Below are 92728 nucleotides of genomic sequence, written 5' to 3' on the forward strand. Positions count from 1 at the left end.
GGCTGGGGCCGCGGCATTCACGGAAGTAGAAGGCAAAGGTGCCGATGACGCGGCCGTCCTTGCCCTTGATGGGCGACGACCAGCAGGCGCGCAGGCCGGCGGCGAGCGGGCCGGCCTTGTAGGGCTGCCAGCGCGGATCATTGTCGATGTCGCGCGACAGCACCGGCTCGCAGAGATAGGCGGCGGTGCCGCAGGAGCCGACGTCCGGCCCGATCGGGATCCCGTCGAGGCTGGCGGAAAAATCGGCCGGCAGGCTCGGGCCGCCGAGCGGATGCACGTGCCCATCTGAATCGACGTGCAGGATTGAGCAGACGACGTCAGGGGCGAGCTCTTCGACCCGGCGGCACAGTTGATCGGCGATGGTCGTGATCGAAACGTCGGACGCCAGCGACGCCATGATCAGCTGCTGCAGCGAGCGCAGCTGCTTGGTCTCCCGGATGTCCGTGAGCAGCCCGAACAGATATCTGACCTTGCCCCGCCTGGTCCGGTGCGCCTTGACATAGGCGGTCGTCCAGATCTCGCAGCCGTCCTTGTCGTAGACCAGCACGTCCTCCTCGATGCCGCGGTCGTCCTCGAGGCATTGCCTCAGCCGGTTGACGATGGCGGGATCGGTGCAGGGGCCGGTCAGCAGTTCCTCGGCGCGGCGCCCGATCGCCTGTTCAGGCGTGTAGCCGAACAGGCTGGCAAAGGCGGCGTTGGTGTACAGGACGTTGAGATGGCGATCGGTGACGATGACGGCCCGGTTGGTCCGATCGGCGACCGATGTCAGCAGCGCATTGCGCTCGCGCATGTCGACTTCGGTGGTCACGTCACGAATGAACAGCAACGAACGGACCGGCTCATCCTCCCGGCCCGGCGGGAGCGCGCACAACGACAGGCGGAGGCGGGTCCGCCCGCCGTCGGCATGGCGCATCGTCATTTCGCGGGCGTCGGACTGGTCCGGCTCCTGCTGCGCGTCGGTCGCCTCGGCGCACGGGGTCGCCGCGATCAGATCCGCGGGCAGACCCAGGCTTTCGAGGTCGGCGCCGACCAGAGCGGCCGGCTCACGCCGCAGCAGCACCGACGCCGCCTGATTGGCGTGCTGGACGTGGCCCTGCGCGTCGAGAAAGAGAATCGCCTCGGAGGCACCGTCGAGCGCGGCAGAGAGCAATTGTGTGGATGCGGCCGGTTGAAACTCGCTTGCAAACATCGTTCGATTCGAGGCGCGCTGCACGTTTCGAGAGAAACGATCGGCGCTTTGGTTGCAGCGAACGGCCCGGCAGCTCGCTGGGACGTCACCTTGGGTTGATTGCGGTAAATCTGGCGAGCGCAGCGTTACAGCCACGTTAAGGCGCCGCCGATTTGGGCAATATCCTGCGACTGCAGGCGAGAAGGCTTAAGAATTCGATAGTCCGCAGGCGGGTTCTGAGTTCATCGATGCAGATTGGAACCCGACGAAGAAATGGCCCGGACCAGAAGGCCGGGCCATTGGGACTCACATCGTCGAGAGGTCTGTCGTCGAGACCTCAGTCGTCGATGCCATAGCGATGCAGATCGTTGCCGCAGGTGTCGAGCCACTTCTTGGCGCGCTCGACCGAGGCGCAGATTCTACCGCACACCTTCCAGAACCGCGGCGAGTGGTTCATCTCGATCAGATGCGCGACCTCGTGCGCGGCGAGATAGTCGAGCACGAAGGGCGGCGCCAGGATGAGACGCCACGAGAACGACAGCGAGCCGGCCGAGGTGCACGAGCCCCAGCGGCTCGACTGGTCGCGGATCGACAGCCGCTTGACCTTGACGCCGAGCTGCTCGGCATAGCCGTCGGCGGCCTTCTGCAGGTCACGGCGCGCCTCGCGCTTGAGGAAGTCGAGCACGCGGCGTTCGGTGTGCTCGATCCCGCCGGCCACGCACAGGATCTTCTCGCCGCTGTCGCGCGTCTCGGTCCACACCGTGCCGCGCTCGCCGGCGCGATGCACGATCTTGTGCGGCACGCCGCGCAGCGGCACCAACGTGCCCGGCAGGAATGGCGCCGCCTTCGGCAGCCGGCCGAGACGCGCCGCGATCCACGCGCCGTGACGCTGCGCGAAGTCTTTCGCTTCGATGATGGTGCCGCGCGGAGGCATCGTCAGGATCGCTTCGCGATCCGACGGATGAATTCTCAGGGTATAACGTCGCGCACGACGGTGACGCCGCAATCTAATCGAGTAGATTTGCGAGCCGTGCTTGACGAGAAGACGCGAGGGTTCGGCGGGCCGCCGATAAAGTAGCGCGCGAGTGGCCATTTCTGTCAGTCCGGGGGGTAAGAACTCGCCCGGATTTTGCCATATCCACCGCCAGGGAAAGCGCTCGGCGCAAAAACAAATCATTTGCCCAACATACAGGGGTTCCGAAGGTTCCGCACCCCAGCAGTTGGGCCTCTCAGGCTCCCGAAGATATGAATTCAGATTCAAAAGCATCGCTCAAGGAGCGACGCCACATTCACTGCTTGAGTCACTCCTGAATTCCGGTTTCTACCGTCCCTTCAAAGAGTTACCGCGCAGCCGGATTCGGATGCGCGGTGAATGTGATTGTCGCTCATTCAGCCGCAATGGCGAGCAGCGACTTGGGATCGGCCGCCGACAACATGAAATCGTTGATGCGCGGCACGATCTCCGACTTGAATCGCGAGCCGTTGAACACGCCGTAATGACCGACACCTGGTTGCACGTAGTGAACCCGGCGATGATCCGGGATCGACGAGCAGAGTCCATGCGTCGCTTCGGTCTGACCGAGACCGGAAATGTCGTCCTTCTCGCCTTCGACGGTCATCAACGCCACACGCGTGACCTTCGACGGGTCGACCAGCGTGCCGCGGTGGGTCATCTCGCCCTTCGGCAGCGCGTGTCGGATGAACACCGTCTCAACCGTCTGCAAATAATATTCCGCAGCCAGGTCCATGACGGCGAGATACTCGTCGTAGAAGTCGCGGTGCTTGTCGACCTGGTCGCCGTCACCCTTCACGAGGTTGGCGAACAGCGCCTTGTGGGCGTCGACATGGCGGTCGAGGTTCATGCTGATGAAGCCGTTCAGCTGCAGGAAGCCCGGATAGACGTCGCGCATCACGCCGGGATGCGGGAACGGCACCTTGGTGATGACGTGGTTGCGGAACCAGTCGATGCCGCGCTCCTGGGCGAGATTGTTCACGCCGGTCGGATTGCGCCTGGTGTCGATCGGGCCGCCCATCAGGGTCATCGAGATCGGTGCGAACGGATCGCGCTCGGCCTCCATGACCGACACCGCGGCCAGCACCGGCACCGCCGGCTGGCACACCGCCATGACGTGCATGTTGGTGCCGAGGAAGCGCAGCATCTCGATGACGTAGTCGATGTAGTCGTCGAGGTCGAAACGGCCCTCGGCCAGCGGAACCATCCGCGCGTCGGACCAGTCGGTGATGTAGACCTCGTGGGTCGGCAGGAACGCCTCGACGGTACCGCGCAACAGCGTCGCGTAATGGCCGGACATCGGCGCCACGATCAAGAGCCGGGGCTGGGGCGCGCGCAGAGGGCGGGTCAGCTTGCGGTCGAAATAAAGCAGCCGGCAGAACGGCTTTTCCCAGATCGCGCGGACCTCGACCGGGGTCCGGATGCCGTTGACCTCGGTCTCGTCGAGACCCCATTCGGGCTTGCCGTAGCGGCGCGTGGTGCGCTCGAACAGCTCGCAGGCCGCTGCGACCGACTTGCCCATCTCGGTATGCGCCCAGGGATTGAGCGGGTTCTGAAACAGGATCTTGGTGGCATCGGTGACAGCGCGCGCCGGATTGAGCGATGCATGCGCCATTTCGTACATCCAGTACATCGGTGTCGTCAGGACCGGACTGCCTTCCGACGCCAGGGGCGGTGCACCGCCAAACTCACCTATCGGCATTCTCGTTCAACCTCTCTGCAACGCAGCATACTGCCGAATGCGTAATTAAGCGTCAATGCGGTGTTGTACGTGTCAACGCCGCAAAGCGACGAAATGAGCCCGGAAATCCACGGGAAAAGCGCAATTATTCCCCTGCCGCCAGCAGCGAGCCGGCGCGGCGCGCGCTGCGCAAAAGAGCAATGAATGCCGCAAACGACGCCAGCAGCAGGGCGGCATTGAGCCCGAGCGCGGTCAGCATCAGGTCGGACCGGAAGACGTGATCGGCCAGCAGCGCGCGCATGCCTTCGAACACGTAGGTCGGCGGCAGCGACCAGGCGACGAGCTGCAGCCAATGCGGCAGCACCTGGACGGGATAGTACACGCAGGCCAGCGGCATCAGCGCGAACATCAGCGTCCAGACGATGCTCTCGGCGCCGAGCCCGTTGCGCAGCACCAGCCCCGACACGAAGATTCCGACCGCCCAGGAGGTGAAGATCAGGTTGCAGAAGAACGCGATCAGCGGCAGCCCGAGGCTGTAGAAGTTGAAGTCGAAGAACCAGACCGCGATCAGGGTCATCGGAATGATGCCGATGGCCAGCCGGATCAGGCTCATCGTCATCAGCGCCAGCAGGAATTCGATCGGCGTCAGCGGGCTCATCATCAGGTTGCCGATGTTGCGCGCCCACATCTCCTCCAGGAAGGAGATCGAGAAGCCGAGCTGGCCGCGGAACAGGATGTCCCACAGGATGACCGCGCCGATCAGCGTGCCGCCGGCTTTGGCGAAGAAGCCGGCATTGGCGGTGATGTAGGTCTGCAGGAACCCCCAGGTGATGATCTGCAGGGTCGGCCAGTACATCAGCTCCAGCAGCCGCGGCCAGGACGACAGCAGCAGGTACCAGTAGCGCAGGATCATCGCGCCGATCCGGTGGGGCGAGATGTGGAGGGAAAGATCGTTCATTGCGCCGCCTCCCGGTCGCGGCCGCGGGCGACGTCGAGAAACACCTCCTCGAGCGTCGAGCGGTTGTAGCGCGCCATGATCTGCGCCGGGCTGTCGTCGTCCTCGATGCGGCCGCGCTTCATGATGATGATGCGGTCGCACAGACGCTCGACCTCCAGCATGTTGTGGGAGGCGAGCAGGATGGTGGCGCCGCGGCGCGCGCGATAGCGCTCGAGATGGCCGCGCACCCAGTCGGCGGTGTCGGGATCGAGCGAGGCGGTCGGCTCGTCCAGGAGCAGCAGCTCGGGATCGTTGATCAGCGCCTTCGCCAGCGCGACGCGCGTCTTCTGCCCGGCCGAGAGCTTGCCATTGGCGCGATCGATGAAGTCGGTCAGGTCGAGCTGCGACGCGAGTTCGGCGATCCGCTCCTTGAGGTGGTCCACCGCATAGAGCCGGCCGAAGATGGTGAGGTTCTGCCGCACCGTGAGACGCATCGGCATGTCGACATAGGGGCTCTCGAAGTTCATCCGCCCCAGCACGGCCGCCGCCTCGTCCGGCATGCTGTGGCCGAGCACGGCGACCTCGCCCGAGGTCGGCTGCACCAGCCCCATGATCATCGCAATCGTCGTGGTCTTGCCGGCACCGTTGCCGCCGAGCAGCCCGGTGATGCTGCCCCGGCGGATCGCAAAGGAGATGCCGTCGACGGCCGTCGTCGTCTTGTAGACCTTGGTCAGCCGCGACACGGCAATCGCGGGCGAAACCGAGCCGGAATCGGATGAGAGGGTCGGCACTGCGTCATCTTGCGTCATGGGAGGGGTTCATTGAGGCATTGTGCCGCAAACCGCAACAGGCCACCAACGGCCGCCCAGATTTGTCGCCGCGCCTGCGCGGCATTAGGTTCCCGTCATGACCGACGACGCCCTGATCATCGACACGCCCGACACCGACTATCGCCATCCGCGCCAGCGCGTCCGGCTCGACACCATCCTGCGACTGCGCTGGCTGGCGGCGCTCGGTCAGTTGAGCGCAATCTTCATCGTGGTGCAGGGGCTGGAGTTCGACCTGCCGGTGGTGCCCTGTCTGGCGGTGATCAGCATCTCGGCGCTGCTCAATCTCGGCCTGCAGATCGCCTTCAACCCGATGCAGTTGCTGGAGCCGGCCCACGCCGGTGGCCTGCTCGCGCTCAACATCATCGAGCTGACGGTGCTGCTCTATCTCACGGGAGGGCTGGAGAATCCGTTTTCCTACATGTTCCTCGCGCCGGTGCTGATCTCGGCGACCGCGCTGCCGGTCCGCCTGACGATCATGCTCGGCCTGCTCGCCGTCGCCTGCGCCACCGCCTTGTTCTTCATGCACCTGCCGCTGCCGTGGGAAGGCGAGGAGCCGCTGATCTTCCCGCCGATCTACCTGTTCGGCGTCTGGCTCTCGATCGCGCTCGCGATCGGCGTCACCAGCCTCTATGCGTTCCAGGTGACCGAGGAGGCGCGGAAGCTGTCGGACGCGCTGGCGGCCACCGAGCTGGTGCTGGCGCGCGAGCAGCACCTCACCCAGCTCGACGGTCTCGCGGCAGCCGCCGCGCACGAGCTCGGCACGCCGCTCGCGACCATCGTGCTGATCTCGCGCGAGTTGGAGCGCGCCCTGCAGGACAACAGCCAGGTCACGTCCGACATCAAGACATTGCGCGAGCAGGCCCAGCGCTGCCGCGACATTCTCGGCAAGATCACCCAGCTGTCCTCGATCGGATCGATGTACGACCGGATGAAGCTGTCGACCTTGATCGAGGAGACGGTCGCACCGCATCGCGACTTTGGCGTCGACATCAAGGTCCGCGTCGCGGTGGCCGCGGCCAAGGAGCCGGTCGGCTCGCGCAACCCGGCGATCCTCTATGGCGTCGGCAACATCCTGGAAAATGCCGTCGATTTCGCGCACAACGCCGTCGAGGTGAACGCCTGGTGGAACAACGAGACGGTCGAGATCGTGGTGTCCGACGACGGCCCCGGCTTCGCGCCTGACATCCTGAAGCGGATCGGCGAGCCCTATCTGTCGCGGCGGCCCAGCGCCGAGGACGGCCCGGGAGGTAACCAGGGCGGCGGACTCGGGCTCGGCGTGTTCATCGCCCGCACCCTGCTGGAGCGGACCGGGGCCAAGGTCTCGTTCAGCAATCGCACCTTCCCCGACCATGGCGCCGTGGTCCAGATCGTCTGGCCGCGGCGGCGCTTCGAGGCCAGCGAGGATGACGATGGCGAGGCGGAGCCGGAATGAAACCTGCGGGGCAGCCGCCGCTGGCGCGGTCCTGGCATACGGCACACCGGCCCCGCGCGGCGTCACGCCGCAGACTGCGGCAACCCGCGATCTTGGCAGCGGCGACTCGGCAGACCATATGAGGATGGACCAGATCGTCTCGCAACCATCGAGCCATCTTCTCAAGGATATATGACCGTGGGCGCCATCGCCGAACTGACGAACCACCCGGACCGCTCTCTCCTCATCGTGGAGGACGACAAGCCGTTCCTGGAGCGCCTGTCGCGCGCCATGGAGACTCGCGGCTTCACCGTCACCTCCTGCGAAAGCGTCGCCGAAGGTATTTCACAGATCGGCAAGGCGGCGCCGGCCTTTGCCGTGGTCGACCTCCGGCTCGGCGACGGCAACGGCCTCGACGTGGTGTCGGCGCTGAAGCGCAAGCGCCCCGAGGCGCGCGCCATCGTGCTGACCGGCTACGGTAACATCGCGACCGCGGTGACGGCCGTGAAGATGGGCGCCGTCGACTATCTCGCCAAGCCGGCGGATGCCGATGACGTGGTCGCCGCGCTGCTGTCGACCACCAGCGAAAAGTCCGAGCTGCCGCAGAATCCGATGTCGGCCGACCGCGTGCGCTGGGAGCACATCCAGCGCATTTACGAGATGTGCAATCGCAACGTCTCGGAAACGGCGCGCAGGCTCAACATGCACCGCCGCACCCTGCAGCGCATCCTCGCCAAGCGCGCACCGAAGTAAGCGAGCGCTTGCTCGCTCCGGCGTCAGTGCGTCTTCACGAACGCCTGTAGCGCGTGGAAGACCGTGCGCCGCGGGTTGCGGCTGCACCAGTTGCGCATCCAGCTGTCGACCTCGGTCAGATCGAGCTTGATCTGCCGGCCCTCGTCGCCGCGGTCCGCATTGATGGCGGAGACGTAGCCCATCATCCATTGCTGATATTTTGATATGGCGTTGACGTAGGGCTCGTCGCCATTGCTGATCGCCTTGTAGGTGCCGGGCGGCTGCTCCTCGGCGGCGGCGATGAAGCGCTCGCAGGAATCGGCCCCCACGCCGAGGACGTAGAACGCCTTTTCCTCCGCGCGGACTCCAGTCGCGAAGAGCAGTGCCAACGCCAAGACCACCCGTCGCATCTGTCGTCCCTGTCCGCACCCCTGGGCTGGATACTGCTCGAACCTTAAAATTGTTCCGGCATGTTGCGCCCTATGCGGGGCAATTGTCGGGCGAAGTCGGGGAAATTGCCGGGAGGCCAGACGGGTCGATGCTGTCGCCCTTGGCAACAGTCCTGAATCGGGCGCGGGTGCACGATAGGCTGATAGGCGCCACGATTCGCCGGCTCGCGTCAGCTCTCCCCGGCCAGCCGGGAGAAATCGGCCAGCACGGCGGCGATCAGCTCTCGGTGCCTGGTATCCTGTTCCGCAAGACTCGCGGCGTAGAGGTTTAGCAGATAGCGCGCCTTCGCGGCAGCTTCCGGCCACGACGCAGCCGCGTGGGCGAGCAGGTGCTGCTCGAGAACCGCCTGGCGCTCGCGCAGGTCCCGTGCGTGAGTTTCGGCCTCCGCCAACGCGCGACGCAGGTCCACGGCCTTCTGCGCGCTCATCCCGCGGTGGCTGTCGAGATCGAGCGGTTCGTCAGTCATCCGATGCACTCGCGTCGATACGCTGCGCGTCTGCAAGATCGGCCGAGCTGATGGATACCATCTCGACGGCACCAGAGTGCGGACGGTCGGCGGGCAGCATCATCATCGTCGCAAACCGGCGGTAGGCAGCAAAGGACAGCCCCTCGATCATCTCTTCGTCCGTGACCACCTCATAGGTGCCTTCCGGCAGGAGACGCTCGATGCTTCTGATCCGGAACGGATGTCTGAAGGTGACGAATTCGCGCCGCGAGCGAATGCTCATCTGCGCCTACCTTTCGCAACAGGCCCGCTGTCGCTGTCGCAACCTCAAGGCTTCTACGAAGCATGCGCCTTGCGGCCGGCAATAGCCACCGCTTTCTCGTCAGCACGGCGGATGAGCGGCTGGGCCGTCATCGCACCGTGTCGCTGCGCTTTGGTGCTCGCTATTACAGGAGCCAGGGTGTATCAATGGTGATCACCGCCATTCCGACGGCATTCACCGGTGACTGAGGGTCACGAGCGCTCCCGCCGCAAACCACGCGAGGGATAGCCAATGCCGCAGTTTCGTCTGAGCGAGTGGATCGTTCCACCCATCATCGTGCCGCTGCTGCTGATCCTTCTCGCGCTCGCAACTGCCGCGCTGCATTCGTAGATCACACCGCCGTGCGCCCCGTCGGCGCCGGTGGACGAAGGCCACCCGACGACAAGGCAGTGACGCCGCGCACGCAGGATCGACACGGCGCCTTCGTTCGATGCGCTGAACCAGCTCCAACCCGAGTCGAGGAGACCGACATGGCCAAAGGTCAGCAAAAAAGCAATCGGGAAGCCAAGAAGCCCAAGAAGGAGAAGCCCAAGAGCATTGCCGCAGCGCCGAGCCAGAAGGCCGGAGCATGGCAGCCGGATTTTTCCAACGACAAGAAGAAGCGTTAGGGGCTTTCCGGTCTCATCAGTCTGGATGGTTCTCCCGCATGCAAGGCCGCGCGCAATGCGGAGGTGATGCGGCCGACCGTACTGGCAGCGCAAAGGACAGAACATGGCGCGCGAAACGATCTATTTCGTCCAGGCGTTCAGCGCCGGCCGGGGCGGACGCCCGAAACCCGAGACGCCGATCGCCTGCAAGACGGAATCGAGCGCGCTCCGAACTGCGGAACGACTGGTGTCGAGCAAGGCAGGCGTCGTCGCCTTCTCGTCATCTGGCGATCCCGACATGGGCGACTATGACGATGAGCCGACGGTTTTCTTCCGCCACGGCGAGTTGCCGTCGGCTTTCGATTGAGATGCGCAACCCGCTTTGTCGCCGGCAACCACCGCCGAGCGCCCCTTGGATGACGTCCGCCCATCTGCGGCGCCCTCCGAACCTGATCGGACACACACATGATTGAGTTTCCAAATCACAGCCGCTCCTATGATCGCACGCGACGTGCCGTACGGTTCTGGGGCTACGACAGCGCGATCGAAGCGTCGTTCTTCGTCGACGAGGGCGCGTTGAGACGCCTTCAACCCGACACCTGTCCGGACGAGTCGGGCTTTCTGACTGCGTTCGATTCCAACCGTGAGCGCATCTGCGCCGCCGCCGCCAAGGTCTATGTCCGAGGAAGCCGGGGATCCTACGATCTCGTCGCTGCAAATTTTTGACGGCGCTGCCTGCGGATCGGCTCTCAGCGATGCGATGTCTCTCATCTCGAGAGTCGTGACCTGACGGAGCCTGCGTCACCTACCTAGGCAGGGAACCCCGTCCAGTGGAGCGCACTTGAGGATTCTCTAGAGGTCCGCGTGGCCCTGCGGGTCGATCAGCCGGTTGATCCGCTGCGCCGCCGCGAGCCCGAAGCGCACCGTCATCAGCTTGCGCGTCGCCGCCGGCAATCTGTGCTCAGGCGCCTCGCAATGCAGGTGGGCGCCATAGGCATCGGCGACGATCAGGCCGGTGTCCCGCGGAAAGATCTCGCAAGGCAGATCCTGCGTGAAGGCGAAGAACAGCCGGTCGCAATGGGCACGGTAATCCTCCCATTTGTGATCGGCGCGCAGATCCTCGACCGACGACTTGATCTCGACGATCCAGATCTCGCCGCGCTCGTTCAGCGCCACCAGGTCGGCGCGACGGCCCGACGGCAGCGGCAGCTCGCTGATGGTGGCAAAGCCGAGCGAGCGCAGCAGCCGCGAGGTGCCGCGCGCAATCGCCAGCGCCGTCTCCGACTGGCGGCGGTCGACGGGGACGAGGCTGATCCTGGCGGCTGACGAGTCCATCGCTGCAGCATAGCCGATTCCAGGCGTCTCCCAAGCCCTGTTGACGCCCCGATGCAGCGCGGAGCCGCGGCGGAGCTCCGCACCGACAGCCGCCTTTTCGCTTGGCGCATTGCGAAAAATCGGCATGCTGGCGCCCATGACCGAGCAGAACCAGACCAGGGCGAAGGCCGGCGCGATGATCGTGCCCGTCACGCCGTTCGAGCAGAACTGCACCATCCTGTGGTGCGAGGCGACGAAGAAGGCGATCGTGATCGATCCCGGCGGCGACGTGCCGAACATCCAGGCGGCGATCGCGCAGGCCAATGTCACCGTGGAGAAGATCTGGCTGACGCATGGCCATATCGATCACGTCGGCGGCGCGGCCGATCTGCGCGATCAGCTGAAGGTGCCGATCGAGGGACCGCATGTCGCCGACAAATTCCTGCTCGACAACGTCGTCGCCAGCGGCGCGCGCTTCGGCATCACGGGCGTGCGCGACGTGACGCCCGACCGCTGGCTCGAGGAAGGCGATACGGTCGAGATCGGCGAGCTCGTCTTCGACGTCCTGCACTGCCCCGGCCATTCGCCGGGCAGCATCGTGTTCTTCAACAAGGACATGCGCTTCGCCCATGTCGGCGACGTCTTGTTCAACGGCTCGGTCGGCCGCACCGACCTGCCCGGCGGCAGCCACGACACGCTGATCCGCTCGATCAAGGAGAAGCTGCTGCCGCTCGGCGATGACGTCGGCTTCATCTGCGGCCACGGCGCCGGGTCGAGCTTCGGCCAGGAGCGGATGACGAACCCGTTCCTGACGGGGATGGCCTGAGACGAACTACTTCAGGCCGGCCGCCTGCAGCGCGCGCTCGATCACCGCGGCCACGTCGATCACACGGCGCCGCTTCTGCGGCGGCGCCTGCGTCGGGACGGCGGTCGCGGGCTTGAGAACCGGCGGCGGGTCGGCGGGCGTCATGTCGACGGCCTTCGCGACTGGCGGCCTCGCGGCTGAAGGCTTGATCTCGACCGGAGTAACGACCGGCTTCGCGGCCACCGCGTGCGCGACCACCGGCGCCGATGGCCCGAATCCTGCCAACTCGGTTTTCGGCTTCGCGGCCTTGCCGGGAGCAGACCGCGTCCCCTTCGCCCGCGCCGGCGGCCGCGCCGGTGTCGGCTTGACCGGCGCCGCCTTGACCGGTGTCTCCGGCACGGGCTTGGCCTCGGTCGGCTCAACCGCGGCCGGCGCATCCGGCCGCCGCAGCATCTTCGTCAGGGCCGGCAGCGCCGAGATCGGCGACACCTCGGGAATGAGCTTCGTGCTCGGGGAGGTCGCGGCGGGCTTCGGCTGGCGGATCCAGTCCGTCACGCCAAAGAACTTCGCGATCAGATAGGACGAGGAGATGCCGGCTTCGAGCAGGAACGGCCCGGCCTTGCCATAGCGCTTGTCGTTGGCCGCGACGCCGATCGGCGTGCCATGCGCCATGTTGGAGATGGTGAAGGATTCGACCACGGTCTCGCCATCGGCATTCCACCACTGCTCATGCGGATAGCCGTTGACCTCACCTGCGGCCATCGGCGCCAGCGGCAGGTGATGCAGGTCGAGCCATTGCTTGACGATCTCGCCGGCATTGTCTGGATGCACCGTGTAGTCGGCGGTGCCGTGCCACACCGACAGCTTCGGCCATTTGCCGCGATGGCTGGAGGCGCGGCGCACGAGATCGCCGAGCTCGCCGGCCGGCCGCGCCGGCGGCATCCGCATCTGCAGGATGGCGTCGCGCATGTTGCGCGCGGTGCCGAACGGCAACCCGGCGATCACGGCGCCGGCCGCGAACACCTCCGGATGCGCCGCCAGCATCGCCATGGTCATGGCGCCGCCCGCCGACAGGCCGGTGACGAAGATGCGGTTCGCATCGATGGCGTAGTCGGCCACCATGCGGGCGATCATCTCGCGGATCGAGGCGACCTCGCCCTGGCCGCGCGTGATGTCCTCGGACTGAAACCAGTTGAAGCAGCGCTGCGGATTGTTGATGCGCTGCTGCTCCGGCATCAGCAGCGCGAAGCCAAAATGCTTTGCGAGCGTCGACCAGCCAGCGCCGAGATCGTAGTCGGCCGCGCCCTGCCCGCAGCCATGCAGCACGACGACGAGCGGCAGCAGCGGCTGGCGCTGCGCCGGCACATGGGCGAACATCTTCAGACGGCCGGGATTGCTGCCGAAGCTTTCGACCTCGACCAGCGGACATTCGGGAGCGGGACGGGACTGGCGGTGGAAATCTGCGAATCCGGTGATGCCATTCAACTCGCGCAGCCGTCGCAAATACTCAACATTTTCAGCGAGGGACAACGGCAGCTCCTTGGCAGTCACGGATCAAACCCACCATCACCCAGATGGTTGCTGCAGCGCAAAAGAAAAAGCCCGCGAGATTGCGGAGCTCGGCAATTTGATTGCGAATTTCGCTCTTGCTGCGATCTAAATGCCACGCCGACGCGGCTCTTCACGCAGCAATCACCGAAATGCGAACCGACGAGACGTTCGATCGCCGCAAGCGTGAAAACGACACGCGACGCAACCCGGAAAGGCAGTGACCGCGTTCGGCATGTCGCCATCGCAGCCACAGGTCAACGAATCGACAACCCCGCGCTGAGTGTGAGCACCGATCGGTGATCAGTAAACAAACAAATGGCAGCCATGCACCGGTCGTCCCGCGCGGCAAGATGATTGCCTCGCACCGAGGCGCCAATTAGCCTGATCGGTAAGCAACAACGAATTCCGCTTGGGAGAAAACACATGGCGCGGCTCAAATTCGGCGCGTTCCTCGCTCCGCATCATCCGATCGGCGAGCATCCGATGCTGCAATTCCGCCGCGACCTCGATCTGGTCTCGCAGCTCGACGAGCTCGGCTATGACGAGTTCTGGTGCGGCGAGCATCATTCCAGCGGATGGGAGACAATCGCCTCGCCCGAGATGTTTCTCGCTGCTGCCGGCGAGCGCACCAAGCGCATCAGGCTCGGCACCGGCGTCATCTCGCTCCCCTACCATCATCCCTACAACGTCGCGCAGCGCATGGTGCAGCTCGATCACATGACCGGCGGCCGCGCCATCTTCGGCTCGGGGCCGGGCGCGCTCGCCTCCGATGCCCACACGCTCGGCATCGATCCGATGACGCAGCGTGACCGTCAGGACGAGGCGATCGCGGTCATCCGCCGCCTGTTCAACGGCGAGCGCGTCACCGCCAAGAGCGACTGGTTCACGATGAACGACGCGGCCTTGCAGATCCTGCCCTTGCAGGAGGAAATGCCGTTCGTCGTGGCGTCGCAGATCTCGCCGTCCGGCATGACGCTCGCAGGCAAATACGGCATCGGCATCATCTCGCTCGGCTCGATGTCGACCCAGGGCCTGATGGCGCTGCCGCAGCAATGGGAGTTCGCCGAGGACGCGGCGAAGAAGCACGGCACCACCGTGAGCCGCGCCAATTGGCGCGTGCTGCTGTCGTGGCACATCGCCGAGACGCGCGAGCAGGCGCGCCGCGAGGCCGGTCCCGGGCTGATGCGCTGGCACAACGAATATACGGTCGGCACCCTGATGCGTCCCGGCCTGAAGCCGTTCGCATCGCCCGATGAGGCCGTGGACAAGACCGCCTTCGTCGAGGGCGCGGCATCGACGATCGGCACGCCGGACGATCTCGTGAAGACGATCAAGAACCTGATGCAGGTGTCGGGCGGTGTCGGCGCCATCATCGGCTTCGTGCACGACTGGGCCAATCCGGAAAATACGCGGCGCAGCTGGGACATGGTCGCGCGCTACGTCGTGCCGGAGATCAACGGCTACATCGACGGGCTGCGCCGCTCGCAGAAATTCGTCATCGAGAACCGCGCCATCTTCGAGCGCGCCGGCCAGGCCGTGATGGCCAAGATCATGGACAACGACAAGGCCGCCGCAGCGCTGTCGCAGACCGGGCCGGGCCGCGTCGCGATTCCCGCGGTGAATGCGCCGGATCTGCAGGAAGCGGCGAAGCGGAGGGGATGAGAGTGTAGGGCGGATTAGCGCAGCGTAATCCGCCACATCCGGCGTAGTCGGATCCATGAAGCCGCTGAGACGCACAAATCGAGAAGGCCCGTAATTGTCGGCGGATTACGCTGCGCTAATCCGCCCTACGCACGGCTACCTCACCGCCGCGACCAGCCTCTCGCACTCAGCGAGCGTCGCGATCTGCTTCAGCGTCTCGCGCAGCGCCGGCAGGTCGACGGGCTTCTGGAATTGCGGATAGACCACGAGCCCGAGCACGGTCCCAAGGCGAACGTGCTCGTCGCGCGTGGCGTCCTCGGCGCCGCTGATGAAGATCACCGGCGTGCGCGATTTCAGCTCGTTGAGCAGCAGCAGGATGTCGGCGCCGCAGCGATCGCCGAGCGACAGATCCAGCGTGATGCAGTCGAAGGTCCGCCGGCGCAGCAGATCGGCCGCCGCCTCGACCGACGTCACGCAGGTCGCCTCGTAGCCGCACTGCGCGGCGATCTTGCGCAGAATCGAAAGATGCACCTCGGCATCCTCGATCACCAGCAACTGATTGCTCATGCCCTTGCCCTCGTCGCACGTTGACCCGACGTCAAGTCAGGCCGTTGCTAGATGCCGCCGATGGCCGCGAGGTAAACATTCGGCTCCGTGGATTTACGGGTGAAGGGGACGCGGGGGCCGCCTGGGGCGAGGCGGACCTGATGACGTGCGGGCCAGCCGGAGCAGGCTCGCAGCGATCGTGTGGTCATGGATGCCGACTCGGCGCCATCTCGTCGAGCGCCGCCTCAACCCGGTCGACGTATCCCGCCAGCAACACCGCGAACTTTTTGATCCAGCCAATCGCGATGCAATTGCCGCGTTCGATGCAACCGGCGATGGTGCCGCAACCATGTCGAATCGACGTCGCGCGCTGGGGCAAAGCATGACGAAATCTGGAGTGGCCGGGATTGCGGCCGCGTTGGCGAGCATCGTCCTCGCGGGATCAGCGCTGGCGGCCGACCTGCCGGTGAAGGCATCGCCGGTTGTGGCCGCGCCGTCGTGGACCGGCGTCTATGCCGGCGTGTCGGTCGGCGCCCGCTGGGCCGACAATGATTGGCGGACCAGCGACATCTCGCCGAACTTCGGGGCCGGCGTGTTCGTGCCGACGGCCGGCACCGCCGGCGCCATGGACAGCGTGGCGGCCAGGATCGGGGGCTACCTCGGCGTCAACTGGCAGTTCGCCCCGTCATGGGTCGCAGGACTCGAGGGCGACCTTGGATGGGCCGACAACAAGACGACCGCGAATCCCCTGCCGGGAACCACCGGGCTGTTCTTCGGCGCGCCGCTGGTCGGCCTTCCCACCGGCTCCGTGAAGGAGACGTGGGACGGCAGCGTGCGCGCCCGGCTCGGCTATCTGGTTACGCCGGACACGCTGGTCTATGGCAGCGGCGGCGTGGCGTGGCAGCGCCTCGAGCTGAACGCCAACTGTACCGTTGTTCCAGGCAATGCTTTCTGCTTCGGCAATCCGCACAACGAGACCCAGGCATCGACCAGGGTCGGCTGGACCGTCGGCGGCGGCGTCGAGCACATGATCGGCGGCCACTGGATCGTGCGCGCCGACTATCGCTACGCGGATTTCGGCACCTGGACCCAGACCTTCTTCGTTCCCGGCGGCGTCGGCCCCGGATTCGACGACCGCTTCACCGCGCACGTCACGACGCGCACCCACACCGCGACAGTGGGACTCGCCTACAAGTTCTGAGGCGCGGTCGGGGGTGAAGAATGCAAGGTGGGCAAAGCAGCCGCCGCAGGCGGCAGCGTGTCCATTATTGATCTCAGAGCTCCTCAGAAGATGGTGGGCACGGCGCCACCGCAAGCGAGCCCGTCGAGCGATCAACGGATCGCCTTTGCCCGCCCTACGGCCGCGTGATCCGCGGCGACATCAACCTATGACTTGCCAGCTTTTGGTCACACAGTCTGATCTCCGGAGATGGAGGCGCCAGCAACCGCATGGCGGACACCGGCGCAGCGAGCGTCACGAAAATTTTCTTAACCCGGACCTGCTACCTCTCGCGCGTAGGATGCTTCAGGCAGCCCGCCGCCTCGACCCGGCGGGCTTTTCCGTGGGAAAGCTCGCCAATGTCACTCTCGTCAGCCAGGAACTACGCGCTGCGCGCCGAACGGTCGCAGGATCCCAAGGAGGCCGCCGACCTCCTGGCAAAGGCGATCCTGGAGCTGGCCGCCTCGATCGAGGCAACCGACGCCAAGGTGAAGAAGATCAACAAATCGGGCGGCTGACGGTCTCGACGTCCAGATCGGAACGCGTGGCGGCTTCTGCTTGCTCGCCTCGAAAGATGATCCGCTGATCCTGCGTCGATAGACCGCCGATATCGCGGCATCACTCGCGAGCGACAGCAGTGAATAATGGCGCCCGTCCGGGCCGACGGGCAAATCGCTTCCAGCAAAGCGCCTTTGAGAACGCGAAGCCGCACCGCGACGGCCTGCCGGTCGCAGGCTCATCACCATAAGGCGATGCGCGCCGAAAAACTCATTTCACGAACCAGCTCAATCACATCACCCCTGTCCAGTCCCGCGCGCAAAAATATTCTGCTTTCGTTTTTCCGAATCTCGCATATCGTCACGTCGTCCCGTCTCGATCAGAGGGGCGCTTCGCGGTCGTCACGAACGTTGAGGCGGGATGCGGTGGGCGCGTCGATGTTGCAGCGTGGGGTGATCCCGCGCCGACGAACAGCAGAGATGCGCACGGTCAAGTCGCGTGGTCCTGGCACCCCGATGCTGGTGTCCCGCGTAACGCGCGCAAGCGCGTTGCGCGCACGGTGGCCAACAAGCCCGGCGCACCGGGGAGAACGCGAAGCAGCCGTCAAAACCATCGCGCGGGGAATGCCGGGATGCCTCGGCTGAACCTGTGGTACCTGCCGCCTGCATTTTTTTCTGCAGGCGGGCCATGGGTGCGGCCAGCGCCCGGCATTCCCCGTGCCCTCTTCCCAGGGAGGGCAGCAAGTCCAGCAGGACTCGGACGCATGAAGCGCGTCGCGAGATCGCGAACGCGTGCGATGCAGCACAACTACACCGAGACGAAATAACGCAGCGTATTGCATGATGGCTGCAACCGCCCTTCAATGATGTGCCGGCGCATCGCCGCGCCCCGCCGATCCGAAAACGGAGCCTCCTTGATGTCGATGCAAAGTGTGGCCACGCCATCGTTCCGCCTGACCTCGCCGCGGCGCAACTCGCTGACCCATATTCCGGGCGACGAAGGCTGGCCGATCATCGGCAAGACGTTCGAGACCCTCGCCGACCCCAAGGGTCACGTCGAGCGTAACGCCAGGAAGTATGGCCCCGTCTACCGCACCCACATGTTCGGCGACGTCAACGTCGTGCTGCTCGGCCCCGAAGCCAACGAGCTGGTGCTGTTCGACCAGGCCAAGCTGTTCTCCTCGGCGCATGGCTGGGGCCACATCCTCAACCTGCTGTTTCCGCGCGGCCTGATGCTGCTCGATTTCGACGAGCACCGCATGCACCGCAAGGCGCTGTCGGTCGCCTTCAAGGCCGGGCCGATGAAGTCCTATCTCGCCGGCCTCGATCGCGGCATCGCCGCGCGCATCGCGCAGTGGAAAGCGAATCCGGGCGAGATGCTGTTCTATCCGGCGATCAAGCAGCTCACGCTCGACCTCGCCGCGACGTCCTTCCTCGGCACCGAGATCGGCCCGGAGGTCGACGCCATCAACCGCGCCTTCGTCGACATGGTCGCAGCCTCAGTGGCGCCGATCCGCAGGCCGCTGCCAGGCACGCAGATGGCGCGCGGGGTCAAGGGCCGCCAGCGCATCGTCGCCTATTTCTCGGAGCAGATTCCGCTGCGCCGCGCCAAGGGCGAGGGCGACGATCTGTTCTCGCATCTGTGCCGCGCCACCGACGACCACGGCGCGCTGCTGTCGACGCAGGACATCGTCGACCATATGAGCTTCCTGATGATGGCGGCGCACGACACCCTGACCTCGTCGCTGACCTCCTTCATCGCCCAGCTCGCCGCGCATCCACAGTGGCAGCAGAAGCTGCGCGAGGAGGTCGCGAGCCTCGGCCTCGCCAAGGACGAACCGATGAGCTCGGAGCATCTGGAGAAGATGAAGCTCACCGAGATGGCGTTTCAGGAGACGTTGCGGCTGATGCCGCCGGTGCCGTCGCTGCCGCGCCGTCCGATCCGGGACTTCACCTTCAAGGGTTTTGCGATTCCCGCCGGCACCGGCGTCGGAATCAATCCGATGTACACCCACCACATGCCGGAGATCTGGCCGGAGCCGGAGCGGTTCGACCCGATGCGCTTCACCGACGAGGCCCAGCGCGGCCGCCACCGCTTCGCCTGGGTGCCGTTCGGCGGCGGTGCGCACATGTGCCTCGGCCTGCACTTCGCCTACATGCAGGTGAAGTGCTTCGCGCGGCACTTCCTCGCCAACCTCGAAGTCTCCTTCGCCCCCGACTATCGGCCGGACTGGCAGGTCTGGCCGATCCCGAAGCCCCGCGACGGACTGAAGGTGCAGCTGAAGGCGGTTTGATCGCAATGTGCCGACAACTGGAAGACCAGCGTACGCCGACAAAACTGGATCGCTTCGCTTGCGCTCGCGATGGCGGAGGTTAGACCACGGCTCTCTCAGCGCGTCATTGCGAGCGAAGCGAAGCAATCCAGGGTGATGAGCGCCCTCCGCTACTCCACCGCATCCCCGAGCAGCTTGCGCATCGCGGCGTAGCCCTGCTGCTGCTGGCTCCAGTTGCGGCCGCCGGTGATGGCGCCGTCGATGACGAGATCATGGCCGTTGATGAAGCTGGATTCGTCGCTGGCGAGAAACACCGCGGCATAGGCGATGTCGTCGGGCAGGCCGGCGCGCGGAATCGGCTGCGCCGTGGCGTAGGCGTTGCGGATCGTCTCCGGCGTCTTCTCGGCCGCCTCGGTCGACAGTCCGAGCGCCTTGCCGAAGATGCCGGTCGCGATCAGTCCGGGCGAGATCGAGTTGACGCGCACGCCGGATTCGCCAAGCTCCATCGCCACGCATTTCGTCAGATGGATCACCGCCGCCTTCGCCGTGCTGTAGACCACCGAGGTGGAGAAGCCGGCGAGCCGGCCGGCGATCGAGCCGTTGTTGATGATGCTGCCGGCACCCTGCCGCTTCATGTGGGGCGCGGCGTATTTCATGCCGAGCATGACGCTGCGCACCAGTACCGCCATGGCCTGGTCGAAGCGATCGGCGTCGAGGCCTTCGATGCCGCCGGTCTGCGCCGGACCGCCGGCATTGTTGAACACGCAATCGAGCCGGCCGAAGCGCTCGACCGCGCCATCGATCAATGCCCGCATCTGCGCGTCGACCGTGACGTCGGTCTGCCGGAACACACAGCTCGCTCCGAGCCGGCTCGCCAGCGCCTCGCCCTCCGCGCTGCGCCGGCCAGCGACGACGACCTTCGCACCCTCGGCCACGAAGATTTCCGCCGTGCGCAGGCCGATGCCGCTGGTCGCGCCCGTGATCACGGCGACCTTGCCCTCCAACCGTCCCATTCCCTACTCCTTGCGTTGCTGCTACGTGCTCGTTCTTGGCGGCGGAATAATAAGCGCCCGAGTTCCGCCGCGGAACCGTCATCGTGCGCGCCAAACGGCAACACACGCAAGACGGCTTCCATCAACCGGACAAATTACCGCCACGTCGGCCTTAATTTGGTTGCGCAGTTGAGGCTCATGGATGTCCATGACGCGACTCATCGACGACATCAAGCGGATCTGGCGCGGCGAGCAGCAGCCTTCCCTGACATGGAGCTGCATGTTTGCCGCGATGTGCCTGCTCGCAGCCACGGCGATCCGCTACGGCATGGCGCATCTGCGGCCCGACGTGTTCTTCACGCCCTACATGCCGGCCGTCTTCTTCGCCACCGCGATGGGCGGATCGGGCGTCGGCCTGGCAACGGCGATCGCAGGCGCAGCGCTCGGCCTGACGCTCGATTTTGGCGGCGGTCCGGCGGATGGCGCCCGGCTCGCGCTGATGGCGATGTATATGGTCGTGGCGCTGCTGGTGATCTGGGGCGTCGATCACTACCGGCGGCTGGCCGGCAAGCAGCGCGAGATCGCCCGGCGGCTCACCGAGGAGGAGCAGTATCGCAAGCTCCTGGTCGACGAGCTGCATCACCGCCTCAAGAACAAGACCTCGACCATTCACGCCGTGCTGCATCAGGTGCTGTACGACCAGCCGCAGGTGTGGAGCCGCATCGACCAGCGCATCCGCGCGCTCGCGACCGCCGACGATTTGGTCGCGCGCGCCGAAGGACAGGGCTGCGACCTCAAGGACCTGCTGGTGTCGGAGCTCGGGCCTTATGGCCAGGTCCGCTTCGAGCTCCACGGCCCGCCGCTGTTCCTGCCCGCCAAGCTGGCCGTCAGCCTCGCTTTGATCTTCCACGAGCTGGCGACCAATGCCGGCAAATACGGCGCCTTCGCCTCGCCGCGCGGCTTCCTTCAGGTGTCATGGACGATGCAGGAGGACCGGCTCCATCTGACCTGGGACGAGGCCGCGGGTCCGCCGATCGGTCCGGTCGGCATGCCCGGTTTCGGGAGCAAATTGCTCAAGGCCGCGTTGTCGTCGTTCGACGGCAGGACCGAGACCAGCTTTCTCGAATCCGGCCTTCACTGCACCTTGCAGTGTCGCGTGCCACCGAATTGAATTGGCCGCCGGGCGGCCATTCCTGCCTGCGACTTTCGCCGCATGGGTCCGGTCGCGTCGTTCTTCCGATTCAGGAACGGTTAATGACGCCGCGGCACAAAGCTCCGTTCTTTCCAAGACTTGGCGCGCACGTTCCGGGTTTCTACGTAGCGCTTAACTAAAATGAAGCGGGAACTTTGCACAATCGGCGCATGTACAGCAGCGACCGATTCAACTTTTCTCCCGGACCGAACGAGGGGCTGGGCTCGACCGAGGCCGAGTTGCGCTTCCTGCGCACCGTCCTCAGCCAGCTTCCCTCGGGCGTCACGGTCCAGGACGAGCACGGTCGCTTTCTGCTGGTCAACGATACGGCCGCCGTCCAGCTCGGCGCCGCCGCCAACAGCATCGACGGCCTCTCGGCGCCGCATCTCCACAACAGGCGCACGGCCTGCCGCGAGATCCTTGGCCGGGGACGAACGGTGATCGGCGAGGAAAAGGTGGCAGGCGAGCGCGGCGGGCAGACCCTGCTGACAGCGCATCGGCCGGTTCGCATCGGCGACCAGAGCGTCCTCATCTCCAGCTCGGCCGACATCAGCGAGCAGAAGGAGTTCGAGGACCAGCTGTTTCGCGCCGCCTATTATGACGAGTTGACCGGCCTGCCGATGCGCCGCGTGGTCGAGCATCGCGCCGACCTCCTGGTCCGGCGCGGCCGCGTTGACGGACGCTTCGCGCTCGCCTTTCTCGACCTCGATAATTTCAAGTACATCAACGACTATTACGGCCACGCCACCGGCGATGCGCTGCTGGTCGAGCTCGCCAAGCGCATCAGCCGCGACCTGCGCGAGTCGGACCTGCTGTCGCGCATCAGCGGTGACGAGTTCCTGCTGCTGCTGCATCCGATCGAGCGTGCCGAGGAGGTCGCCGAATTCCTGCACGACATGCTGGACCGCCTGAACGCGCCCTTCTTCATCGACGGCGCGGAGGTGTTCGCCTCCGCGTCCGTCGGAGTCAGCCTGTTTCCCGAGCATGGCGCAAGCTACGACGTGCTGCGCCAGAACGCGGATCTGGCGATGTACCGCGTCAAGAACAGCGGCAAGGGCACGCTTGCCTTCTTCTCCAGCGCGATGGAGCACGAGGCGCTGGCGCGCATGAAGGTCGAGCAGTCGCTGCGGCTCGCGATCCTGGAAAAGCGCTTCTGCTGCGCGTTCCAGGCCAAGGTCGACATCCGCACCGAGGAGATCAAGGGCATCGAGGCGCTGGTACGGCTGCGCGACAATGAAGGCGTGATCCAGGCGCCAGGCTCTTTCATCAATCTCGCTGTCGAGCTCGGCCTGATCGACGAGCTCGCCCATCTCGTGCTGGACGAGATCGTCAAATCGATCGATCTGATCAACGACGCGTTTGGACCGGACGCGACGATCAGCATCAACGTCGCGGCGAAACAGGCGTCGAATCCGGAATTCATGCAGCCCTTCGCGCTGGCGATCGCGGCGACCGGCTTTCCCAAGCGGTTCATGATCGAGGTCACCGAGGACGCGTTCGTGACCCGCAGCCATTTCCAGGATGAGATCGTGCCGCTGCTGCGCGGGATCGGCGTCGGCATCTCGATCGACGATTTCGGCATCGGCTATTCGTCGCTGTCGGCGCTCGCCGACATCACGGCGGACGAGATCAAGATCGACCGCTCCTTCATCACCGACATTCATAAGCGGCCGCGCAGCCAGGGCATCCTGCGCGCGATCGAATCCCTGAGCGAGGCGCTGGGCATGACGGTGATCGCGGAAGGCATCGAGTCGTTCGAGGAGCTCGCCTATCTGCAGGCCGCGACCAAGATCCGCTATGCGCAGGGCTACTACTTCTCGCGTCCGATCTTCCTGGAAGAGCTGAAGCCGGCGGCCCCGCTTGCAAGCGAAGCGCGCATCAGTCTCGCCAGTCGCCCTGTGCAGGAAAATCGCCAGGCCTATGCGCGCAGCAGCCGCTATCGGCGTTGACCTCTCGGAGGACGGAGCCCTTCAGCACAAAATATGAGCGTCACCGGCTGCCGCTGAAAGCGCCTTGACCCAGGCTGAGCCTGCACACTATCAGTTGCAGGCAACAGCCGCCGGTAGCTGGGAGGAAGGCTCGTGAAGACGTCACATATTCTCAAAGGTATTGTTTCATCATTGACTGCCGCCCTGCTGGCCACCGCCGCCCAGGCCGACGATCTGAAAATCGCTCTCATCTACGGCAAGACCGGCCCGCTCGAGGCCTACGCCAAGCAGACCGAAGCGGGTCTCCGCCTCGGCTTCGAATATGCCACCAAGGGCACCAACATGATCGACGGTCGCAAGATCGTCATCATCACCAAGGACGACCAGGGCAAGCCCGATTTGTCGAAGGCCGCACTGTCCGAAGCCTATCAGGATGACGGCGCCGACATCGCGATCGGCACGACCTCCTCCGCCGCGGCGCTCGCGGACTTGCCGGTCGCCGAGGAGAACAAGAAGATCCTGATCGTCGAGCCGGCGGTCGCCGACCAGATCACGGGCGAGAAGTGGAACCGCTACATCTTCCGCACCGGCCGCAACTCGTCGCAGGATGCGATCTCCAACGCGGTCGCGATCGGCAAGCCGGGCGTCACGGTCGCCACGCTGGCGCAGGACTATGCCTTCGGCCGCGACGGCGTCGCCGCCTTCAAGGAGGCGCTGGCCAAGACCGGCGCGACGCTGGGGGCCGAGGAATATGTGCCGACCAGCACGACCGACTTCACCGCCGTCGGCCAGCGCCTGTTCGACGCGCTGAAGGACAAGCCCGGCAAGAAGATCATCTGGGTGATCTGGGCCGGCGCTGGCGATCCACTGACAAAGCTGCAGGACATGGATCCGAAGCGCTACGGCATCGAGCTGTCGACCGGCGGCAACATCCTGCCGGCGCTTGCCGCCTACAAGCGGCTGCCGGGCATGGAAGGCGCCACCTATTACTATTATGACATTCCCAAGAACCCCGTGAACGACTGGCTGGTGGCCGAGCACCAGAAGCGCTTCAGCGCGCCGCCGGACTTCTTCACCGCTGGCGGCTTCTCGGCCGCGATGGCCGTCGTCACCGCCGTCACCAAGGCCAAGTCGACCGACACCGAGAAGCTGATCGCGGCGATGGAGGGCATGGAGTTCGATACGCCGAAGGGCAAGATGATCTTCCGGAAAGAAGATCACCAGGCGCTGCAAAGCATGTATCACTTCCGCGTCAAGGTCGATCCGAACCTCGCCTGGGCCGTCAACGAGCCGGTGCGAGAGATCAAGATCGACGAGATGGCGGTGCCAATCCGCAACAAGCGGTGAGATGATGAATTGCGTGCCCGGCCCTCGCGCCGGGCACGTTCTTACTGGCACTGACAAGCTGGCGACATGGCCCTTACCCTCGAAACCCGCGACCTCACCATCCGTTTCGGCGGTCATGTCGCGGTCAACAGCGTCAGCTGCAGCTTCAGGCCGGGCGAGCTGACCGCCATCGTCGGCCCCAACGGGGCCGGCAAGACCACCTATTTCAACCTGATCTCCGGCCAGCTGACGGCCTCCTCGGGCTCCATCCTGTTCGACGGCCGCGACATCACCAGTCTCTCGGCACCCCTGCGCACCCGCGCCGGCTTGGGACGCGCGTTCCAGCTCACCAACCTCTTTCCCAATCTCAGCGTCGAGGAGAACGTGCGGCTCGCTGTGCAGGCACAGAGCGGCGTGCACTATGACCTGCTCCGCCCCTGGATGGCGCGACGCGACCTGATTGCGCGAGCGGACGCGATCCTCGACCAGGTCGCGCTCGGCGGCCGCCGCAGCGTCACCGCAACGACGCTGTCGCATGGCGACCAGCGCAAGCTCGAAGTCGCGCTGATGATGGCGCTGGAGCCGAAGGTTTTCATGTTCGACGAGCCGACGGCGGGCATGAGCATCGACGAGGTGCCGGTCGTGCTCGACCTGATCGGCAGGCTCAAGCAGGACAAGAGCAAGATCATCCTGCTCGTCGAGCACAAGATGGACGTCGTGCGCTCGCTCGCCGACCGCATCATCGTGCTGCATAACGGCCAGCTGGTGGCCGACGGAAAGCCCGCGGAGGTGATCGCCTCGCCGATCGTGCAGGAAGCCTATCTGGGCGTCGCCCCGCGGAGCGCGGCATGAGCGCGCTACTGACGCTGTCTGCCGTCGAGACCTATATCGGGCGTTATCACATCCTGCAGGGCGTGGATTTCGAAGTGCCTGAGGGGCAGACCACGATGCTGCTCGGCCGCAATGGCGCGGGCAAGACCACGACGCTACGCACCATCATGGGGCTGTGGCAGGCCAGGAATGGAACGATCGCGCTGGCCGGCGAACCGATCGAAAAACTGGCGACGCCCGACATCGCCCAGCGCGGCGTCGGCTACGTACCCGAGAGCATGGCGGTGTTCTCGGACCTCACCGTCAAGGAGAACCTGGTGCTCGCGGCGCGCAACGGCCCGCTCGACGATGCCCAGCTCGCCTGGATCTTCGGCTTCTTCCCTGCCCTGAAGAAGTTCTGGCTGTCTCGTGCAGGCAGCCTGTCCGGCGGCCAGAAGCAAATGCTGTCGATTGCGCGCGCGATCGTCGAGCCGCGCAAGCTGCTGCTGATCGACGAGCCGACCAAGGGCCTGGCGCCGGCGATCGTGGTGTCGCTGATCGAATGCCTCAAGGAGATCAAGCGCCGTGGCGCCACGATCCTGCTGGTCGAGCAGAATTTCCACGCCGCGCGCGAGCTCGGCGACCAAGTACTGGTGATGGACAACGGCACCATCGTCCATCGCGGCGAGATGGCCGCGCTCGCGGCCGACGTGCCGCTGCAGGAGCGCCTGCTCGGCCTCAGCCTGGAGGCGCATCAATGAGCGAGATCGCTGCGACCGAGGCACTGCCGAAACCGAAGCGCGACATTGCGCCCCTGCTGCTGCCGGTGGTGCTGGCGCTGCTGATGATCCCGCTGGTGGGATCGACGAGCTCCTGGGTGACCCTGACGGTCGCCAGCCTGGCGATGGGCATGATGATCTTCATCATGGCGTCCGGCCTGACGCTCGTCTTCGGGCTGATGGACGTGCTCAATTTCGGCCATGGCGCCTTCATCGCCGTCGGCGCCTATGTCGCGACGCTGGTGCTGCTGCCGCTGGCGAGCTGGGCCCAGTCCGACTCACTGCTGACCAACCTCGCCGTCCTCGTCCCCGCGGCGCTGCTGTCGATGGGCGTCACCGGCGCGCTCGGCCTCGTCGTCGAGCGCGTGCTGGTGCTGCCGGTCTACGGCCAGCACCTCAAGCAGATCCTGATGACCACTGGCGGGCTCATCGTCGCCGAGCAGACGCTGTATGCGCTGTTCGGTCCGCAGATCATTCCGCTGCCGCTACCCAACGCATTCCGTGGCTCCTTCATCATCGGCGACGTCGCGATCTCGAAATACCGGCTGCTGGCCATGCTGGTCGGCCTGGCGATCTTCGTCGCCATCGAGCTGGTGCTGAACCGCACCAAGCTCGGTCTCCTGATCCGCGCCGGCGTCGAGAACCGCGAGATGGTCGAGGCGCTCGGCTATCGCATCCGTCGCCTGTTCCTCGGCGTCTTCATGACGGGATCGGCGCTGGCCGGACTCGGCGGCGTGATGTGGGGGCTGTATCGCGAGCAGGTGCACGCCTCGCTCGGCGACGAGCTCACCGTGCTGGTGTTCATCGTCGTGATCATCGGCGGGCTCGGCTCGATCACCGGCTGCTTCATCGGCGCGATCCTGGTTGCGATGGTCGCCAACTATGGCGGCTTCCTGGTGCCCAAGCTCGCCCTCGTCTCCAACATCCTGCTGATGGTCGCTGTGCTGATGTGGCGGCCGCGCGGTCTCTATGCGGTGACCAGCCGATGATGATCCTGTCCGGCGATCCGCCCCGCAGCCGTGCGCTGTCGATCCTGCTCGTCGTCATCATTCTGGCGCTGCTGGCGACGCCCTTCATCTTCCCCGGCGCCAAGGCGCTCAACGTCGCCGCCAAGATCTGCATCTTCGCGGCGCTGGTCGCGTCCTACGATCTCCTGCTCGGCTATACAGGCTCGGTCTCGTTCGCGCATACGATGTTCTACGGCATCGGCTCCTACGCGATCGCCATCGCGCTCTACGGCCTCGGCCCAAACTGGACCTCGGTGGCGGTTGCCGTCGCCGCCGGGCTGCCGCTCACTTTGCTGCTGGCGCTCGCGATCGGGCTGTTCTCGCTGCGCGTCGAGGCGATCTTCTTTGCGATGATCACGCTCGCCATCGCTTCCGCGTTCCTGGTGCTGGCGTCGCAATTGTCGTGGCTGACGGGCGGAGAGGACGGCCGCAGCTTCCAGCTGCCCGAGCTGTTGCGCCCGAGCACCGTGTTCATCGGCAAGGACTGGTTCGGCATTCCGATCAACGGCCGCATCCTGACCTATTACCTGGTGCTGTCGGCCTGCGCGCTGATGATCCTGGCGCTGCTGCGCGTCGTCAACTCGCCATTCGGCCGCGTGCTGCAGGCGATCCGCGAGAACCGTTTCCGCGCCGAGGCGCTCGGCTATCGTACCGTCTTCCATCTCACCTACGCCAACTGCATCGCCGCGGTGATCGCCGCCTGCGCCGGCATGTTGAACGCGCTGTGGCTGCGCTATGCCGGGCCCGACACGTCGCTGGCGTTCTCGATCATGCTCGACATCCTGCTGATGGTCGTGATCGGCGGCATGGGCACCATCTACGGCGCCATCATTGGGGCTGCGATCTTCATCCTGGCGCAGAATTACCTGCAGGCCCTGATGGGGATCGCTTCGACCGCGGCTGCGGACGCCGGAGTGCCGCTGCTGCCCGGCCTGCTGCACCCCGACCGCTGGCTGCTGTGGCTCGGCCTCTTGTTCATCGCCAGCGTCTATTTCTTTCCGACCGGCGTCGTCGGCCGCCTTCGCAACAAACCGGGTGCGGCGCGCTGAGCTGCAAGTACCCTTAAAATTCTGCGCAACGGCGCCGCCGCAGCCTCTGCCGCACGGTATTCGCATGCAGAAATTATCGTTTGCCGCGAAGTTTCGGCGCGCGCCTTAAGCGACGGCTAACCGCATTTCCTAACCGGTCCGGCACCAGTGCCTTGTTATCAAGCTGGCTTGCAACAAGTCATTTCCTCCCGGGTCGATCAAGGCATGCAAGGCGCAGCAGATACGTCAGGGACCGGTAGCGAGCCGGAACGGATTGGCACGTCCCTCTGGCGCGGTCCGGTGCCATGGCTGATTGCGTGCGGAGCGCTTCTCATCGCAGCCATCGTCATCGGGACGATCGTCATGGCCAGCGGCTTTCGGGCGCGTGCGATCGCCAACAACGAGCGCGAACTCGAGAACACCGTGCTGCTGTTGAGCCGGCATTTCGCGCAGCAGTTCGAAGATGCGGAGACCGCGGTATCGCACGCGATCGGCCGCATGCAGCTCGCGTCGATCGCTTCGCCGGAGGCATTCCGGGCCGAGATGGCAAAGCCCGAGATCAGCGAGATGCTGCGCTCTCAGGTCAATGGCCTGTCCTATATGGGAGACCTCACGATCGTCGACGTCGACGGCAATTTCGTGAACTGGTCGTCCAACGACCCGCTGCCGGCCATCAACGTCGCGGACCGCTCCTACTTCAAGGACCTGCAATCGACATCGCGGCCGGACAGCTTCGTGATCCTGCCGGTCATGAGCCGCGTCACCGGCGGCTGGGCGACCATCGTCGCGCATCGCCTGAACGGCGCGAACGGGGAATTCCTCGGCTTGCTGACCCGCCGGGTGGATCCGCACACTTACGAGACGTTCCTGGAATCGATGGCCCTCGGGAAGGGCTCGTCGATCATGCTGGTCCATTCCGACGGCGCCGTGCTGGCGCACTACCCGCACGCCGAATCCCTGATGGGCGCCAGGATCGGGAACGACGAGTTGCTGAAGGGCGTCGCCGAGAGTGGCCTGCGCACGACCCTTCTCACGAGCTCCGTCGACAACCTGGAGACGATCGCGTCGGCTTCCAGGATCGGGCGCTTCCCGCTCGTCATCTCGGCCAACAGGCCGGTCGACGCCGCGCTCGCGGACTGGCGATCGCAGATGGTGCTGCTCGTGGGTGCGGCGGTGCTTGCGATCGCGGTCATCGCCGTGACGTTCAGCCTGATGATCCGGCAGATCGTGCGGCAGGGGCGTGCGGCAACGCGTCAGCTGGAGACGGAGAAGCAAAGGGTCGAGACTGCGCTGGACAACATGACGCAGGGGCTGATCTCGTTCGACGCGAACGCATGCGTCGTGATGTTCAATCAGCGCTTCATCGACCTGCTCGGCCTTTCCACCGACGTGATCAGGCCCGGCGCCCATCTCAGCGAGGTCATCGCGCACTGCAAGGCGCGCGGATCCTTCAACGGCGACGTGACCGACCTCTGCGCCGACATCATCGACCGAGCCGCGGCAGGCGGCACGTCGCAGATGATCGCGGAGGGCGGAGCCGGCCGCTTCTTCAACATCATCGACAAGCCGCTGGCGTCGGGCGGATGGGTCACGACGATCGAGGACATCAGCGAACATCGCCGGCTCGAGCAGGAGCGCGACCGCAACTACGCATTCCTTCGCGAGATCATCGACCACATCCCATCGCATATCATGGTCAAGGATGTCCGCGACCGGCGCTATGTCCTGGTCAACCAGTCGACCGAGCAGCGCTTCGGCGTGCCGCGCGAGGAGATCGTCGGCAAGACGGCGTTCGACCTGCTGCCGCGATCGGTCGCGGAAAAGGTGACCGCGGACGACGACCGGGCTCTGGAGCAGTCGGACGGGCTGTTTCTCGCCGAACATCCCTGGCAGAGTCCGGGGCTGGGATTGCGTTACATCACGTCGCGGCGCATCGCCGTCGCCGACGATGCGCGCGAGCCGCGCTATCTGATCAATGTGATCGAGGACACCACGGAGCGGCGGCTGGCCGACGAGAAGATCGCCCATCTCGCACATTTCGACGCATTGACCGAGCTGCCGAACCGCGTGCTGTTCCGGGAGCGCATCGACGAAGAGCTGGAGCGCGCGCGTCACGGCACCTTCTTCGCGCTGCTCTACATCGATGTCGACGAATTCAAGGGCATCAACGATTCGCTCGGCCATCATGTCGGGGACGAGCTGTTGAAGACGATCGCGCGCCGCATCGAGGGCTGCCTCGCGCCGGAGGATATGGTCGCCCGGCTCGGCGGCGACGAATTCGCGGTGCTGCTGACCACCGTTGCGGACCGGGACGCGGTCATCGTGGCCGTGAAGGAGATCCTCGAGGCCATCCGCAAGCCCTATCGCTGCCTGGGCCACCAATTGTCGACCGATGCCAGCATCGGCATCGCGCTGGCGCCGCAGGACGGCGTCGAGCGCGACCAGCTGACCAAGAATGCCGATCTCGCCATGTATGCCGCCAAGGCCGGCGGCCGCCGCACCTTCCGGTTCTTCGAGCCGTCTATGGACGAAAACGCGCGCGCGCGGCTGCAGTTGCAGCAGGACCTGCGCCGGGCGATTACGGAAGGCCAGTTCGAGCTGCACTACCAGCCGCTGCTCGGCTTCAGCGAGAACGTCATGACCGGCTGCGAGGCGCTGCTGCGCTGGCGTCATCCGGAGCGAGGGATGGTGCCACCGCTCGACTTCATTCCGCTCGCCGAGGACACCGGGCTCATCAACGAGATCGGCGACTGGGTGTTGCGCACCGCCTGCGCCGAGGCCGCGCATTGGCCCGCCGGCATCCGCATCGCCGTGAACGTCTCGCCCGTGCAGCTCAAATCGCCAACCCTGGCGCTGCGGATCGCAGGCGCGCTGTCGGCGGCCGGCCTTGCGCCCGAACGACTCGAGGTCGAGATCACCGAGGCGGTGCTGATCAGCGACGACGACGTCGCGCTCGGCATCCTGCACCAGCTGCACGACATGGGCGTGCGCATCGCGCTCGACGATTTCGGCACCGGCTATTCGTCGCTAAGTTACCTGAAGCGGTTTCCGTTCGACAAGATCAAGATCGACCGCTGCTTCGTCAGCGACATCGGCGCCGGCAGCTCGTCGGCGATCGTCCAGGCGGTGGTGAGCATCGCCGCCGCCAGCAACATGACGACCACGGCCGAAGGCGTCGAGACCGGCGCGCAGCAGACGGCGCTGCGGCAGCTTGGCTGCACCGAGATGCAGGGCTATCTGTTCAGCGCGCCGAAGCCGGCCGCCGAGCTGCGCAAGCTGTTCGCTCCAACGGCGGCAGGGAGCCTGCAGGCCGCCGGCTGAGCCGGCTTTCCGGCGTCCTCAACGCCTGGCCGCCCCGGCCGCGGCTGCGGCGGGAGGCCACGCAGATTTCGACGACCGCCCGCTACCGGCCTTGGCGTCGCGTTCCTATATCCGGGAGCGGCAACAACGGAGTTGGCAGGTCGTCATGCAGCCGGTTTCCATGCTTCTGAACATCCTCTGGATCCTGTGCGGCGGCGCCTACATGGCGTTCGGCTGGCTGGTCGCCGCGGTCGTGATGGCGATCACGATCGTCGGCCTGCCCTGGTCCCGCGCCGCCTTCAACATCGCCGCCTATACGCTGCTGCCGTTCGGCTCGCGTGCGGTTCGCCGCGACGAGCTCACCGGCATGGAGGACGTCGGAACCGGCGTTCTCGGCCTGCTCGGCAACATCATCTGGTTCGTGCTGGCCGGCTGGTGGCTGGCGCTCGGCCACCTCCTGACCGCAATCGTGCTCGCGGTGAGCATCATCGGCCTGCCCTTCGCCTGGGCCCATCTGAAGCTCGCCGGGCTGGCATTGTGGCCGATCGGCAAGACCATCGTGCCGGCGTAATGCGGGGCGGCAGGAGCGGCCGGGCCGCGCAACCCGGCCGAACTGCCCGCCCGCCTCGCGGCGCGTGCGGCCGTCCGCCCGGTCCGGGAGCCTCCAAGGCCGTTGCCGTCGCTCAGGCAATCGGCTAAACGATTGGCCGTACGCACCCGTAGCTCAGCTGGATAGAGCGTTGCCCTCCGAAGGCAAAGGTCACACGTTCGAATCGTGTCGGGTGCGCCATTAAAATCAACTGCTTAAGCTTTTCTTCCTTGCTCAGTACCGCCATCGAAGTACGGCGCTAGCAGTGGGAATTATGACGGATCGATTTCGAGGTCGGAGCGCGAGAGACGATCGATGATTCGGCGCGGGACCGCTATCGGCTTCTCCCGCCAGGCCGCGCCCGGCCGTACCGAGCCGCTCCGCGTGACAGTCCTGATGGATGACGGCGCCGAGTACGAGGCCGTCATGAAGATCTCAACAGGGATGGAGTTGGGAACCGAAGCCCTAATGAACGAGATGCTCGGATCTCTGATTGCAGCCGATCTTGGATTGGCAGTGCAAGAGCCGTTCTTCGTTGAACTATCGGCAGAATTCTGTGCATCAATCCCGCTCCCATCAATCCGAGCTCGCCTGGCGACATCGTGCCCCTTAGCCTTCGCCTGCCTTGATGCCGGCAAGCAATGGAGAGGCTGGAACGCAACCGACCGCATATCGTCAGCGCAGGAAGCTACTGCGGTCTCCATAATGGCTTTTGACGCCTTTACTGGGAACAGCGATCGAAGGCCGGGCAATCCAAATCTCCTGGTTAAAGATCAGGAGTGGCGTCTAATCGATCACGAGAATAGCTTCTCCTATCGGCTGCGGTTGTTTCCTCGGTGTCAGCCGTGGGTAGTAGGAAACCTAGCCGGCATGATCGCCTCGGGAGCGCCTAGCGAGCACATATTTGCGAGCCATTTGATCGGCAGGGAGACGTTAAGCCTCGCTCCAATCAAAGCTAGCTGGCTCGCGCTCTCAGACGCCCGTTTGGCCCAATACGACGCTATACTGCCAGTCGAATGGGACGCTACTCGACCGTACCTTCTCGAAGCGCTACAGCACATCAGGAGAGTACGCGAGACAATTGATCCGTGCTTGACTGAACTTGAGCGGATACTGCTATGAAACGACATCGATATACGTACAGCATCCTCCGATATCGTCACGATCCGGTGGCCGGCGAGCAATTAAACGTGGGCGTGATCCTGTATTCGCCTGAAAGTGCTTTCCTTGGTGCGCGCTTCCGAAAGAACTACGGCCGACTCTCGAAGGTGTTTCCAGATGTGGACGGATCCACCCTCCGACAGGACCTGACCCGCATCGAAAAGGCCTTTGAGCGGCTAGCGAAGACGGAAAGCCGCGACCTATTTTCTCTCGAAAGCAACGCAGCTTCGTTCGCCACCAAAATTGTCGGACCAGATGACGGCTCGTTGATTTGGAGCGACTTGGGGTCCGGGACCACAGAAAGCCCTGAGGCTACGTTGGATAAGCTGTTCATCCGTCTAGTCACTCAGTACGAAGACGCGACCGCTCCTCGAAGGACTGACGCCGATATCTGGCGCCCCATTCGCGATAAACTGATGGAACTAAAAGTGGCTTCCGTTCTGGAGAAGAAGACCATCGCTTCATCGAAAGATGAGGTAGAATTTGAGCACGCTTGGAAGAATGGCCAATGGCATTGCTATCAGCCGTTGTCGTTCGACCTCGCAACTGTGGACAGCATTCAGGAGAAGGCCGCGCGCTGGGTAGGCCACATGGTGGGCCTCTCCTCTGCAACCGAGAGATTTCGTCCCTATTTCATCGTTGGAAGCCCCTCTGAGCCAACTCTCCAATCTGCTTATCGGCGCGCGGTCGCCTTTATTGCTGATGCACCTCTTCATCCAACCATTGTCCCGGAAGAAGAAGTTGAAACATTCGCCAAAGAATTAGCTGACCGCGTACATTCGCACGAGCAAAAATAGAACGTTAGCGCTACTACTCAAGCTCTGCACATCAGCAAGAGACAAAGTATCTAACAACGTCTCGGTTCGTCTACGGTGATCAGAGGCGGCCGGGCCCTGCCCGCGCCTTCAGGAATTCGCGCGCGACGATCAGCTTCTGCACTTCGGTCGCGCCTTCGTAGATGCGCAGCGCGCGGATCTCGCGGTAGAGGCTCTCCACGATCTCGCCTTTGCGCACGCCGCGGCCGCCGAACATCTGCAGGGCGCGGTCGATGACGCGTTGCGCGGTCTCGGTGGCGGTGAGCTTGGCCATCGCGGCCTCGCGGGTGGTCGGCAGGTTCTGGACGTCGCGGCGCCAGGCCGCGCGATAGGTCAGCAGCGCCGCGGCGTCGGTATCGGTCGCCATCTCGCCGAACGCGGCCTGCGTCATCTGCAGGTCGGCCAGCGCGCCGCCGAACATCTGCCGGCTCGAGGCGTGCGCCTGCGCCTCGTCGAGCGCGCGGCGGCCGAAGCCGAGGGCGGCAGCCGCCACCGAGGCGCGGAAGATGTCGAGCGTCTGCATCGCCAGCTTGAAGCCGCCGCCAGGCGCGCCGAGCCGGCGGCTGGCCTGGATGCGGCAATTCTGCAGGCGGAGCGTCGCCAGCGGGTGCGGTGCGATCACCTCGATGCGCTCGGCGACGGAGAAACCGGGGTCGTCCGGGAAAACGACGAAAGCGGAGATGCCGCGCGCGCCCGGCGCCTCGCCGGTGCGGGCGAACAGTGTGTAGACGTCGGCGATGCCGCCGTTGGAGATCCAGGTCTTCTCGCCATCGAGCACGTAGGTATCGCCGTCCAGCCGCGCCGCGCAGGCCATCGCGGCGACGTCGGAGCCCGCCTCCTTCTCGGACAACGCGAAAGCGGCGAGCCATTCGCCGGCGCGCACCTTCGGCAAGACACTGGCGCGCAGCTCCGGCGAGCCGCCGAGCGCGATGGCGCCGGAGCCGAGGCCCTGCATGGCGAAGGCGAAATCGGCCAGACCGTCGGCATAAGCGAGCGTCTCGCGCGACAGGCAGATCGCGCGCGAGTCGATCGCGCCGGCATCCGCATCGGGCGCCACGACGGCGCTGTCGAGCAAGCCTGCGGCACCAAGCGCACGCACGATCTTGCGGCAGGCGGTGTCGACGTCGCCGTGATCGACCTCGTCGAGAACGCCCGAGCCGACGAAGCGGTCGAGCTGGTCGCACAGGGCGCGGTGACGCGGCTCGAAGAACGGCCAGTCGAGCCAGTCGCGGGGGATCACCTTCGCCGATGCACTCATGACAAAACCTGTCCGCCAATTATTTTAAGTATAAAATAATTCGCGGACGATCGATCTGTCAAGCTTGCGGCGGCCGCACGCGCCGCCGCATTCGCTCACTCCGCCGCCTTGCCGAGCCTGCCGAAAGCGCGCGTCGGCGCCGGGAAGCCGCAGGAGGTGCCGTCGGTGATCTTGACCTGATCCTCCCAGGGCAAGCGATAGGTGCCGGCGACCATGTCATGCATGAAGGTGTAGGGACAATCCATCGCGCCGCCCTTCACCGCGACATAGCCGCGGTGCCAGAGCTGATAGATGTTGTTCTCGACGCCCCAGTTGATGCGCGCCTCGCGCACGAGATCGGGGCGCACCTCGGCGGTGATGATCTCGTCGGCGCGCCCCGTCGTGCCGTGCGCGATGATGCTGCCGTCGAAATTGACGATCATGCCCTCGCCCATCGAATCGAACGAACCGTCGGAGCCGCACATGCAGACATTGGCCGTCACCATCAGGTTCTGGAACGCGTTGGCCTGGTTGGTGAAGCGCCAGCTGTCGCGGATCGGCGCGGTGTAGCCGGCGGTGCGGATCATGATCTCGGCGCCCTTGTAGGCGCATTCCCGCGCCATCTCCGGGAACATGCCGTCATGGCAGATGATGAGTGCGATCTTGGCGCCGCGCGGTCCCTCGATCACGGGGATGCCGAGATCGCCGGGCTCCCACGGCTCGACCGGAATCCATGGATGCAGCTTGCGGTAATACAGCTTGATGTCGCCGTGGTCGTCGATGATCAGACCCGAATTGTAGGGATTGCCGTCGGGGTTGTGTTCCATGATCGAGAAGCAGCCCCAGATCTTGTTGTCGATACAGGCCTGCTTGAACGCGGCGACCTCCGGCCCGTCGAGCCGGCACATGATCTCGGGATTGGTGTCCATCGACAGCCCGTGCAGCGAATATTCCGGGAACACCACGAGATCCATGGTGCCGAGATTCCGCCGGGCCTTGCCGACCATCCAGACGATCTTCTCGGTCTGCCGCGCGAGGTCGTCCTTGGTCACGACGACCGGGAGCTGCAGCTGCACCAGGCCGATGACCACGCCGTTATCGGATTTATTGAGACCGCCTAACCCGTTCATGCCGGACCTCCCTGGTGTCGCCGCTGCTCGAGACGTTGCCCAAGACAACCACGATTTCACGAGAGCCGCGCGCCGATATTTCAGCCCGCCATTTGCCGCTTGCGGAGGCAGCGGCCGCCGGCGTTTCGAGAGTCAGACGACGGATGATCGTTGCAGACGCGCTTGGAACCGCGTCAGCGCGCGGCCGAAAACGGCCGCCTCACCGGTTGCCCGCGCCAGCACCAGTGCACCCTGGATGCCGAGCACCACCTCCTCGGCGCCGTCGGCGGCCTGTGCCGCCGGCCAGCCGTCGCGGACCAGCGCATCGCGCAAGGCCTCGATCCAGCGCGTGAAGTAGCTGGCGATGGCGGCGGCGAAGCGATCCCGCGTCTCGTCGAGCGCGAACGCCCCGACCAGGCAGACGCGGCGGCCGGAACGGAAGTAGTCGTCGACGCCGCGCCACATCCGCGCGATCGACTGCTCCGGCGGATCATCGCGCAGCGGCGCATAGATCTCGCGCTCGAACCAGGCGTCGACATGCGCCAGCACCGCGCGCGCCATCTCGTCCTTTCCGCCTGGAAAGAAGTGATAGAGGCTGCCTTTGCCCAGTCCCGTCGTCTCGGTGATCCGGCTGAGCGAGGTGCCCTCGAAGCCGAATTCGCGGAACACCTCGGCAATCAGCGGGACGACGTCGGCGCGCTCGTTGAGCGTCCGCATGGCTCTCCCTGCTTCAAAGTCCCAATTCGGTCAGGCCGGGATGATCGTCCGGCCGGCGCCCGAGAGGCCAGTGGAATTTGCGATCGGCCGCCTTGATCGGCAGGTCATTGATGCAGGCGTAGCGACGCTGCATCAGCCCCTGCGCATCGAACTCCCAGTTCTCGTTGCCGTAGGAGCGAAACCAGTTGCCGCTGTCGTCGTGCCACTCATAGGCGAAGCGCACCGCGATCCGGTCGTCGCTGTGGGCCCAGATCTCCTTGATCAGGCGGTAGTCGAGCTCCTTGGCCCATTTGCGGGTGAGGAAGGCGACGATCTCGGCGCGGCCGGTGATGAACTCTGCGCGATTCCGCCACCGGCTGTCGGGCGTGTAGACCAGCGACACCCGCTCGGGGTCGCGGCTGTTCCAGCCATCCTCGGCCATGCGCACCTTCTGGGTGGCGGTCTGCAGCGTAAACGGCGGGGCGAGAGTGCTCACGGGACATCTCCTTGTATACCATTCGGAATAGTATGTACCGATCGGTACAAGCCGTCAAGCCGCGCATGTTAAAGAGAGCTCCCGGCACAAGCTCAGCCGTAAGCAATCGGATCGACGCGGAGCCCACCATGCTTGCGGTGCCCGTTTACCGAATGTGTGTGTCGCGACAGTGAGAACCCTTGTGTGCTCAACGGAAATTCGATGATCTGCTAAGGGAACCGGCCGAGCCGCGGGGGCGACACGGTCCGTCGGCTACATGTTTTGGGGAAATCGGACATGTCGATGCTCACGCCGCATGGCGAGTGCCTGCTGTGGACACCTGAGCTGATATGGGTGAATACGGTGTCCGACATCCTCACCTCGTTCGCCTTCTTCACCATTGCGTTCGTGCTTGCCTTCATCGTCTATCGCCGCCGCGACTTTCAGTTCAGCTACATCTTCTGGGCCTTCGCGTTGTGGGTGTCCTTCTGTGGGATGACGCGGCTGATCGAGGTGCTCACGATCTGGGTTCCAGCCTACAGCCTGGAGGCCGCCACCAAGGGCTTCCTGGCCTTCATGTCGGTCGGCATCGCCGCGGCGCTGCTGTTGATGCTGCCGCGGGTCCTGACCATGCCGTCCCGCGCCGAACTCCGGAACGCTTATGCACAGCTCGAGGAGGAGACGCGGCAGCGCCGCACCGCGGAAGCCATGGTCAAGCGCTTCCAGGAGATCGAGGCCACCGAGGCGCAGGTGCGGCAGGCGCAGAAGATGGAGGCGATCGGCCAGCTCACCGGTGGCGTCGCGCACGACTTCAACAACATCCTCACCGTGATCACGGGCACCATCGAGATCCTGGCCGAGGCGGTGAAGGACAGTCCGCAGCTGGTGCAGATCACCAGCCTGATCAACTCGGCCGCAGCGCGCGGTGCCGACCTGACCAAACACCTGCTGGCCTTCGCCCGCCGCCAGCCGCTGCAGCCGCGCAGCGTCGACATCAACGGCATGGTCGTCGACACCGCGCGCCTGCTGCGCCGGACGCTCGGCGAGCAGATCGAGATCGAATCCATGCTGGCGCACGATTCGGCGCCGGCCATGATCGACCCGAGCCAGCTGTCGACCGCGATCCTGAACCTCGCGCTCAACGCGCGCGATGCCATGCCGAACGGCGGCAAGCTGACCCTGGAAACCAAGAACGTCCTGCTCGACGCCGCCTATGCGCGCATGAACCCTGAGGTGATCCCCGGCAACTACGTGATGATCGCGGTCAGCGACACCGGCGAAGGCATTCCCGCCAATCTGCTCGACAAGGTTTTCGAGCCGTTCTTCACCACCAAGGACGTCGGCAAGGGCGTCGGCCTCGGCCTCAGCATGGTCTACGGCTTCGTCAAGCAATCCAACGGGCACATCAAGATCTACAGCGAGCCGGGGCACGGCACCTCGGTCAAGCTGTACCTGCCGCAGGCCAATGCCGACGCCGACGCGGCACTGTCGACCATCAGCGCCGAGGGCATGGAGCGCGGCGACGAGACGATCCTGATCGTGGAAGACGATTCGCTGGTGCGCGAATATGTCATCGCCCAGATCAAGCGGCTCGGCTACACGACGCTCGCCGCCAGCAAGGCCGACGAGGCGCTGGCGCTGATCGACAGTCACCCCCGCATCGACCTGCTGTTCACCGACATCATCATGCCCGGCGGCATGAATGGTCGCCAGCTCGCGATCGAGGCGCTGAAGCGGCGCCCGAACCTCAAGGTGCTCTACACGTCGGGCTATACGGAGAACGCCATCGTCCATCACGGCCGCCTCGATGCCGGCGTGCTGCTGCTCACCAAGCCCTATCAGAGCGCCGACCTTGCCCGCATGATCCGCACCGCGTTGAACGCGTGATCGGCCCCCATTCCCGAGACGAATGATCTGCCTTGAACGCCAGCGCGTTTCCAGGCCGAGGCGCGCGCGGCGGCCTGCGGAATTGAGGGACTTGAATGGGCAAGACGTTCGGACGCTGGCTGGCCGCCATGCAGGCCTATGCATCGGCCGATGATGCGCGCTCCGACATTGCCGCCAAAGTGGCGCTCGTCATCGTCTCCAACCAGCCGTTCTACCCGTTGTATCTCCACGCCATCGCAGGCCGGGCAGCCTGGCCGGCCTGGCTGACGCTGCTCACGACGCCATTCTTCGCGGCCGTGCCCGTGCTCGCGAAGCGCCAGCCGTTCGCCGGCCGCGCCCTGATGGTGCTCGCCGGAACTGCCAACACCGTGTTCTGCGTCAAGCTGTTCGGCGCCCAGAGCGGCGTCGAGCTGTTTCTCATTCCCTGCGTGTTGCTGGCCGCGCTGCTGTTCGCACCCACGGAGCGCCTGCGGTCCTTGCCGCTGCTCGCGTTGCCGTTCGTTTGCTATCTGCTGATCGATTCCCGGCTCGGCGAGCCGGTGATGAGCGTCGTGGATCTCAACTACGCCTCGCTGATCGCAATCAACGCGATGAGCGTGGGCGCGCTGTCCGCCCTGATCGGCCTGCTCGCTGCAGCGCGCATGGCACCGGAGTGAGATGCAGCATAAGGCGCCATCCGGGTGAGCGCAGCGAAAAAACGGTGCCGTGATCTGGCGCTACGCCGCAGCCATCTGCCGGTGCGACGACCTGTAGGAGGCCCCATGATGGCTGATATTGAAGTTCAAGTTCGCCGGCGGTTGTGACGGTGCATGGCGGGCGAGGAAGTAATCCTCGAGTTCGGCGACCGCGCGGCTTTCCCATTCGGCAGCCTGCGCCAGCAGTGAGTCGCGCTGATGCGGACGGAACGCCGCGGTCTGGCGGTACAAGGAGGCGATGGTACGATAGCGCCGCACGTTCTCGAGAACCGCTTCCCCATTCATCATCATGATGCTCTCCCCTCTCCGTCCCCCAGGACGTGCCGAAGGTGCACGCATGCACTTTGCGAAATCGTTAGCGGGCGCGATGGAGCGTGCGGATGGTTGGCGAATCGTTGACTAACGCGGTGCGTCGAATTGTCCGGATCGTCGATCGACGACGGTATCGATCGACCGCCTCCCCGCCGCACGCTCGAATTTACAACGACTTAAGGTTAAGGACGCACTCGCATAAAGTGACGTCGTCACACATACTTACGCTCACGAGTGTTGTAGTTGAACTACAGCCTAATAGGCCGAATTGTGAGAAATCCTTGTCTCAATGTTGCTGATATTCATTGAGGATTGTGACCGATGAAAACCCTTGCCTCCGCCGTCTCTTTGCTCCTCGCCAGCTCGCTCGGCGCATTCGCCGCGGATCTGCCGGCCCGCTACACCAAGGCGCCTCCCCCGGCCGTGATCTACAATTGGACCGGCTTCTACTTCGGCGGCAGCGTCGGCTATGGCTGGGGCCGGTCGAACTTGAACACGACGCTGGACCAGACCAGCAGCTGGGCGGTCGAGGGCGCCGCCTTCCAGAATCAGTTCGTCAACATCAGCAACAACCGGCTCAATCCGGCTGGCGTGCTCGGCGGTCTGCAGGCCGGCTACAACTGGCAGAGCGGCGCCGGCGTCTTCGGCATCGAGGCCGACATCAACGGATCTGACCTCAACAAGCGGACGGTCTACACGGCGGCCAACCCGCCCACGACCCGCACCTTCAACGAGAGCATCCGGAACGACTGGTTCATGACCCTGCGCGGCCGCGCCGGTTACGCGGTCGATACGACGCTGTTCTACGTCACTGGCGGTCTCGCCGTCGGCAATGTCAAGGGCAGCTGGGATCTGACCTCGGCGAATGGCTACACAAAGACCGCCTCTGCCAACGAGACGCGGGTCGGCTGGACGGTCGGCGCCGGCGTCGAGCATGCGTTCGCGCCGAACTGGACGGTCAAGGCGGAATATCTCTACACCGACCTCGGCAGCATCAACTACACCTCGGCCTACGTCCTGGGCAGCACATTCGCCCCGCCCGGCTCGAACTACGTCGAGCGCCTGTCGCAGGACTTCTCATTCCACACGGTCCGGGTCGGCGTGAACTACAAGTTTGGTGGCCCGGCGGCCGCGCGCTACTGATCGCCGTCATCCATACCGACACCATTCAAGGGAAAGCCTCGGCCGCAGTGCCGAGGCTTTTTTGTTGGGGTCGAGGGCGGGCTCAGGCCGCCGCGATCGCCGCCCGGAAGCGGCGCAAGGTCAACGCCAGGACCACCGCGCCGATGGCCGCCACCGCGACGAATTGCGGCCACACCACATCGAGGCCGGCACCGCGGTAGAGGATCGACTGGGCGAACGACACGAAATGGGTCGACGGCGACGCCTTCATGATGGTGGCAAGCCAAACCGGCTGGCTTTCCACCGGCGTCATCCCGCCCGACAACAGGTTCATCGGTACGGCGACGAGGATATAGAGCAGGCCAAGCTGCGGCATCGATCGCGCGATGGTGCCGAGAAACAACCCGACGGCGGTCGCGAAGAACAGATAGAGCACGGTGCCCACCATGAACAGCGGGATCGAGCCCATGATCGGCACGCGCAGATACCAGCGCACGACGGCGTAGAGCGCGATGGCGACGGCGACCGCGATCACCAGCGCGTTGGCCCAGATCTTCGACATCGCGATCTCCAGTGGAGACAGCGGCATGACCAGCAGATGGTCCATGGTGCCATGCTCGCGCTCGCGCACCAGGGCCGCGCCGGCCAGGATGATCGCGAGCATGGTGACGCTGTTGATGATGCCCATCACGCCTTCGAACCAGGCGGTGGTGACGTTGGGATTGAACGCGATCCGCGTCACCAGGTTGACCGGCGAGGACAAGGACGTCTCCGAGCGGGCCACGAACCAGGCAACCTCGGTGTTGATGATCTGCAGCGCATAGCCGGAGCCGATCCCCGCCTGGATCATCGCGGTCGCGTCGACGTTCACTTGCACCGAGGGCTTGCGGCCCGCCAGGACGTCGCGCTGGAAATTCGGCGGGATGTCGAGCACGAAGGTGAAGCGGCCGTTGTTCATCAGCCGCTCCACCTCGCTCTGGCTGATGTAGACCGGCGGCTGGAAGTAAGGCAGCTGGAATACGCTGGCGATCCGACGCGACAGCTCGGAGCTGTCCTCGTCGACGACGGCGATCGAGGCGCGATGCAGCTCCTGCGAGCTGCTCTGCGCCTGGCTGATCACCGCCACCGTAAACGAATAGATCACGAGCCCGATCAGCACGGCGTCGCCGAACAGGCTGCGCAGCTCCTTGGTTCCGAGCCAGAACACGTTGGAGAGCGAGCGCATCATCGCTCAGGCCTCTTGCTTCGGCAGCATCGCCAGGCTGAACCCTGTCAGGACGGGAATGAAGATCAAGAGGATCAGGATATCGGCGCCGACATCGGCGAAGCCAAGTCCCTTGGTGAAGGTGCCGACCGCGATCGGGCGGTAGTAGGTCATCGGGAACACCATGCCGATCAGCTTGGCCACGCCGGACAGCGACGACACCGGGACCAGCATGCCCGAGAACTGCGTCGCCGGCAGCACGGTGAGGATCGCGGTGCCGAACAGCGCCGCGATCTGGGTCCGGCAAAAGGTCGAGATCAGCATGCCGAAGCCGGTCGTGGTGATGACATAGACCAAGGTGCCGACCATCAGCGGCAGAAACGCGCCCTTGAGCGGGACGCGGAACAAGACCATCGCCATCACATACATCAGCACGAAGTTCACCAGCGCGACGGCGATGTACGGCAGCTGCTTGCCGAGCAGGAATTCAAGCCGCGTCACCGGCGTGACATAGAGATTGGTGATCGACCCCAGCTCCTTCTCGCGGACGACCGCGAGCGCCATCAGGATGGCCGGAAACAGCGCGAGCAGCAGCGCGATCGTGCTCGGAGCCATGGCGTAGATGCTGTCGAACGCCTGGTTGTACTTGAACCTGATCTCGACATTGACCGGCGAGGCCGGCAATGGCTGCGTCGTCTTGACGGCGGGATCGGAGAGATAGAGCTGATGCGTGCCTTCGAGATAGCCCCGGATGGTCTCGGCGCGGAACGGCATCGCGCCGTCGATCCAGGCCGACACGAACGCCGGCCGGCCGCGCTTGATGTCGACGCCGAAGTTCGGCGGGATCTCGATCGAGGCCTTGATGTCGCCGCTCTTCATCCGCCGCTCGAGCTCGGCGTAGTCGGCGAGCGGCGGCCGCTCGACGAAGTAGCGCGAGCCTCTGAGCTCCGCGAGATAGGCGCGGCTCTCGGGCGACTGGTCTCGGTCGAGCGCGGCGAAGGTCAGGTTGTTGACGTCCGTGGAGATGCCGAAGCCGATCACGATCATCAGGAACGCCGTTCCGAACAGCGCGAACATCAGACGGATCGGGTCACGGATCAGCTCGAGACCTTCGCGGATCGTATAGGCCAACAGCCGCCGCAGGCTGACGGCGCCCCGCCGTCGCTCCTCGCGCGGCCGGTCGGCGGGCTTTGGATCGGGCCTCGCCTGGGTCAGCGTGACCGGCGGATCGGCGACACCAGCGTCCTGCTCGAGGAAGGCGATGAAGGCCTGCTCCAGCGTCTGCGCGCCCTTGGCGCGGATCAGGCCGTCCGGCGTGTCGGTCGCCAGCACCCGCCCCTCATGCATCAGCGACAGCCGGTCGCAGCGCGCCGCCTCGTTCATGAAATGCGTCGAGACGAAGATCGTCATCTCGTCCTGGCGGGACAGCTCGATCAGCAGGCGCCAGAACTGATTGCGCGCCACCGGATCGACGCCCGACGTCGGCTCGTCAAGGATCAGAAGATCCGGCCTGTGGACGATCGCCACCGCGAGCGACAAGCGCTGGCGGATGCCGAGCGGAAGATCGGCCGTGAGGCCGTCGATGTGATCGGTCAGATCGCAGCGCTCGACCAGTTCGGCAATGCGCTTCTCGGCGGCGTCGCGCGGCAGATGGAACAGCCGCGCATGCAGCACCAGGTTCTGCCGCACCGTGAGCTCGCCATACAGCGAGAACGCCTGCGACATGTAGCCGACCCGGCTGCGTGATTCATGATTGCCGGCCTCCATGGAGCGGCCGAAGATCAGCGCCTCGCCTTCGGTCGGCGGCAGCAGCCCCGTCAGCATCTTCATCGTCGTGGTCTTGCCGCAGCCGTTGGAGCCGACGAAGCCGAAGATCTCGCCCTTGCGGATCTGGAAGTTGACGCCGTCGACCGCGGTGAAATCGCCGAATCGGCAGGTCAGGTCGCGCGCGACGATCACGGTCTCGTGGCTGCCGTCGAGCTCGGTCTTGGCCGGCATCTCGGCGCGGTCGCGCGCCGAGCCGTCGGGCAGCAGCGCAACGAAAGCATCCTCGATCGAGGCCGCACGAGTCTGCGCCTTGAGCTCGGCCGGCGTACCGGTCGCGAGGATGCGCCCGTCGTTCATCGCGATCAGCCAGTCGAAACGCTCGGCCTCCTCCATATAGGCGGTGGCGACGATCACGCTCATGCCCGCCGCGCTGCGCGCGCGCAGGCGGTCGATCAGGTCCCAGAACTGCCGCCGCGACAGCGGATCGACGCCGGTGGTCGGCTCGTCGAGGATGAGAAGATCGGGATCATGGATCAGCGAGCAGCACAGGCCGAGCTTCTGCTTCATGCCGCCGGACAGCTTTTTCGCCGGCCGGTCGGCGAAATCGGACAGCGCCGTCGCCTCCATCAGTTCGGCGATGCGCCAGTCGCGCTCGGACCGCGACTGGCCGAACAGCCGGGCGAAGAACGCGATATTCTCGCGCACGCTGAGATCGGGGTAGAGATTCTTGCCGAGGCCCTGCGGCATGTAGGCGATCCGCGGACACACTTGCGTGCGGGCGCGCCGGTCGGCCATGTCGGCCCCAAGCACGCGCGCCTGTCCGGCCTGGATCGCACGCGCGCCAGCCAGGATCGACAGCAGCGACGACTTGCCGACGCCGTCCGGGCCGATGAGACCGACCACGCGGCCTGCGGGAATGTCGATCGAGACGTTGTCGAGCGCGACCACGTCGCGATAGCGCTGCGAGACGTCCCTGACCATCGCGACCGGAGACGCATCGCCGATCATGTCGGCCATCATGGCGCTGCTTGCAGGCGCGCCGGCCATGCGACGTCGGAATTCCACCTGACATACGCCACGCCCGGCAATCCGCTCCTCACGGCATCGGCATGCGCGGCCAGCCTGTCCGGATCGACGCGCACGCGGATGCGAAACATCAGCTTGTCGCGCTCGCTGCGGGTCTCGACGGTCTTCGGCGTGAACTGCGCCTGGCTCGCCACGAACGACACTTTCGCCGGGATCGGACGATCCGGATAGGCATCGAGCACGATCCGCGCGTCGGTGCCGATCTTGACCTTGCCGACCTCCTCGGTCGGCAGGAACACGTCCATGTAGACATAACCGATGTCGAGCATGGTGAAGATCTTGCCGCCCGCGGCGAGGACTTCGCCGACATTGGCGAGACGATATTGAATGCGGCCGGGCTTTGGCGCGATCAGTGAGTTGTCGGCGATCTGAACGGTGTAGAGCGCGACGTCGTGACGGACCGCTTCGAGCCCGCGTTCGGCTTCGAAAATCCGCGCCTGCGCGCCGGCAAGGCCGGCGGTCGCAGTGTCGAGCGCCTGCTGGCGCTGATCGGCCAGCTCCCGTGTGGTCCAGCCGCTCTGCAGCAGGCTGCGGGTGCGCTCCATCTCCTGCTCGGCGAGCGTCTTCTGCGCCTGCAGTTGCGCGAGATTGGCACGGGCCTGATCGACCACGTGCTGCGCCTGCTCGGCCTGGGCCTGCGCCTTCGACAGCGACTGCTGCAGCTCCTTCGTGTCCATCCGCGCCACGATCTGCCCGGCCTCGACGCGATCGCCGATATCGGCGCGCAGCTCGGCGACACGGCCGGCATATTTGGTCGCGATGTCGATCTCGTCAGCCTCGATGCGGCCATTGCTGACGCTGATGCCGAGGGGCAGCGGCGGATGCAGCCGCTGCCACCAGACGTAGCCGCCACCACCGGCCGCCCCGACGGCAAGGAGGAGCACGAGAAGCGGCCACACTGCCCACCTGCGCCGCGGCTGATGGGACACAGGAACCGGCATCGCCGGCGTGGGAACGACGGCTGCGGTTTCAGCACGGACGCGCTGAACGGGCCGTTCGTCGCCGGCGAGTTGCGTGTCCTGTGGATCCATTCCGAAAAACCTTCTCCGCTGAAGCATGGCGCTCGTTTGCCATAGGCGCGGGAGAATCCGTTGACACAGCTCAACCAGCCCCGCGCATGCCCCCGAAGCCTGCGATCACGTTTGGGTTACGGCGCGGAATCCGACGTCGCGATGGCATGGATCAGCAGCAGACTGCTGAAGATGACGAACAAGGCGAACGCCTGGAATTCGCGTGGCGACATATCGAGCAGGACGAGCATCCACTCGATCGGCAGACCGGCGAGCATGAGCAGGAGAAGGCCGGTTGCCGCGACCAAGATGCCATCGAGGATCCTCAACACGATCGTCTTGGACGTCATGGCGTGCTCCCCGTTCAGGACACGCGCGCGGTCGGCTGCCCGCGGCTGCCTCCGCAATCGCCCCGGACCTCCCGCGGGGTCAGCCCGTACTGGCGTCGGAACGAGCGATTGAAGTGCGAGAGATCGCCGAAGCCGACATCATAGGCGATGCTGGCAATCGCAAGCTGGCCATGGGCCGGGTCGCAGAGCATGCGATGCGCGTTCGCAAGCCGCACGCCGGACAGGAACGCGGAGAAGGTGGTGCCGTCGATCTCGAACAGGCGCTGCACGTAGCGTGGCGTGACGTTCAATTTCGCCGCGATCGTCGCCACCGACATGTCGCGGCGCCGGCTGTTGGCGATGAGGAACGATTTTGCGAGCTTCAGCCGCGCCGCGCGCAATCCTCTCGCGCGCATCGTCTCGGCCAGGTCGGCGGCCGGCCCGATCGACAGCGCGAGCAGGTCCTGGACGTGGCGTACCGACAGATTGAGCAGTTGCGCATCGATCGCGCCGCTGCTGGCCATGAGCCAGCCCGCATAATGGTCGAGCAGCTGCAATGCGCCGCGATCGACCGGCATCGGCCGCATCAAGGCATCCGCGATGCTGACATCCGCGGCTTCGACCATCACGCGCGGCATCAGCAGCGTGAACGATCGACCATTGCTGGTGCGATGGAACGCGCTCGCATCGGCGCCGCTGAGGATCGCCGCCTCGCCTTCGCGCAGCTCGCGGATCTGCCCGGCGGACTCGACGAACGCGGTTCCCTGGCGATTGATCGCGAGGATCACATTGTCCGCACCGTCGGCAAGATAGCGGCCGGACCGCGAGATGCGCGCCGGCGTGGCCCAGGCATCGAGCAGTTGCAGCCCTGGCAGGGTCAGGGCCCGATTGCGCGCCTTGAACGCGAGATCCGGCGCGGGCTCGAAATCGACACGCAGCATGACCTGGCCGTAGTGTTCGCGCCAGAACGCCGCGCGCTCCGGTTCCGGAATGTTGTCGGTCGAGAATTCGACGATGCGCGAATTGAAACCTGACATGCGATCACCCGAGACAATCCGAAACTGAAACCTGGAGCCGCGCGCTCCATCCAAGGCGGAATCGATAGCGTCATCGCCGCAAACGCGGCGTCCTCCGATCAGAGGATGTCGCCTGTCGGAGGATGGCCGAATGTGAACTGGGTCACGCGCGGTCGTGCCAGCCCTGCCGATCGTCGCCGCGCGCCAAGACACAGGGCTTCGGGAGTGATGCCGTCTGCGGCCTTACAACCAACGAGGACGAGGATGACACTCACTGGACGATGTTTTTGCGGAGCGGTCGAAGTCGAGGTGTCCGGGGCGCCAGAGGCGATGGGCTATTGTCACTGCCGGTCGTGCCGCTCGTGGTCGGGCGGCCCTGTCAACGCCTTCAGCCTGTGGAAGCCGGACGCGGTCAGGATCGCAGCCGGCACCGAGCACGTGGCGATGTTCCAGAAGACGCCGTTGAGCCAGCGGCAGTACTGCGCCAAATGCGGTGGACATTTGATGACCACTCATCCGCCGCTCGGGCTGGTCGACGTGTTCGCGGCAACGCTTCCGGATCTCGATTTCAAGCCGGCCGTGCACGTGAACTATGCCGAGACCGTGCTGCCGATGCGCGACGGCCTGCCGAAGCTGAAGGACTTTCCGCGCGAGTTCGGCGGCTCGGGCGACGCCGTCGCTGAGTAGCCTGGCGATGCCGAGCCCCGGAGCATGACAGGCTCCGGGGCTCGGCCGGCGTCCTTCTCATATCTCATCAGTCGAGCAGATGCCGATGATCGTGGATCAATCGGCGCGCGGTGCACAACCGCGACTCCTGAAGCGCGGCGAGCACGGCCCGCGCCATCCGGCGCATCCGACGTCGAATTCTGTGCGACTGTCGCCGCACGCGCGGCACAGGGATCCTCATCACTCATCTCCGGCCAAGTGAAGCTCCGATCGTGCGCCACTCCTCAGCCGACGGCCTGGGCAGGCCTGCCAATCTCGCGGCTTCGCGCGACCGTTGCGCGATGAACCTCACGCGCCGCATGCCGACCCATGAAGGGGAATATCGTCCACGCGCCCGGGTTGATTATTCAGACCGGCGCACCCTTTCCCGGTCATGGCAGCGAGGTCACCGTGCAGAGCGAGTTCTATTCGCGGGCGTTGGACGCCATCTATCAGGGCTTTGCGGAACCGGATGGCATCACGGACGCACTGGATTGCGTCCGGGAACTGACGAGGTCCGAGGGTGCCACCTTCGAGGTCATCGACCCGATCGTCCGGCAGCCCCTGACCTTTCACAGCAGCGGTGTTGCTGCGGCCGAGGGCGACGACTACCTCGCCTACTTCGCGCCCCGCAATCCGCGCCTGCGCATGGCGCTGAACCAACAGCGCGGCGAACTGGCCTGGGACTATCAGGTCATGGACGAGAGCGCCATGAACCGCGATCCGTTCTATGCAGAGTTCCTGCCGCGCGCCGGGCTTCGCTATTTCCTCTCAGCGGTGCTGGAGCGGTCGCCGCAGCGGATGGTCGCCCTGACCCTGCAGCGAACGCCGCGGCAGGGCCATGTCGGCAAGGCCGACATCGCCCTGATGCACCGCCTCACGCCCCATCTGCAGCGCGCACTTAGAATGCGAAACAGCCTCGTCACAGCCTATGGCAACGATATCGGCACGACCGCACTCGATGTGCTGAAGGACGGCGTCGCACTGCTCGATCCGAGAGGCGAGATCGTCTACCTCAATCCGAGCCTGCAAGCCATCTCGGCAGACGGCGCCATGTTCCGGATCGAGAGGCGCGGCATCGTCTTCGCCTCGGCCGATCTGCGCAATCGCTATGCGCGCGCGCTCAGCGCGGCGACGCGTACCGACGGCCTGATCGGCACGGATGCCGCGCTCGATTTCCTGGCGCCGCGTCCAGGCGGCTTGCCGCCTTGCACGATATCGCTGCGCTCCCTGCACAAACGACACCCTCGTTCGGATTGGCCCGCTGCGATGGTGGTGATGCTGGTGCGTGATCCGATGCGGGACAGCCCGGCGGCGCATCTGCTTCAGGACCTTCATGGTCTGACCAGGGCGGAGGCGCAACTGGCCTGTGCGCTGAGTACCGGCATGACTGCGGTCGAATATGCCGCGCATCGCGGCATCAAGGTCACGACGGTCTACACGCATCTCAAGCGCACCCGGGAGAAGACGGGATGGCGCAGCGTCGCCGAGCTGACGCGGCGCATCCACGAAATCTCGATCGGTCTGCTGAATGCCGATCCTTAAGTCGCGGAAAACGCCGCGACCTGCTGCGCCAGCGCATCGCGCACGCGCACGACGACGTCGGCATAGTCACGTCGCGCGTCCTGGCGGAACAGCCGCACGCTCGGATACCAGGGACTGTCGTCACGGCCGAGCAGCCAGCGATAGTCCGGCGTGAAGGGCAGCATGATCCAGGTCGGCTTGCCCAGCGCGCCGGCCAGATGCGCCACGCTGGTATCGACGGTGAGGACGAGGTCGAGACTGTCGATCAGCGCAGCCGTGTCGACGAAGTCACGGATGTCGGCGGTGAGATCGAGAATGTCGTCGCGCGCGGCGAGCGCGGCCTTGTCGGACGGCCGCGGCTCCTTCTGCAGACTGACGAACCGCGCCCCAATCTCGAGCAGCGGCGCGAGCGCCAGCAGCGGAATCGAACGGTTGTGATCGTTGAGATGCGCGGGGTTGCCGGACCAGACGAGCCCGACCCGCAAGCGGTCATGCGGACCTAATCGCTGCTCCCAGATCGCCCGGCGCGCCTCGGGAGGGCGCGGCAGATAGCACGGCGCGGCAGGGATGGTGTCGAGCCGGGTGGCGAAGGCGAGCGGCAGGCTCGACAGCGGGCAGTGATAGTCGATGGAAGGCAGCGCATCGATGCCGCGGGCAAGGCACTGCGCCACGCCATCCAGGCCGGACAACAGCGGCTGCAGCGGCGCGTCGACCTCGAGCACCACGCGCGCGCCCTGCGCCGCCACCAGGGTGGCGTAGCGCGAAAACTGGATGGTGTCGCCGAGCCCCTCGTCGCTGTGCAGCAGGATCGTTTTGCCGGCCAGCGGCGCATCGGCAAGCCACAGCGGCGCCTCGAAGCTGCGCTCGACGAAGCCGACGGCGCGACATTTGCGTCCCCATTCGCGCGCCGCCCAGCCACGGGCGAAGTCGCCGGTCAGCAGCCGGAACAGCGCCGCGTTCCAATGCGCATCGGCGAGGTCCGGCTTCAGCGCGACGGCGCGATCGAAGCTGTCGAACGCCTCGGCGAAACGATGCAATTCGGCCAGCGACGTGCCGCGATGATTATGGAAATCCGCGGTCTGCGGCCGGAGCGCGATCGCCTTGTCGAACATGGCGACGGCGTCATCGTGACGGCCGAGGTTCTGCAGGATGCAGCCATAGCCATTGGCGACGTCGGGATCGTCAGGCGCCAGCGCCTGCGCACGGCGGCCGAACGTCTCGGCTTCCTGGTAGCGGCGCAGCCGCCGCAGCGCGATTCCCTTCAGATACAGCACGCCCGCCTGATCGGGCATCAGCCCCAGCGACTGCCCAAAGCGCGTGATGGCCTGCTCATAGTGACCGGCATCGAAATGCAGCGCGCCGGCCTTGTTGGCCGCCTCGAGGCGGTCAGGCCTGAGCTGCGCCACCTGATCGAAGGCCAGGGCCGCCTCGTCGCGCCGCCCCTGCGCTTCCAGCACCTCGCCGAGACGAAACCAGGTCGCGGCGCGATCGGGCGCGAGCTGCAGCAGCCGATCGCAGGCCAGCGCCGCCTCGGCGTGCCGCTGCCTCAGTTGCAGCAGTTCGCCAAGCGCATCCCAGCTCTCGATCGCATCCGGCTGCAGCTGCAGCGCGCGATCGTAAGCCTTGATCGCTTCATCGGTGCGGCCGGCGAGCCGCAGCGCCTGCGCAAGGCCGACGAAGGACTCCGCGGCCGACATGTCCTGCCGAACGGCGCGGGCGAACCACTCAATCGCATCATCGGCGCGCTTGAGCGCCAGGCAGACCTGTCCCATCGCACGCAGCGCGTCGAGCGAGGCTGCGTCCAGCGTCAGCGCGCGGCGGCACGCATCCTCGGCCTGCGAGAGCTGTCCGGCGCGCAGCAGCCGCAAGGCCGCGGCACACAGCGCATCAGGCGTATCGCTGTGGCCCATCGATCCGGATTTGGCCGGGGGCTTGCCGGCGGACCGGCGCGGCTTGTGCTTCATCAGGGGATCTCTGCGCTCGTGCTGCAAGCGGTAGATGATTCCCCGATGCGCGGAAAGATTGCGTCGTCGTCAGGCGACCGGCGCCGGTGCCAGCGGCGCCGCCTCGAGGCCGCCGAAGCGGCGCTCGCGGCCGCGGAAGGAGGCGAGCGCCTGGGCCAGATCGGCGGCATCGAAATCGGGCCACATGCGCTGGGTGAAATGCAGCTCGGCATAGGCACCTTCCCAGAGCAGGAAGTCGGACAGGCGCTGCTCGCCGGAGGTGCGGATGATCAGGTCGACGTCGCGCAAGCCGGCTTGGCCGGTCACGAGGTCGGAGAACGCCGCACGCGTCAGGCCGTCGATGTCGCGGGCCTTCGCCGCCGCCGCGAGGATGGCGTCGCGCGCCGAATAGTCGACGGCGATGCGCAGATGCAGGGTGCTGCCGTCGCGGGTGGCCGCTTCGGCCCGGCCGATCGCGTCGGCGATGCCGCCGGGCAGCCGGTCGCGACGGCCGATCACGGTGAGGCGGACGCCATTGCGCACCAGCGCCTCCACCTCGCTGGCGAGATAGATCCGCAGCAGCGCCATCAGGGCTGCGACCTCGGCCCGCGGGCGTCGCCAATTGTCGCTGGAGAACGCATACAGCGTCAGCGTGCCGATGCCCTGGTCGGGCGCGGCTTCGACGACGCGCCGAATCGCCTCGACGCCCGCCTCGTGCCCGCGCAGCCGCGACAGGCCCTTGCGCGTCGCCCAGCGGCCATTGCCATCCATGATGATGCCAACATGCAGGCCATCCACCACAGCAGGCGATTGAGGTTGCAGACTACTTTGCATTGCAAAGCTCCAGGTCAAAAATAAACGCGATGCGAGAGTCAGACGCGGCCCGGGATCAGGCCGGCCGACGATGGCGTGTGCTCCTTGCCGGCAGCGGCCGCGGCGTCGCGGACGAGGCGCTCAAGCACGGCGAGATAGTCGAGGAAGCGGCGGCGTCCCGCCTTCGTCAGCCGGCAGGTGGTATGCGGGCGATTGCCCTCATAGCCCTTGGTGACCTCGACGAGACCGGCCTCCTGCAGCACCTGCAGATGCCGCGACAGATTGCCGTCGGTCAGCCCGCAGAGCTGCTTGAGGTCGGCAAAGGCGAGACCCTTCGGGTGCGCCATCAGCGAGGTGAGCAGGCCGAGCCTTGCCTTCTCGTGGATGACGCGATCGAGGCCGTCATAGGAGAACGGCGCGCTGCCATCAGTCTTCGACATCGGACTCTCCGGTCGCAAAATACAGAATGCCCGCCATCAGCCCCTGTCCGATCGCGAACGGAAGCCCCATCGTCCACGGCGACAGCGCATGCGTGGCGCTGCCGACCAGCAACACGGCGAAGCCGGCCATGAAATAGAACGCCCCGGCAAGCGCCACCGTGCGCGGCAGCGAGCGCACCGACGCGAACACGCCGAGCGACATCAGGATCTGCCACAGGCCCGGCAGCATCCACAGCGCCTCCGGCGCGAACTTCCACAACAGCACCGCGAGCAGCACGCCGGCGATGCCCGCTGGCAGGAACTGCTCGACCGCCTGATGGATCATCGCATCTGCAAGGCCGGAATGATGCCGGCGCGATCGCGCCCGCATCTCGAACCAGATCATGGTCAGCGACACGCAGGCTGCCGCCGCCCATCCGAGCAGGAACGTCCACGCGTCGGCCGTCGGGTCGCGCAGAAACAGCTGCTGAAGCAGCGCAGTGACCAGCGCGACGGCCGAGGTCGCGGCCATCGTCGCCGGCCCGTAGCCGCGAAATGCCGTGCCCGCCGCAAGCTGGCTGCGGATCGCGATGATGTCCGCCAGCGCCTTATCGAGATCGCGCATGTCTCACCTGAAGCCGGTGACCGGCTCGTTTAACTTTGCAGTACAAAGTATATACGAACGCAAAGTCGATGCAAGCCCGCGCGATCCCGGAAGCGCGCCTGCGTCAGCCGATCGGTCGCGCACGCCGACCCGCTCGGTCGAGGGTGTCAGTAATACTGATAGCGGTGCACGCGGCGCGGCGGCGGCATATCGACATAGACCGAGGGGCGGCGGCGGGCAGGATCGAACGCGACGCGCGGATTGATGCCGCAGCCTGCATTGCGCCCGGAGGCACTCGCCCGGCATTGCTCGAAGGTCTGGTAGGAGCAGTCACCGGGGTAACCGACGCCTCGGCCCTGCACACACCAGGGATAGTCGTAACCGCCTGCGGAGGCCGGCGCGATACCGCCACCAAGTGCAACGCCGACGAGGCCGGCTGCCATCATCATAACCTTGCGCATGATCTGTTCCTCTTCTGGCCGGAGGGTTGCACCACACCGGCATGGTCAAAAAACGACAAATCGGCGGAACGGATCACCAACCAAGGCTGTGACGTGTCGCCTGCGCGGCACGTCACCTTCAGCCCTCGACACCCGTCTGGCGGGCTGGCGCCTCATCGAAGACCTGCCGCGGCGCGCGGCCCGGCGATCGCGGCGTCGCCTACTCGTCTCATTCGACCTTCAGGCCGGCGAACTCGACGACCTTCTTCCACTTCTCGGTCTCGGCGACGATCTGGGCGCCGAACTGCTCCGGCGACTGGATCAGCGGCTCGCCGCCGAGATCGACGAGACGGGTCTTGATCTCGGGCTCGGCCAGGATGGTGTTGACCTGCTTGTTGAGCTTCTCGATGATCTCCTTCGGCGTGTTCTTCGGCGCGCCGATACCGAACAGCGCGCTCGCCTCGTAACCGGGTACGGTCTCGGCGACGGCCTGGACGTCCGGCAATTGCGGTGAGCGCTGCTGGGTGGTGACGCCGAGCGCCCGCAACGAGCCGGAGCGGATGTGCTGGATGATGGAGGGCATGTTGTCGAAGATGACCTGCACCTGGCCGCCGAGCATGTCGGTGATCGCCGGCGCCGCGCCGCGATAGGGCACGTGCTGCATCTTGGTTCCGGTCATCGCCATGAACATCTCGCCCGACAGATGCACCGAGGTGCCGTTGCCGGACGAGGCCATGTTCACCTTGCCGGGGTTCGCCTTGAGATAGGCGATGAACTCGGCGACGGTCTTGGCCTCGATGTCCTTGTTGACGGTCATCACGTTGGGGACGCGGTTGAACGAGGCCACCGGCGCGATATCGCGGACGAAGTTGAATTTAAGATTGGTGTAGAGGCTGGCATTGATGTAGTTGGCCGGATTGACCAGCAACACGGTGTAGCCGTCCGCCGCCGCGTTCACCACGGCATCGGTGCCGATATTGTTGCCGGCTCCCGGCTTGTTCTCGACGATGAACTGCTGACCGAGCGTCTCGGACAGCCGCTGGCCGATCAGCCGCGCCAGGATGTCGGTCGCGCCGCCCGGAGGATACCCCACCACGAAGCGGACGGGACGGGTGGGATAGTCGGCCGCGGAGGCGTTGCGAACAGCAGCGATGGACGGGACGGCGGAGGCGATCAGACCAAGCGCGGTACGACGTGAAATCATGCGTTTCCTCAGGCATTATCGTTGGGCGGCGGTCAACGAGCCGCCAGGATCTATTGTAACATCGATTGTAACAGAGTGCCGCGATGGCGGCGAGATCGATGTCCCATCAGGAGGGAAGAGCCCATGCCGGTCAAGGTCGATGCGCTCGATCATCTGGTCATCAATGTCGCCGACGTCGAGCGCACGACGGCGTGGTATCAAGCAGTGCTGGGCATGACGGTCCAGGTGTTCGATCCCGGACAAGGCAAGGCGAGGCGCACGTCGCTGCTGTTCGGGAACCAGAAGATCAACGTGCGACCGAAGGACGCGGACAAGGTCGACTGGTTCACGGCCGACCACGTCGTGGCCGGCAGCGACGACCTCTGCTTCCTCACCACCAGCACCCCCGACGAGGTTGTCGCGCATCTCAGGGCGCTCGGCGTCGCCATCGAGGAAGGCCCGGTCGCCAAGCAGGGCGCGCGCGGCACCCTGCGCTCGGTGTATTGCCGCGACCCCGACGGCAGCCTGATCGAGATCTCGTCGTATCAGGATTGAGCCGGGGCCACGCCGAGGTCATTGCCTCGCGGTCTCGCCGCTCTTCTCCATTTTGGCGGCGATCTCGCTGCGCGACCATCCGGTCAGTTGCGCGAGATCCGTCGCCTCCCTGGCGAAGCGTGCGGCGAGATTGTCCTGGTAGGTCTTCGCCGCTGGACAGGACGCCTCGCCCCGCCAGGGGTGGTGCTGGACATAGCGGCCCTGAAAATTGCTGCGGTCCTTGGTCTCGATGAACACGATGTCCTCGGGGAACGTCTTGGCATCGTAGCGCACGTGCAGCCGGGTCGCGTAGGCATCGGAGCCGCCACGGCGCGTGGTGCGGAACGAGGCGTCATCGTCGCTGCCGATCCAGCGCGCGCCGAGCTCGACCAGCTCCCTGTTGCTCATCGGATCGGCGGCGCAGGGGTCGCACCATCCCATGTCCCAGGCATATTCGACGAACACCGCCTGCATGTTCTCACGCGCGACGGCGCGCTCGAACAGCGCCTTGTAGAACGGCCCGAACTCGTCCTTCACATAGAGCGGGACATCGATGTCGGATGGGATCTTCACCGTGCGATAATTGGCCGCCTCGATGCGGCCGCTCCTCGTCAGGGCATAGATGATGAGGTCCTGCGGTCCCCTGGCATTGACCGTGCCGAGCCGCAGCGGCACCATGAACTTGGCGCTCCGGTAGCGTACCTGCAGGGGCCGGAGCTGGCCGTTCCCCAGTCCCTTCATCCGCTCGACATTGACCTTGGCGACGAAGAACCGCATGCCCTGCCTGATGTAGCTGCCGAGCACGGACTCCGCGCCCGCCGGGATGCGATAGTCGTTGTCGGTCAGCCAGCGGGTCAGGCCGTCGCTCTCCTGCGCCGACAGGATCAGCACGTCGTATTCAGCGACGTCGTAGCTGGCCTCGACGGTGACGCCATAGTTCCGCCGGGCCATCTCGTAGACGGCGCCTGCCATCATTGGCGCCGCGGACATGACCCGCGCCGCAACGACGACCGGCGCGCAAGGGTCGACATCATGATATTCAACCAGCCGCGGCGCGGTGTATTTGTCGAGATGATCGATCGTCTTCGGCTCGACCACGCCGATCTGCTTGCGCTCGATGAAGGTCGGCACGGGAACGACGACCGCGAACTCCTTCACGTCGCCCTCGAAGTCGCTGGCCATCGTGATCGCGGTCTGCTCGCCGTCGCGGGCCAGCACGACCTTCGACGACTGGTTGAACAGTTTTGCATCCGCCTGGGCGACATAGAAGCCGCAGAAGGCATTCGCCGGCGCCATCGCCGCGTTGGCCAGGATCGCGGTAGCCGCGACGCCGGTGCGGAAGAGCTTGTTGTCACGCGGGGTCATGTCGACACTCCTTCGGGAACGGATGAACGCCAGGAAAAGCGGGTCTCAGGGACGAGCCGATCGAGCAGCAGCGTGAGCGGCGACAGCGCGATCAGCGCCACATAGAGCGCCGGCCGCATCTGCAGGGCGAAGGTGAGGTAGTGCGCCGCGACCGCAACGCTCAGCGCGAACAGCAGCCGGCCGACGCGCGAGTCCGGCGAGGTGCGCGGGTCGGAGATCATGAAGAAGGTGAAGATCAGCAGCGAGCCGCTCTGCAGCTGATGCAGCGGAATCGCCAGGGGATCGCCGAGCCAGGCGGCGCGCAGCAGCAGGAGCGCGGCGTGACTTGCGAAGAAATACAGCGCGATATCCACCCGGCGGGACGCGCTGAGCACGAGGATCGCGAAGAAGCCGGCGAGGCTCGCGAACCAGATCTCCGTACCCCATTGGCCCGGCGAGATCCACACGCTCTTGGAGCCGAGCAGCAGCCCCACGATCGCGAGCCCGGCCGGGTTGAACATGTGCTTGCCGTCGATGCGCAGCACGAATTTGGAGCCGATCGCGATCATGGCCGCCGCCGCATGCAGCCACAGCGCATCGGCGCGCAACAGCAGGCTGAGCGAGAGGCCGGTGATCAGCGGCGATTTGAGATCGAGCGGCACGCCGGCGATGCGGCAGCAGGCCACCTGCGTGAGCAGCGCCATGGTGACCGCGATCACGCTCGCTGCGGGACGCGCGCCGAAATCGATCGCGGCGAAATTGATCGCCAGCAGCGTCGCCAATGCCGCGATCTGGAAATAGCGCGCATCGGGCAGCCGCCGTGGTCGTGGCTCGGCCTGCATGCAAACCTCCGGGCGTGTCTTGCCGCGCCATTGGTCGCCCGCAGACGGAGACGGGTTCAATCCCGATTTGATCGCGGCGGCGCGAGGTGGCAAAAGATGACGACAAGAACGAAGCGGCCGGAGACAGGCCGTACTCAAGAATGGCGGGAGCGAAGATGAACGGAACGACGATGGCAGCGGGCACGGTGACGCCGTTCGACGGCATGGACGTGCCCTGGCTGTTGAAGCTGCGCAGCGAGACCCGGCGCGACCATCCGTTCCTGATCTCCGCCCCGTTCGATGCGCCGGCGCGCCGCTGGACCTATGGCGCCTTTCACGACCGTGTCGGCGCCTTGGCCGCAGGGCTGGTCAAGCGCGGCGTCCGGCCTGGCGATGCCGTGCTGATCCATCTCGACAATTGCGTCGAGGCGATGCTCGCCTGGTTCGCCTGTGTCGAACTCGGCGCACTAGCTGTCACGACCAACACGCGCTCGGCAGCCGCCGAAATGAGCTACTTCGCCGAGCACTGTCGCGCGGTGGCGGCGATCACCCAGCCGGCCTATGCCGAGATGATCGCGGCGCATTGCCGCGGTCTCAAGTGGATGGCCGTGATCTCGCACGATCCCGGTCAGGCGGAGGCGCCGGCCGTGGGACGCGGCGAGCGCTTCGAAGCGCTGTTTGCCGACAGTGCCGACCGGCCGCGGCGGCCGGCCGACCCGCTGGCGCCTTGCAGCGTGCAATACACCTCGGGCACGACGTCGCGGCCGAAGGCGGTGCTGTGGACGCATGCCAACGCGCTATGGGGCGCCAAGGTCAATGCCGTGCACGAGGACCTGCATCAGGGCGACGTGCACCAGACCTATCTGCCGCTGTTCCACACCAACGCGCTGGCCTATTCGATGCTGGCCACGCTCTGGGTCGGCGCGACCTGCGTGATCCAGCCGCGCTTCTCCGCGAGCCGCTTCTGGAGCGTCGCGCTCGAGCATGGCTGCACCTGGACCTCGACCATCCCGTTCTGCATGAAGGCGCTGCTCGACCAGGAGGTGCCGAAGCATCACAAGTTCCGGCTGTGGGGCACGGCGGTATCCGAGCCGCCTGCGTTTGCCAGGTTCGGCATCAAGATCATCGGCTGGTGGGGCATGACCGAGACCATCACCCACGGCATCGTCGGCGAGATCGACCAGCCCAACGCGCCGATGTCGATCGGCCGGGCCGCACCGGAATACACCATCCGCATCACCGACGATGACGGCCGGCCGACCGAGGTCGGCGCCACCGGCAACCTCGCCATCAAGGGCGTGCCCGGCCTGTCGCTGTTCGCCGAATATCTCTACAACGCCGAAGCGACCCGCACGAGCTATGATGCCGACGGCTTCTTCCTCACCGGCGACCGCGTCACGCGCCTGGCCGACGGCTTCGTCAAGTTCGGCGATCGCACCAAGGACATGCTCAAGGTCGGCGGCGAGAACGTCGCGGCGTCGGAGATCGAGCAGGTGATCATCACCGTGCCCGGCGTGCGCGAGACCGCCGTCGTCGCCAGGAAGCATCCGATGCTGGACGAGGTGCCGGTCGCGTTCGTGATCCCGCAGCCCGGGATCGCACACGACGAGCTTCCCGAGAAGGTACTGGCCGCCTGCCGCGCCGGGCTCGCCGACTTCAAGGTGCCGCGCGAGGTCAGGCTGGTCGACGAGATGCCGCGCTCGACCCTGGAGAAGGTCGCAAAAGCGGAGCTGCGCAAGCTGCTGGATTGAGGAGGATCGAGCGGCCCGACCTCAAGACATCTCCACGCGGATCGGCAGCTTCTTCGGCCCGTTGACGAAGGTCGCCTGCGTCATCTTCACCGGCCCCGCCGGCGCCAGCGACGCGAGGCGGGGCAGCAACTCCTCGAACAGGATGCGCATCTCGAGCTTCGCGAGATGCTGGCCGAGGCAGAGATGCGCGCCATAGCCGAAGGCGACGTGGCGGTTCGGCCTGCGGTCGCTGCGGAAGGTGTCGGGCTCGTCGAACACGGCTTCGTCGCGATTGCCCGACGCGTAGCACAGCATGAGCCAGTCGCCCTTCGCGATATGGCGGCCGCCGAGCTCGGTGTCGGCGGTGGCGCTGCGCATGAAGTGCTTGACCGGCGTCATCCAGCGGATCGCCTCGTCGACGAGTCCGGGGATTAGCGCGGGATCGGCCTTGACGCGCGCGAATTGTTCGGGGTCTTCCGCCAGCGCCCAGATCGCGCCGGCGGTCGACGACGACGTCGTGTCGTGGCCTGCGGTCGCAACGATCATGTAGTAGCTGGTGCGGTCATGCAGCGGCATGTCCTCGCCATTGATCCTGGCATTGGCGATGACGGTGGCGAGATCGTCGCGCGGATTGGCCCTGCGGTCGTCGGTGATGCGCTGGAAGTAGGCGGCGAAATCCGCGACCACGGCCTGCAGCATGGCCGCGAACACCTCCGCCGACAGCGCCTCGCGCACCCGCGCGGTGTCCGGATCCTGCGGGCCGAACAGCTCCTGCGTGAGCTTGAGCATGCGCGGCTCATCTTCTTCCGGCACGCCGAGGATCTCCATGATCACATGCAGCGGATAGCCGAGCGCGACGTCCGCGACGAAATCGCAGACGCCGCCATTGGCCGCGGCCTTCGCCGCCATGCGGTCGACGGTCGCACGCGCGATCTGGCGAATGCGCGGCTCGAATTTGGCGATGTTGGCCGGCATGAACCAGCCCTGCGTCAGCGCGCGATATTTCGGATGGTCCGGCGCATCCATCTGCACCAGCGAACGCACGAGATTGGGCTGGCCGGTAATCTTGTGAACGCGCTCCAGCACCGCCTTGTTGGTCAGCGTGGTCGCACGGTCGGCATTGTGGAACAGATCGTTCTGACGGCTGATGGCGAGAATGTCAGCGTGCCGCGTCACCACCCAGAACGGATCGAACGCATCGAGCTCGGCCCGCCCGAGCGGGTTGTTGGCGCGCAGCCAGCGATAGGCATCATGGATGCGGTGGTCGGCGTAGCAGGCCGGATCGACCAGCGCGGCGGCGATGGGCCCGGGAATGACCTCGCCGGCCTGTTCGGCTGCGCCCATGCTGCTCCTCCCGCCTTTCATCGATTGGCGGGTAGGATAGTGCGCCTCCGCAGAGATGCACTTGCGTCGAGCAGCTACCGCCGGGCGATGGATGCGCTCTCAGGCGATCGCGTCAATGCGCGCCCATCGCGACCGGGCGAAACGCCTGCAGCAGTTGCTGGTCGAGCTTCGGGCCCATGTTCTCCATGATCTGGAACGCACGGGCATGGGTGAAGGCCGGCCGATAGGCGCGGTGCTCGATCAGCGCGGCGTAGATGTCGACGATCGTGGTGAGGCGCACGATGTCGCTGATCTGCTCGTTGTGCAGCCCGTCAGGGTATCCGGAGCCGTCGAGGAACTCGTGGTGATGCAGGATGACGTCGAGCATCTCCGGCGGGAAGCCGCCCTGCCGCCACAGCGCCTCGTAGCCGCGGCGCGGATGCTGGCGCAGCAGCGCGATCTCCTCCGCCGTCAGCTTGCCCTGCTTGTCGAGGATCGCGACCGGAATGAACGCCTTGCCGACGTCGTGCAGCAGCGCCGCGCGGACCAGCCGGCGCTGATCGTCGTCGCGCATGCCCAGATGAATCGAGAAGCCGACCGCAAGCCCGGTCACGAACAGGCAATGCCGGTAGGTGTCGTTGTGGTGACAGCCGACCACGGTCATCCATTCGCGCAAGGACGAGTGCTTGATCGCCTTCAGGATCTTGTTCTCGGCCGCGACGATGTCCTCCATCGTCAGATGCGCGCCGGCGGGCAGCTTCTCGAAGATCTTGACCATGATGGCCTGCGCGGCCTCGACGCCGCGATTGAGCAGCTTGCCGCGATCGGTCTCGTCATAGCCGTCGTCGGCGGGGAGCGCCGAGCGGATGCGCTGCAGCACATCGGCGGGGCTGAACGGCCGCGCGATGGTGTCGGTGGCGCCGAGCGCCCACGCCTGCATGGTGGCGTGGTGCAGCGCCTCGGCCAGCACGAACAGCCGGGGCACCTCGCTATAGGCGCGCGACGACAGCTTCTTGCGCACCCGCTGCACGCTCTCCGGCGAGCGCAGGTTGATGTCGACGATCACGCCGGAGAAGCGGTTGCCGGGGTTCTCGGGGATTTCGGTGGTCGGCATCATGTCGACGTCGCCGACCGAGCGCAGGATGCGCGCCAGCTCGCTGCTCTGGTCACCGCGATCCGACGCGAGCAGGAGATGGCGCCTGTTCGCGGTCTGGGTCACGGTCTGCTTGGCTGTCGCGCTCATACGGGCTCGCCCCCTGCGGTTTGCTGCTCATGCAAGTTACCGGGATACGGGTTCGTCGCGGCTTAAGCCGATCATTCAAGCTGTATCGTTTCAGGTGAGCGAGAGGTTAAGGGAATTGGTCAAATCGTCCGGCGCGGAGACCTGACCGCAGCGCAAAAAGCAACCGCCGGAGACTGGCTCCGGCGGTTCCCAGATACGGCGCTGGCCGCGCGACGACGCTAGGCCTTCATCGCCGCCTTGACCGCCGCCGACGTGATCGGCAGCGAGCGCAGCCGCGCGCCGCAGGCGTTGTAGATGGCGTTGCCGAGCGCCGGCGCGACCACTGTCACCGCGGGCTCGCCGACGCCGGTTGCCTTCTCGCCATTGGCGATGACGGCGATCGCAACCTCCGGCACCTGGCTCATGCGCAGCGGCGTGTAGCTGTCGAAGTTGGTCTGCTCGATGCCGCCGTCCTTCAACGTCGCCTTCTCGTACATCGCCAGCGACAGCCCCCACAGCGCCGCGCCCTCGACCTGGGCGCGGATGTTGTCGGGATGCACCTGGGTGCCGACGTCGGTCGCCACGGTGAGCTTCTTCACCGTGACCGCGCCGTCGTCAGCCACCGCGACATGGGCGACGCACGCCGTCCAGCTCGCGGTCGCCCGCTCCTGCGACGACACGCAGGACACGCCCATGCCCTCGCCCTTCGGCAGCCTCTTCGCGCCGTAGCCGGACAGGCCCATCGCCGCCAGCAGCGTGTTACGCAGCCGCTGTGCGCCGCCGTCGTTCTTGCCCTTGCCGTCGAGCAGCGCGATGCGGAACTGCGCCGGGTCCTGCCCCGAGGCCACCGCGATCTCGTCGATCATGCTCTCGACCGCCCAGAACGTCCAACCCGGCGCCACAGAGCGGAGCTGCCCGGACGGCGTCGCATTGTGCGCGAGCTCGTTCTTGATCGCGCGCACATGGTGGTTGGGCACGGTGTAGAAGAAGTCGGCGCCGTTGACCGTGAACGAGTCGAGCGGCCCCTTCTTGTCGACCGAGGGCGACAGGAAGTCCGGGATGCCCCAGCGCGCCGTCGGCCAGGCCGAGACGACGTCGTGGCTGAGCGCGATCAGCTTGCCGTTGCTGTCGAGCCCGGCCTTGACCTTCTGGTAGGTGAGCGGCCGCGAGTAGTCCATCGTCATGTCGTTCTCGCGGGAGTAGATCACCTTGACCGGCTTGCCGACGGCCTTCGCCGCCTGCACCGCCGGCACCATCATGTCGGCATCGAGCCTGCGGCCGAAGCCGCCGCCGAGCCAGGCCTGGTGCATCACGACATATTTCGGATCGATCCCGGCAGCACCCGCCGCGATCGCGCCGGAGCGGGTCGCGAACTGATTGCCGGAGTAGATGTGCAGGATATCGCCCTTGAACTCGGCGGTCGCGTTCATCGGCTCCAGCGGCGCATGGATGTTGATGCTGGTGGTGTACTCCGCCTCCAGCACCTTGGCCGCGCCCGACATCGCTGCAATGGGATCGCCATCCTTGACGAAGAACTGCCCGGCATCGTCCTGCGCCTGCAGCCGCATCGCCTCGGTGATGATGGTGTCGGTGCTGACATTGGCGTAGGGGCCTTTGTCGTAGCTGATCTTGAGCGCGTCCGCCGCCTTCCTGGCGTTGGCATAGGTGTTGGCGACCGCCACCACCCAGCCCGAGGTCGAACCGGTCTTGTCGTCGAGCGTCACCGCCTTGATGAAGCCCGGCACCTTCTTGGCCTCGGAATCGTCGACCGCCGTGACCGTGGCGCCGAAACGCACCGGCGGCGTGACGACCTTGCCGTAGACCATGCCCGGCAGCATCGTATCGATGCCATATTTGGCCGTGCCGTTGGTCTTGGAGGGAATGTCGAGCTGCGGCACCGAGACGCCGATCATGGTGTACTGATCGGGCGTCTTGAGCGTCAGCGCCTTCAATTCGTCAGGCGTGAAGCTCTTGGTGATCTTGCCGCTCTTGACGATCTCGGCATAGGTCATCTGCTTCTTCGACTTCGGATGCATGACGACGGAGTCGCGCACCACGAGCTCCTTCGCCGGCACGCCCATCGCGGTCGCAGCCGCCTCGGTGAGCGCGATGCGGCCGGCTGCGCCGGCGCGGCTCATGGCATCGAAGTTCATCATCGTGCTCCAGCTCCCGCCAGTGATCTGGGCGCCGAGCACGGGATCGTTGAACTTCGGATCGTTGGAGGCGAGCTGGACCCGCATGTCCTTCCAGGCGGCGCCGAGCTCCTCGCAAACGATCTGCGCCATGGTGGACGCAATGTGCTGGCCCATGTCGGCCTTGCCGCAGGTCACGGTCACGATGCCGTCCGGCGCAATCGCGTACCACACGCTGGGCTCGAAGTTTGCAGGCGCCGCGGCGGCGAGTGCGCTGTCGGCGAGGCCGGCGTAACCGAGCACGAGGCCGGTCGCGGCGGTGCCGACCAGGAAGGAGCGGCGGCTGAGATCGGGGGCTATCGAAGGCGCTGCTTTCACGTGCTGGTTCATGTCGCCCTCCGGTCGCTGGTGTTCGACGCGGTGCGCATCTCGGACGCGGCGCGCTGGATCGCCTTCTGGATCCGCGAATAGGTCATGCAGCGGCAGAGATTGCCGTCCATATGTGCGACGATCTCCTCCTTGGTCGGGCTCGTGGTCTTGGCGAGCAGCGAGGCCGCCTGCATGATCTGGCCGGACTGGCAGTAGCCGCATTGCGGCACCTGCTCGGCGATCCACGCCTTCTGCAGGGGATGATCGCCCTTCTGCGACAGCCCCTCGATGGTGGTGATCTTCTTGTTCGCGACGTCGCCGACCATGGTCTGGCACGAGCGCACGGCCTCGCCGTTGACATGCACGGTGCAGGCGCCGCACAGCCCGGCGCCGCAGCCGAACTTGGTGCCGGTCATCTGCAACTGCTCGCGGATGACCCATAGCAGCGGCGTATCGTGCGCCGCGTCGACGGACATTGTCCGCCCGTTGATGGTGAGATTGGGCATGTGGTTTCTTCCCCGCCCGGCGTGCGACTTCGCTTACGGCGAAGTTCGGTTTTATCGATTCGCTGGAACCCACCGGATAGATGCCAGCCATCATAAGAATGATCGCGTTGCCACGGCGACGCAACGGGATTTGAGCGCCGGCTTGCGAAATGAAACGGCATTTGCGTTGTGCAGCGCGAACGATGCTGGGCTCGTGACACCGCGCACGCTAAGAAGAGATGCAGCCAACGCCGACAGCGAGAAGAGATTTCAGCCCATGAGACCATCCATACGCATGACGCGGTGCCTGGCTGCGGCCATGCTGCCGAGCCTGTCGGCCGTAACCCCTTCTGCGGCAGGGCAGACGCCCGGCGTCGCTGACGCGCCTTTCACAGCGACGTTATTCAATGTCACGCCGCTTGCCTTCGGCATGGATGTCGGTGAGACATCGCGCGTGCTGGAGCAGCCGTTGATCTATCTGAACGGCACGCCCGGCAACGAGACCTTTCTGGCACTGCGCAATCTCGGCGGCAGCGGACTGGTCCCGCACCATCACCGCCTCTACCTGAAATTCCGCAGGGGACGGCTGACAGGCTGGAAAGAGGACTACGGCACCAACTGGATGTGGCGCTGACAGGCGCCTGACGACCGCAAAGAGGACATAACGTGGGACAGGACATCAAGCTGACGGCATCGGACGGGTTCCAGCTCGGCGCCTATCGCGTCGATCCGACGGGAACTGCAAAGGGCGCGCTGGTCGTCATCCAGGAGATCTTCGGTGTCAACCATCACATCCGCAACGTCTGCGACCGCCTCGCCGCCGAAGGTTACGTTGCCATCGCGCCGGCGATCTTCGACCGCGTCGAGCCCGGCTTCACCTCGGGCTATTCGCCTGACGAGATCGCGGTCGCGCGCAAGTTCGTCGCCAATCCGGATTGGGCGGCCTTTTTGCGCGACACCCAGGCCGCAATTGACGGCGTGAGGAATGTCGGGCCGGTCGGCATCATCGGTTTCTGCCTCGGCGGCAGCATCGCCTATGCGGCTGCGACCAAGCTCACCGGGCTGAAGGCCGCGGTCGGCTACTACGGCGGCGCCATCGTCCGCTTCGCCGTCGACAAGCCGACGGTGCCGACCCAACTCCATTTCGGCGAGAAGGACGCGGGCATCCCCCTGAGCGACGTCGAGACCATCAAGGCCAAGCGGCCGGACGTCGAGATCTTCGTCTATCCCGGCGCGCAGCACGGCTTCGGCTGCGACGAGCGTGCGAGCTACGACAAGCCGAGCGCGGATCTGGCGTGGACCCGTAGCCTCGCGTTCCTCGGAACGCATTTGCGCTGAACCTCACCACCGTCATTGCGAGGAGCGAAGCGACGAAGCAATCCAGAGTCGCGCGTGACGCCCTGGATTGCTTCGCGGAGCCTGTCATCGGGCCGCGCATGTGCGCGGACCCGTTGGCTCGCAATGACGGCGGATGGAGCAGCGCGCCGCTCGGCGGCAATGCATCCCTGTAGCCGGGCGAGACGTGCTGATATCAGAACCAGCGCTCGCCGACCTGGATCGTATCTCCCGGCTTGAGCGAGGTCCCGAGCGGAACCTCGTAGCGCGCGACTCCGGACGCATCGATATGCGTCAGGGTGACGATGTCGCGCCGCGCCCGAGGCGAGAAGCCGCCGGCGATCGCGATTGCGCTCTCCACCGTCATGTTGGGCACGTAAGGGTATTGGCCGGGCGCCTGCACCTCGCCGAGGATGAAGAACGGGCGATAGGCCTCGATCTCGACCGCCACCGATGGCTCGCGGATGTAGCCGTTGCGGAGCTTGGCGGTGATCTCGGCGGCGAGGCCGGCGGTGGTGCGGCCACGCGCCGGCACGCTGCCGATCAGCGGCATCGTGATCGATCCGGACGCGTCGATCGCATAGGTGTTGGTCAGGCCCTCCTGGCCGTAGACGACGACGCGCAGCTTGTCGCCGGCGTCGAGATGATAGGCGGAGTCGCGCCGCGCCGGCACGTAGCCGGCGGGAACGACATAGGCGCCCGCGCGAGTGGCGGCAGCGAACGAGTTGCGCAGCGCCGGGATCGCCCCGCCCTGCCCGGTGGCGGCAACCGGGCCGGAGGAAGGCGTTCCATAGGCCATCGCGTCGAGATCGCTCTGCGGCTGGACGGCAGCGACGGGGGAGATCGTCTGCATGCAGCCCGACAACAGGATCGCGGACAGGACGGCAATGACCGGAACAAACAACGCGCGCACTCGAACAATCCTTGAATGAGGATGTGCGTTAGTCATGCGCGGTTAAGGTTAACAAACCGTTGGCGCGTGCAGTCCGTGCATCCGCAAGCGCGCCGCGGTGAAGGCGGTTCGAAAAAAATCCCCCTCCCACCGCGTGGGAGAGGGACCCGAGAATATTCGGCGCGATCCGGCGCGCGGCTGGCCTAGGCGCTCACGCCGACTCCGATCGGGCACGCGACCCCGGTGCCGCCGAGGCCGCAATAGCCGGCCGGATTCTTCGCGAGGTACTGCTGATGATAATCCTCGGCGAAATAGAATGGCCCCGCCGGAGCAATCTCGGTCGTGATCGCGCCGAGCCCCTTGGCACGCAGCGCCGACTCATAGGCCGTCTTCGACGCCTCGGCGGCCTCGCGCTGCGCATCGCTGAACGTGTAGATCGCCGAGCGATATTGCGTGCCGACGTCGTTGCCCTGGCGCATGCCCTGGGTCGGGTCATGGCTCTCCCAGAACGTCTTCAGGAGCCGCTCGTAGGACATGACCTTGGGATCGAACACCACCAGCACGACCTCCGTGTGCGCCGTCTGCCCCGAGCACACCTCCTCGTAGGTCGGGTTCGGCGTATGGCCGCCGGCATAGCCGACGGCGGTGACGTGGATGCCGTCGCCGAGCTGCCAGAACTTGCGCTCCGCGCCCCAGAAGCAGCCGAGCCCGAACACGGCCTGCGCGAGGCCGTCGGGATAGGGCGGCAACAGGCGGCGACCGTTGACGAAATGCGTGGCGGCGGTCGGGATCGGCTGAGTGCGGCCGGGCAGCGCCTCGGCGGCAGACGGCATGACAGGGGCTTTGCGCATGAAGAACATGGGATGTCTCCGCTCATGGCCAGCGCCCGCGGGACGGCCCACGGCGCGATGACCTCTCGTCAGGGGGAATATATAGGGCTCTACGGGTCCAGCAGTAGCGCTGTTACGCCGCGCCAGCGGTTCCCGCGGCATGCTGCCAGCATACAGCTGCCGGTGCAGCGAGACGAACCGCCGCGCTCAGTCGCGTCCATAGCCGATCAGCGGCTTGCGCGGCCGGAACAGCAGCATCAGCAGGATTCCAAGCAGTCCAAGCACCGCAAACACCGGCTGGTCCAAAAACACCTTGACGATCCACTCCCACAAGAACGGGGCCTTGGCCTCGATCCAGGCCTTGAAGGCGGCCTGGCTCGCCTGGTGGACGTCGTTCCAGAGCTGGCCGAAACGGGTGAACTGCAGGGTCTGGTCCGCCACCCAGCGCGCGCCGTCATAGACCAGGAAGATGAAGCTTCCGGCCAGCAGCAACAGCCCTACCAGACGGAAAAAACCGCGGATCATGCCTCACCTGCCCTCTCTCGCACGCCCTTGCGGGCAGCAAGGCCATAGCGGGGCCCCCGCAGAAATTCAACCTCGTCAGGGGCTTAGAACCGGGTTTTGGTCGATTCCGGCCGCCGCGGGCGCTCCGAGACCGTTGACGCTCGGCAGGCCTGCCCCTATAAGGTCGCCATTGGCGGTGGGCGCAATCCCGCCGCCGCTGTTCTTTGAGCAGCGCCGATCCGCCGAGCATCCGCTCCGGTCATGGCATTCTCAGAGAGGCGTCCGAACAACCCACCGCGTCGATGGGGCCGCGTCAAGCGGGCCGCGCGCGTACCCGCAAGAGCGGCGACTGCTCGCCGCCGAAGGATATTTGAGAGCATGGCCAACACGACCTCCGCGAAGAAAGCGACGCGCAAGATTGCCCGCCGCACCATCATCAACAAGTCGCGCCGCACCCAGATGCGCGGCGCCGTTCGCTCCGTCGAGGACGCGATCAAGAAGGGCGACCGCGAGGCTGCGCTGAAGGCGATGGCCAACGCCGAGCCGCAGCTGATGCGCGCCGCGCAGCGCAACATCATTCACAAGAACAACGCGAGCCGCAAAGTGTCGCGCCTCACGCATCAGATCGCCAAGCTCGCGAAGTAACGCGACCGCGCCACTGGCGAACTATCAAGATGCAAACAGCCCGGCTCGCGCCGGGCTTTTCTTTTTGCGCATTGCGCCGGAGCACATTCGGTCCTCGCCGCGCCTTCTATTTGATGGCGATATCGCGTCGCGAATGCGATCTGCGCGTGTTGGAGGATGCGCGACGTCATACGCGCCTGACATTGTTCCGTAGTCCTACGTGACGTTCCGTAGTTTTACGCGGTGACAATATTGTCTCACCTGAAACAGCGAAGACTCTGCGCGTCGCGCTTGCGCAGCGATGTCAAGTGAGCGCGGCGCGTCGTTCACGTCACGCACCGCGCATCGCGGGAGTTACCCGCGTCCGGCAATCGCGAAAAACATCGTCTCGAAAATGACTTAAGCGCATAGCGCGACCAAGTGATTGGAAAAGCGGGTGAGGCCGGTCGAAACATAAAAAAATTATGAAGAAATTTTGGGCAGACGATGTTGTTTGTCACATCCGAGATTCCTCGCGATGATTCAAAACGTTGCTTTCTTAACGCGCAACACCGCGTCGCAACCGCTGCGAAGACTCGTCACGCGTGCTCCGATCTTATGGATTGCGAGTCCCGACGCATCGTGTATTTCTTTAATCACTCGCGGCGCCCACGATCTTGAGACCAGCGCGGTTTTAGAAACGGGGCGGACGTGCAAATCGGCGGCGGTGTGCGCGTTGGCGACGCTTTCCAAAGCGATGGCCGGATCTGTACCCATAGCAATATGGGGAACGACCGAACTTTGTCGAAATTTCTCGGGCGCAGCATCATCGTTGCGCCGCTTTGAACAAGAGAAATACGACATCGGTCGACCCGGCCGGAGCTCGTGGCGGCTTCGCTCACCGAGTGGACAAGTTGGACGGGATGTACGGCGGTGCGGCTGAATCTTGGGGTTCGGACGCGGCGGCATTGGGATGACAACTTGCCGTGAGCAATCACGGCAGGGCGGGGAGGTTGCATGCTTTACGGACAAATTGCGGGCACACACCATAAGCTGGTTCCGGATCACGCACCCTTGGCGGTCGGCACTTTGGCGGTCGGCACTGAAGTGACCGGTACGACCAGCACGGCCATCGCCAGCACGGCCATCGGCCCTCCCGCTCGTCCGAGTATGCGCTGACCTCGCGGAGTAGTTTTCTTCACCAGCATTGATCAGCCCAACGGCGCTCGCGCCGAACGGTAAGCCATGTCTGGAGTTGAGCCTCCGCTCGAGGTCTCGCTGCGGGAGACGCGTCCTTCCACGGGACGCCTGCCCGGCGATCACACGACACCACCACTCAATTCGAAAAGTTGCGACTGCCATGACAAATTCGGAACAGGAACGCTGGTCTCGCGTGAAGGGTCGGCTGCGCTCGACCGTCGGCGAGGATGTCTATACGAGCTGGTTTGCGCGGATGGACCTCGAAGCCGTCCAGGACGAAAGCGTTCATCTGTCGGTGCCGACGCGTTTCCTGAAGAGCTGGATCCAGGCGCACTACGCCGAGCGCGTGCTGTCGTGCTGGCAGGCCGAGATGCCGGAGGTGCACCGTATCGATCTGTCCGTTCGCACCGCGATGCGCTGCGCGACGCCGGTCAAGGAAGCCCCCGTCGCCGTCGAAGCCCGCCGCGCCGAGCGCAGCGACGCCAAGCCGGCGACCAGCGCCGACACGCGAACGGCGTCGGCTGCGGCTTCGCTCGCCACCAGCCATGACGCGCTCGGCGGCTCGCCGCTCGATCCGCGCCTGACCTTCGCCAGCTTCGTCGTCGGCCGCGCCAACACGCTGGCCCATGCGGCGGCGCGCCAGGTCGCCGACGGTCGCCGCGGCGATCCCGTGATGTTCAACCCGCTCTACATCCATGCCGGCGTCGGGCTGGGCAAGACGCATCTGCTCCAGGCCGTCACCTGGGCCGGCAACGCCGGCGGCGAGCGCAAGGTGCTGTACCTCACCGCCGAGAAGTTCATGTACGGCTTCGTCGCGGCGCTGAAATCGCAGACCGCGCTGGCGTTCAAGGAAGCACTGCGCGGCATCGACGTGCTGGTGATCGACGACCTGCAGTTCCTGCAGGGCAAATCCACCCAGGCAGAGTTCTGCCATACGCTGAACGCGCTGATCGACGCGGGGCGCCAGGTGGTGATCGCAGCCGACCGGCCGCCGTCCGACCTCGAAAGCCTCGATGATCGCGTCCGCTCGCGGCTTGCCGGCGGCCTCGTCGTCGAGATGGCGACGCTCGGCGAGGATCTCCGCCTCGGCATTCTCAAGTCGCGCGTCGCGGCGGCCCGCGCCCATCATGCGAGCTTCGACGTGCCGGAGCCGGTGCTCGACTATCTCGCCCGCTCCATCACCCATAACGGCCGTGATCTCGAAGGCGCGATCAACCGCCTGCTGGCGCATTCCAAGCTCAACAATCAGCCGGTCACGCTCGACATGGCCGAGCGCGAGGTGCGCGACCTGGTCCGCCCGCAGGAGCCGAAGCGGATCAAGATCGAGGACATCCAGCGCGTCGTGGCGCGGCAGTACAACGTCAGCCGCTCCGACCTGTTGTCGTCGCGCCGCACCGCCAACGTGGTGCGCCCGCGCCAGGTCGCGATGTATCTCGCCAAGACGCTGACCCTGCGCTCGCTGCCCGAGATCGGCCGCCGCTTCGGCGGGCGCGACCACACCACCGTGCTGCACGCCGTGCGCAAGATCGAGGCGCTGGTCGGCAAGGACGTCACGCTGAACGACGAAGTCGAGTCGCTGAAGCGCCAGCTGCAGGATTAGAGGGCACGCACGGCCAGGGGAGCGGACAGAAGGTTCGCCCCCAGCCGGGCCATTGTCCCGGCGGCTCGACGCTGCCCTCGGGCGTCATGCTCGGCCCCTGCCTCCGGGTCCCGGAAGAGCCTGCCGAAACATGGGAAATCGGCTCCGCATCCCTTGCGCTTGAGCCCCATCCGCGCCACTTTACGCCTCCCCCTCACGCTCCTGGACGCTGGCCAAGCGCCGTTCGGGCGCGAGGTGCCATCGGCCGCGGCGCTGCTCTAGCCCGCCGGCATTCCAGGACGAGATCAGTTGGGAACGGGCGGGTAAGTGCAATGAAGGTGACCGTCGAACGCGCGCAGCTCCTGAAGTCGCTGGGCCACGTCCATCGTGTGGTCGAGCGGCGCAACACCATCCCGATCCTGGGTAACGTGCTGGTCCGCGCCGAGAACGCCCGGCTGTCGCTGCGCGCAACCGACCTCGACCTCGAAGTGACGGAAACCCTGGCCGCCGAGACTGCCACCGCGGGCTCCACCACGGTTCCGGCGCACATGTTCTACGACATCGTGCGCAAGCTGCCAGACGGCTCGCAGATCGTGCTGGAGAGCGACGGCGAGCGCGCGGTGCTCGCGATCCGCGCCGGCCGCTCCAAGTTCACCCTGCAGACGCTGCCGGAGAGCGATTTCCCGGATCTCGCCGCGGGCGAAATGACGCACGCCTTCGGGGTTCCGGCCAAGGACATCAAGAGCCTGATCGACCGCACGCAGTTCGCGATCTCGACCGAGGAGACGCGCTACTACCTCAACGGCATCTATCTGCATGCCGGCGGCACCGCCAAGCAGCCGACGCTGCGCGCCGTCGCCACCGACGGCCACCGCCTCGCCCAGGTCGACCTGCCGCAGCCGGCCGGCGCCGCCGAGATGCCGGGCGTGATCGTGCCGCGCAAGACCGTCGGCGAGGTGCAGCGGCTGATCGAGGACAATGACAGCGAGATCAGGATCGAGCTGTCGCAGGGCAAGATCCGCTTCACGCTCGGCCAAGTGGTGCTGACCTCGAAGCTGATCGACGGCACCTTCCCGGATTACGGTCGCGTCATTCCGCAGAACAACGACAAGGAGCTGGTCGTCGACAAGGCCGATTTCGCCGCCGCCGTCGATCGCGTCTCCACCATCTCCTCCGAGCGCGGCCGCGCCGTGAAGCTGGCGCTGGCGCCCGGCAAGCTGGTGCTGTCGGTGACCAATCCGGATTCCGGCAGCGCGACCGAAGAGCTCGAGGTCGAGTACGCCGCGGATGCCCTCGATATCGGCTTCAACTCGCGCTATCTGCTCGACATCGCCGCCCAGATCGAGGGCGAGGTCGCCGTGCTCCGGCTTGCCGATCCAGGCTCGCCGACGCTGATCCAGGACCGCGACAACAGGAATGCGTTGTACGTGCTGATGCCGATGCGGGTGTGAGGCGCGCTGCACGCAACGCTTGGGACGAGCCACACGACGAAAATCCCCTCTCCCCTTGCGGGAGAGGGTGCCGAGCGAAGCGAGGCGGGTGAGGGGTATGCCTCCACGATCACCGAGCCATCGGACGACATCCACACGCATCCGCGGCTTCGCCAAGACGATGCGACGTCAGCCGACCGAATCCGAAGCGGCCATGTGGCGACTGCTACGTGATCGCAGGTTTGAGAAATACAAATTCCGTCGTCAGGCGCCCGTAGAGCAATTCATCCTCGATTTCGTTTGCTTCGAAAAGCGCCTGATCATCGAGATCGATGGCAGCCAGCATGCTGACAACGAGAAAGACACCGAGCGAGACGCGATCTTGAAAGCTGCAGGATTTCGCATCGTTCGCTATTGGAACAACGACGTGCTGTACAATTCGACCGCCGTTCAAGAGGACATCCTCACGAAGCTGAGCGAGCCGTGAGATACCCCTCACCCGCCGCCTTCGGCGGCACCCTCTCCCGCAAGGGGAGAGGGGATTTCGAATGTGTGGCCTAGATTTCCCATGACCCCCTCCCGCATCCACCGCCTCGCGCTGACGCATTTTCGCAGCTATCGCGCTGCCAGCGTCAGCGTGCAGGCGGACATGGTTGCGCTGGTCGGCGCCAATGGCGCCGGCAAGACCAATTGCCTGGAGGCGATCTCGTTCTTCGCGCCGGGACGCGGCCTGCGCCGCGCGACACTCGAGGATGTCGCCGACAACCAGGGCGACGGCTCCTGGGCGGTCTCGGCGGAGGTCGAGGGGGCGCTGGGGCTGACGACCTTCGGCACCGGCATCGAGCCGCCGCGCAGCGACGCCAGCACCACCAGGCGCTGCCGCATCGACCGCGAGCCGGTGGGCTCGGCAGCCGCCTTCGGCGACCACATCCGCATGGTGTGGCTGACGCCTGCGATGGACGGCCTGTTCATGGGCGCGGCCTCGGAGCGGCGGCGCTTCTTCGACCGCCTGGTGCTCGCGATCGACAGCGAGCATTCGAGCCGCGTGTCGGCGCTGGAGCGCAGCTTGCGCTCGCGCAACCGGCTGCTCGAGGTGCGCAATTTCGACGACCACTGGTGTGGCGCGATCGAGCGCGAGACTGCGGAGCTCGCGGTCGCCGTCGCCGCGAGCCGCGGCCAGACCGCGGTGAAGCTCGCTGCGATGCTGCGCCAGCGCGGACAAGCCTCGGCGTTCCCATCCGCCGAGATCGCGCTCGACGGCTGGATGGAGAATGCGCTGCTGAGCGAGCCGGCGCTTGCCGTCGAGGACCGCTACCGCGCGATGCTGCGCGACAATCGCGCGCGCGATGCCGCGGCGGGCCGCACGCTCGACGGGCCGCATCTCACTGATCTCCATGTCGTCTACGCACCGAAGAACATGCCGGCGCGCGACGCGTCGACCGGCGAGCAGAAGGCGCTGCTGATCGGCCTCATCCTCGCGCATGCGACGCTGGTCGCCGAGACCACCGGCATCGTGCCGATGCTGCTGCTCGACGAGATCGTCGCCCATCTCGATCCCGGCCGCCGCACCGCTTTGTTCGCCGAGCTCGGCACGCTCGGTGCCCAGGTATGGCTGACCGGCGCCGACCCCGCGGCGTTTGCCGAACTACGCGAGCTCGGCGAGATCTTCGACGTCGAGGCCGGACGGATCAGCGCGCGGCGGTAACGCCTTCGGCCGTTGGTCGGGATCCCCCCGGGGTCATACCGGACTCGTGCCCTGAATCGCACGCGAAAGCGCCCCGCCGCACGCCTCAAAACCAGCCGCGGGAATGGCCTGAATCCGGCTTTCGGAGGGGACGAAAACGACCCTCGCCAGGCCTTGAAAAACCGTTAAAAAACGCTATCTCTTCAATGTCTTACGAAGGGCCACTTTGCGCTAGGCGCGTGGCTTCTTTCGTGAGAGAAAGAGCGCTCTCGGCATGCGGTTTGCGATGCCGATTCGACCACCCTTCCGAAGGCCCCACATGACCGAACCCGCCCGGCAAACCATCGCCGACACCGAGCCTGCAACCGCGAACGAGTACGGCGCAGAATCGATCCGGGTGTTGAAGGGCCTGGACGCGGTGCGCAAGCGCCCGGGCATGTATATCGGCGACACCGATGACGGTTCCGGCCTGCACCACATGGTCTACGAGGTCGTCGACAACGCGATCGACGAGGCGCTGGCCGGCCACGCCACCGCGGTCGAGGTGATCCTCAATCCGGACAATTCGGTCACCGTGCGCGACGACGGCCGCGGCATTCCGGTCGACATCCACAAGGGCGAAGGCGTGTCCGCGGCCGAGGTCATCATGACCCAGCTGCACGCAGGCGGAAAATTCGACCAGAACTCCTACAAGGTATCGGGCGGCCTGCACGGCGTCGGCGTCTCCGTCGTCAACGCGCTGTCGAGCAAGCTGCAGCTCCGCGTCTGGCGTGACGACAAGGAGCATCTCATCGAGTTCGCCCATGGCGATGCGATTGCGCCGCTGAAGGTGGTCGGCGAGGCCAAGGGCAAGCGCGGCACCGAGGTGACGTTCCTGGCCTCGACGGAGACCTTCAAGAACGTCGAATACGACTATGCGACGCTCGAGCATCGCCTGCGCGAGCTCGCCTTTCTCAATTCCGGCGTCAACATCGTGCTCTCCGACATGCGCCACGCGGTCGAGAAGCGCGAGGAGATGCATTACGACGGCGGCGTCGAGGAGTTCGTCAAATATCTCGACCGCAACAAGAAGGCGATCGTTCCGGCGCCGATCATGGTGCGCTCGGAGGTCAACGGCATCACCGTGGAAGCTGCGCTGTGGTGGAACGACAGCTATCATGAGAACGTGCTTTGCTTCACCAACAACATCCCGCAGCGTGACGGCGGCACCCATCTCGCCGGCTTCCGCGGCGCGCTGACGCGCCAGGTCAACGGCTATGCCGAGGCCAATGCGAAGAAGGAGAAGATCGCGCTGACCGGCGACGATTGTCGCGAGGGTCTCACCGCCGTTCTTTCCGTGAAGGTGCCAGATCCGAAGTTCTCGTCGCAGACCAAGGACAAGCTGGTGTCCTCGGAAGTGCGTCCCGTGGTCGAGAACGTTCTGAACGAGGCGCTCGCCGCCTGGTTCGAGGAGCATCCGGGCGAGGCCAAGACCATCGTCGGCAAGGTGATCCAGGCCGCGGCGGCACGCGAGGCCGCGCGCAAGGCGCGCGAGCTGACCCGCAAGAGCCCGCTCAGCGTCTCCTCGCTGCCCGGCAAGCTCGCCGATTGCCAGGAGAAGGATCCGGCCAAGTCCGAGCTGTTCATCGTCGAGGGTGACTCGGCCGGCGGCAGCGCCAAGCAGGGCCGCAACCGCGAATTCCAGGCGGTGCTGCCGCTGCGCGGCAAGATCCTCAATGTCGAGCGCGTGCGCCCCGACAAGATGCTGTCGAGCGAGCAGATCGGCACGCTGATCACCGCGCTCGGAACCGGCATCAGTGACGAGTTCTCGATCGACAAGCTGCGCTATCACAAGATCATCGTGATGACGGACGCCGACGTCGACGGCGCCCACATCCGCACGCTGCTGCTGACCTTCTTCTACCGGCAGATGCGCGAGATCATCGACCGCGGCCATCTCTACATCGCGCAGCCGCCGCTCTACAAAGTGATGCGCGGCAAGTCCGAGCAGTATCTGAAGGACGAGCGCGCGCTGGAGGATTATCTGATCGGCACCGGGCTCGACGACTGCGTGTTCAAGACCGCCGAGGGCGAGGAGCGCAAGGGCCGCGACCTGCTGGGGCTGGTCGAGGAAGCGCGGATCGTCCGCAACATCCTGCGCAATCTGCACAGCCGCTACGATCGCAAGGTCGTCGAGCAGGCCGCGATCGCCGGCGTGCTGCGGCCGGATATCACCCGCGACCTGGCGACCGCGGACGCCGCGGCCGAGTACATCGCGAAACGGCTCGACGTGCTGGCCGACGAGGTCGAGCGCGGCTGGATCGGTCACTTCCTCGAGGGCCAGGGCTTCACCTTCGAACGCACCGTGCGCGGCGTCAAGGACGTCGCCGTCATCGACGACGCGCTGCTCGCCTCGGCGGATGCCCGCAAGCTCGACGACTATGCGGCCCGCCTGCAGGAGGCCTATGCCAAGCCCGGCACCTTGCGCCGCGGCGACGTCCAGACGGTGATCCACGGCCCGGTCGATCTGTTCGAATCCGTCATCGATGCCGGCCGCAAGGGCGTCACCCAGCAGCGCTACAAAGGTCTGGGCGAGATGAACCCGGAACAGCTCTGGGAAACCACGCTCGACACCGAGGCCCGCACGCTGCTGCAGGTCAGGGTCAAGGAGGTCGACGAGGCCGACGACATCTTCACCAAGCTGATGGGCGACGTCGTCGAGCCGCGCCGCGAATTCATCCAGGACAACTCGCTGTCGGCGAACGTCGACGTGTAGGCCCAGATGCCGGGACGCTCCAGCCGTCCGGCCTGTCCCTCATCGGGCTGACGCTCGCCCCTGTCATCCGCCTCGCCGTGCCGCCGCGAATTGCGTGAACCAGTCCAGCGCCGCCGGGTTGCGGGTGGCATCCTTGCTCGCGACCTTGTCCGGAGCGTCGCCGAGCAGCAGTCGACGGACCGGCACCTCCATCTTCTTGCCGGTCAGGGTCATCGGGATTTCCGGCACGCCGATGATGACGTCGGGGACATGCCGCGGGCTGCGCTCGTGGCGCAGCCGCCGGCGGATCTCGTCCTGCAACCCGTCCGTCAGCTCGATGCCCTGGGCGAGTTGCACGAACAGCGGCATGTAGAAGCCGTCGTCCGGCTGCTCGATGCAGATGACGAGACTGTCGACGATACCGGGAATCCCCTCCATCGTCCGGTAGATTTCCGCCGAGCCGATCCGCACGCCATGACGGTTCAGCGTGGCGTCGGAACGGCCCAAGACGTGGCAGCCGCCGCGCGTGTTGAAGCGGACACGATCGCCATGGCGCCAGACCCCCGGATAGACGCCGAAATAGCTGTCCGTATACCGGACGAAATCGGCATCGCCCCAGAAGCAGAGCGGCATCGAAGGCATCGGCGCGCGCACGACGAGTTCGCCGGCCTCGTCGATGATCTCGCGCCCCGCATCGTCGAACGCGACCGCGGCCACGCCGAGCGCCGGAGCCTGGATCTCGCCAGCATGCGTCGGCAGCAGCGGCGAGCCGGCCAGCAGACCGGAACAGAACTCCGTTCCGCCGGATTGCGAGGAGGCCCAGACCTCGGGCTTGACCGCCTCGTGCACCCAGCGAAACACCTCCGGTGTCGATGGCGATCCGACCAGCATCACCGACTGCAGCCGCTCCAGATTGAACTCGCGGCCCGGAACGACGCCCTGCTGCCGCACCAGCTGGATGTAGCTCGGGCTGATGCCGAGCACGGTCACGCCGGCGGCTTCCACGAGCCGCCACACCAGCCGCGCGTCCGGATGGCTCGGATGGCCGTCATAGAGCACCGAGGTGCCGTTCATCAGCGGCCCCCACATCAGCGTGTTCCAGACCATCCAGCCTGTCGTCGAGTAGAAGAACAGCGTGCCGTCCGCCTCGATCTCGAAATGAAACGCCGCCGACTTGTAGTGCTCGAGCACGATGCCGTGGTGATTGTGCACGATCGGCTTCGGCAGGCCGGTCGTTCCCGAGGTGAACAGCACCCAGAGCGGATGATCCGATGCGACGCGTGCGAACTGAAATGCGTCGCGCGCGATCGCCGGACCGTCGAGCAGGTCGGGCCACGCCCGAATGCCGCCACGAAACTCCGGCGCCTTGCGCGCGGCCGGATGATAGTCGAGCATGACCAGCATCTCGGCGCTCGGCAGCGCCGCGAGGATCGTCTCGAGATCGCCGATGCGGTCGAAATCCTTCGCTCCGTAACGATAGCCGTTGACCGCGAAGACGAGCTTCGGCGCGATCTGCGAAAAGCGGTCGATCACCGTCTGCGCGCCGAATTCCGGTGCCGCCGAGGACCACACCGCGCCGATCGCCGTGGTCGCGAGCATCGCGATGACGGCTTCGGGAATGTTCGGCATGTAGGCGACGACCCGGTCGCCCTTGCCGATTCCCATCTCGCGCAGCGACGTGGCGAGCCGCCGCACGCGGCCTGCGATTTCGCCCCAGCTCGCGGCCGCCAGCGGACGCAGCTCCGAGCCGTGATGCAGCATCGCTCGATCGGGACTGCCGCTCAACTCGTGGCGCAGCACGTGCTCGGCGAAGTTCAGCCGCGTCCCCGTGAACCAGCGCGTCCACGGCATCGGATCGCGCGAGACGACCTCGCCGATCTCGCCGTCGGCCATGACCTCGAAATAATCCCAGATCGAACGCCAGAACCCGGCGACGTCGTCGACCGACCACTGCCAGAGATCGTGATAGCCGGAGAAGCTGTGGCCGCGCGAAGCGAGCCAGTCGAGATATCGGCGGATGTTGGCGCGCGCCTGTCGCTGCGCCGAGCAGGTCCAGACGTCAGCTTGATCATCGGCCATTCCAGCGTTTCTCCATCCCTGCCGCAGCCGCGGCAGCCAACGACCATCGGCCGCGCCACACCGGCCGTCAAGAACACGGCGCGCTCCCCGGCCGCTGCCCCGCCGCCGTGGCAAAGTGGCCCGCCGCGATTTTCCGGCATTGATTCCGTTTTGGAATTGGCGTTAGGAGTCGGTCTCATGAGGACCCCGGCGGCCCGTGAACCAGGTTCGCGGTCGCCGGATTGCGGAACAGGTTGATCCCGCTGGACACCCTGTGCCCGAACGCCGTCGCGAAGCCGGCAAGGGCAGCGGCCACACGCTTCGACAACGGATCATCACCGCATGGCGCCCATTCAATACATCGTCGAGGGCGGTCACCGGCTCAAAGGCGCGATCGAGCCGTCCGGCAACAAGAACGCCGCGCTGCCGATCATCGCCGCCGCGCTGCTGACCGAGCATCCGGTCACGCTCGACAACGTGCCGCGCATCCGCGACACCGAGACCCTGGTCGAGCTGATCCGCTCGGTCGGTGCCTCCGCCGAATGGCGCGGCCGCAACCGGCTCGCGATCCATGCCAAGGACATCCGCGCCGCCGATCTCGATCCGGATCTGTGTGCCCGCATTCGCGCCTCGATCCTGCTCGCCGGCCCCCTGCTCGCGCGCTGCGGCGAGGTGGCGCTGCCGCCGCCGGGCGGCGACGTCATTGGCCGCCGCCGCCTCGACACGCATTTCCTCGCCTTCGAGCAGCTCGGGGCCACCGTCACCGCGACCGACAAGATCGAGCTGCGCGCCTCCGGCCTGAAGGGCGCCGACGTGTTCCTCGACGAGCCCAGCGTCACCGCGACCGAGAACGCGCTGGTGGCGGCGGTCGCCGCGCACGGCACCACCTATCTGCGCAACGCGGCCTCGGAACCGCATGTCCAGGACCTCGCGCATTTCCTGGTGGCGCTCGGCGCCAACATCGAGGGCATCGGCACCAACACGATGGTGATCCACGGCGCCAGCACGCTCGGCCAGGCGTCCTACGCGATCCAGCCCGACCATATCGAGGTCGGCTCGCTGATCGGGCTCGCCGCGGTGACGCGCTCGCCGTTGCGCATCGTGCGCGCCGGCACCGAGCATCTGCGCTCCATCCGCATGGGCTTCGAGCGGCTCGGCATCGTCTGCGAGGTCGCCGGCGACGACCTGATCGTGCCCTCGGACCAGACGCTCAGGATCAAGGACGATTTCGGCGGCCACGTGCCGAAGCTGGAGGACCAGCCGTGGCCGGCCTTCCCCGCCGACCTGATGTCGATCGCGCTCGTCACCGCCACGCAATGCGAGGGCGTGATCCTGATGTTCGAGAAGATGTTCGAGTCGCGGATGTTCTTCGTCGACAAGCTGATCTCGATGGGCGCGCGCATCGTGCTGTGCGACCCGCACCGCGCCATCGTCGCCGGCCCCAGCCGCCTGCGCGGCGCCCGCGTCGTCTCCCCCGACATCCGCGCCGGCATGGCCATGCTGCTGGCAGCACTCTGCGCCGAAGGCACCTCGTACATCGACAACGCCGACCAGATCGAACGCGGCTATGAACGCATCGACGAGCGCCTGAACGCACTGGGCGCGAAGATCACCCGCGTGCCGGAGCGCGGGCGGTAGTTTACTACGCACATCTCTCCTCCGTCATTGCGAGCGCAGCTCGCAATGACGAAATTGAATGACCCTGGCGCAAGGCCATCGGCGCACTGGCTTCGCGGACATGCGCGTGCGATGCTGCTGCGCATCGCGCATGGCGCGCGAGCAACCTTGACATGTGAGGCTCATCGCTCATGACAATCAGCGAGATCACTCCCAACGTCGACGGTACCCGATGGCTGGCCGGCGCGGAGTTCGCCGATGCCTTTCGCATCACGATCAACGGCCCGCCCGTTGCTGCCCGCACCGCGGCCGAGCGCATGCTCGGTCACACGCCCTGGTGGATAGCGGCGCTCCTGAAGCTCCGCAACCTGCTGGTCAGGCCCTTCGGTCTGAAGACCTCGGGCGCGGACCCAAGCAACCCACGTCCTCTGATCGGGATTTTTCCGGTCGTCGACGAAACGCCGGCCCGGCTCGTGCTCGGCTTCGACGACAAGCATCTGGACTTTCGCGTCCTGGTCGACGTGGCCTCTCAGCACGCGACCTCGCAAGTGACAGCGACCACCTTGGTCGAGACCCACAATGCTCTCGGCCGCATCTATCTCGCCATGATCAAGCCGTTTCACCGGCTCGTCGTGAAGGCGATGCTCCGGCAGGTCGCAGCAGCCGCATGATGACACGCGAGTCTTCGGCTCGCTGTCGCACCGGCGCTCCGTGCCCAAGCCGCCAATATCGCGGCTGCCGTTTTTCCGAATTTTTTGCTTGCTATTATTCCAAGAATCAGAAACAATGTAGCCATCCCGTCCTCATGAGAGGGGCGCTTCGCGATCGTCACGGACGTTGAGGGCGGGGATGCGGTGGATGCGGCGGCTCTCAGCGCGCACTTGGGTAGCAACCCGAGGCTGGCGTGTGGACGAAGGGGCGGTCGCATACGGCGAAAGCGTATGGTCCTGGCCTCCCGACGCTGAGGTCAAGCCGGCGGGCGATTCCGCTGACGACGGGGGCAAGAAAGCCCGGTCCCCGGGGAGAATACGTATAAGTCGTTCCAACCATCGCGCGGGGAATGCCGGGATGTCTCGGCTGAACCTGTGGTTCCTGCCGCCTGCATTTTTTTACGCAGGCGGGCCATGGGTGCGGCCAGCACCCGGCATTCCCCGCGCCCTCTCGCTTCCGAGGGCCATCGATCAAGCAGAGCTCGGACGTATCAGCGCCGCGAGATCAGTCAGTCATGCCCGCGATCACGTCAATGCGATTGACGATGCGCCTCACGCAGCCGTCCGCATTTGGCCAGGTGGAGCTGCGCCTCCGTGCCGCACGCGGCTGCGACCGAACATCCCGCCGTGATGTGCACGACGCCGCAGGGCCTGCTATAGCCCCGACCATGACCTCCACAGCCGGAACCAACCACGCACCGCCAACGGCGGCGCCGACGCCTCCCCTCGCGCTCGAGCTCTGGGACACGATCCGGCTCGCCGCACCGATGGCGCTGACGCAGTTGTCGCAGATCGCGATGATGTCGACCGACCTCGCCTTCATCGGCCGTCTCGGCGGCGATGCCGTCGCGGCGGCCGCATTGGCGGGCACGGTGTATTTCGTCGGCTCGACCTTCGGCATGGGCCTGATGTCGGCGGTGGCGCCGCTCGCCGCGCAGGCGTTCGGAGCCGCGGATGCAGCACTGGTGCGGCGCGCGCTCCGCGTTGGACTATGGGCCGGCCTGTTCATCGCGCTGCCGATCATGATGATCGCGCTGAACGGCGAGGCCATCCTGCTCACGCTCGGACAGGCCCCCGACGTCGCGCGTCCTGCGCAGGATTATCTGCGCGGCCTCGCCTGGGGTATTGCGCCGATGCTGTGGTTCATGGCGCTGCGCAGCTTCATGGGCGCGGTCAACCGCCCCGAGCCGGTGCTCTGGATCACACTGGCCGCGATCCCGCTCAACGCGCTGCTGGTCTATCCGCTGCTCTACGGCCACTGGGGTTTTCCGCGGCTGGGCCTGACCGGCGTCGGCCTCGCCACCTCGACCGTCAACCTGGGAACGTTCCTCGCCGGGCTGTGGTTCGCAGCGTTCCGCCCGCCGTTCCGCGACTACCACGTCCTCGCGCGACTGGGCCGTATCGACTGGCGACTGATGCGACAGCTCCTCATCATCGGCGCGCCGATCTCGCTGTCGTTCCTGCTCGAATACGGCCTGTTCTCCGCGGCCGCGATCCTGATGGGGCTGATCAGCACGGCCGCGCTCGCCGCGCACCAGATCGCGCTGCAGATCACCGCGATCCTGTTCATGGTGCCGTTCGGGATCAGCATGGCCGCGACCGTGCGCGTCGGCCACGCCGCCGGGCGCGATGATGCGACCGGCGTTCGCCGCGCCGGCCTGATGGCGATGTTGCTCGGCCTTTCACTCGCAGTGCTGTTCACGCTCGGCATCGTCATTGCGCGCCATGACATCGTGCAGCTGTTCCTCGGCTCCGGGATCTCCGATGCCGAAACGACAGCGGCGCTGGCCGCCACGCTGCTGCTCGTCGGCACGACGTTCTTCATCACGGACGCATTGCAGAGCATCGCGGTCGGCGCGCTGCGCGGCATCAAGGATACGCGGGTGCCGCTGCTGCTCGCCGTGCTCGGCTATTGGCTGATCGGCTTCCCCGCCTCTTATCTGCTTGGCCTCCACACCGCGCTCGGCGCGGTCGGAATCTGGATCGGCCTGTCGATCGGCACCACGATCTACGCCGCGCTGCTGGTGGTGCGCTTCCTGCGGCTGACCCGATGAAGAGTTCAGGCGCCGGCCGTATCGGACGACTCCCCGGGCTCCGGCCGATGCACCTTGCCGGCCGACGCACCGGACCATTCGGCGACGACGCGCTCGAGGTCGATCAGGTTCTGCCGCATCTGGTCGAGCGAGAAGCCGAGCGCGAAGAAGCGCTCGGCGGCATCGCCGGGCAACCCGCGCGTCAGCCCGTCGCTGCGGACGGCGGCGACCTGCTCGGCATAGGCTTTGACCGCAACATGGATCGGCCAGATCGGCGGTGGGCCGGAGCCGTTGCGGATGGCTGCGGCACAGCCGCGCAGATAGCTCGCGATCGCATCGCTGACGCGCGCCACCGGCGCCGACAAACGTGCCTGCAGCTCCGAGGGCAGCGGCACCACGCTGGCGCGGCCGATCATCACGACGTCATGGCGGAGGCGCAGGATCGTCCGCAGCAGCGGACCGGTGTCGGCGCCAGAGGACAGCCGCGCCGAGCGTTCGCGCTCGGCCTCCGCCCCGGTCGCGTTCAACTCGGTGAGCGCGGTGCCGATACCGTCCTGGATCCGATGCAACGCGTCGTTGTCGCGGCCCCGCGACAGGCCGACCAGAAGCTCGGTCATTGCTGCGGCGATCAGTTCGAGCAGGCGGCCCGCCGCGCTGCGCATCTGGACATGCGCCCGCGACGGCAGCACGACGAACGATACGGCGAGGCCGGTGAACGCGCCGACCGCAACCTCGAACACACGGTCGATCGCCGATCCCAGCGGATCGAGATGGCCCATCGTGGGCACCAGGAGCACGATGACCGCGGTCACGGTGGCGGCGTTGAGGCTGGGATTGATCGCGGCGATGAAGGCGAGCGGGGTCACCGCCAGGATCAGCATGCCGAGCAGCTGCAATTCGCCGGAATGCGGAATGAACACGGTGATGGCGCCGCCATAGATCGCACCGCCGATGGTGCCGAACATGTAGTCGCGCGTCGCCTTCAGCGAACGCCCGACACTGCCTTGCGTCACGATCAGCGAGGTCAGCACCGCCCACAGCGGCAGCTTCAGGTGGAAGGCCGTGGCAACGGCAAAAGCGAGCGTCGCCGCCACCGTGCTGCGGACGGCCAGCGACATCTGCGCCTTGCGGCCGCGCAACCTGCCGAACAGCTCCTTGAACGACGCCATCAATCATCCACCTCGAACGGACCAGCGCGTCGGCATGGCAGCCTCCCACCGGGCCGGACCGGCTTGAAAGGCGGAATCAGCTTGCCTACCCTGGCTGCAACGATATGAGGAAACACGATGGCCCAGGAAACCGCAACGCTCGCCGCCTACGTCGCCGCGCTGAAATACGACGATATCCCGCCCGAGGTGCTCGACCGCGCCAAGGTGCTGACGCTGGATTTTCTCGGCAGCGCCATCCGCGCCCGGCGCGAGGCGGAGTCGACGCCGTCGGTGGTGAACATGCTGGCGGCGCTGAAGCTGGATGCGGCGGGCGAGGCGACCGTGTTCGGCGACGACAGAACCTGGACGCCGGCGGTGGCGGCGCTGCTCAACGGCACGATGGGCCATTCGCTCGATTTCGACGATACCCACGCCGATTCCTCGCTGCATCCGAGCGCACCCGTGGTGCCGGCCGCGTTCGCCGTCGGCGAGATGGTCGGCGCCTCCGGCCGCGAGGTGCTGACAGCTGTTGTCGCCGGCTACGAGGTGTGCTGCCGGCTCGGCAATGCGCTCGATCCGACCTCGCATTATGCCCGCGGCTTCCACCCGACCGCGACCGCCGGCACCTATGGCGCAGCAGCTGCCGCCGGCAAGCTGTTCGGCCTGTCGGAGCAACAGTTGATCTACGCGTTCGGCGTCTCCGGCAGCCAGGCCGCGGGCTCGCTGCAGTTTCTCGTCAATGGCGCCTGGAACAAGCGCTATCAGGTCGGTGCGTCCGCGATGAACGGCGTGATCGCGGCGACGCTCGCCAAGAACGACTTCGTCGGCGCGATCGAATCCGTCGAGGGCAAGCACGGCCTGCTGGTCGGCTACACCGACACGCCGCACCATGAGAAGGCCGTCGCCGGGCTCGGCTCCACCTATGAGACGATGAAGATCGGCGTGAAGCCGTATCCGAGCTGCCGCTACACCCATGCCGCGATCGACGCCATCATCGCGCTGCGCCGCGAGCACAATCTGACGCCGGACCAGGTCAAGCGCGTCGAGATCGGCCTGCACCGCAACGGCATCACGCTGACCGGCGATGCCGCGACCAAGCGCCATCCGAGCTCGATCGTCGGCGGCCAGTTCTCGATGTTCTTCACCGGCGCGCTGGCGCTCGACCAGGGCCGCTTCGGCTGGGACGACTACACGCGCCTTGGTGACGCCGCGATCAACGCGCTCGCCGACAGGTTCGACGTCGTGCAGGACGACAAATTGGAGATCGGCCGCAGCCATCCGTTCGGCGCCCGCGTGACCATCACCACCGAGGACGGCGTGCACGAGCGGCTGCACGATGATCCCTCGGGCGAGCCGACCTCGTTTCCATCGGCGCAGGCGATGAGCGACAAGTTCATCACTTTGGCACGGCCGGTGCTGAGCAGCCGCGCGCAAAGCTTTGCCGATGCGATCCTGTCGCTGGAGCGTTTCGACCGTGTGGCGCAGGCGACGGCGTTGGGGAGAGTGTAGCGCATGCGTCATTCCCCTCTTGTCGCCGCGATCACGTCGCTCACGAGCTGCGCCACGCCGTCGGCCTCGGGCGGCCAGTTCACGGTGCGACCGAAGCGCGCGATGACGAGGCGCTCGGAGGGAACGAAGATGACGTACTGGCCGAGCGTGCCCTTGGCGAAGACCGCATCGCGCGGCCAGCCGTGCGCGATGCGGTAGTTGGCGCCAAAACTGTCGCCGCGGTTGGTCCAGAAGCCGGCGCCGAGGCCGACATAGGCGTTCGGTGTGGGCGTGGCGACGTAGTCCGCCCAGCCCGCGGGCAAAAAGCGCCGGCCGGCGACCACGCCGTCGTCGAGATAGAGCTGGCCGAGCCGTGCCCAGTCGCGCGCCGAGGCCAGCATCTGGCTCGATCCCTCCGGCGTGCCGGCGGCGTCGAACTCGATCGTGACGCTGGCCATGCCCAGCGGATCGAACAGCTCGCGATGCGCGAAGCGCAGCACATCCGCGGCGCTGCCGCCGGCGGCATCGCGGATGAGATGGGAAAGGATGACGGTGTTGCCGTCGTGATAGTTGCTGACCGCGCCCGGAGCAGTTTTGAGCGGCATGGATTCGGCAAAGGCCGCGCGGTCGGGCTCGACGAACTTCATCCGGTTGACCGGCTCGAGCGCCGACAACAGCGAGGCCTGCAGCGAGCTGCCGAGCGCGAGACCGGCGGTGTGGCGCAGCAGATGATCGACGGTGATGGCATGACGCGGATCGCTTTCGCTCTGCCACGCCGCCACCGGCGCGGGCGCATGCAGCGAGAGCTTGCCCTGGTGGACGAGAATGCCGATCAGGGTCGCGGTCATCGACTTGGTCGCGGAGAAGCCGAGCAGCGGGGTGTCGAGCGTGAAGCCGGGCGCGTAGCGCTCGGCGATGACCTTGCCGTCCTTCATCACCAGGACGGCATGGGTGCGCCGGAACGGCGGCGCCTCCGGCTCGGCAAAGGCGCGGTCGAGCGCCGCGGCGAGCGCCGGTGTCGCCGGCGCCACGACGTGCGGCGGAGCGATGTCGGGCAGCAAGGCCGGCTGCGGCGGCGACAACCGGACGGTCGGCCAGTCGCGGCTCTCGCCATGGTCCACGTGGCAGCCGAGCCCGTCGCGATACACGGCGTGGCTCCGGCCGAGCCCGAGCAGCGTCACGCTGACGTCCTTGGCGGCGCGATCGACGCGGACGTCCATTGCCCAGCTCAGCAGGCCGGCGCCGGGCATCGCGGCCCGGGTCTCGGAGAGCGTGCGGTCCGGGTCGAGACCGGAGACGAAGGTCTCCGAGCACAGCACGCTGGCGATGAAGCCGGTTGCCACCTTCGGCACATCGCGGGCGCGGGCGCCGCCGACCACCAGGGCGGTCAGCGCGGTGGTGGCAACGAGAGCAGGCAGCAGGCGGCGTCTGGTCATGAGGAGCTCCGGAAGTTGGATCCGCCGGACCAGACCGCGGCTGCGGCCCGGATGCTCGCCGATTTCGCAAATCGCACCAGCCGGGAATGGCCGGGACCTCGCCGATTCTGGAATTCCTCCGTGATTTCAAGGCCGAACAGATCACGCTGCGGCCAGCCTCATGCGCCGGTATTCGGTCGGCGTCACCCCAGTCACCGCCTTGAACGCCCGGTTGAACGGACCGAGCGACTGGAACCCGGCGTCCATGGCGATGGTGATGACCGGCACCTCGGCCTGGGCGGGATCGGCGAGCGCGGCCTTGGCCTCCTCGATACGGTGGGCGTTGAGGAAGGTGTTGAAGTTGCGGTAGCCGAGCTCGCCATTGATCAGCCGCCGCAACCGGTATTCAGGAATGGAGAGCCTGGTCGCCAGCATCCCGATGGTGACGTTGTCCCGCCGATAGATCCGCTCATCCGCCATCAGCCGCATCAGCGCGTCGACCAGCCTGCGGTCCGCGGCCCTGGGAGCCGTGGCTTCGGGCTCTGCGACCGGCGGTGTTTCCGGCGCGAACACATCGCCGGCACCGACCCTGAGCAGCATCAGCGCGACGGCGCCGACCACGACCAGGAACATCGCCGCATTGACCACATTGGCAAGCTCGGATGGGCCGCTGCCGGCGGACGCCATCTGCAGCAGCGCATTGACGCCACCGTAGGACAGCGCCGCGATCACGACGAAGGCCCGGATGCGCCGCCGTCCCTCGACGAGATCCGCCGACCAGGAGCGGATGGTCTGCGCCAAGGTCAGGCCAAGGAAGCCGAGCGCCAGCACATTGTTGGCGACGATCACGAGCCGGCCATGTCCGGCAGGTCCGAGCACGAGACAGCCGATCAGGCTGAAGCCGAACACAGCCAGCCAGATCAGGCCGTGCAGCCCGCGCAACGCAAAGCCGTCGTCGAACAGCGCGCGGCAGAACAGCCAGAGCACGATGATGTCGGCCGTCGCGAGCGCAATCAGCGGCGCGGAAGCGAGCGATGGCGCCGCCGTCCCGCCGATGTTGAAGGTCGCCGCATGCGCGGCCGAGCCGAGCGCCAGCGCGATCGCCAGCCGGCCGCGCCATTGACCACCGAGGTCACGTCCCAACGCGACGGCGAGCACGGCGAGCAGCGCAATGGCGGCGGCGCGAAGCACGAGATCGAGGCTGTCGAGCGTCATCGTCACGGATCCGTTGTCAGCGCCGGAACTCTAGGCCGGAGTGCCGCTCCGTTCAAATCACGCCGACGCCGCGACCTCATGCCCTGCCCTCGCCGTCGCGAAGCTGCTAGGTTCGCGCGACCACATCTCAGGAGCGTCCCATGAGCTGGCAGCCTTCGAACGATCCCGAATTCGGCGATCCCACCTCGTGCGATGCGCTGGAGCACGTCATCGTGCCGCGCACCCGTGATCTCGGCGACGGCTTTGCGGTACGCCGCGCGCTGCCGCATGGCCGCCGGCAGATGGTTGGGCCGTTCATCTTCTTCGACCATTTCGGTCCGGTGCAATTCGTCTCCGGCAAGGGCATGGACGTGCGGCCGCATCCGCATATCGGCTTGGCCACCGTCACCTATCTGTTCGACGGCGCCATCATGCATCGCGACAGCGAGGGCAACGTCCAGGAGATCCAGCCCGGCGCGATGAACCTGATGACCGCCGGCCGCGGCATCGCGCATTCCGAGCGCACGCCGGACCTGCAGCGGCAGAACGGCCAGAACATGCTGGGCCTGCAGAGCTGGATCGCGCTGCCGGTGGAATCGGAAGAGATCGCGCCGAGCTTCCAGCATTACGCGGCGGGCGCGCTGCCGACGGTCAGCGACACCGGCTTCTCCGCGCGCATCATTGCCGGCAGAGCCTTTGGAAAGGCCTCGCCGGTGACGATGGTTTCGCCCTGGTTCTATGTCGAGGTGACGGCGCAGGCCGGCACAGTGGTGCCGCTCGATCCCGATCACGAGGAGCGCGCCATCTACATCGTCGACGGCGAGGTCGAGATCGCGCGCGAGCGCCATGAGGGGCCGCGGCTGCTGATCTTCCGCCCGGGCGATGCCATCAGCGTCCGTACGGTCAAGCCGACGCGGATGATGTTCCTCGGAGGCGACGCGCTGGAAGGGCCGCGCCACGTCTGGTGGAATTTCGTCTCCTCCAGCAAGGAGCGCATCGAGCAGGCCAAGCAGGACTGGAAAACCGGCCGCTTCGCCGCCGTCCCGCAGGAGCACGAGTTCATTCCGCTGCCGGAATAGGCTATTGGGAGCGCAACGCTCCCGTTTCGAAGGCTCCGCACGATGACCACGCTTCTCGCCAGCAATCTGCCGCTCCCGAAAATCGGCCGCGGCAAGGTCCGCGACATCTACGCCGTCGGCGACGACCGCGTGCTGCTGCTGACCACCGACCGGATCTCCGCCTTCGACGTCGTGATGAACGAGACCATCCCGATGAAAGGCGCGGTGCTGACGCAGATCTCGGCGTACTGGTTCAACGCGCTCGAAGGCGTGGTGCATCACCACATGATCTCGGCCGACACCGACGGGATCATCGCCGAGGTGCCGGCGCTGCAGCCGCATCGCGAGGAGATCCTCGGGCGGGTGATGCTGTGCAAGCGCACCACCGTGTTCCCGATCGAATGCGTGATCCGCGGCTATCTCTCCGGCTCGGCCTGGAAGGAATATGCCGCGAGCGGCACGCTCGCCGGCGAGCAGCTTCCCGCGGGCCTGGTCGAGAGTGAGAGGCTCGAGCCCGCGATCTTCAGCCCGGCGACCAAGGCCGAGACCGGCCACGACGAGAACATCACCATCGCCAGGATGCGCGAGGTGGTCGGCGACGACACGGCCTACACGCTGGAGAGCATGACGCGCGCGGTCTATACGCTCGGCGAGAAGCTCGCACGCGAGCAGGGCATCATCATCGCCGACACCAAGTTCGAGTTCGGCCGCGACAAGGATGGAAACATCATCCTGATCGACGAGGTGATGACACCGGATAGTTCGCGCTTCTGGGCGGTCGACGCCTATCAACCGGGCCGGCCGCAGCCGAGCTTCGACAAGCAGCCGCTGCGCGACTATCTCGATGCGGAGCGCAAGGCCGGCCGCTGGAATGGCGACGCCCCGCCGCCGCCGCTGCCGCAGAGCGTGGTGGACGCGACGAGCCAGCGTTATCTGGAGGCGTTCCGGCGCGTGACGGGCAGCGAGCTGAAGATCTAAGGATCGCTTTTCTGCGGTCAGCGGTTGCACGACCAGCGCTCTTGTTTGGACGTGTGAGCTGAACTCATGCCGCATCGGCAGTGCTCCCCCTCACCCCGCTGGCAGGGAGGGGAGCCGCTGATCCGGATCGCATTCGAGGCAATCCGAGCTCCCCTGGAAGGGGCAGAGCCATGGTATCTGGCGATCAGAGTCGTGCGCTCATGCGTCGCCACATCGTCATGGCCGGGCTTGTCCCGGCCATCCACGTCGTTCAGCACGCTGAGCGCCACGTGGATGCCCGGGACAAGCCCACGGCTGTCCGGTTCAGACAGACTGGACATGGTGCATGGCGTGGATTCTTCTGCGGTCTTGAGC

Annotated in this window: 85 protein-coding genes and 1 tRNA gene (1 of these 86 cut by a window edge); 44 read left to right on the forward strand and 42 right to left on the reverse strand. The window is 65.9% G+C overall.

Annotated elements, in window-relative coordinates; all coding sequences use genetic code 11:
• The 5 genes from ACQR1F_RS23690 to ACQR1F_RS23710 all read right to left on the reverse strand — a co-directional run.
• A protein-coding gene (locus tag ACQR1F_RS23690) for an EAL domain-containing protein (RefSeq protein WP_434913969.1) crosses the window boundary here: on the reverse strand, positions 1 to 1189 show its start. 1475 nt of this gene lie to the left of the window's left edge; only the first 1189 of its 2664 coding nucleotides appear in the window; the start codon lies at positions 1187 to 1189; the stop codon falls past the left edge of the window.
• 316 nt (positions 1190 to 1505) lie between these two features.
• Positions 1506 to 2345 (reverse strand): M48 family metallopeptidase, encoded by an 840-nt coding sequence (locus ACQR1F_RS23695; RefSeq protein ID WP_315803829.1) that lies wholly within the window; start codon positions 2343 to 2345, stop codon positions 1506 to 1508.
• Positions 2346 to 2553: 208 nt separating this feature from the next.
• The gene (locus tag ACQR1F_RS23700; RefSeq protein ID WP_315803830.1) at positions 2554 to 3882 is read right to left on the reverse strand and encodes a polyhydroxyalkanoate depolymerase; all 1329 of its coding nucleotides are present in this window, start codon (positions 3880 to 3882) and stop codon (positions 2554 to 2556) included.
• Between the two features lie 124 nt (positions 3883 to 4006).
• A complete protein-coding gene (locus ACQR1F_RS23705; RefSeq protein ID WP_316238011.1) occupies positions 4007 to 4819 on the reverse strand; it encodes an ABC transporter permease in 813 nt (270 codons plus the stop codon).
• On the reverse strand, positions 4816 to 5607 hold the full coding sequence (locus ACQR1F_RS23710) for an ABC transporter ATP-binding protein (protein WP_316238010.1): 792 nt from the start codon (positions 5605 to 5607) through the stop codon (positions 4816 to 4818). The genes ACQR1F_RS23705 and ACQR1F_RS23710 overlap by 4 nt, the downstream gene beginning before the upstream one ends.
• Positions 5608 to 5704: 97 nt before the next feature.
• Here ACQR1F_RS23710 and ACQR1F_RS23715 point away from each other — a divergent pair, with 97 nt between their 5' ends.
• Positions 5705 to 7060 (forward strand): ActS/PrrB/RegB family redox-sensitive histidine kinase, encoded by a 1356-nt coding sequence (locus ACQR1F_RS23715; RefSeq protein ID WP_315803833.1) that lies wholly within the window; start codon positions 5705 to 5707, stop codon positions 7058 to 7060.
• Between the two features lie 177 nt (positions 7061 to 7237).
• On the forward strand, positions 7238 to 7792 hold the full coding sequence (locus ACQR1F_RS23720; protein ID WP_315715137.1) for an ActR/PrrA/RegA family redox response regulator transcription factor: 555 nt from the start codon (positions 7238 to 7240) through the stop codon (positions 7790 to 7792).
• Between the two features lie 23 nt (positions 7793 to 7815).
• Here ACQR1F_RS23720 and ACQR1F_RS23725 read toward each other — a convergent pair whose 3' ends face one another.
• From ACQR1F_RS23725 to ACQR1F_RS23735, 3 genes are all read right to left on the reverse strand, one after another.
• Positions 7816 to 8181, reverse strand: coding sequence for a hypothetical protein (locus tag ACQR1F_RS23725; RefSeq protein ID WP_316238008.1), 366 nt, complete (start codon positions 8179 to 8181; stop codon positions 7816 to 7818).
• Positions 8182 to 8390: 209 nt separating this feature from the next.
• A complete protein-coding gene (locus tag ACQR1F_RS23730; RefSeq protein ID WP_315803835.1) occupies positions 8391 to 8687 on the reverse strand; it encodes a hypothetical protein in 297 nt (98 codons plus the stop codon).
• Entirely contained in the window at positions 8680 to 8949 is a 270-nt protein-coding gene (locus tag ACQR1F_RS23735) for a hypothetical protein (RefSeq protein WP_434913970.1), read from the reverse strand. The genes ACQR1F_RS23730 and ACQR1F_RS23735 overlap by 8 nt, the downstream gene beginning before the upstream one ends.
• A gap of 62 nt (positions 8950 to 9011) precedes the next feature.
• Between ACQR1F_RS23735 and ACQR1F_RS23740 the strand changes: the two genes are divergently transcribed.
• The 4 genes from ACQR1F_RS23740 to ACQR1F_RS23755 all read left to right on the forward strand — a co-directional run bounded on the left by ACQR1F_RS23740 (position 9012) and on the right by ACQR1F_RS23755 (position 10301).
• Positions 9012 to 9176, forward strand: a complete 165-nt coding sequence (locus tag ACQR1F_RS23740; RefSeq protein ID WP_434896165.1) for a hypothetical protein — start codon at positions 9012 to 9014, stop codon at positions 9174 to 9176.
• A gap of 282 nt (positions 9177 to 9458) precedes the next feature.
• Positions 9459 to 9596, forward strand: coding sequence for a hypothetical protein (locus ACQR1F_RS23745; RefSeq protein ID WP_316215311.1), 138 nt, complete (start codon positions 9459 to 9461; stop codon positions 9594 to 9596).
• A 103-nt stretch (positions 9597 to 9699) separates the two neighbouring features.
• Positions 9700 to 9942: a hypothetical protein gene (locus ACQR1F_RS23750; RefSeq protein WP_316215312.1), complete on the forward strand. Its 243-nt coding sequence runs from the start codon at positions 9700 to 9702 to the stop codon at positions 9940 to 9942.
• 98 nt (positions 9943 to 10040) lie between these two features.
• The gene (locus tag ACQR1F_RS23755; RefSeq protein ID WP_315803840.1) at positions 10041 to 10301 is read left to right on the forward strand and encodes a DUF1488 domain-containing protein; all 261 of its coding nucleotides are present in this window, start codon (positions 10041 to 10043) and stop codon (positions 10299 to 10301) included.
• Positions 10302 to 10427: 126 nt separating this feature from the next.
• Here ACQR1F_RS23755 and ACQR1F_RS23760 read toward each other — a convergent pair whose 3' ends face one another.
• Positions 10428 to 10910: an MmcB family DNA repair protein gene (locus tag ACQR1F_RS23760; protein ID WP_434913971.1), complete on the reverse strand. Its 483-nt coding sequence runs from the start codon at positions 10908 to 10910 to the stop codon at positions 10428 to 10430.
• 136 nt (positions 10911 to 11046) lie between these two features.
• Here ACQR1F_RS23760 and ACQR1F_RS23765 point away from each other — a divergent pair, with 136 nt between their 5' ends.
• A complete protein-coding gene (locus tag ACQR1F_RS23765) occupies positions 11047 to 11715 on the forward strand; it encodes an MBL fold metallo-hydrolase (RefSeq protein ID WP_434913996.1) in 669 nt (222 codons plus the stop codon).
• 6 nt (positions 11716 to 11721) lie between these two features.
• On the opposite strand, the gene ACQR1F_RS23770 is transcribed toward ACQR1F_RS23765, so the two are convergent.
• Entirely contained in the window at positions 11722 to 13224 is a 1503-nt protein-coding gene (locus tag ACQR1F_RS23770; protein ID WP_434913972.1) for an extracellular catalytic domain type 1 short-chain-length polyhydroxyalkanoate depolymerase, read from the reverse strand.
• A 444-nt stretch (positions 13225 to 13668) separates the two neighbouring features.
• Between ACQR1F_RS23770 and ACQR1F_RS23775 the strand changes: the two genes are divergently transcribed.
• Complete coding sequence (locus ACQR1F_RS23775; protein WP_434913973.1) at positions 13669 to 14907, forward strand: LLM class flavin-dependent oxidoreductase; 1239 nt, start codon at positions 13669 to 13671, stop codon at positions 14905 to 14907.
• Positions 14908 to 15042: 135 nt separating this feature from the next.
• Here ACQR1F_RS23775 and ACQR1F_RS23780 read toward each other — a convergent pair whose 3' ends face one another.
• Complete coding sequence (locus tag ACQR1F_RS23780) at positions 15043 to 15453, reverse strand: response regulator (protein ID WP_316179149.1); 411 nt, start codon at positions 15451 to 15453, stop codon at positions 15043 to 15045.
• 361 nt (positions 15454 to 15814) lie between these two features.
• Here ACQR1F_RS23780 and ACQR1F_RS23785 point away from each other — a divergent pair, with 361 nt between their 5' ends.
• The 3 genes from ACQR1F_RS23785 (at position 15815) to ACQR1F_RS23795 (ending at position 19442) form a co-directional block, all read left to right on the forward strand.
• Positions 15815 to 16633 (forward strand): outer membrane protein, encoded by an 819-nt coding sequence (locus ACQR1F_RS23785; protein ID WP_434913974.1) that lies wholly within the window; start codon positions 15815 to 15817, stop codon positions 16631 to 16633.
• A 377-nt stretch (positions 16634 to 17010) separates the two neighbouring features.
• Positions 17011 to 17169, forward strand: coding sequence for a hypothetical protein (locus tag ACQR1F_RS23790; protein ID WP_315803846.1), 159 nt, complete (start codon positions 17011 to 17013; stop codon positions 17167 to 17169).
• An 896-nt stretch (positions 17170 to 18065) separates the two neighbouring features.
• Positions 18066 to 19442 (forward strand): cytochrome P450, encoded by a 1377-nt coding sequence (locus ACQR1F_RS23795; protein WP_434913975.1) that lies wholly within the window; start codon positions 18066 to 18068, stop codon positions 19440 to 19442.
• Positions 19443 to 19591: 149 nt separating this feature from the next.
• Here the strand turns inward: ACQR1F_RS23795 and ACQR1F_RS23800 are convergent, their stop codons facing one another.
• Positions 19592 to 20434, reverse strand: coding sequence for an SDR family NAD(P)-dependent oxidoreductase (locus ACQR1F_RS23800; protein WP_434913976.1), 843 nt, complete (start codon positions 20432 to 20434; stop codon positions 19592 to 19594).
• Positions 20435 to 20615: 181 nt separating this feature from the next.
• Here ACQR1F_RS23800 and ACQR1F_RS23805 point away from each other — a divergent pair, with 181 nt between their 5' ends.
• From ACQR1F_RS23805 to ACQR1F_RS23860, 12 genes are all read left to right on the forward strand, one after another.
• The gene (locus tag ACQR1F_RS23805; RefSeq protein WP_316238000.1) at positions 20616 to 21584 is read left to right on the forward strand and encodes a sensor histidine kinase; all 969 of its coding nucleotides are present in this window, start codon (positions 20616 to 20618) and stop codon (positions 21582 to 21584) included.
• A 191-nt stretch (positions 21585 to 21775) separates the two neighbouring features.
• On the forward strand, positions 21776 to 23554 hold the full coding sequence (locus ACQR1F_RS23810; protein WP_315803850.1) for a putative bifunctional diguanylate cyclase/phosphodiesterase: 1779 nt from the start codon (positions 21776 to 21778) through the stop codon (positions 23552 to 23554).
• A gap of 132 nt (positions 23555 to 23686) precedes the next feature.
• Positions 23687 to 24880 carry a substrate-binding domain-containing protein gene (locus ACQR1F_RS23815; protein ID WP_434898912.1) on the forward strand — a complete coding sequence of 398 codons (1194 nt, stop codon included), beginning with the start codon at positions 23687 to 23689 and terminating at the stop codon, positions 24878 to 24880.
• 66 nt (positions 24881 to 24946) lie between these two features.
• Positions 24947 to 25711, forward strand: a complete 765-nt coding sequence (locus tag ACQR1F_RS23820) for an ABC transporter ATP-binding protein (protein WP_316179140.1) — start codon at positions 24947 to 24949, stop codon at positions 25709 to 25711.
• Entirely contained in the window at positions 25708 to 26430 is a 723-nt protein-coding gene (locus tag ACQR1F_RS23825; RefSeq protein WP_315803852.1) for an ABC transporter ATP-binding protein, read from the forward strand. Before ACQR1F_RS23820 ends, ACQR1F_RS23825 begins: the two co-directional genes overlap by 4 nt.
• On the forward strand, positions 26427 to 27437 hold the full coding sequence (locus ACQR1F_RS23830) for a branched-chain amino acid ABC transporter permease (RefSeq protein WP_315803853.1): 1011 nt from the start codon (positions 26427 to 26429) through the stop codon (positions 27435 to 27437). Before ACQR1F_RS23825 ends, ACQR1F_RS23830 begins: the two co-directional genes overlap by 4 nt.
• Positions 27434 to 28504 carry a branched-chain amino acid ABC transporter permease gene (locus ACQR1F_RS23835; RefSeq protein WP_434913977.1) on the forward strand — a complete coding sequence of 357 codons (1071 nt, stop codon included), beginning with the start codon at positions 27434 to 27436 and terminating at the stop codon, positions 28502 to 28504. Before ACQR1F_RS23830 ends, ACQR1F_RS23835 begins: the two co-directional genes overlap by 4 nt.
• Before the next feature lie 204 nt (positions 28505 to 28708).
• Positions 28709 to 31804 carry a bifunctional diguanylate cyclase/phosphodiesterase gene (locus tag ACQR1F_RS23840; RefSeq protein WP_434913978.1) on the forward strand — a complete coding sequence of 1032 codons (3096 nt, stop codon included), beginning with the start codon at positions 28709 to 28711 and terminating at the stop codon, positions 31802 to 31804.
• A 145-nt stretch (positions 31805 to 31949) separates the two neighbouring features.
• Positions 31950 to 32354, forward strand: coding sequence for a YccF domain-containing protein (locus ACQR1F_RS23845; protein WP_315756821.1), 405 nt, complete (start codon positions 31950 to 31952; stop codon positions 32352 to 32354).
• 142 nt (positions 32355 to 32496) lie between these two features.
• Positions 32497 to 32573: transfer RNA gene (locus tag ACQR1F_RS23850), tRNA-Arg, on the forward strand.
• A gap of 183 nt (positions 32574 to 32756) precedes the next feature.
• Entirely contained in the window at positions 32757 to 33494 is a 738-nt protein-coding gene (locus ACQR1F_RS23855; protein ID WP_434889662.1) for a HipA family kinase, read from the forward strand.
• A complete protein-coding gene (locus tag ACQR1F_RS23860; RefSeq protein WP_434889661.1) occupies positions 33491 to 34330 on the forward strand; it encodes a DUF3037 domain-containing protein in 840 nt (279 codons plus the stop codon). The genes ACQR1F_RS23855 and ACQR1F_RS23860 overlap by 4 nt, the downstream gene beginning before the upstream one ends.
• Before the next feature lie 79 nt (positions 34331 to 34409).
• On the opposite strand, the gene ACQR1F_RS23865 is transcribed toward ACQR1F_RS23860, so the two are convergent.
• From ACQR1F_RS23865 to ACQR1F_RS23880, 4 genes are all read right to left on the reverse strand, one after another.
• On the reverse strand, positions 34410 to 35606 hold the full coding sequence (locus tag ACQR1F_RS23865) for an acyl-CoA dehydrogenase family protein (RefSeq protein ID WP_434913979.1): 1197 nt from the start codon (positions 35604 to 35606) through the stop codon (positions 34410 to 34412).
• A 95-nt stretch (positions 35607 to 35701) separates the two neighbouring features.
• Positions 35702 to 36715, reverse strand: a complete 1014-nt coding sequence (locus tag ACQR1F_RS23870; protein ID WP_315803859.1) for a formamidase — start codon at positions 36713 to 36715, stop codon at positions 35702 to 35704.
• Positions 36716 to 36847: 132 nt separating this feature from the next.
• Positions 36848 to 37411 (reverse strand): TetR/AcrR family transcriptional regulator, encoded by a 564-nt coding sequence (locus ACQR1F_RS23875; RefSeq protein ID WP_434874622.1) that lies wholly within the window; start codon positions 37409 to 37411, stop codon positions 36848 to 36850.
• Between the two features lie 13 nt (positions 37412 to 37424).
• Positions 37425 to 37886, reverse strand: coding sequence for a nuclear transport factor 2 family protein (locus ACQR1F_RS23880; protein WP_315803861.1), 462 nt, complete (start codon positions 37884 to 37886; stop codon positions 37425 to 37427).
• 276 nt (positions 37887 to 38162) lie between these two features.
• Here ACQR1F_RS23880 and ACQR1F_RS23885 point away from each other — a divergent pair, with 276 nt between their 5' ends.
• Together ACQR1F_RS23885 and ACQR1F_RS23890 are read left to right on the forward strand one after the other, a co-directional pair.
• The gene (locus tag ACQR1F_RS23885) at positions 38163 to 39752 is read left to right on the forward strand and encodes an ATP-binding protein (RefSeq protein WP_316237994.1); all 1590 of its coding nucleotides are present in this window, start codon (positions 38163 to 38165) and stop codon (positions 39750 to 39752) included.
• 95 nt (positions 39753 to 39847) lie between these two features.
• Positions 39848 to 40408 (forward strand): hypothetical protein, encoded by a 561-nt coding sequence (locus ACQR1F_RS23890; RefSeq protein ID WP_434889658.1) that lies wholly within the window; start codon positions 39848 to 39850, stop codon positions 40406 to 40408.
• A 60-nt stretch (positions 40409 to 40468) separates the two neighbouring features.
• Here the strand turns inward: ACQR1F_RS23890 and ACQR1F_RS23895 are convergent, their stop codons facing one another.
• Positions 40469 to 40738: a hypothetical protein gene (locus ACQR1F_RS23895; RefSeq protein WP_316215327.1), complete on the reverse strand. Its 270-nt coding sequence runs from the start codon at positions 40736 to 40738 to the stop codon at positions 40469 to 40471.
• A 342-nt stretch (positions 40739 to 41080) separates the two neighbouring features.
• Between ACQR1F_RS23895 and ACQR1F_RS23900 the strand changes: the two genes are divergently transcribed.
• Positions 41081 to 41902: an outer membrane protein gene (locus tag ACQR1F_RS23900; protein WP_434913980.1), complete on the forward strand. Its 822-nt coding sequence runs from the start codon at positions 41081 to 41083 to the stop codon at positions 41900 to 41902.
• Between the two features lie 82 nt (positions 41903 to 41984).
• On the opposite strand, the gene ACQR1F_RS23905 is transcribed toward ACQR1F_RS23900, so the two are convergent.
• The 5 genes from ACQR1F_RS23905 to ACQR1F_RS23925 all read right to left on the reverse strand — a co-directional run bounded on the left by ACQR1F_RS23905 (position 41985) and on the right by ACQR1F_RS23925 (position 48314).
• The gene (locus ACQR1F_RS23905) at positions 41985 to 43109 is read right to left on the reverse strand and encodes an ABC transporter permease (RefSeq protein ID WP_434913981.1); all 1125 of its coding nucleotides are present in this window, start codon (positions 43107 to 43109) and stop codon (positions 41985 to 41987) included.
• 3 nt (positions 43110 to 43112) lie between these two features.
• Positions 43113 to 45860 (reverse strand): ribosome-associated ATPase/putative transporter RbbA, encoded by a 2748-nt coding sequence (gene rbbA / locus ACQR1F_RS23910; protein WP_434913997.1) that lies wholly within the window; start codon positions 45858 to 45860, stop codon positions 43113 to 43115.
• An 8-nt stretch (positions 45861 to 45868) separates the two neighbouring features.
• On the reverse strand, positions 45869 to 46969 hold the full coding sequence (locus ACQR1F_RS23915; protein ID WP_410053158.1) for an HlyD family secretion protein: 1101 nt from the start codon (positions 46967 to 46969) through the stop codon (positions 45869 to 45871).
• A 116-nt stretch (positions 46970 to 47085) separates the two neighbouring features.
• Complete coding sequence (locus ACQR1F_RS23920) at positions 47086 to 47298, reverse strand: hypothetical protein (protein WP_434913982.1); 213 nt, start codon at positions 47296 to 47298, stop codon at positions 47086 to 47088.
• Between the two features lie 14 nt (positions 47299 to 47312).
• Positions 47313 to 48314 (reverse strand): helix-turn-helix domain-containing protein, encoded by a 1002-nt coding sequence (locus ACQR1F_RS23925; RefSeq protein WP_315803868.1) that lies wholly within the window; start codon positions 48312 to 48314, stop codon positions 47313 to 47315.
• 243 nt (positions 48315 to 48557) lie between these two features.
• Here ACQR1F_RS23925 and ACQR1F_RS23930 point away from each other — a divergent pair, with 243 nt between their 5' ends.
• Positions 48558 to 48980 (forward strand): GFA family protein, encoded by a 423-nt coding sequence (locus ACQR1F_RS23930; RefSeq protein ID WP_315803869.1) that lies wholly within the window; start codon positions 48558 to 48560, stop codon positions 48978 to 48980.
• 348 nt (positions 48981 to 49328) lie between these two features.
• Positions 49329 to 50543 carry a helix-turn-helix transcriptional regulator gene (locus ACQR1F_RS23935; RefSeq protein WP_316237989.1) on the forward strand — a complete coding sequence of 405 codons (1215 nt, stop codon included), beginning with the start codon at positions 49329 to 49331 and terminating at the stop codon, positions 50541 to 50543.
• Here the strand turns inward: ACQR1F_RS23935 and ACQR1F_RS23940 are convergent.
• From ACQR1F_RS23940 to ACQR1F_RS23965, 6 genes are all read right to left on the reverse strand, one after another.
• Positions 50540 to 52486: a tetratricopeptide repeat protein gene (locus ACQR1F_RS23940; RefSeq protein ID WP_434913983.1), complete on the reverse strand. Its 1947-nt coding sequence runs from the start codon at positions 52484 to 52486 to the stop codon at positions 50540 to 50542. The genes ACQR1F_RS23935 and ACQR1F_RS23940 overlap by 4 nt on opposite strands.
• 69 nt (positions 52487 to 52555) lie before the next feature.
• Positions 52556 to 53299, reverse strand: coding sequence for a di-trans,poly-cis-decaprenylcistransferase (locus ACQR1F_RS23945; RefSeq protein ID WP_316179114.1), 744 nt, complete (start codon positions 53297 to 53299; stop codon positions 52556 to 52558).
• Positions 53300 to 53337: 38 nt separating this feature from the next.
• The gene (locus tag ACQR1F_RS23950) at positions 53338 to 53718 is read right to left on the reverse strand and encodes a winged helix-turn-helix domain-containing protein (protein WP_315803873.1); all 381 of its coding nucleotides are present in this window, start codon (positions 53716 to 53718) and stop codon (positions 53338 to 53340) included.
• A complete protein-coding gene (locus tag ACQR1F_RS23955) occupies positions 53705 to 54322 on the reverse strand; it encodes a hypothetical protein (RefSeq protein WP_315715042.1) in 618 nt (205 codons plus the stop codon). Before ACQR1F_RS23955 ends, ACQR1F_RS23950 begins: the two co-directional genes overlap by 14 nt.
• 146 nt (positions 54323 to 54468) lie before the next feature.
• Positions 54469 to 54762, reverse strand: coding sequence for a DUF3551 domain-containing protein (locus ACQR1F_RS23960; RefSeq protein ID WP_315803874.1), 294 nt, complete (start codon positions 54760 to 54762; stop codon positions 54469 to 54471).
• Positions 54763 to 54970: 208 nt separating this feature from the next.
• Positions 54971 to 55945 (reverse strand): Bug family tripartite tricarboxylate transporter substrate binding protein, encoded by a 975-nt coding sequence (locus tag ACQR1F_RS23965; RefSeq protein ID WP_434874633.1) that lies wholly within the window; start codon positions 55943 to 55945, stop codon positions 54971 to 54973.
• A 123-nt stretch (positions 55946 to 56068) separates the two neighbouring features.
• Between ACQR1F_RS23965 and ACQR1F_RS23970 the strand changes: the two genes are divergently transcribed.
• Complete coding sequence (locus tag ACQR1F_RS23970) at positions 56069 to 56479, forward strand: VOC family protein (protein ID WP_315803876.1); 411 nt, start codon at positions 56069 to 56071, stop codon at positions 56477 to 56479.
• An 18-nt stretch (positions 56480 to 56497) separates the two neighbouring features.
• On the opposite strand, the gene ACQR1F_RS23975 is transcribed toward ACQR1F_RS23970, so the two are convergent.
• Together ACQR1F_RS23975 and ACQR1F_RS23980 are read right to left on the reverse strand one after the other, a co-directional pair.
• Positions 56498 to 57823 carry a DUF2330 domain-containing protein gene (locus ACQR1F_RS23975; RefSeq protein WP_434898923.1) on the reverse strand — a complete coding sequence of 442 codons (1326 nt, stop codon included), beginning with the start codon at positions 57821 to 57823 and terminating at the stop codon, positions 56498 to 56500.
• Positions 57820 to 58644 (reverse strand): RnfABCDGE type electron transport complex subunit D, encoded by an 825-nt coding sequence (locus ACQR1F_RS23980; protein ID WP_434898924.1) that lies wholly within the window; start codon positions 58642 to 58644, stop codon positions 57820 to 57822. Before ACQR1F_RS23980 ends, ACQR1F_RS23975 begins: the two co-directional genes overlap by 4 nt.
• A gap of 155 nt (positions 58645 to 58799) precedes the next feature.
• On the opposite strand from ACQR1F_RS23980, the gene ACQR1F_RS23985 reads away from it, so the two are divergent.
• Positions 58800 to 60374 (forward strand): AMP-binding protein, encoded by a 1575-nt coding sequence (locus ACQR1F_RS23985; RefSeq protein WP_434898925.1) that lies wholly within the window; start codon positions 58800 to 58802, stop codon positions 60372 to 60374.
• Positions 60375 to 60395: 21 nt separating this feature from the next.
• Here ACQR1F_RS23985 and ACQR1F_RS23990 read toward each other — a convergent pair whose 3' ends face one another.
• The 4 genes from ACQR1F_RS23990 to ACQR1F_RS24005 form a co-directional block, all read right to left on the reverse strand.
• Positions 60396 to 61697 carry a cytochrome P450 gene (locus tag ACQR1F_RS23990; RefSeq protein WP_434898926.1) on the reverse strand — a complete coding sequence of 434 codons (1302 nt, stop codon included), beginning with the start codon at positions 61695 to 61697 and terminating at the stop codon, positions 60396 to 60398.
• 112 nt (positions 61698 to 61809) lie between these two features.
• On the reverse strand, positions 61810 to 62919 hold the full coding sequence (locus ACQR1F_RS23995; protein WP_434898927.1) for an HD-GYP domain-containing protein: 1110 nt from the start codon (positions 62917 to 62919) through the stop codon (positions 61810 to 61812).
• A gap of 218 nt (positions 62920 to 63137) precedes the next feature.
• Positions 63138 to 65420, reverse strand: a complete 2283-nt coding sequence (locus ACQR1F_RS24000) for a molybdopterin cofactor-binding domain-containing protein (protein WP_434913984.1) — start codon at positions 65418 to 65420, stop codon at positions 63138 to 63140.
• Positions 65417 to 65905: a (2Fe-2S)-binding protein gene (locus ACQR1F_RS24005; protein WP_315735504.1), complete on the reverse strand. Its 489-nt coding sequence runs from the start codon at positions 65903 to 65905 to the stop codon at positions 65417 to 65419. The genes ACQR1F_RS24000 and ACQR1F_RS24005 overlap by 4 nt, the downstream gene beginning before the upstream one ends.
• Before the next feature lie 298 nt (positions 65906 to 66203).
• On the opposite strand from ACQR1F_RS24005, the gene ACQR1F_RS24010 reads away from it, so the two are divergent.
• On the forward strand, positions 66204 to 66518 hold the full coding sequence (locus tag ACQR1F_RS24010; RefSeq protein ID WP_410051940.1) for a hypothetical protein: 315 nt from the start codon (positions 66204 to 66206) through the stop codon (positions 66516 to 66518).
• A 32-nt stretch (positions 66519 to 66550) separates the two neighbouring features.
• Positions 66551 to 67222: a dienelactone hydrolase family protein gene (locus ACQR1F_RS24015; protein WP_434913985.1), complete on the forward strand. Its 672-nt coding sequence runs from the start codon at positions 66551 to 66553 to the stop codon at positions 67220 to 67222.
• A 193-nt stretch (positions 67223 to 67415) separates the two neighbouring features.
• Here the strand turns inward: ACQR1F_RS24015 and ACQR1F_RS24020 are convergent, their stop codons facing one another.
• The 3 genes from ACQR1F_RS24020 to ACQR1F_RS24030 form a co-directional block, all read right to left on the reverse strand.
• Positions 67416 to 68132, reverse strand: a complete 717-nt coding sequence (locus ACQR1F_RS24020) for a polysaccharide biosynthesis/export family protein (protein ID WP_434913986.1) — start codon at positions 68130 to 68132, stop codon at positions 67416 to 67418.
• A 182-nt stretch (positions 68133 to 68314) separates the two neighbouring features.
• Positions 68315 to 68971: a peptide-methionine (S)-S-oxide reductase MsrA gene (msrA, locus tag ACQR1F_RS24025; protein WP_315803885.1), complete on the reverse strand. Its 657-nt coding sequence runs from the start codon at positions 68969 to 68971 to the stop codon at positions 68315 to 68317.
• A 177-nt stretch (positions 68972 to 69148) separates the two neighbouring features.
• Positions 69149 to 69466, reverse strand: coding sequence for a hypothetical protein (locus tag ACQR1F_RS24030; RefSeq protein WP_315715027.1), 318 nt, complete (start codon positions 69464 to 69466; stop codon positions 69149 to 69151).
• 357 nt (positions 69467 to 69823) lie between these two features.
• Between ACQR1F_RS24030 and rpsT the strand changes: the two genes are divergently transcribed.
• Positions 69824 to 70090: a 30S ribosomal protein S20 gene (gene rpsT, locus ACQR1F_RS24035; protein WP_012047584.1), complete on the forward strand. Its 267-nt coding sequence runs from the start codon at positions 69824 to 69826 to the stop codon at positions 70088 to 70090.
• 501 nt (positions 70091 to 70591) lie between these two features.
• Here rpsT and ACQR1F_RS24040 read toward each other — a convergent pair.
• Positions 70592 to 70912, reverse strand: coding sequence for a hypothetical protein (locus ACQR1F_RS24040; protein ID WP_315803886.1), 321 nt, complete (start codon positions 70910 to 70912; stop codon positions 70592 to 70594).
• Positions 70913 to 71408: 496 nt separating this feature from the next.
• Here ACQR1F_RS24040 and dnaA point away from each other — a divergent pair, with 496 nt between their 5' ends.
• The 5 genes from dnaA to gyrB all read left to right on the forward strand — a co-directional run bounded on the left by dnaA (position 71409) and on the right by gyrB (position 78696).
• Entirely contained in the window at positions 71409 to 72848 is a 1440-nt protein-coding gene (dnaA, locus tag ACQR1F_RS24045; RefSeq protein ID WP_315803887.1) for a chromosomal replication initiator protein DnaA, read from the forward strand.
• 311 nt (positions 72849 to 73159) lie between these two features.
• Positions 73160 to 74278 carry a DNA polymerase III subunit beta gene (dnaN, locus tag ACQR1F_RS24050; protein WP_315803888.1) on the forward strand — a complete coding sequence of 373 codons (1119 nt, stop codon included), beginning with the start codon at positions 73160 to 73162 and terminating at the stop codon, positions 74276 to 74278.
• 97 nt (positions 74279 to 74375) lie between these two features.
• Positions 74376 to 74744, forward strand: a complete 369-nt coding sequence (locus ACQR1F_RS24055) for an endonuclease domain-containing protein (RefSeq protein WP_316179097.1) — start codon at positions 74376 to 74378, stop codon at positions 74742 to 74744.
• An 81-nt stretch (positions 74745 to 74825) separates the two neighbouring features.
• Positions 74826 to 75962: a DNA replication/repair protein RecF gene (gene recF / locus ACQR1F_RS24060; protein ID WP_316179095.1), complete on the forward strand. Its 1137-nt coding sequence runs from the start codon at positions 74826 to 74828 to the stop codon at positions 75960 to 75962.
• A gap of 298 nt (positions 75963 to 76260) precedes the next feature.
• Entirely contained in the window at positions 76261 to 78696 is a 2436-nt protein-coding gene (gyrB, locus tag ACQR1F_RS24065; RefSeq protein WP_316215340.1) for a DNA topoisomerase (ATP-hydrolyzing) subunit B, read from the forward strand.
• Positions 78697 to 78759: 63 nt separating this feature from the next.
• On the opposite strand, the gene ACQR1F_RS24070 is transcribed toward gyrB, so the two are convergent.
• Positions 78760 to 80754 (reverse strand): acetoacetate--CoA ligase, encoded by a 1995-nt coding sequence (locus ACQR1F_RS24070; RefSeq protein WP_434913987.1) that lies wholly within the window; start codon positions 80752 to 80754, stop codon positions 78760 to 78762.
• 321 nt (positions 80755 to 81075) lie between these two features.
• Here ACQR1F_RS24070 and murA point away from each other — a divergent pair, with 321 nt between their 5' ends.
• The 3 genes from murA (at position 81076) to ACQR1F_RS24085 (ending at position 85114) form a co-directional block, all read left to right on the forward strand.
• A complete protein-coding gene (gene murA / locus ACQR1F_RS24075) occupies positions 81076 to 82371 on the forward strand; it encodes a UDP-N-acetylglucosamine 1-carboxyvinyltransferase (RefSeq protein ID WP_434913988.1) in 1296 nt (431 codons plus the stop codon).
• Positions 82372 to 82541: 170 nt separating this feature from the next.
• Positions 82542 to 83021: a DUF2867 domain-containing protein gene (locus ACQR1F_RS24080; protein ID WP_315803894.1), complete on the forward strand. Its 480-nt coding sequence runs from the start codon at positions 82542 to 82544 to the stop codon at positions 83019 to 83021.
• A gap of 707 nt (positions 83022 to 83728) precedes the next feature.
• Complete coding sequence (locus ACQR1F_RS24085) at positions 83729 to 85114, forward strand: MATE family efflux transporter (RefSeq protein ID WP_434848394.1); 1386 nt, start codon at positions 83729 to 83731, stop codon at positions 85112 to 85114.
• A gap of 5 nt (positions 85115 to 85119) precedes the next feature.
• On the opposite strand, the gene ACQR1F_RS24090 is transcribed toward ACQR1F_RS24085, so the two are convergent.
• Positions 85120 to 86262, reverse strand: a complete 1143-nt coding sequence (locus ACQR1F_RS24090) for an FUSC family protein (protein WP_434913989.1) — start codon at positions 86260 to 86262, stop codon at positions 85120 to 85122.
• Positions 86263 to 86379: 117 nt separating this feature from the next.
• On the opposite strand from ACQR1F_RS24090, the gene ACQR1F_RS24095 reads away from it, so the two are divergent.
• Positions 86380 to 87750: an MmgE/PrpD family protein gene (locus ACQR1F_RS24095; RefSeq protein WP_434913990.1), complete on the forward strand. Its 1371-nt coding sequence runs from the start codon at positions 86380 to 86382 to the stop codon at positions 87748 to 87750.
• Between the two features lie 8 nt (positions 87751 to 87758).
• On the opposite strand, the gene ACQR1F_RS24100 is transcribed toward ACQR1F_RS24095, so the two are convergent.
• Positions 87759 to 89165, reverse strand: coding sequence for a serine hydrolase domain-containing protein (locus ACQR1F_RS24100; RefSeq protein WP_434913991.1), 1407 nt, complete (start codon positions 89163 to 89165; stop codon positions 87759 to 87761).
• A gap of 141 nt (positions 89166 to 89306) precedes the next feature.
• The gene (locus tag ACQR1F_RS24105; protein WP_316215346.1) at positions 89307 to 90359 is read right to left on the reverse strand and encodes a helix-turn-helix domain-containing protein; all 1053 of its coding nucleotides are present in this window, start codon (positions 90357 to 90359) and stop codon (positions 89307 to 89309) included.
• A gap of 140 nt (positions 90360 to 90499) precedes the next feature.
• Between ACQR1F_RS24105 and ACQR1F_RS24110 the strand changes: the two genes are divergently transcribed.
• Positions 90500 to 91417, forward strand: coding sequence for a pirin family protein (locus tag ACQR1F_RS24110; protein WP_316179076.1), 918 nt, complete (start codon positions 90500 to 90502; stop codon positions 91415 to 91417).
• Between the two features lie 42 nt (positions 91418 to 91459).
• The gene (locus tag ACQR1F_RS24115) at positions 91460 to 92374 is read left to right on the forward strand and encodes a phosphoribosylaminoimidazolesuccinocarboxamide synthase (RefSeq protein WP_434913992.1); all 915 of its coding nucleotides are present in this window, start codon (positions 91460 to 91462) and stop codon (positions 92372 to 92374) included.
• The last annotated feature ends 354 nt before the right edge of the window (positions 92375 to 92728 follow it).

The organism is Bradyrhizobium sp. HKCCYLS3013, from assembly GCF_051167615.1.
Taxonomy (GTDB): domain Bacteria; phylum Pseudomonadota; class Alphaproteobacteria; order Rhizobiales; family Xanthobacteraceae; genus Bradyrhizobium.

Coding starts and splice junctions, on each gene's coding strand:
- ACQR1F_RS24115 (WP_434913992.1), top strand. CDS start 91,460: ATGACCACGCTTCTCGCCAGCAATCTGCCGCTCCCGAAAATCGGCCGC.
- ACQR1F_RS23730 (WP_315803835.1), bottom strand. CDS start 8,687: ATGACTGACGAACCGCTCGATCTCGACAGCCACCGCGGGATGAGCGCG.
- ACQR1F_RS23905 (WP_434913981.1), bottom strand. CDS start 43,109: ATGATGCGCTCGCTCTCCAACGTGTTCTGGCTCGGAACCAAGGAGCTG.
- dnaA (WP_315803887.1), top strand. CDS start 71,409: ATGACAAATTCGGAACAGGAACGCTGGTCTCGCGTGAAGGGTCGGCTG.
- ACQR1F_RS23865 (WP_434913979.1), bottom strand. CDS start 35,606: ATGAGTGCATCGGCGAAGGTGATCCCCCGCGACTGGCTCGACTGGCCG.
- ACQR1F_RS23805 (WP_316238000.1), top strand. CDS start 20,616: ATGTCCATGACGCGACTCATCGACGACATCAAGCGGATCTGGCGCGGC.
- ACQR1F_RS23885 (WP_316237994.1), top strand. CDS start 38,163: ATGTCGATGCTCACGCCGCATGGCGAGTGCCTGCTGTGGACACCTGAG.
- ACQR1F_RS24030 (WP_315715027.1), bottom strand. CDS start 69,466: ATGATCCGCGGTTTTTTCCGTCTGGTAGGGCTGTTGCTGCTGGCCGGA.
- dnaN (WP_315803888.1), top strand. CDS start 73,160: ATGAAGGTGACCGTCGAACGCGCGCAGCTCCTGAAGTCGCTGGGCCAC.
- ACQR1F_RS23715 (WP_315803833.1), top strand. CDS start 5,705: ATGACCGACGACGCCCTGATCATCGACACGCCCGACACCGACTATCGC.
- ACQR1F_RS23840 (WP_434913978.1), top strand. CDS start 28,709: ATGCAAGGCGCAGCAGATACGTCAGGGACCGGTAGCGAGCCGGAACGG.
- ACQR1F_RS23790 (WP_315803846.1), top strand. CDS start 17,011: ATGTCACTCTCGTCAGCCAGGAACTACGCGCTGCGCGCCGAACGGTCG.
- ACQR1F_RS23895 (WP_316215327.1), bottom strand. CDS start 40,738: ATGATGATGAATGGGGAAGCGGTTCTCGAGAACGTGCGGCGCTATCGT.
- ACQR1F_RS23970 (WP_315803876.1), top strand. CDS start 56,069: ATGCCGGTCAAGGTCGATGCGCTCGATCATCTGGTCATCAATGTCGCC.
- ACQR1F_RS23920 (WP_434913982.1), bottom strand. CDS start 47,298: ATGACGTCCAAGACGATCGTGTTGAGGATCCTCGATGGCATCTTGGTC.
- ACQR1F_RS24055 (WP_316179097.1), top strand. CDS start 74,376: ATGCCTCCACGATCACCGAGCCATCGGACGACATCCACACGCATCCGC.
- ACQR1F_RS23810 (WP_315803850.1), top strand. CDS start 21,776: ATGTACAGCAGCGACCGATTCAACTTTTCTCCCGGACCGAACGAGGGG.
- ACQR1F_RS23695 (WP_315803829.1), bottom strand. CDS start 2,345: ATGATTTGTTTTTGCGCCGAGCGCTTTCCCTGGCGGTGGATATGGCAA.
- ACQR1F_RS23700 (WP_315803830.1), bottom strand. CDS start 3,882: ATGCCGATAGGTGAGTTTGGCGGTGCACCGCCCCTGGCGTCGGAAGGC.
- ACQR1F_RS23960 (WP_315803874.1), bottom strand. CDS start 54,762: ATGCGCAAGGTTATGATGATGGCAGCCGGCCTCGTCGGCGTTGCACTT.
- ACQR1F_RS23755 (WP_315803840.1), top strand. CDS start 10,041: ATGATTGAGTTTCCAAATCACAGCCGCTCCTATGATCGCACGCGACGT.
- ACQR1F_RS23940 (WP_434913983.1), bottom strand. CDS start 52,486: ATGAAGCACAAGCCGCGCCGGTCCGCCGGCAAGCCCCCGGCCAAATCC.
- recF (WP_316179095.1), top strand. CDS start 74,826: ATGACCCCCTCCCGCATCCACCGCCTCGCGCTGACGCATTTTCGCAGC.
- murA (WP_434913988.1), top strand. CDS start 81,076: ATGGCGCCCATTCAATACATCGTCGAGGGCGGTCACCGGCTCAAAGGC.
- ACQR1F_RS23775 (WP_434913973.1), top strand. CDS start 13,669: ATGGCGCGGCTCAAATTCGGCGCGTTCCTCGCTCCGCATCATCCGATC.
- ACQR1F_RS23820 (WP_316179140.1), top strand. CDS start 24,947: ATGGCCCTTACCCTCGAAACCCGCGACCTCACCATCCGTTTCGGCGGT.
- ACQR1F_RS23980 (WP_434898924.1), bottom strand. CDS start 58,644: ATGCAGGCCGAGCCACGACCACGGCGGCTGCCCGATGCGCGCTATTTC.
- ACQR1F_RS23860 (WP_434889661.1), top strand. CDS start 33,491: ATGAAACGACATCGATATACGTACAGCATCCTCCGATATCGTCACGAT.
- ACQR1F_RS23740 (WP_434896165.1), top strand. CDS start 9,012: ATGCGCCTTGCGGCCGGCAATAGCCACCGCTTTCTCGTCAGCACGGCG.
- ACQR1F_RS23995 (WP_434898927.1), bottom strand. CDS start 62,919: ATGAGCGCGACAGCCAAGCAGACCGTGACCCAGACCGCGAACAGGCGC.
- ACQR1F_RS24095 (WP_434913990.1), top strand. CDS start 86,380: ATGGCCCAGGAAACCGCAACGCTCGCCGCCTACGTCGCCGCGCTGAAA.
- ACQR1F_RS23710 (WP_316238010.1), bottom strand. CDS start 5,607: ATGACGCAAGATGACGCAGTGCCGACCCTCTCATCCGATTCCGGCTCG.
- ACQR1F_RS23890 (WP_434889658.1), top strand. CDS start 39,848: ATGGGCAAGACGTTCGGACGCTGGCTGGCCGCCATGCAGGCCTATGCA.
- ACQR1F_RS23785 (WP_434913974.1), top strand. CDS start 15,815: ATGACGAAATCTGGAGTGGCCGGGATTGCGGCCGCGTTGGCGAGCATC.
- ACQR1F_RS23975 (WP_434898923.1), bottom strand. CDS start 57,823: ATGACCCCGCGTGACAACAAGCTCTTCCGCACCGGCGTCGCGGCTACC.
- ACQR1F_RS23990 (WP_434898926.1), bottom strand. CDS start 61,697: ATGGGCGCAGCCGAACAGGCCGGCGAGGTCATTCCCGGGCCCATCGCC.
- ACQR1F_RS23845 (WP_315756821.1), top strand. CDS start 31,950: ATGCAGCCGGTTTCCATGCTTCTGAACATCCTCTGGATCCTGTGCGGC.
- ACQR1F_RS24010 (WP_410051940.1), top strand. CDS start 66,204: ATGCTGCCGAGCCTGTCGGCCGTAACCCCTTCTGCGGCAGGGCAGACG.
- ACQR1F_RS23915 (WP_410053158.1), bottom strand. CDS start 46,969: ATGGATCCACAGGACACGCAACTCGCCGGCGACGAACGGCCCGTTCAG.
- rpsT (WP_012047584.1), top strand. CDS start 69,824: ATGGCCAACACGACCTCCGCGAAGAAAGCGACGCGCAAGATTGCCCGC.
- ACQR1F_RS23825 (WP_315803852.1), top strand. CDS start 25,708: ATGAGCGCGCTACTGACGCTGTCTGCCGTCGAGACCTATATCGGGCGT.
- ACQR1F_RS24005 (WP_315735504.1), bottom strand. CDS start 65,905: ATGCCCAATCTCACCATCAACGGGCGGACAATGTCCGTCGACGCGGCG.
- ACQR1F_RS24000 (WP_434913984.1), bottom strand. CDS start 65,420: ATGAACCAGCACGTGAAAGCAGCGCCTTCGATAGCCCCCGATCTCAGC.
- ACQR1F_RS23930 (WP_315803869.1), top strand. CDS start 48,558: ATGACACTCACTGGACGATGTTTTTGCGGAGCGGTCGAAGTCGAGGTG.
- ACQR1F_RS24070 (WP_434913987.1), bottom strand. CDS start 80,754: ATGGCCGATGATCAAGCTGACGTCTGGACCTGCTCGGCGCAGCGACAG.
- ACQR1F_RS23965 (WP_434874633.1), bottom strand. CDS start 55,945: ATGATTTCACGTCGTACCGCGCTTGGTCTGATCGCCTCCGCCGTCCCG.
- ACQR1F_RS23735 (WP_434913970.1), bottom strand. CDS start 8,949: ATGAGCATTCGCTCGCGGCGCGAATTCGTCACCTTCAGACATCCGTTC.
- ACQR1F_RS24110 (WP_316179076.1), top strand. CDS start 90,500: ATGAGCTGGCAGCCTTCGAACGATCCCGAATTCGGCGATCCCACCTCG.
- rbbA (WP_434913997.1), bottom strand. CDS start 45,860: ATGATCGGCGATGCGTCTCCGGTCGCGATGGTCAGGGACGTCTCGCAG.
- ACQR1F_RS23760 (WP_434913971.1), bottom strand. CDS start 10,910: ATGGACTCGTCAGCCGCCAGGATCAGCCTCGTCCCCGTCGACCGCCGC.
- ACQR1F_RS23800 (WP_434913976.1), bottom strand. CDS start 20,434: ATGGGACGGTTGGAGGGCAAGGTCGCCGTGATCACGGGCGCGACCAGC.
- ACQR1F_RS23925 (WP_315803868.1), bottom strand. CDS start 48,314: ATGTCAGGTTTCAATTCGCGCATCGTCGAATTCTCGACCGACAACATT.
- ACQR1F_RS23950 (WP_315803873.1), bottom strand. CDS start 53,718: ATGTCGAAGACTGATGGCAGCGCGCCGTTCTCCTATGACGGCCTCGAT.
- ACQR1F_RS23750 (WP_316215312.1), top strand. CDS start 9,700: ATGGCGCGCGAAACGATCTATTTCGTCCAGGCGTTCAGCGCCGGCCGG.
- ACQR1F_RS23955 (WP_315715042.1), bottom strand. CDS start 54,322: ATGCGCGATCTCGATAAGGCGCTGGCGGACATCATCGCGATCCGCAGC.
- ACQR1F_RS23705 (WP_316238011.1), bottom strand. CDS start 4,819: ATGAACGATCTTTCCCTCCACATCTCGCCCCACCGGATCGGCGCGATG.
- ACQR1F_RS23870 (WP_315803859.1), bottom strand. CDS start 36,715: ATGAACGGGTTAGGCGGTCTCAATAAATCCGATAACGGCGTGGTCATC.
- ACQR1F_RS23830 (WP_315803853.1), top strand. CDS start 26,427: ATGAGCGAGATCGCTGCGACCGAGGCACTGCCGAAACCGAAGCGCGAC.
- ACQR1F_RS24040 (WP_315803886.1), bottom strand. CDS start 70,912: ATGTCGTATTTCTCTTGTTCAAAGCGGCGCAACGATGATGCTGCGCCC.
- ACQR1F_RS24085 (WP_434848394.1), top strand. CDS start 83,729: ATGACCTCCACAGCCGGAACCAACCACGCACCGCCAACGGCGGCGCCG.
- ACQR1F_RS23985 (WP_434898925.1), top strand. CDS start 58,800: ATGAACGGAACGACGATGGCAGCGGGCACGGTGACGCCGTTCGACGGC.
- msrA (WP_315803885.1), bottom strand. CDS start 68,971: ATGTTCTTCATGCGCAAAGCCCCTGTCATGCCGTCTGCCGCCGAGGCG.
- ACQR1F_RS23835 (WP_434913977.1), top strand. CDS start 27,434: ATGATGATCCTGTCCGGCGATCCGCCCCGCAGCCGTGCGCTGTCGATC.
- ACQR1F_RS24100 (WP_434913991.1), bottom strand. CDS start 89,165: ATGACCAGACGCCGCCTGCTGCCTGCTCTCGTTGCCACCACCGCGCTG.
- ACQR1F_RS23795 (WP_434913975.1), top strand. CDS start 18,066: ATGTCGATGCAAAGTGTGGCCACGCCATCGTTCCGCCTGACCTCGCCG.
- ACQR1F_RS23935 (WP_316237989.1), top strand. CDS start 49,329: ATGAAGGGGAATATCGTCCACGCGCCCGGGTTGATTATTCAGACCGGC.
- gyrB (WP_316215340.1), top strand. CDS start 76,261: ATGACCGAACCCGCCCGGCAAACCATCGCCGACACCGAGCCTGCAACC.
- ACQR1F_RS24090 (WP_434913989.1), bottom strand. CDS start 86,262: ATGGCGTCGTTCAAGGAGCTGTTCGGCAGGTTGCGCGGCCGCAAGGCG.
- ACQR1F_RS23725 (WP_316238008.1), bottom strand. CDS start 8,181: ATGCGACGGGTGGTCTTGGCGTTGGCACTGCTCTTCGCGACTGGAGTC.
- ACQR1F_RS23745 (WP_316215311.1), top strand. CDS start 9,459: ATGGCCAAAGGTCAGCAAAAAAGCAATCGGGAAGCCAAGAAGCCCAAG.
- ACQR1F_RS23765 (WP_434913996.1), top strand. CDS start 11,047: ATGACCGAGCAGAACCAGACCAGGGCGAAGGCCGGCGCGATGATCGTG.
- ACQR1F_RS23900 (WP_434913980.1), top strand. CDS start 41,081: ATGAAAACCCTTGCCTCCGCCGTCTCTTTGCTCCTCGCCAGCTCGCTC.
- ACQR1F_RS24080 (WP_315803894.1), top strand. CDS start 82,542: ATGACAATCAGCGAGATCACTCCCAACGTCGACGGTACCCGATGGCTG.
- ACQR1F_RS23780 (WP_316179149.1), bottom strand. CDS start 15,453: ATGAGCAATCAGTTGCTGGTGATCGAGGATGCCGAGGTGCATCTTTCG.
- ACQR1F_RS23945 (WP_316179114.1), bottom strand. CDS start 53,299: ATGCAAAGTAGTCTGCAACCTCAATCGCCTGCTGTGGTGGATGGCCTG.
- ACQR1F_RS24105 (WP_316215346.1), bottom strand. CDS start 90,359: ATGACGCTCGACAGCCTCGATCTCGTGCTTCGCGCCGCCGCCATTGCG.
- ACQR1F_RS23875 (WP_434874622.1), bottom strand. CDS start 37,411: ATGCGGACGCTCAACGAGCGCGCCGACGTCGTCCCGCTGATTGCCGAG.